The organism is Sphaerisporangium sp. NPDC005289 (assembly GCF_040607455.1).
Taxonomy (GTDB): domain Bacteria; phylum Actinomycetota; class Actinomycetes; order Streptosporangiales; family Streptosporangiaceae; genus Sphaerisporangium; species Sphaerisporangium rhizosphaerae.
Window position 1 is genome coordinate 163,823 of the sequence record NZ_JBEXGS010000012.1, and the last position, 93,538, is coordinate 257,360.

The following is a 93,538-nucleotide window of genomic DNA, read 5'->3' on the forward strand; positions in this document are numbered from 1 at the left end:
GCGACGGTCAACCGGGTCCTGCACCTCGACGCCAACCGCGGCGTCATCGACACCTACAACGTCGGCTGGACCACGTATTTGGCCCAGCGCGAGAGCGACGAGCGGCGCAGGAAGCGCGAGCGCGCCAACGCCGAGCGCCAGGCCTCCCAGCTGCTCTCGCAGGCCGACCGCATGCGCGCCAAGGCCACCAAGGCCAAGGCCGCCCAGGACATGGAGCGCCGCGCCAAGCGCCTGCTCGCGGGCGTGGAGGAGGAGCGGCGCTCCGACAAGGTCGCCAAGCTGCGCTTCCCCGACCCGGCGCCCTGCGGGCGCACGCCTCTGACGGCCACCGGCCTGTCGAAGTCCTATGGCTCGCTGGAGGTCTTCACCGACGTGGACGCGGCCGTCGACCGGGGCAGCCGCGTGGTCGTGCTCGGCCTGAACGGCGCCGGCAAGACCACGCTGCTGCGCATGCTCGGCGGCCTGGAGAAGCCCGACTCCGGCCAGATCCACCCCGGCCACGGCCTCAAGCTCGGGTACTACGCCCAGGAGCACGAGACGCTGGACGCCGGCCGCACGGTGCTGGAGAACATGCGCTCGGCGGGCTCTGACGTGCCCGACGTGACGCTGCGCAAGGTGCTCGGCTCGTTCTTGTTCTCCGGGGACGACGCCGACAAGCCGGCCGGCGTGCTGTCGGGAGGCGAGAAGACGCGCCTGGCCCTGGCCACGCTGGTGCTGTCGAGCGCCAACGTCCTGTTGCTGGACGAACCCACGAACAACCTCGATCCCGTTAGCCGCGATCAAGTACTTTCAGCGCTAAGATCCTATTCTGGGGCAATTGTCCTGGTTACGCATGATGAGGGTGCCGTTGAGGCCCTACAACCAGATAGGGTGATCTTGCTACCAGACGGAGTCGAAGACGCTTGGAGCGATGAATTTTCCGATCTTGTGGCACTTGCCTGATCTTAATTTGAGCGGGTACGGATCTTTTCCCATGGAGTAGGTAGCCGATCCGGCTGAAATGACTGATCATGGCGTGAGTAACGCTGCGGAAGTCTGGCACTACAGGAGGTACTCGTGGCCGAGACTCTCAAGAAGGGCACCCGGGTGACCGGGGCCGACCGTGAAAAACTGGCCGCCGATCTCAAGAAGCGGTATGCCGCGGGTGAGAGCATCCGCGCGCTCGCCGCGTCGACCGGCAGGTCATACGGGTTCATCCACCGCATCCTCAGCGAGTCCGGCGTGACTCTGCGGGGGCGCGGGGGCGCCACCCGGGGCAAGTCCAAGCGCTAGCGGACGCCTCGGATACGCGCGACCGCAGCCGCTCGTGCCGTTCAGCCGAAGCCCGTCCCGCCCGCGCCGGTAGAATCTCATTCTGGAACCTGCAGTGGGTTCGGGCGTGACGGGACAGTGAGGCATGGGGACGGAGCGGGCGATGGCGGAAGCGGTGACAGGGGGGAGTGCGGCGGACACCTCGGCGAGCGAGGATGCCGAGCCGGGCACGCATGGAGCGCTGACGCGCGCCGGAGGGGTGCGTGGCGAGGCTGAGGGAGCCCCTGACAGCGAACAGCTCGCGGAGATCGGTCTGCGCTTCGAGGTGGACGGCGAGATCGCGACGATCACACTTGACCGGCCCGAGCGGCGGAACGCCCAGACGTTCGCCACCTGGTCCGCTCTGGCTCAGATCGGCACAACGTTGCCTGAGCAGGTGCGCGTCGTCGTGGTCCGAGGCGAGGGGCCGTCCTTCTCAGCCGGCATAGACGTGCGGCTGTTCACGCCCGAGGGTGTCTCGGGGCAGGGGTCGTTCGCGTCCGCGGCCGCGCTCGACGGCGGGACGATCGACCAGCGCATCAGGGAGTTCCAGGAGGGCTTCCTGTGGCTGCGCCGCCCCGACATCGTGTCCATCGCGGCCGTGCACGGGCACGCGATCGGGGCCGGATTCCAGCTTGCCCTGGCCTGTGACCTGCGCGTCATCGCCGAAGACACCAAATTCTGCATGAAAGAGCCCGCGCTCGGGCTCGTCCCCGACCTCACCGGCACCAAGCCGCTGGTCGATCTCGTCGGCCTGTCCCGCGCCGTGGAGATCTGCCTGACCGCGCGCGTCGTCGAGGCCGGCGAGGCGCTGCGGCTCGGCCTGGCCGAGCGCGTCGTCCCCGGGGACGAGCTTCAGGCGGCGACGAAGGAGCTGGCCACGTCCCTGCTGGCGACCGACCGTGACGCGGCGGCGGCGACCAAGCGGCTGCTGCAGGGGGCGTCCGGCCGCACGTTGGAGGAGCAGGCGGCGGCCGAGCGCGCCGAGCAGCGGACACGCATCAAAGCGCTGTTCGGGGGCGTCCGTCAGGCGTGATCGTTCGCCTTGAGCTGACCGGGGAATCGGGGGGCCGGTTCTCCTGCTTGGCGGGAGGAGGGATCGGGCGAGGCCCGGTCCCGGGGCGCGCGGTGAGAGGATCGGCGGACGGTTGATGGCGATGATGGGCGGGGGATACGGTCCCCAGGTGATGCGGTCCCTGCGGCGGGACAGCTCGGTGACCAAAGAACGGCTCACGCCGGGGACGGTGCCGCGCATCTCCCGGTACGCGCGGCCCTACCGCGGGCAGATCGCCGCGTTCCTCGGGCTGGTCGTGCTGGACGCGGTGATCGTCATCGCCAACCCGCTGCTGCTGAAGTCGATCATCGACAGCGGCATCATCCCGCGGCGGGCCGACGTCGTGGTCATGCTGTCGTTGATCATCGCCGGCCTCGCCCTGGTGGACGCCGGGCTCGGGCTGGCCCAGCGCTGGTTCTCCTCGCGCATCGGCGAGGGCCTGATCTACGACCTGCGCACCGAGGTGTTCGACCACGTCCAGCGCATGCCGGTGGCCTTCTTCATGCGCGCCCAGACCGGCGCGCTGGTCTCGCGGCTCAACAGCGACGTCATCGGCGCCCAGCGCGCCATCACCAGCACGCTGTCGGCCGTGGTGTCCAACGTGGTCAGCCTGATCATGGTGCTCGGCGCGATGCTGATCCTGTCGTGGCAGGTCACGCTGGTCGCCCTGATCCTGCTGCCGATCTTCATCTTCCCCGCCCGGTATGTCGGGCGCCGCATGTCCGGGCTGACCCGCGAGCAGATGCAGCTCGACGCCGAGATGAGCTCGGTCATGACAGAGCGCTTCAACGTCGCCGGCGCCATGGTCGCCAAGCTGTACGGCCGGCCGGACGACGAGGCCTCGCACTTCAGCGATCGGGCCGGCCGGGTGCGCGACGTCGGCATCACCGTCGGCATGTACGGCACGGTGTTCCGCGTCGCCCTCGGCCTGGTCGCCGCGCTCGCCACCGCGCTGGTGTACGGGGCGGGCGGCGTGCTCGTGGTCGACGGCGCCTTCCCGCTCGGGACGCTCGTGGCGCTCGCCGCGATGCTCATGCGCCTCTACGGCCCGCTGACCAGCCTGTCCAACGTCCACGTCGACGTGATGACCGCGCTGGTCAGCTTCGACCGGGTGTTCGAGGTGCTCGACCTGAAGCCGATGGTCGCCGAGAGCCCGCACGCCCGGCCGCTGCCCGGCGGGCCGGTCACCATCGAGTTCGACGACGTCCAGTTCCGCTACCCGGCCGCCGAGGAGGTCTCGCTGGCCTCCCTGGAGTCGGTGGCCAGGCCCGACACCGGCCCGAGCCAGGAGGTGCTGAAGGGCGTCACCTTCACCGCCGCGCCGGGTCAGCTCATCGCGCTGGTCGGGCCGTCCGGCGCGGGCAAGACCACGATCACCTCGCTGGTGTCGCGGCTGTACGACGTGACCGGCGGCGCGGTGCGCATCAACGGCGCCGACGTGCGCGAGGTCACGCTGGCCTCGCTGCGCGACACGGTGGGCGTCGTGATGCAGGACGCCCACCTGTTCCACGACACCATCGGCGCCAACCTCCGCTACGCCCGCCCGGGCGCCTCCGAGGAGGAGATCTGGGAGGCGCTGCGCGCGGCGCAGATCTCCGAGCTGGTCGAAGGGCTGCCCGACGGGCTGGACACCGTCGTCGGCGACCGGGGCTACCGGCTGTCGGGCGGCGAGAAGCAGCGCATCGCGCTGGCGCGGCTGCTGCTGAAGGCCCCGCGGGTCGTCGTGCTCGACGAGGCCACCGCCCACCTGGACTCCGAGTCCGAGGCCGCGGTGCAGCGGGCGCTGAAGACGGCGCTGGCCGGCCGCACCTCACTGGTGATCGCCCACCGCCTGTCCACGATCCGCGAGGCCGACGAGATCCTCGTCGTGGAGGACGGCCACGTCGTCGAGCGCGGCCGCCACGACGACCTGCTCGCGGCGAACGGCGCCTACGCCGAGCTGTACAGCACCCAGTTCGAGCACCAGCGCTAGCGCCGCCGGCCGCGGGCGGGCCGGTCCGAGGAGGTCCTGGAGCGCCCGTCCCGGTGCCCGCGGCCGCCCGGCGCCCGCGGGCACCGGGTCACAGGTAGCCGAGGCGGGTGAGCTCCTCCTTGGCGACCTTCTCGACCAGCGCGAGGTCGTCGGGCCGCAGCCGGGAGCGCCACGCGCCGACCTTGGGCGCGCCCGTGCCGTACAGCGCGACCTTGGAGACCCGGCTCTCGACGAACTCCGACACCGCCGCCACCGTGGCGCCCGGGGACTGGGCCATCTCCTCGTAGCGCACCGTGAGGAGCTGATCGGGCGGCATCTCCTGGCGCAGCGCGGCGCTCAGGCGCACGGCGCTGCGCCAGCGCAAGGCGCACTTGCCCGCCGAGTCCATCGCGGTCCACTTCTCGCGGTGCTCGCTGGAGTTGACCCCGAGGAAGGGGTTGGGGAACTCGGTCTCGTCGCTGAGCATGCTGGTGCGGAACAGGCTCATCGAGGTCCGGTCGGCGAGCATGTCCGCGGTGACGTCCCTGCCGTCCCGGATGAGCTGGATGAAACGGGCGTCGGGGAAGGCCTGCAGCAGTATCGGCGCGCTGTAGAGCAGGTCGGGGTTGGCGTCGCCGAACCGGACGACGGCGCCGGGCGAGGCGCACGGGCCGCCGCCGGTGACGGCCCCGGCCTCCCGGCAGGACGCCGGGCACTCGGCGCACGCCCCGGGGACGATCTGCCAGGCCTCGGCCAGGGCGTCGCGCAGCACCCGGACGGCGCCGCCGCCCTTCCTGCGCATGATGGAGGGACGACGGGCGAAGGCGTAGACCACGTGGGCGACCGCCGCCCGGCCCATCGTGAGGTGGAAGCCGGGCGAGCGTTTCAGCGCACGCGCGAGGAGGTCCACGCCGGAGTGCGGCGCGCCGAGCACGAACACCGGCCTGCGGACCTTGATGCCGTTGACCACCAGGATGTGGGTCGGGGGTCGCATAAGTGAGGACAGTCTGACACCCTTTGCGAGGTGAACGAACCGGCCACGCCCCGCCCGTCGGTGGTACATGGCGTCACCTGGGTAAGCGTACTCACAAATGTGGCGGTTTCCGCCCATTCACGGGTTTTCGACGCCCCTAGATCAGCACGAATTCGGGGTATGGGAGGCGGGCGATGAGGGACAGACGGCTGTGGGTCCCCGGCCGGCTCCACCCCGGCGACCGGGTGGCCGTCGTCGCCCCCTCCGGCCCGGTCGACCCGGTGCGCCTGGCGCGCGGCCGCCAGGTCCTCACCGAGATCGGCCTGGACGTGGTGGTCATGCCCAGAGTCCTCAACCGGCGCGGCTACCTCGCCGGGTCGGACGCCGGCCGGGCGGCCGACCTGCAGGAGGCGTGGTGCGACCCCAGCGTGCGGGCCGTCATCTGCGCCCGGGGCGGCTACGGCGCCACCCGCCTGCTCGACCTGCTCGACTGGGCGGTCATGGGCACGGCCCGGCCCAAGATCCTGCTCGGGTCCAGCGACATCACCGCGCTGCACCAGGCGTTCGCCGTGCGGCTCGGCGTCGCCGGCTGCTTCGGCCCGATGCCGGCCTGCGCCACGCTGAGCGACCCCGAGGGCCCCGAGCCGTCCTCGCTGGCCCACCTGCGCGCCTCGCTGTTCGAGGGCGACATGCCCGACCCGGTGGCCGGCGACCAGGTGATCGTGCCCGGCCACGCCGAGGGCCCGCTCACCGGCGGCAACCTGTCGTTGCTCGCGGCGCTGTGCGGCACCCCGTACGCCATGCGCGGGCAGGGGCACATCGTGCTGCTGGAGGACATCGGCGAGGACCCCTACCGCGTCGACCGCATGCTGACCCAGCTGATCTCGGCAGGGTGCCTGACCGGCGCCCTCGGCATCGTGCTCGGCTCGTGGGTCGGCTGCGGCGACCCGATGCCGGTGCTGGTCGACCGGCTGGCCCCGCTCGGCGTGCCGATGATCGCGGGGGTGCCGATCGGCCACGGGACACCACAGTTCACCGCCTGGATGGGAGCGGACGCGGTCATTGATACCGAATCGTGCTCTTTGACTTGCCTGTTCCGCGACCCCGCTGCGGCACTGTAGGCGCAGGTCGGGGGAACACCGGGGGAACACAGTGGCAGTTGGGAGCCTTGCGTGGGCTTGTTCAGGCGATACCGGGACCGGCGGGCCGGCGCGGCGCGGCGCGCGATCGAGGACGCCGACCTGGACTCCCTGCTGACGCTGGTGGCCGAGAGCCTCGGCTACGACCACGCGTTGCGGTCCGGGGCCGCCTCGATGGCGCTCACCGGGCCCCGCACGGTGACGGTGCGGCTGGACGGGCTGCGCCGCGAGGCGGCTCGGCGGTCGCGGGAGGACTGGCCGGTGCTGGTCTCCGAGCACCTGGCACGGGCGGTGGCCCGGCCCGAGGACCTGCCGGACGTGTGCGACTACGCCCAGGTCCGTCCGCTGCTGCGTACCCGGGTGGTGCTCGCCGACGGGCTGGAGGACGACCCCACCCGGCTGATCGGCCGCCACCTCGGCTCGGACCTGATCGAGATCCTCACCGTCTCCGGCCGCCCCGTGCGCCCCGAGGAGGCGTTCTGCTGGCCGGTCCCGCCGGCCGAGGCGCTGGAGGCCGCCGGGCGCAACGTGCTCGCCGACGAGCGGCTGACGGCCGAGCGCGTCGACCTCGACGGCATCGCGGCCTACGTCATGTCCGGCTCGCCGGCCAGCTCCGCCGTGCACCTGCGCAAGATCCAGGACTACCTGGTGGTCTCCTCCGACGGGCTCGTCGTGGCGCTTCCCCGCCCCGGCGAGATGATCGTCCATCCCATCGACGGCCTGTCGGTGATGCGCGCCATCGAGCGGCTGTGGCTGCTGGCCCACCGCGAGTACCGCGCCCACGACGACGGGCTCAGCCCGCACGTGTACTGGTGGAACCACGGCAGGCTGACCCGCATCCAGGCCGACCTGGTCGTCCAGAACGGCCAGCGCCGCCTGGTCGTCGCCCCGCCTCCCGACTTCGCCCGCCTCCTGGCCGCCATGGCCAAGGACCGCTAGACCGGCCCGCCGGGGGGGACGCGGGCGCGGCCTAGAGAAGGGCGGTGTGGCGCGGGGTGGAGCCCGGGCGCGACAGGGTGTGCGCGGTGTGGATCAGCGGGACGTGGCTGAAGGCCTGGGGGAAGTTGCCGACCAGGCGCCCGTAGCGGGGGTCGTACTCTTCGGCCAGCAGCCCGACGTCGTTGCGCAGGGACAGCAGCTTCTCGAACATCTCGACGGCCTCCTTGCGCCGGCCGGCCATCGCCCGCGCCTCGGCCAGCCAGAAACTGCACGCCAGGAACGCCCCCTCGCCGCCGGTCAGGCCGTCCACGGTGTTCTGGTGGGCGATCGGGTAGCGCAGCACGAAGCCGTCCGACATCAGCTCGCGCTCGATCGCGTCGATGGTCCCGGTGACGCGGAGGTCGTCGGGCGGCAGGAAGCCGGTCTGCGGGATCAGCAGCAGCGAGGCGTCCAGTTCCTGCGACCCGTAGGACTGGGTGAAGGTGTTGCGCTCGGCGTCGTAGCCCTTCTCCATGATCTCGGCGTGGATGCGCCCGCGCAGGTCGCTCCAGCGCTCGACGGGGCCGCTCTGGCCGAACCGCTCGACCTGCCGGATCACCCGGTCGGCGGCCACCCACGCCATCACCTTGGAGTGGACGAAGTGGCGGCGGGGCCCGCGGACCTCCCACAGGCCCTCGTCCGGCTCGTCCCAGTGGGACTCCAGGAACTCCATCAGCGACCGCTGGATCGCCCAGGTGCGCGAGATGGAGGTCAGCCCGGAGGCCCGTGCCAGGTAGAGGCAGTTCATCACCTCGCCGTACACGTCGAGCTGGAGCTGGTCGACCGCGGCGTTGCCGAGACGCACCGGCCGGGAGTCCTCGTAGCCCTCCAGCCAGGGCAGCTCCATCTCGGGCAGACGGCGCTCCCCGGCCACGCCGTACATGATCTGCAGGTCCTGCGGGCGGCCGGCGATGGCGCGCAGCAGCCACTCGCGCCAGTCGCGGGCCTCCTCGACGTAGCCGGCGCCGAGCAGGGCGTCGAGGGTCATCGTGGCGTCCCGCAGCCAGCAGTAGCGGTAGTCCCAGTTGCGGACGCCGCCGATGTCCTCGGGCAGGGAGGTGGTGGGCGCGGCCACGATGCCGCCGGTGGGGGAGTAGGTGAGGGCCTTGAGCGTGATCAGCGAGCGGTCGACGGCCTCGCGCCAGCGCTCCTCGGTGCGCGGGGTGCACTGGGAGATCCACTCGCGCCAGATCGCCTCGGTCTCGTCCAGCTCTTCCAGGGGGTCGATGCTCGGCGGCTTCGGTGAGTGGGAGGGGTGCCAGGTGAACACGAACGCCAGCCTGTCGCCGGCCGACACGCGGAAGTTCCCCTTGTGGGCGTAGTCGCCGCCCTGCAGCGGCACGGGGGAGTGCAGCCACACCGAGTCGGGCCCGCCGATGGCCTGTAGGAGCCCGTCGTCGCGGCGCACCCAGGGCACGATGCGGCCGTAGTCGAAGCGGATGCGGATGAGCGTGCCCATCTCGACGCTGCCGGACAGGCACTCGACGACCCGCACCAGGTCGGGGTTGGCATGCCGGGGCGGCATGAAGTCGGTGACCCGCACCGTGCCGCCCTCGGTGTCCCACTCGGTCTCCAGGACGAGGGTGTTCTCGCGGTAGCGGCGCCGGGTGCTCAGCCGCCGCCCGGGCCCGGCCGGGCCGATCCACCAGTGGCCGTTGCGCTCCTCGCCCAGCAGTGCCGCGAAACAGGCGGGGGAGTCGAAACGGGGCAGGCACAGCCAGTCGATCGACCCGTCCCGGCCGACGAGGGCGGCCGACTGCATGTCGCCGATGAGTGCGTAGTCCTCGATCCGCATGCCGTCACGCTAGTACGCCTGAAGGCTCGCGGCGCACGCCTCGGGCGACGGGCCCGGCCTCGCGGGCTCAGCGCGGGCGTCAGCCGCGTGGACGCATCAGCGGCATTAAGAACTGGGTGAGCGGGCCGATCAGCACCGCGAAGGCGATGGTGCCCACGCCGGCGGTGCCGCCGAGCAGCCAGCCGACGGCCAGGACGCTCAGCTCGACCAGCGTGCGCGCCGTCCTGATGGACAGGCCGAGCCGGTTCAGCCCGGTCATCAGCCCGTCCCGGGGCCCGGGGCCGAGCCCGGCGCCGATGTACAGGCCGGTGGCGGCGGCGATCACCACGATCGCGGCCAGCAGGTAGGCCCAGCGCACCACCAGGGGCCCGGGGGTGGGCAGCACCCAGATCACCAGGTCGGCGAACAGCCCCAGGAAGACGATGTTGCTCACCGTGCCGAGGCCGGGGCGCTGCCTGAGCGGGATCCAGAAGACCATGACGGCGGCGCCCACCACGATGATCCACGTGCCGATCGACCATCCCGTGCGCACGGCCAGGCCCTGGTGGAAGACGTCCCACGGGTCGTTGCCGAGACCGGACTCGACCTGCAGGGCGATGCCGGCGCCGTAGAGGAACAGCCCGGCGTACAGGCGCAGCAGGCGGGCGGGGAGCGAGCCGACGTGGGGCAGGGAGATCTCAGTCATGGTGCGGCCATGGTCGGCCGCCATTGGCTTGCCACTAAAGGGCCAATCAGAGAAAGTGGCCTTATGGAGCGCTATGTCAGTGGGCCATGGCTGGCCCGGCTGGTCGACCTGCCGCCGGACACCCGCCCGTACTACCGCGCGCTCGCCGACCGCGTGCGCGGGCTCATCCTGGACGGCCGCCTGGCCACGCGCGTGCGCGTGCCCGCCGAGCGCCACCTGGCGCAGGCCCTCGGCGTCAGCCGCACCACCGTGACCGCCGCCTACGACCGGCTGCGCGAGCAGGGCTACCTCGACAGCCGGCAGGGCGCAGGAAGCTGGACGACCCTGCCCGATCCAGGCGCGCTCGGCACCGACAACCCGTGGGTCGTCCCCCGCGACGACGGCCTGATCCCCCTGCACGCCGCCGCCCCGCCCGCCACGTCCCTGCTTCCCGAGGCGCTGGCCGCCGCCGCCGAGGCCTACCCCCGCTACGGCCTGGGCACCGGCTACGACCCGGTCGGCGTGGCGCCGCTGCGCGAGGCGATCGCCGCCCGGTACGGCGCCCGGGGGCTTGCCACCCGCCCCGACCAGATCTTGGTCACCGGTGGCGCCCAGCACGCCATCCACCTGGTCATGACCCTGCTGACCGGTCCCGGCGACCCGATGCTGGTGGAGTCGCCGACCTACCCCCACGCCCTGGACGCCGCCCGCCTGCGCGGCGCCCGGCTGGTGCCGGTCGGGTTCCCCGAGGACCGCTGGGACCTGGACCTGATGGCCTGCGCCATGCGGCAGTCGGCCACCCGGCTCGGCTACGTCATCCCCGACTTCCACAACCCCATGGGCCTGTTCATGGACGACGCCGGCCGGGCCGAGCTGGTGCGCGCCGCCCGCAGGTACGACACCACGCTCCTGGTGGACGAGAGCTGGGCCGAGCTGGCCGTCGACGAGATGCCCGCGGCCCGGCCGCTGGCCGCGTTCGACACCGACGGCCGGGTGATCAGCATCGGGTCGGCCTCCAAGCTGTGGTGGGGCGGCCTGCGCATCGGCTGGATCCGCGCCACCAGCGCCATGGTGCGGCGCCTTGCCGTGCTGCGTGCCGGGGTGGACATCGCCGCGCCGCTGATCGAGCAGCTCGTGGTGGCCCACCTGTTCGAGCGCATCGAGTTGGCCAAGGCAGAACGGGCCCGCGCGCTCGGCGCCTCCCGTGCGGCCCTCGCCGGGGCGCTGCGCGCGCTGCTGCCCGAGTGGCGCTTCACCGAGCCGCGCGGGGGCGGGTCGCTGTGGGTGCGGCTGGACGCCCCGAACGCGACGCCGCTCGCCGACGCGGCGGCGGCCCGGGGAGTGCGCCTGGCGCCCGGCCCGTGGTTCGGTGTGGACGGCACGCTGGAGCGCTACCTGCGCCTGCCGTTCACCATGCCGCCGCGGGCGCTCGCCGACGCCGTGCCACGCCTGGCCGCCGCGCGCGCCGCGGCCGCCTCGCCGGGCTCCCTTCCCGCGCCCGGGCCGCGGGACGCCGCGCTGACCCCCTCCCTCTGACGGGCCGCGGCGCTGCCGCGCCTCACCCCTTCGCCGGGGCGGCGCCGGGACGCTCCGGCGAGCGGCCGGGGGCCGCCGTCACACCTCGCCCATCAGCACGCGCAGCCGGTGGGCGAAGGCCAGCAGGACCCCCGAGGCCAGGACCGCGATGGCCGCCAGCGTGGTGAAGTACGCCGGCTCGGACATCACCCGCAGCAGGCGCGCGGTCTGGCCCCCGATGGCGTCGCCGACCGCGAAGGACAGGTACCACACGCCGAGCATCTGGCTGCGGAAGGCGTGCGGGGCCAGCTCGACGGTCACCGACAGCCCGACCGGGCTCAGCGACAGCTCCCCGAAGACCTGGACCAGATAGACCAGGAACAGCCACCAGACCGAGATGCGCCCGGTCTCGGCGAGCCGGGCGGCGAGCGCCATCACCACGAAGCTGACGCCGATCATGAACAGGCCGAACGCGAACTTCTGCGCCGCCCCCACCCGGTCGCCGAGCTTCACCCACAGCGCCGCGAAGACCGGCACGAACACCATGATCATCAGCGGGTTGAACGACTGCGTGGTGGCGGCCGTGATGGAGTGCCCGAACATCCGCAGGTCGGTGTGCACGGCCGCGAAGTCGTTGAGGACGGTCGGCGCGAGGTCGTAGATCATCCAGAAGATCGCGGCGGCGGCGAACAGCCAGATGTAGGCCTTCATCCTGGTGCGCTCGACGGGGGTCAGGTTGTGGCTGCCGAGCAGGATGTAGGCGAAGTACCCGACCGGGACCATGATCGTCAAGAGGGTGAGCGCCACCGTGAAGCGGTCGACGGTCAGCGTCCCGCTCGCCGCCCACAGGGCGAGCGCCACCGCCGCGACGCCCAGGCCGGCCGCCGCGACCAGTCCGAAGTGGCGCCGCTCCTGAGGGGTGAGGCGGTGTCCGGGCGTCTCGCCGGCGCCCCGCAGATGGCGGCCGCCGGCGACGTACTGTGTCAGGCCGATGGCCATGCCGACCGCGGCGGCGCCGAAGCCCAGGTGCCAGCGGTCGTCCTTGGCCAGGTTGCTCACCACGTACGGCGCGGCGAACGCGCCCACGTTGATGCCCAGGTAGAAGATCGAGAAGCCGGCGTCCCGCCGGGCGTTGTCCCCTTCGGGGTACAGGGCGCCGACCATCGTGGAGATGTTCGGCTTGAGCAGGCCGGTGCCGGCGACGATCAGCGCCAGGCCGAGCCAGATGAGCGCCGGGCCGCGCAGCGGGATCGCCATGCTGATGTGGCCGAGCATGATGACGCACCCGCCGATGAGCACGGCGCGGCGGGCGCCGAGCACGCGGTCGGCGATCCAGCCGCCGGGCAGCGCCAGCAGGTAGACCAGCGCCCCGTACACGCCGACGACCGCGGTGGCGGTGGGCTTGGGCATCCCGAGGCCGCCCTGGACGACGGTCGCGGTGAGGAAGAAGAACAGGATGGCGCGCAGCCCGTAGAAGCTGAAGCGCTCCCACATCTCGGTGAGGAACAGGGTGACGATGCCGCGCGGATGCCCGAAGACCCTGCGCTCCTCCACCTGCGTGCTGAGTTCCTGCGACATGCGGTACGCCCCCCGTGCGCGTTCACTGCCTGGCCGGCGCCCGGCGGGCCGAGGGCGTCGCCGAGGCGGGGGTCCTCGCCGTCGCGCCTTGAGCGGCACCGTGGGCGTGCTTTCTGGACTTAACGTGACGTTCGTCCGTTTTATTGCTTAGTGTCGGAATTCATTTTCCGGATTTCCATAGAAACCGATCACCGAGGGTAAGGGAAACCGGTGCGGGGAGGCCGGGAACGGCCGGGGCCACGCGTGTTCTCACTTCCAGGGGCTTGTTCGATGTGAACGAGCTGTGGTGCGATTCATGCCATTCATGTAAGTGGGCACTTCTGGAGGCGAAATGGCCGACCCCCGGGTCCTTGCCGAACGTAGGGAAATCGAGCAAGAGATCGCCGGCCACACCATCTGCGAACAGCTCAAAGTCACGGCGGAACGCTTTCCGGACGCGCCCGCCTACTCCGACCGGTCAGGCGACGGCTGGACGACCCTGACCTATTCACAGGCCCGGCGGCGGGTGCTCGCGATCGCCGCCGGCCTCGCCGAACTCGGCCTCGGGCGCGGCGAGGCCGTCGCGCTGATGATGGTCAACCGCACCGAGCACGTGCTCGCGGACCTCGGCGCCGTCCACGCCGGCGGGGTGGCGTGCTCCATCTACGCGACCTTCGCCCCCGACCAGGTCGCCTTCGTCGCCAGGGACGTCAACGCCAAGATCGCGGTGCTGGGGGGCGCCGCCGACCTCGCGCGCTGGACGCCGATCCTCGACGAGCTGCCCGGCCTGCGCAAGGTCATCGTCCTGTCCGACTGCCCCGAAGGCGACCTGTTCATCAGCTGGGACGACTTCCTCGCGCTCGGCGAGCGCGCCCTCGCGGCCGACCCCGCCGCCGCCGAGGCGCGGGCCGCCGAGGTGTCCGCGGACGACGTGCTGACCGTGCTCTACACCTCCGGCACGACCGGCAACCCCAAGGGCGTGCCGCTGACCCACGCCAACATCTGCTTCGAGGTCGCCGTCAGCGTCCGCCTGACCGGCCTGCCCGACCACGGGTCCCAGATCTCCTACCTCACCTACGCCCACGTCGCCGAGCGGGTGCTCAGCCTCTACATCCCGCTGTTCAAGGTCTACCACGTCCACTTCTGCCCCGACCTCGCCGAACTCGGCACCGTGCTCGCCCAGGTGAAGCCGCTGTTCTTCTTCGGCGTGCCACGGGTGTGGGAGAAGATGATGGCCCGCCTGCAGGCGCTGCTGGCCACCCAGCCCGAGCAGGAGCAGCAGAGGGTCCGCGCGGCCATGGCCGCCGGGCTCGCCTACGTCGAGGCCTGCCAGTACGGCCGGACGCCGAGCGCCGAGGTCACCGCCGCCTACGGGCAGGCCGACGCCGCGCTGCTGTCCGTCGTCCGCTCCATGATCGGGTTCGAGAACGCGCGGTGGCTGGCCACCGCCGCCGCCCCGATGCCGCTGGAGGTGCAGCGGTTCTTCGCCGGGTTCGGCATGCGGGTGGTCGACGTCTACGGGATGACCGAGACCAGCGGCGCCTTCACCGGCAACAGCACCGAGATGTTCAAGCTCGGCACCGTCGGCCGGGCCTTCCCCGCCGTGGAGGTGCGCGTCGCGCGGGACGGCGAGATCCTCACGCGCAGCCTGGCCAACACCGCCGGCTACCTCGACCGCCCCGAGGCCACCGCCGAGCTGATCGACGAGGAGGGCTGGCTGCACACAGGCGACGTCGGGTCCATCGACGAGGACGGCTTCGTGCGCATCGTCGACCGCAAGAAGGAGCTCATCATCACCGCGGGCGGGGAGAACATCTCGCCGGCCAATACCGAGAATCTCCTCAAGGAGCACCAGCTCATCGGCCAGGCGCTCGCCTACGGCGACCGCAGGCCCTTCGTGGTGGCGATCCTCACCCTCGACGGCGAGGTCGCGCCCGTCTGGGCCAAGGGGCGGGGCATCGAGTTCGCCTCGCTCGCCGAGCTGGCCGAGCACCCCGACGTGCTCAAGGAGGTGGACGCGGCCGTCGCCGCCGCCAACGCCAAGCTCGCCCGCGTCCAGCAGGTGAAGCGGTGGCACCTGCTGCCCGTCGAGTGGACCGCCGAGACCGAGGAGCTCACCCCGAGCCTCAAGCTCAAGCGCCGCGTCGTGCACGCGAAGTACGCCGCCATCATCGAGGAGATGTACCGGGCCTGACGCGGGCGTTTTGCCGGGCGCGGGGCGTGTCGGGCCCCGTGCCCTTACCCGCGGCCGCCTACCCTCCAGGCCATGACCTTGAGACGTCTGCTCACGTCGTCGGCCGCGGGGCTGGCCGCGCTCACGGTCCTGGCGGAGGCACTCTCGGCGCCTTCCGCCGCCGCGGCCGGGGCGGTGGAGGCGCGCGCGCTCGGCGGGCGCACGCCCGCCGAGGCGGGGCCGGAACCCACGGCCCCACCCGCCGCCCGGTCCGCGCCGGACCGGCCGGCCATCAGATCGGTGCGCGTCCTTCCCCGGCAGCCGGTCGCGCGGCCGAGGCGCGGGGTGCGGCTGGTGGTCGAGGTGGTGGCCCGGGGCGCCGCCGGTCCCCGCGGCGTGACCCTGCGGGTCGAGCCCGGCCGGCGGGGCCGTGGACGGGCCGCCCCGCCGCCGCTCCGCCACGCGCGCGGCGGCGGCTGGGAGGCCTGGCGGTTCACCCCGCCGGTGCGCCTGTCCCGGTGGTACCCGGCGGGCCGGTGGAGGGCGGTCGCCACCGTCAGGGACGCCCGCGGGCGGCGGACGACGGCGGCCACTTCGTTCCTGTTCAGGAAGGCCAGCACGCTCACCGGCGTCCAGGCCGTGCGGGCGCGCAGGCGGGCAAGGGCGCTGCGGGTGAGCGGGACGCTGATGCGCGTGGACCCGACCGGCAGGTTCGACTACTGGTCCTTCCCCCGGCAGCGGGTGAGCATCCAGTTCAGGAAGCACGGCGGGCGTCGCTGGAAGATCCAGGCGCGGGCGCGGACCGACCGCGAAGGGGTGTTCCACCGGAGGGTGCCACGCAGGCACGGGGTGTGGCGCGTCGTTTATCCGGGGACGCGGAGGTACGCCGGTGTCATCCGGGTTATCCGACACACATGACGTAAATAGGACATATGCCGCCGTTCCCCGTATAACAATCTTATTGCGTGTCCGATATGTGTAGATCTTCTCGTGAGGGCGGCGCAACTTTTCCCCCTCTTTCGGCGTCTATGACGTAGGCACACCCCCCCTGGGATGCCTTTCTCTACGGGGAGAGGAAGTTCCGCATGATGAAACGCATCGCTACCGCTCTGGTAGCGGCCGCCATGGGCGCCTCGGCGCTCTCGGTGGCCGCGCCGGCGATGGCGGACGAGACGCCGGACACCACGGTCAGCATCGAATCCGTCCGAGTGACCCCCGATCCGGTGGTCATTCGCGGAGGCGATCACGTCGCGGTCACCGTCACGGTCACGACCGTGGGCGCCGAGGACGTGAAGATCGACTTCGATCCCACGGGAGAGGGCGCGCAGCCTGACTGCAACCCCTGCCCCGGGGCCGCGAAGGCGTCCAAGAGCGGCTCGGACTGGAAGAGGTGGGACAAGACCATCGTCCTCGACCGGCACGATCCGGCCGGGAAGTGGCTTGTTCACGTCACGGCGACCGGCGACAACGGCAAGGTCGCCGAGGCGCACGACTCCTTCTTCGTCAAGGTCGTGCAGGCCCACCCGCACCAGGGGCCGCGCGCGACGCGCATCGCCGGGTTCGATGCGAGCCCCGAGCCCGTCAAGAAGGGCCGCAAGCTCTCCCTGTCGGGCAAGCTGCAGACCGCCCGGTGCTACGGCGACTGGTGGTGGAACGGTGACGCCTACGTCGTGGGCGACAACCGTTGCGACGCCGACAACCGCTGGCACAACTGGCGTCAGCTCGGCTGGAAGAAGATCGAGGTGTACTTCCACCGCGCCCACGGCGGCAAGTGGGAGTACGTCGACACGATCGAGACCAACCCGGACGGGTCCTTCTACACGAAGATCCCGGCCTACTGGTCCGGCACGTGGAAGGTCGTGTTCGAGGGCTCCCGCGGGCTGTACGGCTCGTCGGCGACCGACTATGTGAAGGTCGTCCGCTGACCCTCGGCCCCGGCCGACAACCGAGCGCCCGTCCCCCGGAGTCCCCGGGAGCCGGGCGCTCGCGCCGTTCACGGGGACCGGGCCGCCGTTTGCGGAGGGTGCGGGCGGGCCGCGACGGCCGCGCGCCCGCCGGTCAGGGGCCGGGGTCGCGCGCGAGCTCCAGGGCGGTGAGGTCCAGGGCGCTCAGCGTGAGGATGTTGGCGATCTGCTCCAGCGGCATCCCGGCGTCGCCGAGCTGGGTGATCGTCACCGCGGTCCGCAGGAAGATGCGGCCGATGACCACCTCGTCCACGTCCGGCATGTCCTTGCGGAAGAAGTCCGCGAGCTGCTGGCCGACCTCCCGGTCGGCATGCACCCGTGGGTCGTTGAGCTCCGGGCTCGACAGGATGTCCCGCAGATCCCTGCGCTCGTCTTCCGTGAGCTTGCTCAAAGGGTCGCCTCCCCGCAGCCATGTCGTCATTGGGAGACTATGCGCTGAGGACTTCGCGGAGAATGGCAGGGTTGGCCAAAGATCGGCCGGCGTGGGAGCGCGTGCCGACGCCCCCACCGCCGGCGCGATGATCAGGAGGACACCGCCTCCACCAGCTTGCGGCGCTGCTGGACGCCCAGGCCGCCGATGCGGCGCTTGTCGTCGACGCCGGCCCGCTCCATGAGAGCGGCCGCCTTGGTCGGGCCGATACCGGACAGAGCGCGCAGCGCCTGCGACACCTTGATCTTTTTCGCGGTGTCGTCGTCGCGCTTGAACAACTCGGCCAGGGTCAGATCGCCGCTCTTGAGCTGCGCGAGCAGGGCGGCCCGCGCCTGCCGGGCCTCGGTCGCCTTGACGAGAGCGGCCTGGCGCTGCTCGGGGGTGAGAACGGGAAGGGCCATGAGGATTCTTTCTCCTTGGGGGATAGCTTTAGGCGGCCCGTCCGGCCGCTGATGTGTCGGTCGGCATGGGTGCTACCCCCCTGGCGCGCTCTAATCATCGCTTCCGCACTTCCACTGCCCTTTCCGACTGATCGGATCAATGCCCTAGGTACCGGCAAGTCGCGAAAAATTGGGCCTTCAAACTTTCGACGGTTGACCTGACTCTCGGTGCAGGCGCGTGACAACCCCAGAGCGCGCGCCTCGAGGAGGATTCAGGTGAGACGTCGTCTGCTCGCGGGGTTGGCGATCCTGGCCCTGCTGTGCACCAGCGGGATCACCGGGGCGGGTGCCTCGGCGGAGCCACCCCCCAACTACCAGTACCGGATCGACGGGCCGAGCACGGCCGTGCAGCGGACCGCGATCGCGGCCACCGGCGCGGCGATCGACGAGGTGGCGGCCACATCGGTCGTGGTCACGGCCTCCGACGCCGAGGTCGGCCAGATCAAGGGCCTCGGCTACACGGTCACCCGGCTCCCGCGCCCGCTGTCGCCCGTGCTGCCCAAGCCCCAGGACTTCCCGTCGGCCGACTCGGGATACCACAACTACGCCGAGATGACCGCCACCGTGAACCAGGTGGTCGCGAGCTACCCGTCCATCGCCAGGAAGTTCAGCTACGGGACCTCCTACGGGGGCCGCGACCTGGTCGGCATCAAGATCAGCGACAACGTCGCGACCGACGAGAGCGAGCCGGAGGTGCTGTTCACCGCCCACCAGCACGCCCGCGAGCACCTGACCGTCGAGATGGCCCTCTACCTGCTCAACCTGCTCACCTCCGGCTACGGCTCCGACAGCCGGATCACCGGCCTGGTGAACTCCCGCGAGATCTGGATCATGCCCGACCTCAACCCCGACGGCGGCGAGTACGACATCTCCACCGGGTCCTACCGCTCGTGGCGCAAGAACCGGCAGCCCAACTCCGGGTCCTCGTCGGTGGGCACCGACCTCAACCGCAACTGGGCCTACCTGTGGGGATGCTGCGGCGGCTCCTCCGGCTCCACCTCCAGCGAGACCTACCGGGGCGCCTCGGCCGAGTCGGCCCCCGAGGTGCGCACGCTGGCCAACTGGGTGCGGACCCGGGTCGTCGGCGGCACCCAGCAGATCAAGAGCAACATCGACTTCCACACCTACAGCGAGCTCGTCCTGTGGCCCTACGGCTACACCTACAACGACACCGCGGCCGGCCTGACCGTGGACGACCAGAACGCCCTGGCGACGCTCGGCCGCAACATGGCCTCGACCAACGGCTACACCGCCGAGCAGTCCAGCGACCTCTACATCACCGACGGCACCATCAACGACTGGCTGTGGGGCAATTACAAGATCTTCAGCTACACCTTCGAGATGTACCCCAAGGGCAGTTCGCCCGGGTTCTACCCGCCCGACGAGCAGATCGTGACCCAGACCACCCGCAACAAGGAGGCCGTCCTGCGCCTGCTGGAGTACTCCGACTGCGTCTACCGCATCATCGGCAAGCAGTCGCAGTACTGCTGAGGCCCGGACCCGTCCGGCGGCCGTGACCGCCCGCCCCGCGGCCGCCCCACCGGCGGCGGCCGCGGGCGCGGGCAAGCCAGGCTTTGATGGCGCTTTGAGGGGGCTTTGAGTGGGCCGGTGCAGGGGTGATGGCGTGGAGGGCGGTGAGGCGCGAAGATCCTACAGAGAGGGATCAAGCGGCCGTCACCCTCCGCACAGGGACGGACCGTGGATATAGCGAAATAGGGAGTTCAGCAATGCGACAGCGCCGGCTGGGCAGCCAAGGGCTCAGCGTCTCCGCCGAGGGGCTCGGCTGCATGGGGATGAGCACCATCTACGGTCCCGCGGACGAGAAGGAGGCGATCGCCACCATCCACCGCGCGCTCGACCTCGGCATCACCTTCCTCGACACCGCCGACATGTACGGCGCGTGGCGAAACGAGAGCCTCGTCGGCCGTGCGATCGCCGGACGCCGCGAGGAGGTCGTGCTGGCCACCAAGTTCGGCAACGAGGTCGTGGACGGCAGGCAGACCGGCCGGGTCAACGGCCGCCCCGACTACCTGCGCCAGGCGCTGGACGGCTCACTCAAGCGCCTCGGCGTCGACCACGTCGACCTGTACTACCAGCACCGCGTCGACCCGCAGGTCCCCGTGGAGGAGACCTTCGGCGCGCTGTCGGAGCTGGTCGCCGAGGGCAAGGTCGGCCACCTCGGCATCTCCGAGGCGGCTCCGGCGACGATCCGCCGCGCGCACGCCGTGCACCCGCTGACCGCGCTGCAGACCGAGTACTCCCTGTTCACCCGGGACGTCGAGCACAACGGCGTGCTGTCCGCCGTCCGCGAGCTCGGCATCGGCTTCGTCGCCTACAGCCCGCTCGGCCGCGGCTTCCTCACCGGCACGATCCGCAGCGCGGAGGACCTGGCCGAGGGCGACCGCAGGAGCGCCCATCCGCGTTTCCAGCGGGAGAACTTCGCCAGGAACCTCGCGGTGGTCGACCGCATCCGGGTGCTGGCCGACGCCAAGGGCGTCACCTCCTCCCAGCTCGCGCTGGCCTGGGTGCTCGCCCAGGGCCCGGACATCGTGGCGATCCCCGGGACCAAGCGCCGGGCGTACCTGGAGGCCAACGCGGCGGCCGTCGAGATCACCCTCACTCCCGACGACCTGGCCGCCGTCGACGCCGTCGCCCCGCCCGGCGTGGCCTCCGGCGAGCGTTACCCGGCCGACAGCATGCGCGCCGTGCACCGTTGACCGAGATGACGCGGTGAGCATCTTTCGGTGAGGGCTGAGCCGGCCTCTGACCGGCTTCGGGTCTTTCCGTGGGCGGGGAGGGGCCCCTCGCGCGGGCGATCCCCGGCGAGGGGCGTGTCATGACATATCCGGCTATCGGGGCTGGGGGTCGGTCCCCGCCCCTGTGGTCGGCGTCCAGGTGAGCGGCAGGGTCTCGACGCCGTAGACGACGTGGAACGGGCGGAACCGGATCTCCTCCGGCGGCACGGCGAGCGCCAGGTCGGGGAACCTGCGCAGCAGCGCGGGGAAGGCCAGGGCCATCTCGGCGCGGGCCAGCGGCGCGCCCAGGCAGTGGTGCGGCCCGTGGCCGAAGGCGACGTGCGGCGTCGGCTTGCGCGACACGTCGAGCCGGTCGCCGTCCTCGACGAAGTCGGGGTCGCGGTTGGCGGGGGCGAGGGCGAACAGCACCTGGTCGCCGGCGGAGATGAGCTGCCCGGCGATCTCGACGTCGCGCACCGCCGCGCGCGGGATGCCGGAGTGGGCGACGCTGAGGAAGCGCAGCAGCTCCTCCACCGCCGCCTCCACCTGCTCGGCGTCGTCCAGGCCCGCGCGCAGCGCGGCCAGCTCGCCGGGGCTGGTCAGCAGCGCGAGCGTCCCTAGGGCCAGCATGTTCGCCGTGGTCTCGTGCCCGGCGGTCAGCAGCATGCCGGCGATGTTGGTCAGCGCGTCGGCGTCCAGTTCGTCCCTGTGCTCGCGGATCAGCATGCCCAGGATGTCCTCGCCCGGGTCGGCCAGCGCACGGGCGACCAGCCCCCGCATGTAGGTGTCGCTCTCGCGGCCGACCTGGGCGCGCTCCTCGCGGGACCGTGACATGTCGAGGAGGCGGGAGGTGCGCTCCTGGAACTCGGCCTGGTCGGCGGCAGGGACGCCCAGCAGCTCGCAGATCACCAGCGAGGGGACGGGCAGCGCGAAGGCGGCCATGAAGTCGGCGCCCGGGCCCAGCCGCTCCAGCTCGTCGAGCTGAGCGTCGACGATCTCGGCGATGCGCGGCTCCAGGACGCGCATGCGCCGCATGGTGAACTCGGGGGCCAGAATGCGCCGCAGGCGGGTGTGCTCCGGCGGGTCGAACGCCAGTAACTGCCCCTTGCGCCTGCGCGCGCGCTCCTCGTCGCTCAGGCCGATGGACAGCGGCGCGGCGGCGGCGGCGCTGAGCGCGTTGCTGAACCGGGTGGGGTCGGACAACACCTCGCGGACGTCGGCGTACCGGGTGACCAGCCACGCCTCGCCGCTGCCCAGGGTCACCGGGACCTTCAGCAGCCGCCCGCTGTCGCGCAGGGCGGACGCCTCGGCGGACGGCGCCAGCCCCTCGCGGGCCATGTACAGCGGGATCGCGGCCTGGTCGGTCATCGAGCCTCCCCCTCGGGCCGGTGCGGCCCTGCGAGCCCGTGCCGGCCGGTGGGACTTCAGCGTGGCCGGTGATCACGGTATGCGGTTGATATCCGCAACGTAGGCCGGGCGCCGCGCGATCACAACCCCGTCACGCGATCACGATCCACGTGGCAGGGTGACGGTCTGGCGGAGGCGGCGGAACTCGGCGGCGAGGGCGGGCAGGGTGTAATGCGCGTTGAGGCCGCTGGGGTTGGGCAGGATCCACAGGCGCGCGGGGCCGACCGCGTCATCGCTGTCGTCGCAGGGGCCGACGGCCGCCTTCGGCCGGTCGAAGGCGACGCGGTAGGCCGAGACGCCGACGACGGCGACGACCTCGACGGCCGTCTCGCGCGCCAGGCGGGCGAGCCGGGCCGGGGCCTCGCGCAGCTCCTCCCGGGACAGCTCCGCCGCCTTGGCCGTCGCGCGCGGCGCCAGGTTGGTGATGCCCAGCCCGTAGGAGGGCAGCAGGTGCTGCTCGCTCGGGCGCAGGAGCCGGGGAGTGAACCCCGACAGGTGGAGCGCGGGCCAGAACCGGTTGCCGGGACGGGCGAAGTGGTGCCCGGTGGCCGCGGAGTACAGGCCGGGATTGATGCCGCAGAACAGCACGACGGTCCCAGGCCCCACCACGTCGTCGATCGTGCGCTCGCGCGCCTCCTCCAGATCAGGCTTCAGGCCAGGTCTCATCTCGGTCATGCCGCGTTCTCGGCGCGTGACCCCGGGTTGCGGCGCACGATCGCCGCGTTGAGCGCCGTGGCGAAGAGCGTCCAGCCGGCGTAGGGGAGCAGCAGCAGCCCCGCCGGCCGGTCCGCCCGCAGGACGCGGCGGGCGAGGACGGCGTTGGAGAGGTTCAGGGCCACCAGCTCCGCCAGTGCCGCCTTGGGGGAGCGCATGCGGAAGAAGATCGGCGTCCAGGCCGCGTTCAGCGCCAGGTTGACGCCCAGGGCGCGGCCGAGCGCCCGCCGGTCCGCCTCGCCGGCGCGGGCCAGCGCCCGTGCCGAGGCGTAGGCGATCAGCGCGTACAGCGGGGTCCACACGGCGGCGTAGGCGGGCGGAGGCGGCTGCCAGGCGGGCTTGCGCAGCCTCCGGTACCAGGGGGAGTCGGGGTCGGTCGCCACGCTTCCTGCCACGGCGGTCGCCGCGACCGCCAGCGAGGTCTTCACGAGAGTCCGCTTCATGCGACCCCTGTGCCCCCCGGGCGGCGCCCTACACGGCCAGGACGAGGGCCGCGCTCCGGTTCCCGGGAAGCCGCCCAGGGGAGCCGCTCGTGGGGAGCGGCCCGCGTCGGGCTCAGCCGACGTAGGCGGGGTTGAGGGCGGCGCCCGCCACTCGCCTGGGCGCGCCGGAGCCGTCGGCGGGGACCGACCACAGGTCGGCGCCGAAGTCGCCGGCCAGGCCGTACACCACCGTGCGCGCGTCCGCCCAGACGACCTGGTCGTCCACGCTGCGCCCCTCGGCCAGCGGCGTCTCGCGCATGCTCGCCAGGTCCAGCGCGTACAGCCGCCACGGTTCGTCCGCGCTCAGGCCGGCCACCCGCTTCTTGAACACCAGACGGGTGCCGTCGGGCGACAGCGAGGGGCACTCGACGTTGGCGCGCACGGTGGTCACCGTGCGCGTGGGGAGGTCCCCGCGCACCAGGTAGGTGCGGCCCTTGGTCGCCAAGGTCGCGTAGAAACGGGCGTCGTCGGCGAAGGTGACACCCCAGAGGTTCACGTCGGCGGCGTGGTAGGGGCGGCCGTCCTTGACGATCGCGTAGCTCTCCAGGCTCGCGGTCAGCGCCCCGGACCTGACATCGACGATCGAGGTGCGGGTGGAGAAGTCCCCGCCCGCGTAGGAGTCGCCGCCGGCGAACACCGTCCAGGCGGCCAGGTGCCCGGACGGCGAGACCCGCGTCCGCGACGGGACGCCCGCGAGCGGGTAGTCGCGCAGCGTCCGCAGGCCGGAGTCGACGATCGAGGCGAAGTAGCTCTCGCCGAGCGCGCCGTCCACCTTGCGCAGGCACACGCCGACCCCGGCCGCGGCGTGGAAGCGCAGGCAGCGCACCGGCGCGGCCGTCCGCGCCGCGCCGGGGTCGGCGGCCGGCACCGAGACCAGCTCGTCGCGGTGCGGCCCCCATTCCATGTTGCGGAAGACCATCGCCCCGCGCGCGTCGAGACGAACGGCGCCCGCGGCGACGGACGGGCCGCCGGGCCGCGGCCGGTCCCGTTCGCCCGCGCGGCCCGCGGCGTGCAGCACCGAGGCGAAGGCGACCGAGCCGAGCAGGACGACCCCGGCCAGCAGCGCCACCACGCGGGCCTGGCGGCTCACCGGGCCTCCCGGCCGCGCAGGGCGTAGGCCGCCCAGGCCGCGCACAGCGCCAGCCACGCCATCGCGGCCTGCAGCACGGCCCGGTCGCCGAGCGCGGTCCAGGCCGCGCCGACGGCGATCGAGCAGCAGAAGCGGGCCAGCGCCTGCCCGGTGCCGATCAGCGCGAGCCCGCTCGCCCGCAGCTCGGCCGGTACGGCGCCGGCCGCGGCGGCGGCGAGCACGCCGTCGGTCGCCGCGTAGAACGCGCCGTGCAGGGCCGGCACGGCGAACGGCACGACGGGGCCGGCCGGAGCCGCGAGCAGCAGCCCGTAGGCGGCCAGCAGGGCAAGGTGGCCGGCGAGGAACACCCTGCGGCGGCCCACGCGGTCGGCCAGCACGCCGAGCGGCAGCGCCAGCAGCAGGAAGACCACGGCCGTGCCGAGCGGCAGCAGCGGGAACCACTGCTCGGCGATCCCGAGCCGGTGGCGCAGCATCAGGTACACGAAGGCGTCGCTGACGGTGGTGAGACCGAGCAGCGCCGCGCAGACGGCCAGCCGCCTGACCTCCGGACGGCCCAGCAGAGCCACCGCCGACCGCAGCGTGACCGGCGGCGCCCCGTCCGCCGCTCCGTCCCGCGCGGCGGCCGGCCGGGTGTCCGGGCCCGTGGGGCGGGACGGGACGAACAGGACGAGCACCAGCACGCCCAGCGCGGCGGCGCAGAAGCTGACGGTGAAGACCGCGTCGTACCCCTCGGCGGCCACGCCCAGCACCAGGAACGCGGCCAGAGGGCCGAGCAGCGCCCCGCCGGTGTCCATCGCGCGGTGCACCCCGAAGGCGCGGCCCCGGGTCTCCGGCGGCGTGGACAGCGAGATCAGCGCGTCCCGCGGAGCGGTGCGCAGCCCCTTGCCGGCCCGGTCCAGCGCCAGCACCGCGCCGATCGCCGGGAGCGTGTGCGCGAGCAGCAGCAGCGGCTTGCACAGCGCCGACAGCCCGTACCCGGCCAGGGCGACGGCCTTGTGGCGCCCGCCCCGGTCGGCCAGGTGGCCGCCGAACAGGCGCACCAGTCCGCTGACCCCGTTGTAGACGCCGTCGAGCAGCCCGAACCCGAGCGGGCTGAGGCCCAGCCCGGCCACCAGGTACAGCGGCAGCACGGCGGCGACCATCTCGGAGGAGACGTCGGTGATCAGGCTGACGGTCCCGAGCGCCAGGACCGTCGCGGGGACGGCCCTGACGGCCCGGCCCGGGCGGACCGCCGGGCCCGGGGAGAGGTCCCCGGACTCGGCGGCCTGGTCCGGCCCGCGTTCGGCCAGGTACAAGCTCAGCTCCAGATTCCGGTGATGGCGGAGGCCGACGCCGCGTTGCCCGCGTGCGTGGTCAGCCCGGCCATGTCCTCGAGGGTCCTGAGCAGGTTGTAGTGGTTGTAGGTGGTGGAGGGCTTGCTGCCGGGGATGACCGGCTGGCCGTAGACGACGGTGGCGACGCGGTTGCCGGCCAGGCGGTTGTCCTCGTCGAAGGTCACGACGAGCAGGCTGTTGTTGCTCTTGGCCCAGGTCGCGTAGGCGCCGAGCTTGCTCTTCAGCCAGCCGTCACCGGTCGAGACCGAGCAGTCGTGCATGTCGTTGCACAGGTTCGGCACCACGAAGGAGACCTTCGGGAGCGTGGTGAAGTCGGTGGGGAACTGGGCCATCGTGCGGGCCGTGGAGGTCGGCACGTTCTTGAAGCCGAACCACGGGTTGTGCTTCTGGGCGTACTTGCCGCCGCTGCTGGTGCAGGCGGTGGAGCCCTGGGAGGGCAGCCCCTCGTTGTAGCTGGCCCAGGTCTTGCCGGCCGCGATCAGTTCCGAGCCGAGGTTGGCGGCGGAGCTGAAGCCGATCGTGACGCAGGCGTCGCCGGTGATGCCCTGGGTGCCGCCGGAGAACATGGCGTAGTAGTTCGGCTGGCTCGGGTGGGTCTCGGCGTAGAACTGGGTGAGGTTCGCGCCGCCGGTGGCCAGCGAGTTGATGTAGGGGGCGCTGGAGCTGCCGATGACCTGGGAGTAGGCGTGGTTCTCCAGCACCACGACGACCACGTGGCTCGGGGTGGGCACGGCCGCCGCGGCGCCGGTCCCTGCTCCGCCCCACAGCGCGAGGGTGGCGGCGGCGCCGAGCGCGGCGGCGGCGGACAGGAGCTTTCGGGGGGTGCTCGCCTTGACGAGGGAAATGGCCATGACTGTCCTCGGTTGGGGGGATAAGAGGCCATGTCAGGCTAAATGTGGATCACTGCCCGTTCGGTGAGCGGAGGTGAACAGCGGCCGAACAGTGGGCGCTGCATTCCCGATGCGGCCGGGGAATGCCCGGCCGGGCACCGCGGTCGCACACGCCGCCGATCGCGGTCCGGGCCGCGCGGAACCTCGAGCGGTCCGCGGCTGAAGTAAACTTCCTGTCTCGTGAGCGCGCGTGGGCCGTCCGAACAGGGGACGGGCCGCCGCTGCGCCGCAGGGCAGCACGCAGGGGTGTATGGACGCGCCGGTGTGGGACCCCGGCCCGCGGGAAACGTGCCACGACAGTGGAACATGGTGTCGACGGCGTCCCACGTGCGCCCGTCAGAACGAGGAGCCCGATCATGACCTCCAGCGTCGAAGAAGCGCCAGGCTTCGCCGACCTCGGACTGCGCCCCGAACTCCTGCGCGCGCTGTCCGGCCTCGGCTACGAGGAGCCCACGCCGATCCAGCGCGAGGCGATCGGACCACTTGTGGAAGGGCGCGACCTGCTCGGCCAGGCCGCCACCGGCACCGGCAAGACGGCGGCCTTCGCGCTGCCGATCCTGCAGCGCATGCCCGCCGGCGGCGGCGGCGGCAACCCGCTGGCGCTGGTCCTGGTGCCCACCCGCGAGCTGGCCGTCCAGGTCTCGGAGGCCGTGCACCGCTACGGCCGCGACCTCGGCACGCGCGTACTGCCGATCTACGGCGGCCAGCCCATCGGGCGCCAGCTCCGCGAGCTCCAGCGCGGCGTGGACGTCGTCGTGGCCACCCCCGGCCGCGCGCTCGACCACATCGGCCGCCGGACGCTGCGCCTGGACGCCCTGACCATGGTCGTGCTGGACGAGGCCGACGAGATGCTCGACATGGGTTTCGCCGACGACATCGAGGCGATCCTCCAGGAGACCCCTCAAGAGCGGCAGACCGTCCTGTTCTCGGCGACGATGCCGCCGCGCATCAACTCCATCGCCCGCCAGCACCTCACCGACCCGGTGCGCATCCAGATCGAGCGCGAGACCGCCGCGCCGGGCGAGGCCCCGCGCGTGCGGCAGAGCGCCTACGTCGTCCCGCGGGCGCACAAGCCCACCGCCCTCGGGCGCGTCCTGGACGTCGAGGCCCCCGAGGCGGCGATCGTCTTCTGCCGCACCCGCGAGGAGGTCGACCAGCTCACCGAGACGATGAACGGGCGCGGCTACCGCGCCGAGGCGCTGCACGGCGGCATGGGCCAGGAGCAGCGCGACCGCGTGATGGCGCGGCTGCGCGCCGGCACGGCCGACCTGCTGGTCGCCACCGACGTCGCCGCGCGCGGCCTGGACATCGAGCAGCTCACCCACGTGGTGAACTACAACGTCCCCTCCGCCCCCGAGTCCTACGTCCACCGCATCGGCCGCGTGGGTCGGGCCGGGCGCGAGGGTGTGGCGATCACGCTCGCCGAGCCGCGCGAGCACCGCATGCTCAAGACCATCGAGCGGGTCACCAAGTCGCGCATCACGGTCGAGAAGGTCCCGACGGTCGCCGACCTGCGGGCCCGCCGGCTCGAGCTCACCCGCTCGGCGCTGGAGGAGAGCATGCTCCAAGACGACCTGGAGCAGTTCCGGGTCGTGGTCGAGACCCTCGCCGACGAGTTCGACCTGGTGGAGATCGCCATGGCCGCGGTCAAGCTCGCCCACGAGTCCAGCGGCGCGGCGGCCGACGAGGAGGAGATCCCCGAGGCGCCGCTGCGGCCCGAGCGCGAGGGCCGCGGGCGGCGCGAGCAGCCCGGCCGCGACGAGCGGCGCGGCCGGGGCCCTTCCAGCGGCATGACCCGCGTGTTCATCGGCGCGGGCCGCTCGGCGGGCGTCCGGCCGCAGGACCTGGTCGGCGCCATCGCCAACGAGTCGCGCCTCAGCGGCCGCGACATCGGGGCCATCGAGATCGCCGACCGCTTCTCCCTGGTCGAGGTGCCCGACCACTCGGTGGAGGACGTGATCTCCTCACTGCGCCAGACCACCATCAAGGGCAAGAAGGTCACCGTCCGCCGGGAGCGCTTCGAGTCCCGCTGACCCCGGCGCGGGGCCTCACGGTCCCGCTGCCCCCGGTGCGGGGTCTCACGCCAGGGCGTTGACGGCGGCGGTGAACACGACGGGCAGGCGGCGGGCGGCGGGGACGATCAGGCCGGCGGGCAGCGGGTGGCGGCGGGCGGCGAGCAGCGCGCCGGTCAGCAGGCGGTGGCGCAGCGACAACCGCCGCCACGCCCCCTCGTAGGCCTCCGGCCGCCCGGCCCGCAGGCACCCGACCAGCGCGCGCGCCGACAGCAGCCCGAGCGAGACGCCCTCGCCGGTGAGGGCGTCCACGTAGCCGGCGGCATCCCCGGCCAGCAGGACCCGCCCGGCCACGCGGGCGCGGGCCCGCTGCCGCAGCGGGCCCGCGCCGCGCACCGAGGTCGCGGCCGGGCCTGCCAGGCGGGAGAGCAGCGCGGGGAACTGCGCCAGGTGCTCGTCGTAGGGGCGCCGCTCGCGGCTGAGCACCGCCACGCCGACCAGGCCGTCGGCCACCGGCGTCACGTACGCCTCGCCGCGCGCGGCCCAGTGCACCTCGACGAAGTCCGTCCACGGGGCGACCTGGAAGTGCCGGCGCAGCCCGTACCGGCGGGGGGCGCGTCCCGGGGGGAGCTCCAGGCCGAGCGCCCGGCGCAGCGGCGAGTGCAGGCCGTCGGCGGCGACCAGCCAGCGGGCCCGCATCCCGGCCGCCTCGACGAAGCCCGGCCGCTGGCGCACGCCCTCCACCCGCCCGTGGACGACCTTGACCCCCACCTCGGCCGCGCGCTCGGCCAGGGCCGCGTGCAGCCGGGTGCGGCGCACGCCCAGGCCGGGCCCGTGCCGGAACGGCGCGTCCGCCTGCCGCCGCGCGTCCAGGTAACGGATGCCGCGCAGAGGCCTGCCGGTGACCTCCACGCCCAGGGCGCGCAGGGCGGCCACCCCGGCGGGCATCAGGCCCTCGCCGCACGCCTTGTCCACCGGGGCCGGGCGCGGCTCCACGACCACGGCCTCCATCCCGGCCAGCGCCGCGTTGATGGCGGCGGCCAACCCGGTGGGCCCGCCCCCGGCCACCAGCAGGTCGATCACCCCGACCCGTCCCGCGCCGGGGCCTGCGCGGCCGCCTCCTGCTGGACGGCCCAGGCGAGGGCGGACTCCTCGCAGCGGATGCGCACGACCATCAGCGCGGCGTTGAGCACCGTGAAGACGGCGGCGGTGACCCACGCGCTGTGGACCAGCGGCAGCGCCGCGCCCTCGACGGCGACCGCGACGTAGTTCGGGTGGCGCAGCCACCGCAGACGGTAGGGCCCCCGGGTGACCAGCGGCAGGCCGGGGACCACGATGACCTCGGTGTTCCAGCGCGGGCCGAGCGAGGTGATGCACCACCACCGCAGGCCCTGGGAGGCCAGGACCAGGGCGAGCATCGGCCAGCCGAGGGCGGGCACGAACGGCGGATGTGCCCGCATGGTCTCCAGCAGGCAGCCGGCGAGCAGGCCGGTGTGCAGGGCGACCATCCAGGGATAGTGGCCGCGTCCGAAGACCCGGCCGCCCCGGGCCAGGCTCCAGCGGGCGTTGCGCCGGGAAACCACCAGTTCGGCGAGGCGCTCCACGCAGACGAGCAGGACCAGAAGCAGGTACCAGGACGACATGCCTGCAAACGATACGGCCACGACCGCCGGCGCGAGCGTGATCGGCGTCACCGGAGCGCTACCAGCGCAGCAGGACGAGTTCGGAGCAGAAGCCCGGGCCCATCGCGATCAGCAGCCCCGGTGTGCCGGGCGGCGGCGGGCGCAGGGCCAGGGTGTCGCGAAGCACGTGCAGCACCGAGGCCGAGGACAGGTTGCCGACGTCCTCCAGTGAGCGCCAGGTCAGCTCCAGCGCGCCGTCGGGCAGGTCGAGGGTCTCGGCGACGGCCTGCAGCACCTTGGGACCGCCCGGATGGCAGACCCACGCCGTCACGTCCTGCGTGGTGAGGCCGTGGTCGGCGAGGAAGCCGTTCACGTCGTCGGCCAGGTAGGTGCGCACGACCTCCGGAACGCTGGTGTCCAGGACGACGCGGAACCCGGTGTCGGAGACGTCCCAGCCCATCACGCCCTCGGAGTCGGGGTACAGGTGGCCGCGGGTGGCGACGACGGTGGGCCCCGGTGCGCCTCCGGCGGCCCGGTCGGCTCCGCAGGCGACCACGGCGGCGGCGCCGTCGCCGAACAGGCCGCTGGCGACCAGGTTGACCGGCGAGGCGTCGCCGGGCTGCAACGTGAGCGAGCACAGCTCGACCGACAGCAGCACGGCCACGTGCCCGGGCCACCCGCGCAGGTAGTCGTGCAGCCGGGCGATGCCCGCGGCGCCGGCGACGCAGCCGAGGCCGAAGACCGGCACCCGCTTGACGTCGGGGCGCAGGCCGAGCCGGCCGGCCAGCCGGGCGTCCACCGAGGGGGCGGCGATGCCGGTCACCGAGGTGAACATGATCATGTCCACGTCCGCGGGCGTCAGGCCGGCGGCGTCCAGGGCCGCCCCCACGGCCTCGGCGCCGAGGTCGACGGCGGCCTCGATGAAGATCTCGTTCGCCATGCCGAACCCGTCCAGCTTGGCGTACTGGTCGAGCGGGAGGACCAGGTTGCGGTGGCCGACACGGGCCGAGGTGTGCAACCGGTCGAGGAGCCGGCGGTCCGCGCCCGGGGGCAGGCACACGCGGGCGAAGGTGTCCGTGATCTCTGCTTGCGGATGGCGATTGGGAGGGAGGGCACCGCGGACAGCGGCAATTCGGGTCATAAGGTTCCCGCTTCGCTCAAGTGGAGGACACCAATCTTGTGCCCAGCGCCGAGAGTGGCATGCCTGGACCCGGTCGCCCGCCGCAGGGCGTGGACACGGTGAAAGGACGGATCCCGGTCATTTCCGCGACGCGCGCCCGTTTCCCCGCACCCGGCGCCAGGTGCCGCGGCCCCCGCTTGTCACTTCCGCGCGAACCCGCCGCCGCTAGGACGGCTCGCCGGCGCGCTCGCGCACGTGGGCGGGGGCGGGGTGGGCGACGGCGGGCGCGGTGACCGGCGCCCGCCACACCTGGGCCAGCGGCAGCACACCGGCCCAGACGTCGTGCGGGTCGTCGTCGTCGCCGGGCGGGCCCTGGCGGACCTTGACCGACGCCTCCTCCAGCGAGATCGCCAAGATGGTCGTCGCGGCCAGCTCCTTGCGGTTCGGCCGCCGGGCGTACTCCCACTGGCCGGGGGTGACGTGCTCGGTGAGGCAGCGCAGCGCGGCGAGCTTCTCCTCGCCTTCCAGCCGGCGCGGGACGCCGTAGACCATCGCGCTGCGGTAGTTGACGCCGTGCTCGAAGACCGACCGGGCCAGCACCAGGCCGTCGATGTGGGTGACGGTCACGCACACCACCGAGTCCTGGGTCATGCTGCGGCTGGCGACCGACCCGTGCACGTACATGTGGTCCTGGTCGAAGCCGTAGACCGTGGGCACCACCATCGGGGCGCCGTCCACGACGACGCCGAGATGGCAGACGAACCCCGCGCGCAGCACCTCGAACAGCGCCTCCCGCTCGCGGCGGCCCTGCTCGCGCAGCCGCCGGTGCCGGGTGCGCTCGGTCTCTGACAGTTCGCTCACAAAGCGACATCCAACCAGGAGATCGCGTGAGCCCGCGGGGTGGTCCCGGTCCACGGAGCCAGGGACCGGGCGATCACGGCGGCGCTCAGAAGACCAGGGGGGTGCTCAGCAGGCCAGGAGGCCGGGGAGGCGGTCACGGCGGCGCTCAGGAGACCGGGGGGCGCTCGGCAGGTCAGGAGGCAGGGGAGGCGCTCACGAGGCCACGGCGGCGCTCAGGAGACCAGGGCGGCGCGGGCGCGGGCCGCGCGGACGGAGGCGCTCAGCGTCGCGATGTCGTAGGCGCCGTGGTGCCGCCGCCCGTTGACGAAGAACGTCGGCGTGCCGGACACGCCGCTGAGGTCGGCCGAGTCGACGTCCTCGGCGATGCGCGCGGCGCCGCTGTGCTCCTTCAGGTCCCGCCGGAAGCGGTCCAGGTCCAGCCCGATGCTCTCGGCGTAGCCGACCAGGTGCGGCAGCAGCAGCCGGCCCTGGTGTTCCAGGAGCGCGTCGTGCATCTCCCAGAACGCGCCCTGGAGGGCGGCCGCCTCGCTGGCCTCCGCGGCGAGCTGCGCCGAGGGGTGGACGTCGTGCAGGGGCAGGTGGCGCCAGACGTACCGCACGTCGCCGTGCCCGGCCAGCAGTTCGCGCACGACCGGCTCGGCCAGGCCGCAGTACGGGCACTCGAAGTCGCCGTACTCCACCACCGTCACCGGCGCCTCCAGCGGGCCGCGCAGATGGTCGCGGTCCGGGTCCACGGGGAAGGCCAGGTCGACGATGCTCTCGGCGGTGCCGTACAGCACCCGCGCCCGCAGCGCGGCCGGCAGCCCGGCCGTCACACGCGAGATCACCCAGGTGATCACCGAGGCGCACAGCGCCGCGGCCAGGATGCCGAACTTGGCCTCCTCCAGCCGCTCCCCGTCGAAGGCCAGGGTGGCGATCAGCAGGGAGACGGTGAACCCGATGCCGGCGATCGTCCCGCCGCCCGCGATCGCGGCCCAGCCCACCGGCGGGCGCACCCGCCCCCGGCTCAGCCGCGTGACCAGCCAGGTGGCCCCGACGATCCCGGCCGGCTTGCCGGCGATGTACGCCGCCATGATTCCCAGGGTGACCGGCGAGGTCAGCGCCCGCGCCACGAAGCCGCCGTCGATGGCGATGCCGGCGTTGGCCAGCGCGAACAGCGGCACGATGACGTAGCTGGTCCACGGGTGGTAGAGCTGCTGGAGCCGATGGTTGGGCGAGACGGCCTTGGCCACTCCCGCGCTGGCCGACCGGGCCAGCTCGGCGGTCGGCTGCTCGCGGAACAGCCGGAACAGGTCGCTGGCCCGCTCCAGGTCGCCGCGCGTCGCCGGCGAGGCGTAGGTCAGCAGGCCCATGGCCAGGCCGATGACCACCGGCTCGACCCCCGAGGCCTGCAGCGCCGCCCAGGCCGCCACCCCGAAGCCCGCGACCATCAGGCCGTTGCGCACCCTGGCCCGGTACTTCAGCAGCAGCATCGCCGCGAAGATCGCGATCGCCGCCAGCAGCGCGGGGACCCTGACCCGCTCGCTGTAGAAGATCGCGATGACGCAGAGCGCGACCAGGTCGTCGACGACGGTGACGGTGAGGATGTAGGTCCGCGCCCGGGCGGGGAAGCGCGAGGCGACCAGGGCGAGCACGCCCATGGCGAAGGCCGTGTCGGTCGACATCGCGGCGCCCCAGCCGTGCGCGGAGGGCTCGCCCGCGTTGAGCGCCAGGTAGATCGCGATGGGTACGAGCATGCCGCCCACGCCGGCCGCCACCGGCAGCACGAGCCGCCGCCGGTCGCGCAGCTCGCCCATGTCGAACTCGCGCCTGGCCTCCAGCCCGACGACCAGGAAGAACAGCGTCATCAGCCCGTTGTTGACCCAGTGGCGCAGGTCCTGGGAGATCCCGGCGTCCCCGAGGCGCACCGACAGCGACGTCCGCCACAGCCCCTCGTAGGACGGCAGGTCGACGTTGGCCCAGACGAGCGCGGCCAGCGTGGCGGCCAGCAGGACCGCGGCGCTGCCGGTCTCGGTGCGCAGGAACTCGCGCAGCGGTGTCTCGAACCGCCGGGCCCAGGTGGTCTTTCCGAGGAACGGTGCTTGCCGTGGTGCGCTCACTCTGACTCCGACACCCCGCGGACCCAGGACATTCCCCGCGGCGCTGATCGGCGGCCGGACGGGGCCACCGTCCGACGGCCGTCTTCCGCGCGTCGGCCCGTTGCCGCCGCACGGGAGGGGTGGGGCCGGCAGGCCGACTCGACGGTCGTCGCCTGCCCGTCCGGGCGGTGGTTCCGGCCTGGCCGGAAGGCCGATACACGACCGATGCACGGCTGAGCGGTCGCCGAATCGCGGCGGCGACGGCGGGGACACCCGGGACGCGCATGGTGGCCGACGTGCGCCGCCGCGGCGTGCCCGCCCCGCACGGCGGCTTCCCGAGAGAGGGATCGCCCATGGACCGACGACCCGGCCCCCCGTCCGAGACCGTGTTCCCGCCCGCCGCAGGGCCCGACCCGTCGCCCGCCCCGTCGCTCTCCGCGTCCACCGTCCGGTCAGGCGTCCCGTCCGGCCGGGCGCGCGTCCCCTCGCCGACCGGACGGCCCGCCGCGCGTCGCGGGCGGATCGTGTGGTCCCTCGCCGCCGTGTCGCTGGCCGCGGTCACGGCAGGGGCCGGGGTGGCGGCGTTCACCTGCGGCGCCCGCTGCGTGGCCGCCGTCCCGGGCGGGACCGAGATCGGCCGTTCCATCCGGGAATGGAGCGCCGATCCCCCTTTGGGTGCCGCGGACGGGGTGGTGCCGGACGGCGGGCGGCTCTCGCCCTTCGACGCCGGGCAGCCCGCGGTGGCCAACCTGGACCCGGAGCTGCTGCGCGCCGTGCGGCGGGCGGCGAAGGACGCGGCGCGCGAGGGCGTCGGCGTGTTCCTGACCACCGGCTGGCGCAGCAGGGCCTACCAGCGGCGGCTGCTCGACGAGGCGATCGCCAAGTACGGGAGCGAGCGGGAGGCCGCCCGTTACGTCGCCACTCCGGAGCGCTCGCGCCACGTCACCGGGCACGCGGTGGACATCGGCCCGACCGACGCCGACGACTGGCTCAGCCGGCACGGCGCCCGCTACGGGCTGTGCCAGATGTTCGCCAACGAGATGTGGCACTTCGAACTGGCCACCACGCCGGGAGGCACCTGCCCCGAGATGCGCCCCGACGCCGCCGGTGGCTGACGCCCCCGTCTTCCCGGCGGACACCGGCCCGTCCCGCGTGGGCCCCCTTCGCCGGAGCGGCGCCGTCCCCGTGCGGCGGGACCCGTCCCGGCGGTACGGGAGCCGTCCTCGTCCGGAGTCGTGCCCGTGCGGCGGAGGCGTGCCCGTGCGGCGGAGGCGAGTCCGTGCGGCGGAGGCGAGTCCGTGCGGCGGGGGCGAGCCCGGGTGGTGGTCACGACGCGGCGGAGATCCCGCCGTCGACGGTGAAGATCGCACCGCTGGTGTAGGCGGAGCGGGGGGAGGCCACGAAGGCGATGAGGTCGGCGACCTCGCGGGGCGTCGCCGCACGGCCGAGCGGGAACGCGGCGGCCGGGTCGGGGGGCGTCCCGTCGCCGCCGGCCGTGCGCGCCTGGGCGGCCATGAGGGTGAGGATGCGCTCGGTCGCCACCGGCCCGGGGTTGACGCCGACGACGCGGATGCCGTCGCGCAGGCTGCGCCCGCCCAAGGCGCGGGTGAACGCCATCAGGGCGGCGTTGCCCGAGCTGCCCGCGATGTAGTCGAAGTCGGCCCGCTGGCCGGCGATGCCGATGGTGTTGACGATCACGCCGTGCCCGTGGTCCCTCATCCGCGCGTAGACCAGCCGCGTGAGGTCGACGTAGCCGAGGACCTTGAGCTCCCAGCCGTGCCGCCAGCTCTTCGCGTCCACCGCGTCGAGCGGGCCGCCGGGGATGTCGCCGGCGTTGTTGACCAGGATGTCCACCTGCGGGACCTCCTCGGCCAGGCGGGCGAGATCCTCCGGGCGCCGCAGGTCGACGGGGTGCGCGTACGCGCCGACGCCGTACGAGGCGCTCAGCCGGCGCGCGAGGTCCTCCAGCGCGGGAGCCCCGCGGGCGGCGAGGTGGACCTCGCAGCCCTCCTCGGCGAGCACCTCGGCGGTCGCCGCGCCGATGCCCTTCGACGCGCCGGTGATGAGCGCGCGCCTGCCGCTCAGGTGGAGATCCATGATGACCCTCGATGTGCTTGACGGAACTGGTGGTTCCGACAAGCTTTGCCGGAACCACCAGTTCCGTCAAATGCTAGGATGCGATCATGGCCACCGACCCCACGCCCGCCTCCCGGCCGCACACCGGCCGCCGGCGCAACCCGGCGGTCCGGGAGGCCGTGCTGCGCCGCGCCGCCGATCTGCTCGCCGGGCCGGACGGCATGGCCGTCACGATCGACGCGATCGCCCGCGCGGCGGGGGTCAGCAAGCACACCATCTACCGGTGGTGGCCCTCCAAGGGCGCGGTGCTGCTGGAGGCCGTGGTCGAGCACGCCCAGCAGGAGGTGCCCGTCCCCGACACCGGAGTGCTCGCCGCGGACCTTTCGACCTTCCTGTCCGGCACCTTCCTCGCCGTCGAGCGCGCCGGAGACCTGTTCCGCGCCCTGGCGGCCGAGGCCCTGCGCGACACCGCGGCCGCCGAGGGCATGCGCGCGTTCATCGCGGCCCGCAGAGACCGGCTGCGGGCGCTGCTCGTCCAGGGCCGCGACCGCGGCGAGCTGCCGGCCGGGATCGATCTGGAGCTGACCATGGACCAGGTCTACGGCCTGATGTGGTACCGCCTCCTGATCGCCCGCACCCCCCTCACCGCCGGCCTGGCCGCGCAGCTCACCCAGGCGGTCATCGGCGGAGCACGGCCCCACGCCCCCCGGCCCGCCGGCGCCGATTCCCGCGACGTCCCGTGATGACCCCGGCGACGTCCCGTGATGACCCCGGCACGGCCGGCCGCGACGGTCGCCCGGGCGGGGGGACCGGGGCGCGCGGCGCGACCCGCACGAGCCCTGCGGCGGGTTCGGACGGGTCGCGCCGATGGGCTCAGAGTTCGACGACGCCGCCGTCCGCCACCAGGTCGAACCCGGTGATGTAGCTGCTGTCGCCGGAGGCGAGGAAGGAGACGGCGGCGGCCATCTCCTCGGGACGGCCGAGGCGGCCCATCGGGATCATCGACCTGAACATCTCCATGCCGGCCCGCAGCTCGGCCTCGTCCGCGAACTGGCTGTCCATGATCGGTGTCTCGATCACGCCGGGGCTGAGCACGTTGACGCGCACGCCCCGATCCTTCAGCTCCGCCGCCCAGGTTCTGGCGAAGGAGCGGATGGCGGCCTTGGTGGCGGCGTACGCCCCGTAGCCGGGGAAGCCCTTCACGCTCATGCCGGAGGAGACGAGCACGATGCTCCCTCCCTCGCCCATGAGCGGCAGCGCCTTCTGGACCGTGAAGTAGGTGCCCCGGGCGTTGACGTCGAAGATCTTGTCGAAGTGCTCGGGGGTGGCCTGGTCGGTGGGCCTCACCTCGACGATGCCGGCGTTGGCGACGACGATGTCGAGCCGGCCCTCGTGTGACCTGATCGCCGAGTAGAGACGGTCGAGGTCGGCCAGGTGGGCGATGTCTCCCCGCACCGTCCGCACGTTGTGCCCGATCTCGGCCTCGGCCTTGAGCAGTTCCTGCTCGCGGCGGCCGGTGATGAAGACGAAGGCGCCCTCGTCGACCAGCCGTCGCGCGGACGCCAGTCCGATGCCGGTGCTGCCACCGGTGACCAGCGCGATCTTTCCTTCGAGCTTGGCGCTCATTGACGTGCTCCTTGTGTGAGTCGCCGCCTGTCCGATCCCGGTGCCTCACGGGGGTCCGGGGTCGTCGGCGTGGTGGCGCCGTGGCGGGCTGCGGCGGAGCCGTCCCGCATCGGCGTTCTGTACTGATCTGTCAAAAACCCTAGCATGGTTCTGTACTGTTTCGTCCAGAATCCGGGCGCGGGTTCTGTATCGATCGGTCAAGATCTTGTAGGATGGGTCCATGGCCAGACCGCGCGGCTTCGACGAGCAGACCGTCCTCGAGACGGCCATGCTTCGCTTCCGGGCGACGGGCTACGCCGGCACGAGCCTGGACGACATCTCCGCCGCCACGGGCCTCGGGCGGGGGAGCCTCTACGCCTCCTTCGGCGACAAGCACACGGTGTTCATCAAGTCGCTCAACGAGTACGTGCGCCAGGCCCTGGCCGAGACGCGTGAGCTTCTCGACGGGCCCGACGACACCGCGGTGGAACGCCTGCACGGCTTCCTCGCGAGCGGTGCCCGGTTCGTCCTGGACGACGACGAACGTCTCGGTTGCATGGCGGGCAGGTTCGCCCACGAGGTGGGCACCCAGGACGGCAAGGCGCGCGACATCATCCGGGGGGTGTTCCTCGAACAGCAGCGGATCCTGCGCGACTGCGTCGCCGCGGCCCAGCGCCACGGCGACCTCGCCCCGGAGGCCGACGCCCGCGCCATCGCCGTCATGATCTTGTCGCTCAACCGCGGCTTCGACGTCATGGCCAAGGGCGGCATGGACGGCGCGGACCTCGACGCCGCGGCCGAACAGGCCTTCCAGGGCCTGCCGCTGACCTCCCGCTACCGGGCCCGCTCCGGCGAAGCGGCGCACATTCCCCCCGCCCGCCAGGAGGCCGGACCCGCGGGCGGGTGAGGCGCCGAGGCCCGGCCAGGGTGCGGCCCAGGGGGTCTCCCTGGGGTGAGGCCCGCGGGTGCCGCACGAGTATGTCGGGCATGAAACGACGATTGATCGTCCTGATGACGGCGGCGGTGCCGGCGGTGGCGGCGCTGACGCCCACGGCCGCCGGCGCCCTCTCCCGCGACGGCGGCCCGGCAGCCGCCACGACCTGCGCCGCGGTTCCCGTCTCCGCGCCCTCCGGCACGAAGGTGGAGTCGGTGAAGGCGGTCGCCCACGCCGGCGGAACCGTCACCTTCCCCGCCGCTCCACCGCTGCACCCCGAGAAGGAGACGCTCACCGACGTGCCCGCCTGGTGCGACCTCACCGTCACGGTGAGCCACCCGGGCGCGAAGGACCACGTCGCCATCAAGATCTCGCTGCCCCAGGACAGGAAGAAGTGGACCGGACGGTTCCAGGCCACCGGAGGCAGCGCCTACCTCGCCGGTGATCTTGACGGCGCCCCGCTGGTCGGCGCGGTGAAGGCCGGCTATGTCGCCGCGGCGACCGATGCCGGTGTCGGCGCGAACCCGCTCGACGTGAGCGGCTGGGCGCTCACCGCGGCCGGAAAGGTCAACACCCCGCTGCTGGAGAACTTCGCCTCCCGCTCGCTGCACGACATGGCCGTCATCGGCAAGGACGTGGCGAAGAGGTTCTACGACCGATCCGTGAGTTACGCGTACTGGAACGGCTGCTCCACCGGCGGCCGCCAGGGGTACGAGGAGGCCCAGAGCCACCCGGCCGACTTCGACGGGATCCTCGCCAAGGCGCCGGCGATCAACTGGGACCGGTTCGCGGTCGCCACGCTCTGGTCGCAGGCCGTCTTCAACGAGGAGAAGGTCGCGCCCACCTCATGTGAGCTGGAGGCGTTCACCGCCGCCGCGGTCAAGGCCTGCGACACCCTCGACGGGGTCGAGGACGGCGTCATCGACAGCCCGCACAAGTGCGGCTGGGACCCCCGTCGCCTCGTCGGCACCAAGGTCGTCTGCAAGGACAGGACGATCGTGATCTCCCGCGCCACCGCGGACGCGGTGCGCAAGGTCTGGGCGGGGCCGGTCATCTCCGGCCGCAAGCTCTGGTACGGGCCGAACAAGGGCGCGAGCCTGGCCGCCCTGGCCACTCCCGGCGCCCCTTTCTTCGTCGCCGACGCCTGGGTCAAGTACTTCGTGACGCAGGACCCCTCGTTCGACACCACGAAGCTCACCTACAGGTCCTTCGGGCAGATCTTCCGCGCGTCGCAGCGGCGGTTCAACGACATCATCGGCAGCGACGACCCGGACCTGTCCGCGTTCGCGAAGGCCGGCGGCAAGCTGCTGAGCTGGCACGGCCAGACCGACGAACTGGTGCCCACCCAGGGCACGGTCGACTACCGCGAGCGGGTCGAGCGGGCCCTCGGCGGCGGCGAGCGGGTCGACGACTTCTACCGGCTGTTCCTGCTGCCCGGCGTGAACCACTGCGGCGGCGGCACCGGCCCGTACCCGGCCGACGACCTGGGCGCACTGGTCACCTGGGTGGAGAAGGGCAAGGCTCCGGCCACCCTGGCCGCCTCGGTCTCCGGCGCCGACGGCAGGACCGTCACGCGGAACGTCTGCCGCTACCCGATGGTGGCCCGCTACACCGGTCACGGCGACACGGCCTCGGCCGCGAACTACCGCTGCGTCACCGCCTGACCCTGTCCGCACGACGCGGCGGCCCCGGGGTTCTCACCGGGGCCGCCGCGGTCATACGGTGGGCGCGTCCAGCGCGGCCTCAGCGGCCGGGGGCGCGCTCGGTGACCTCCTGCAACAGGAAACCGTTGCCGTCCGGATCGCTGAACGAGGCGAACGAACCGTACGAGAGGCGGCCGGGGTAGAGGCCGGGAACCCGCTCCTCCTCGCCCGCGTGGTGGAAGACGCCGCCGGCGTCGTGGAAGATCTCGCTGACCTCGACGCCGCGGCCGACCAGGTCGGCCCGGGCCTCCTCGATGTCACGCACGATCAGGTGCACGTTCTCCGCCGACCCGGGCGCGGCGGTGCCGATGCCTTCGCCCACGATGATCGAGCAGTGGGAGCCCGGCGGGGTGAAGTGCACGACCCGGAAGTCCTGGCCGCCGACGTAGTCGAGATCCTCGCGAAATCCGATCCGCTTGTAGAACTCCTTGGCCCGGTCGACGTCGGCCACCGGCAGCACGATCACTTCGAGCAGGTAGTCCACCACTGTCTCCACCTCTTCACGATCACGGTGATGCCGTCCGGCATCCGGTGTCCACGATCACGTGCGGGGCAGGACGCTCGCCCCAGGGTGACACCCTGGGGGCGTCCCTGGAGTCACCTGTCGCGCAGGGCGGAGGCGAGCTCGCGGCGCGAGCCGATGCCGAGCTTGGTGAAGACCTTGCGCAGGTGCCATTCGACGGTGCGCGGACTGAGGAACAGCACGGCGCCGATCTCCGGATTGGTGCGGCCCGCCACGGCCAGACGCGCGATCTGCGCCTCCTGGGGGGTGAGCTCCTCCCGTTCTCCGAGGGTCCGCCTGCGCACCGTCTCGCCGGTGGCGGCCAGTTCCCGCCCGGCCCGCTCGGCGAACCCCTCCGCGCCGATGGTGGTGAACGCCTCGTGCGCGACGCGCAGCTGTGCCCGGGCGTCGGCCCGCCGGTTCTCCCGTCGCAGCCACTCACCGTAGAGCAGGCGGGCCCGGGCGGTCTGCAGGCCGAGCCGGGTCGCGGACAACCGCTCGATCGCCTCTCGGTAGTGCTCCTCGACCGATCCGGCCGATCCGGCGGATCCGGCCGGGCCGGCCGATCCGGCCGATCCGGCGAGCGCGTCCGCGAGCGCCTGGGCGCCGAGGGCCCAGTTGGTGCCGGCGGCACGTGTGCGGGCGGCGAGGCGGTCACGGGCCCGCGCCGCGACGGCGTGCTCCCCGGCGCGCGCGGCGGCTTCCACCAGCTCCCCGAGCGACCACTGCAGGACGGCGAGGTCTTCGTGCCGGGCCGCCTCGCGGGCCGCCCGCAGCGCGGCGGGGTACCGGCCGAGCCCGTTGTACAGCACCGCTTTGCTGTACCCGGCGACGGCGAGCAGCCACCCCATGCCACCCGCCTCGGCGTCGTTCACCAGAGTCTCGTTGAGCTCCAGCGCCGGCTCCTCGCGGCCGCGGTGCGCGGCCAGGATGACCGCGGTGGCCGGATGCGGGGACGAGCCGGTGGCGTTTCCGAGGGCCTCGGCCTCCTCCAGCAGGTCCGAGGCGTCGGCGAAGCGGCCGGCGTAGATCAGCGCGGTGGCACGGAAGGTCAGCGCGCTCGGCAGCAGGGACAGCGCGCCGGTCTCACGGGCGTAGCCGACGGCCTGCTCGGTCCTGGTGAGAAACGCCACGTCGTCCCACACCTCGTGCAAGATCGCCCCGCTCAGCCAGACCAGGTCCACGTCGTTGTGCGGGGAGACCTCGGCCAGGGCGCGAGCGAACAGCGGCACCGCCGCCGCGTGCCCCTCCAGGCTCCACGCCGTCAGAGCCTGGAGGAGCAGACCGGCCGGCTCTCCGCCCGCGGGGACGCCCCGGGCCGCCTCGGCGGCGCGGCGCAGGTCGCCGTCGCCGAGGCATCCCGCGTTCACGGCCGCGCCGATCGCCGCCAGGTAGGTCTCGCGGGCCGCCGCGGGATCCAGGGTCGCAAGACGGCGTGCGGCCGAAAGCAGCGGCGGCCCGGCCGCCCGTCCGGCGTTGAGCGCGAACGCCACCTTGGCGCGCAGCCGCTCCACTCCGGCCTGCTGCACCAGGTCCAGCGGACCGAGTTCGGCCGAGGCCAGCAGGTCCGGAACCTCGGCGAGGGCCCCGGCGGCGAACCGGGCCACCGCGGCGGCCAGGGTGCGCCCGGCGCGCTTGGCCGGATCGGGGGTCAGCTCCGCCGCGCGCTCCAGGAAGGCCGCGGCCGCCGCCCGCCCGCCACGGGCCACCGCCCGCCCGGCCGACCGCTCCAGTTCGCCGGCGACCTCCTCGTCCGGTCCCAGCGCGGCGTGCGCCCGGTGCCAGGCACGGCGGTCGGGGTCCCGCCCGGGATCGGTCACCTCGGCGAGCGCCCGGTGGACCTCCCGCAGCCCGGAGGGCGCGGCGGAGCGCCGGCTGGCCGAGCGGACCAGCGGATGCCGGAACCGGACCCGGGTCCCGATCTCGATCAGGCCCGCGGCGGCCGCGGGCGCCGCGGCGTCCATCCCGACGCCCAGCCGCTCCAGCGCGCGCCACAGCAGCGGCACGTCGCCGAGCGGTTCGACGGCGGCGGTGAGCAGCAGTGTGCGGGTGTCCTCGGGCAGCGCCGCGATGCGCCGCTGGAAGCCCTCCTCGACCCGGCCCACCAGCGGTGTCCCGCCGTGCCCGCCGAACCCGAACGCCAGTTCCGCCGGCGTGAGACCGCGCGGCAGTTCGAGCAGGGCGAGCGGGTTGCCGCGGGTCTCGGCGACGATCCGGTCGCGTACCCGGGCGTCGATCGGCCCGGGCAGGACCGAGTCCAGCAGTGCCCGCGCGTCCGCGTCGGGCAGGCCCTCGACGCGCAGTTCGGGCAGCCCCGCGAGGACCTGCTCGTCGCCGGGGCTGCGCGCCGCGAAGACCAGGGCGATCGACTCGCGGTCCAGCCGGCGGGCGACGAAGGCGAGGATCACCTCCGACATGCGGTCCATCCACTGCGCGTCGTCCACCACGCAGACCAGCGGCCGCTCCGAGGCGGCCTCGGCGAACAGTCCGAGCACGGCGAGCCCCACGAGCAACGGCTCCGGCGGGGTGCCGGTGCTGAGGCCGAAGGCGGTGGCGAGCGCGTCGCGCTGCGGCTCGGGCAGCCGGTCGAGACGGCCCAGCAGCGGGGCGCAGAGTTGCTGGAGCGCGGAGTAGGCGATCTCGGTCTCCAGCTCCACCCCGGCCGCGCGGGCCACGTGACCGGCCGGCGCGGTCTCGGCGAGGTGGTCCAGCAGGGCGGTCTTGCCCACTCCGGCCTCGCCGCGCAGCACCAGCACCCGGCTCTGCCCGGCGCTGACCTCACGCAGCAGCCGTTCGAGCGCCTCCTGCTCGCGCCGCCGCCCTCGTAAAGCGGACATCCTGGTGTTGATCTGCACGTCATCCCCCCGCCGGGGAGGTTACAACACTCCTGCTCGGCTCGAACGTCGTGACGTGCCGCAGCCCTCCCCAGGGGGCCTGGGGAGCCCAGGGGGCCGGGACCAGGGTCCCGGCCAGGGTCTCTCCCAGGGGCGATCGGCCGGTACGGGCGGTCAGAGTGACTCCGTACCTCGGAAAGCCGGAATGTCGGAAAGAATATGGAAGCCCCGATGTCGTCCCTCCTTCGCATCTACCTCGTCCGCGGCCTCATCGCGATCGCCTGGTCCGCCGCTTTCGTCGCCGTCCACGACTCGTTGACGGCCACCTCGGTGATCCTGCTCGTCGCGTACCCGATCATCGACGTCGTCGCCTCGCTGCTCGACGTCCGTGAGGATCCCGGGACTCCCGCCCGCAGGCTGCAGGTGTTCAACACGGTGCTCAGCGCCCTGACCGCCGTCGGTCTCGGCCTGTCCGCCATCGGCGGCGTCGGCGCGGTGCTGTTCGTGTTCGGCCTCTGGGCCATCGTCTCCGGTGCCGCCCAGCTGACCGTGGCCGTCCGCCGCCGCGGCCCCGAGCTCGGCCGTCAGTGGCCGATGCTCGTCGCCGGCGCGTTGTCGGTCATCGCCGGTCTCACCTACCTGCCCGCCGCCGTCGGCGACCACCCCGGCCTGACCCCGCTGATCATGTACACCGCGGCCGGTGGCGCCTTCTTCGTCATCCAGGCCGCGACCCTGGCCTGGAAGCGGCGCCGCCGGGCGCGGGCCGTCCAGGCCTGATCGACGCCCTGACGCCATGGCCGGCCGGTCCACCCGCCGGCACCGTCTCTTCGTCCACGCCTCACCCGGGCCGATCGGCCTTTCACGGGGGTCGAGGACGGGCAGAGGATCTTTATTGGGTTGCGGGCGGTGGTGCGACTCTGGCGTCATTGATGGCGTCGGTTCGGAGTCCGGCGGAGGGAGGCGACACGCGATGGTGTACAAGAAGGTGCCGGGTGGGCGTGCGCCGATCCGGATGTGGGCCGAGCCCGACGAGGTCGAGCCGCAGGCGATGCAGCAGTTGCGCAACGTGGCGAACCTGCCGTGGACGCATGGTGTCGCCGTAATGCCGGACGTGCATTACGGCATGGGGGCCACCGTGGGCTCGGTGATCGCGATGCGCGACGCCGTGTCGCCGGCGGCGGTCGGGGTGGACATCGGCTGCGGCATGAGCGCGGTGCGCACCTCGCTCAAGGTCGACGACCTTCCGGACAATCTGCCCTACCTCCGCTCGCGGCTGGAGCAGGCCGTCCCGGTGGGGTTCCACGCCCACAAGCGACCGGTGGAGCCGGGCAGGCTGCACGGGTTCCCGGCCGCGCAGTGGGACTCCTTCTGGAAGGGCTTCGACGCCCTGGCGCCCGCGGTCCGGGGCAGGAGGCAGCGTGCCGAGGTGCAGATGGGCACGCTCGGCGGCGGCAACCACTTCCTTGAGGTCTGCTCCGACGACGAGGGCGCCGTGTGGGTGGTGCTGCACTCCGGTTCGCGCAACATCGGCAAGGAGCTGGCCGAGCACCACATCGAGCAGGCGCGCAAGCTGCCGCACAACCAGGACCTCCCCGACCGCGACCTGGCGGTCTTCGTGGCCGGCACGGTGAAGATGGAGGCCTACCGGCGCGACCTGTTCTGGGCGCAGGACTACGCCCGCCACAACCGGGCGATCATGATGGCCCTGGTCTGCGGCGTGCTGCGCAAGCACTTCGCCGGCGTCACCTTCGACCGGCCCATCTCCTGCCACCACAACTACGTCGCCGAGGAGACCTACGACGGGATGGACCTGCTGGTCACCCGCAAGGGCGCGATCAGGGCGGGTTCCGGCGAACTCGGCATCATCCCCGGGTCGATGGCGACGGGCACCTACATCGTCAAGGGCCTGGGCAACGCCAAGGCGTTCAACTCGGCCTCCCACGGCGCCGGGCGCAAGATGAGCAGGAACAAGGCCAAGCGCACCTTCACCCTCGGCGACCTGGAGGCGCAGACCAGCGGCGTCGAGTGCCGCAAGGACGCGGGTGTGCTGGACGAGATCCCGGGCGCCTACAAAGACCTGGAGTCGGTCATGGCGGCCCAGACCGACCTGGTCGAGGTCGTCGCCCGGTTGCGCCAGATCATCTGCGTCAAGGGCTGAACGCGCCTGCCCGGCGGCCGCGACGCGTGTTCCCAGGGCCGCCGCCTGGCGCGTGGCGGCCCTGGAGATCACCGGGGCGGTGCACCGCCGCCCCGGAAGGCGCCGGCCCTGGAAGGCGACAGTCCCGGAAGGCGACGGTCTTGCAGGAGGTGCCGGCCTCGCGGCAGGTGCGAGGTCTCGGAGGTGTGGTCCTCAGGACCGCCGGGGCGGTCCTGAGCTGCGGCGGACGACGAGATGCGGCTGGACGACGATGCGCGCGGGCGGGACGGCCGGGTAGGCGCCGTCGGCGCCCTCCGCCGCGGGGGCGGAGTGGTCGCGGTCGTCGGCCAGAGCGTCCAGCAGCAACTCGATCGCCTTGCGGCCCACCTCGGAGAAGTCCTGCGCCACGGTGGTCATCGGCGGGGTGAAGAACTCCGACTCGGGCACGTCGTCGAAGCCGACGACGCTCACGTCGTCGGGGACGCGGATGCGCGCCTCGTCCAGCGCCCGCACCACCCCGAGGGCCATCTGGTCGTTGGCCACGAACACGGCCGTCAGATCGGGCACGCCGGCCAGCAGCTGACCGCAGCGGTAACCCGAGCGCGGGCTCCAGTCGCCCGACAGCGGCTCGGGGATCGGGGCGCCGGCGGCCAGCAGGGTCTCGCGCCAGCCCTGGGTGCGCGCCTGGGACTCCAGCCAGTCCGGCGGTCCCGAGACGTGCCACACCGTACGGTGGCCGAGTCGTAGCAGGTGCTCGGTGACCAGAGCCCCTCCCTTGCGCTGGTCGACGTTGACGACGGGGAGGCCGACGCCGGCGTCCCCTTCGACCGTCACCACCGGGACGGGCTGCGGCATCTCGGCCAGTGCGACCGCGATCGCGCTCTGCGGCACGATGACCACCAGCCCGTCCACCTGCTGGCGGGCCAGGTGGTCGAGCGCCTCGGCCAGGTCGTCGCGGGTCAGCTCGCGCAGGCTCACGATGCTCACGAAGTAGCCGGCCTCGCGGGCCGCCCGTTCGAGGCCGTAGAGCGTGCTGGCCGGGCCGTACAGCGTCGTGTCGAAGGCGACGACTCCGAGGGTGTTGGTCTGCCGGGTCACCAGCGCGCGGGCGCTGGAGTTGCGGCGGTAGCCGAGACCTTCGATGGCGGCCAGCACCCGTTCACGGGTCTCCTGGCGCACGTTAGGGTGATCGTTCAGAACCCGGGATACGGTCTGGTGCGACACGCCTGCAAGCCTTGCCACATCCGCCATGACGGGGGAGCGATGGACGTTGCGAGCCATGACTCTGGCCCCGCCTCCTTCCTCGCGGGCTGTAGGCCCACGCTGGGGTGGGTCAATTGTTAACGTTCACATCGCCTTTGTAAAGGCATTTCGCGGTTTGACTTGAGCGCTTTACGGACGGGCACGCCAACCGGTCCACCGGGGCGATGCGCCCGGCCGCGCCGAGCCCCGGCGGCGCCGTCCCGGCCCCTCCGCGTGGGGGGACGGGACGGCGCCGCCGGACGCGGGGCCGCGAGAGCGGTACGCCGTCAGAAACCCTGGGCCAGGCGGTAGTACGCCTGGTTCCAGCGCAGCTCCTTGGTGAACTGGCGCGAGGTGGTGTCGGCGTCGATCACCAGCAGCTCCACCCCGAGCATGTCGGCGAAGTCGGTCAGCTCCTCGGCGCCCACCGCCGCCGACAGCACCGTGTGGTGCGGGGCGCCGGCCGTCAGCCACGACTCCGCCGAGGTGCGCAGGTCCGGGCGCGGCGTCCAGACCGCCCGCGCCACCGGCAGGCGGGGGAGCGGCTCGGCGGGGGAGATGACGTCGATCTCGTTGGCCACCAGCCGGAACCGCTCGCCCATGTCGGCCAGGCCCACCACCACCGCGGGCCCGGGCGCGGCGTCGAACACCAGCCGCACCGGGTCCTCGCGGCCGCCGATGCTCAGCGGGTGGATCTCGCACGAGGGCGTGCCCGCGGCGATGGTCGGGCAGACCTCCAGCATGTGCGCGCCGAGGATGGCCTCCTCGCCGGGCGTCAGGTGGTAGGTGTAGTCCTCCATGAAGGAGGTGCCACCGGGCAGCCCCTCCGACATGACCTTCAGCGTGCGCAGCAGCACCGAGGTCTTCCAGTCGCCCTCGCCGCCGAAGCCGTAGCCGTCGGCCATCAGCCGCTGAACGGCGAGGCCGGGGAGCTGCCGCAGCCCGCCCAGGTCCTCGAAGTTGGTGGTGAAGGCCTTGAAGCCGCCGTCGCGCAGGAAGCCGCGCAGGCCGAGCTCGACGCGGGCCGCGTACCGCAGCGACTCGTGCCGGTCGCCGCCGGCCCGCAGCTCGGGGGCGACGTGGTAGAGCTCCTCGTACTCCTTGACCAGCGTGCCGACCTCGGAGTCGGCGGCGGCGTCCACCGCCTCGACCAGTTCGTTGACGCCGTAGGTGTTCACCGAGACGCCGAACCGCAGCTGCGCCTCGACCTTGTCGCCCTCGGTGACGGCCACGTCGCGCATGTTGTCGCCGAACCTGGCCAGCTTGAGCGAGCCGACCTCGGCCCGTCCCGCCGCGGCCCGCGCCCAGGCGGCGATGCGCGCCACGACCGACGGGTCGCTGACGTGCCCGGCCACGGTCTTGCGCGCCACGCCGAGCCGGGACTGGATGTAGCCGAACTCCCGGTCGCCGTGGGCGGCCTGGTTGAGGTTCATGAAGTCCATGTCGATGGAGCTCCACGGCAGCGCGACGTTGGCCTGCGTGTGCAGGTGCAGCAGCGGCTTGCGCAGCGCGTCCAGCCCGGCGATCCACATCTTGGCGGGGGAGAAGGTGTGCATCCAGGCGACGACGCCGGCGCAGTCGTCGTCGGCGCTCGCCTCCAGGCACACCTTGCGGATGGCGGCGGCGTCGGTGAGCACCGGCTTCCAGACCACCTCGAAGGGCAGCGCGCGGTCCAGTGCGCCGGCGATCTCCTGGGACTGCCCGGCCACCTGCGCCAGCGTCTCGTCGCCGTACAGGCCCTGGCTGCCGGTCAGGAACCACAGTTTCACAGGGGACTCCTCTGCCCGTATACGTTCTGGTAGCGGTCGTACAAGTGGTCGATGTCGGCCTGGGGGATGGGCAGCGGCTCGCCGAGCTGGCGGGCGACGTGCACGGTGCGCGCGACGTCCTCGCACATCACCGCGGCCTTCACCGCCGCCTTCGCCGAGTCGCCGATGGTGAAGACCCCGTGGTTCTGCATGAGCACCGCGGGGGAGCGGTGCCCCGACAGCGTGGCGACGATGCCCTTGCCGATGTCGTCGTTGCCGATCAGGGCGAACGGCCCCACCGGGATCTCGCCGCCGAACTCGTCGGCCATCGCGGTGAGCACGCACGGGATCGGCTCGGCGCGGGCCGCCCACGCCGAGGCGTAGGTGGAGTGGGTGTGCACCACCCCGTTCACCTCGGGCATGTGGCGGTAGGTGTAGGCGTGCGCGGCGGTGTCGCTGGAGGGCGCGTAGTCGCCCTCGACCAGGTTGCCCTCAAGGTCGCACACGACCATCGCCTCGGGGGTCAGCTCGTCGTAGGAGACGCCGCTGGGCTTGATGACGAACAGGTCGCCGCCGGGGGCGCGTCCGGAGACGTTGCCGGCGGTCCAGGCGACCAGGTTGTAGCGCACCAGCTCGGCGTGCAGCCGGCTGACCGTCTCGCGCAGCTCGGGCAGCATCATGCCCCGGCCTCGTTCCTAATCGCGCGGAGCCGGTGCAGCAGCTCCCCGTCGGCGAAGTGGTCGTGCAGCCGGCGGTACTCGGCGTACAGCCGGTCGTAGGCGTCGGCGCTCGCGTCGTCGGGCACGTAGGCGGCCGGCGTGCGCTTGCCCATCGCGGCGGCGGCCTCGGCGATGTCGGGGTAGGCGCCCGCCGCGACGGCCGCGTGGATGGCCGAGCCGAGCGCGGGGCCCTGGTCGGAGCCGATGACCGACAGCGGGCGGCGCAGCACGTCCGCGTAGACCTGCATGAGGAAGGGGTTCTTGAGCAGCCCGCCGGCGACGACGAACTCCTCCACCGGCACCCCCGACTTCTCGAAGGTCTCCACGATGACCCGGGCGCCGAAGGCCGTGGCCTCGATGAGCGCCCGGTAGACGTCCTCGGGCCGGGTGGCGAGCGTCTGCCCGGCGATCACCGCCGACAGGTTGTGGTCCACCAGCACCGAGCGGTTGCCGTTGTGCCAGTCGAGCGCGACCAGGCCGTGCGCGCCGACGTTCTGCGCGGCGGCCAGGGAGGTCAGGTACTCGTGGACGCTCACCCCGAGCTCGGCGGCCCGTTCGGTGTAGGAGGCGGGCACCGAGGTCTCGACGAACCAGGCGAAGATGTCGCCCACGCCCGACTGCCCGGCCTCGTAGCCCCAAAGACCCGGCACGATGCCGTCGCGGACGACGCCGCACATGCCCGGCACCTCGGCGAGCTGGTCGGAGGGCATCACATGGCAGGTGGAGGTGCCCATGATGGCGACCATCTGCCCGGGACGGACGGCGTCGGCGGCGGCCGCGGTGACGTGGGCGTCGACGTTGCCCACCGCGACGGCGATGCCCTCGGGCAGCTTGGTGAGCTCCGCCGCCTCGGCCGTCAGCCGGCCGGCCAGGCCGCCGAGGGGCGAGGGTTCCCCGCCGAGCTTGGCGGTGAACCCCGCGAAGTCCGGGTGCAGGGCGGCGAGGAACTCCTCGGAGGGGTAGCCGCCGTCCTGGTAGATGCCCTTGTAGCCGGCGGTGCAGGTGTTGCGGGTCTCGACGCCGGTGAGCCGCCAGATGATCCAGTCGGCCGCCTCGATCCAGCGTTCGGCCAGGCCGTACACCTCCGGGTCCTCCTCCAGGACCTGCAGGCCCTTGGCGAACTGCCACTCGGAGGAGATCTTGCCGCCGTAGCGCGGCAGCCACGCCTCGCCGCGCTCGGCGGCCAGGGCGTTGATCCGGTCGGCGTGCGGCTGGGCGGCGTGGTGCTTCCACAGCTTCGGCCACGCGTGGGGCCGGTCGGGGAGCAGATCGCTCAGCGGGGTGCCGTCGGCGGTGGCGGGTAGCACCGTGCAGGCGGTGAAGTCGGTGCCGATGCCGATCACCTGGCCGGGGGAGATCCCCGCCACGGCCAGGGCCTTGGGGACGGCGACACGCAGGACGTCGAGCCAGTCCCGGGGGGACTGCAGGGCCCAGTCGGGGCCGAGCCGGACGCCGCTGCCGGGAAGCGTCTCCTCGATGACGCGGTCGGCGTACTCGTGGACCGCCGCGCCGAGCTCGGCGCCGTCGTCCACCCGCACCACGACGGCGCGTCCCGACAGCGTGCCGAAGTCGACGCCGACTACACAGTGACTGTTGTTATCGCTCACATTCACTCTCAGGTTGCCGGATGCCGTAAGCCGAACTTGCCGATCCGAACCGCGGGCACCGGTGCGGGCACCGGTTCCGCGGGCGGCGGTGGGCCGGCGCGTCAGCCATGCCTGCGCTCGACTGTGAACGTTAACAACGGGCGGCGTCAAGGAGATTCAGGTCACGGTCCGGTTACGCCGTAATAGTTGCTTAACATCAGGTTGACGTCCCGGCTGCCAGGGCGTTTACTGATGCGCGCTTCGCCCGCCCGCCCCTCCAAGGGGCCGGCCGGCCCGCGGCCCGGTGCCGCCGGGGCGGCCGTGGCGGGCGCCGGCGCGCGAAGCGGTTCGCCGGGCGCGCCTGCTCGCGCCCTGGCGGCGGCGCCCCCGCCAGGGGTGACGTACACTCACGCGGGCACGCCGGTAGACGATGCGTGTGCGGGCCGCCGGGCGCGCCCGGCGGCGCCTCCACCCCCCACGGCCGAGAGAATCGCTGGTCATCAAGGGTTTCACTCTTGTTACAGCGACGTTATCGGCATCTATTGACAGGCTAATTGTTAGCGATAACACTAACCGCTCAGGCATTGGCCACCGCCCCGCCTGATCGCGATCCTGGAGGTCACCGTCAAAGGCGCGGAGGCGGAGGGCGAGGCGCTCGCGACACTCCGCCACGGTGGAGCCGCCGCGACACGCGTCGGGCCTCCCAAGGGCCCGCAAGGATCCACCCGCTCGCATCGGGACCCCCACTCGCAAGGAGTAGCACGATGAGAATCGCAAGACTGGCGACGGTGGCATCCACCCTCGCGCTGGCCGCCGCACTGACCGCGTGCGGCTCCAGCCAGAAGACCGCGGACACCCAGGCGACCTCGTCCGAGGCCGCCGCCGGCAACGGCGGCGCCCTGGTCGGCGTCACCATGCCGACCAAGTCCTCCGAGCGCTGGATCCACGACGGCGACAACGTCAAGGCGAGCCTGGAGAAGCTCGGGTACAAGGTCGACCTCCAGTACGCGGAGAACGACATCCCCACCCAGGTCAACCAGATCGAGAACCAGATCACCAAGGGCGCCAAGCTCCTGGTCATCGCCTCGATCGACGGCACCGCCATCACCACGCAGCTCCAGGAGGCGGCCGACAAGAAGATCCCGGTCATCGCCTACGACCGGCTGATCCGCAACAGCCCGAACGTCGACTACTACGCCACCTTCGACAACTTCAAGGTCGGCGTGCAGCAGGCGACCTCGCTGCTGGTCGGCCTGAAGCTCAAGACCGCCGACGGCGGCGACGGCGACGCCAAGGGCCCCTTCAACGTCGAGCTGTTCGCCGGCTCGCCGGACGACAACAACGCCACGTTCTTCTTCAACGGCGCCATGTCCGTCCTGAAGCCCTACATCGACAAGGGCACCATCAAGGTCCAGAGCGGCCAGACCGACTTCAAGACCGTCGCCATCCTGCGCTGGGACCCCGCCACCGCGCAGAAGCGCATGGAGGACCTGCTCACCAAGACCTACAGCGGCGGCAAGAAGGTCGACGGCGTGCTGTCCCCCTACGACGGCCTGTCGATCGGCATCCTGTCGGCGCTGAAGAGCAACGGCTACGGCACCTCCGGCCAGCCGTACCCCATCGTGACCGGCCAGGACGCCGAGCTGGCCTCGGTGAAGTCCATCATCGCCGGTGAGCAGTACTCCACGATCTACAAGGACACGCGCCAGCTCGCGGAGGTCACCGTCAAGATGGCCGACGCCGTGCTCAAGGGCGGCAAGCCCGAGGTGAACAACACCAAGGACTACGACAACGGCAACAAGGTCGTCCCCTCCTACCTGCTCGACCCGGTGATCGTCGACAAGAGCAACTACCAGAAGGTCGTCGTCGACAGCGGTTACTACACGCAGGCGCAGCTGGGCTGATCCAACGCGGTGCGGCGCCGTGGTCACGGCGCCGCACCGCGCCGTGACATTCCCCCAAGGGACGGAAAACCACATGACCGACGACATCCTGCGGATGCGTGGAATCACCAAGACGTTCCCCGGAGTCAAGGCGCTCCAGGACGTCAACCTGTCCGTGCGCCGAGGCGAGATCCACGCGATCTGCGGCGAGAACGGGGCGGGCAAGTCGACGCTGATGAAGGTGCTGTCGGGCGTGTACCCCCACGGCTCCTACGAGGGTGAGATCCTCTTCGAGGGCGAGCCGTGCCGCTTCGCGGGCATCCGCGACAGCGAGCACCGCGGCATCGTGATCATCCACCAGGAGCTGGCGCTGAGCCCGCAGCTCTCGATCGCCGAGAACATCTTCCTGGGCAACGAGCGCGCCACGCGCGGCCTGATCGACTGGAACCGCACCAACCACGAGGCCGGCCTGCTCCTCCAGCGCGTCGGCCTGCCGGACAACCCGGTGACCCCGGTCGCCGACATCGGCGTCGGCAAACAGCAGCTCGTCGAGATCGCCAAGGCGCTGTCGAAGGAGGTGCGGCTGCTCATCCTGGACGAGCCGACGGCCGCGCTGAACGACGAGGACTCCGCGCACCTGCTCGACCTGCTGCGCGGGCTGCGCGACGAGGGCATCACCTGCGTGATCATCTCGCACAAGCTCAACGAGGTCATCGCGATCGCCGACTCGATCACCATCCTGCGTGACGGGCGCACGATCGAGACCATGGACATGAAGGCCGACCAGGTCACCGAGGACCGCATCATCTCGGGCATGGTCGGCCGCGACCTGGAGAACCGCTTCCCGCCGCACGAGCCCAAGATCGGCGAGGAGGCGCTGCGCATCGAGGACTGGACGGTCTACAGCCCCACGCAGCGCGGGCGCAAGGTCGTCTCCGGCGCGAACATGACGCTGCGGCGCGGCGAGATCGTCGGTCTGGCCGGACTGATGGGCGCGGGGCGCACCGAGCTGGCCATGAGCGTGTTCGGCCGCTCCTACGGGGTGGACATCTCCGGGCGCGTCTACCGCGACGGCAAGCCCGTGGAGATCCGCTCGGTGCGCGACGCCATCGACCACGGCATCGCCTACGCCACCGAGGACCGCAAGCGCTACGGGCTCAACCTCATCGACGACATCAAGCGCAACATCTCCGCCGCGGACCTGGCGAGGCTGGCCAAGCGGGGCTGGATCAACGACAACGAGGAGTACCGGGTCGCCGACGAGTACCGCGGGAGCATGAACATCAAGGCCCCCAGCGTGCTCAGCGTCACCGGCAAGCTCAGCGGCGGCAACCAGCAGAAGGTCGTCCTCTCCAAGTGGATCTTCACCGACGCCGACGTGCTCATCCTCGACGAGCCCACCCGGGGCATCGACGTGGGCGCCAAGTACGAGATCTACACGATCATCAACCGCCTGGCCGACCAGGGCAAGGCGATCCTGGTCATATCCTCTGAACTGCCCGAACTGCTAGGTCTGTGTGATCGGATCTACACGCTCTCGGAAGGCCGCATCACCGGCGAGGTCGCGCGTGAGGACGCGACCCAGGAGCGCCTGATGCACTACATGATGAAGGGACAGGAGCAGATCCGATGAGCAGCATCTCCCCGACCGACGCCGCCGTGGCGCCCGGCGGAAAGGACGCCGGACCCGCGCAGCCTCCCGGGCGCGCCTCGCTGTTCGGCGTCTCGCTGAACATCCGGCAGAGCGGCATCTACATCGCCTTCGCGCTGATCGTCGTGCTGTTCGCCGTGCTCACCGACGGCGCCCTGCTGGAGCCGCAGAACATCTCCAACGTCATCGTCCAGAACTCCTACATCCTGATCCTCGCCATCGGCATGATCATCATCATCATCGCCGGGCACATCGACCTGTCGGTCGGATCGGTGGTGGCCGTCACCGGGGCCATCTCGGCGGTGCTGATGGTCAACTACGGGGTTCCCTGGCCGCTCGCCGTGCTGCTCACCCTCATCGCGGGCGCGCTCATCGGCGCCTGGCAGGGCTTCTGGATCGCCTACTTCGGCATCCCGGCGTTCATCGTCACGCTCGCCGGCCTGCTGCTGTTCCGGGCGCTCACCCTCACGGTCCTCGGCAACCAGGGCATCGGCCCGTTCCCCGACCAGGTGCGCACGCTGGCCAACGGCTTCACCGACGGCTACCTCGGCAACATCGGCCTCGGCCCGCTCGGCGGCGCCGACCTGTTCAGCCTGCTCGTCGGCATCATCGCGGTCGCCGGCATGGCCGTCTCGCAGTGGCGTACGCGCACCGCGCGGCAGAGGTACAGCCAGAGCGTCGACCCGCTGCCGGTCTTCCTGCTGAAGATCATCGCGGCGGCGGTCGTCGTCCTGGCCATCGTGGTGCAGCTCGCCCGCTTCAAGAACCTGCCCTGGGTGCTGGTGCTGCTGGCGGCCCTGGTGCTCGGCTACTCGATGGTGACCAACCGCGCGGTGTTCGGCCGTCGCATCTACGCCATCGGCGGCAACCTGCAGGCGGCGGTGCTGTCCGGCGTCAAGGTCAAGTCGGTGGTCTTCTGGATCTTCGTCAACATGGGCGTGCTGTCGGCCCTGGCCGGCATCATCTTCGCCGGGCGCCTCAACCAGGCGGGCCCGACGGCCGGCGGTTCCTTCGAGCTCGACGCGATCGCCGCGGCCTTCATCGGCGGCGCGGCCGTCCAGGGCGGCGTCGGCAAGGTGATCGGCGCGATCACCGGCGGCCTGATCATGGGTGTCATCAACAACGGCATGTCGCTGATCGGCGCGCCGAGCGAGCGCGTGATGCTGGTCAAGGGCATCGTCCTGCTCGCCGCCGTCGCCTTCGACGTGTGGACCAAGCGCCGCTCGGGCAGCGCCCAGTAAAGCGCCGCGAGCCGCATGGGCGGCGCCCCTCTCGCGGGGCGCCGCCCATGTTCGTCGCGGGAGAACAGCGGCGTCGCACGGCGGCCCGGACGCCGGCTCACCCCGGCCGGAGGCGACGGAGCGGGCCGGGACGCGGTGGCCGCTGCGGGGCCGGTGCGGGGCGCGAGACGATGCGGGGCGCGGGGACGGCGCAGGGCGCGGGGGTGGTCGCGCGCGGATGATGACGCGCGGGCGGTGGGGCGCGGCGACCCCTAAGGGCGCGGAATTGCGGCGGGGCAGGGGGCGTTTCGTCGGAGGCGACGGCTACTGTGAAAATCGTATACAGCTTCGCCGTCGGCTGACCGATTCCGCCGATGAACGTTCGCGCAACCACAGGAGGCCCCCCGGTGCTCGTTGACTCGTTCGGGCGAGTGGCCACCGACCTCAGGGTCTCGTTGACCGACAAGTGCAACCTCCGGTGCGCCTACTGCATGCCACCGGAGGGGCTCGACTGGCTGCCCAAGCCCGAGCTGCTCACCGCCGACGAGATCTGCCGCCTGGTGGCCATCGGCGTCGAGCGGCTCGGCGTCACCGAGATCCGCTTCACCGGGGGAGAGCCGCTGCTGCGGCGCGAGGTGCTCGACATCGTCGCGCGCTCCGCCGCGCTGCGCCCCCGGCCCCAACTGTCGATCACCTCCAACGGCATCGGCCTGACGCGCCTGGCCGGCCCGCTGGCCGAGGCGGGCCTCGACCGGGTCAACATCTCGCTGGACACCCTCGACCGCGAGGCGTTCGCCAGGCTCACCCGCCGCGACCGCCTGCCGGACGTCCTGGCGGGCCTGGCGGCGGCCGACGCCGCGGGCCTTCGCCCGGTGAAGGTCAACGCGGTCCTCATGCGAGGCGTCAACGACAGCGAGGCGCCGCACCTGCTGCGTTACTGCCTGGAGCACGGCTACGAGCTGCGCTTCATCGAGCAGATGCCGCTCGACGCCCAGCACGGCTGGCGGCGCGAGAACATGGTCACCGCCGACGAGATCCTGTCGATCCTGTCGGGGGAGTTCACGCTGACCCCCGACGACCCCGCGGGGCGGGGCAGCGCCCCGGCCGAGGTGTTCCTGGTGGACGGCGGGCCGGCGAAGGTCGGCGTCATCGGCTCGGTGACCCGGCCGTTCTGCGGCGCCTGCGACCGCGTGCGGCTGACCGCCGACGGCCAGATCCGCAACTGCCTGTTCGCCACCGAGGAGTCCGACCTGCGCGCGGCCCTGCGCTCGGGGGCCGGTGACGACGAGCTGGCCCTGCGGTGGGTCGCCGCGGTGCGCGGCAAGCGCGCCGGCCACGGCATCGACGATCCGAGCTTCCTGCAGCCCTCCCGTCCCATGTCGGCCATCGGCGGCTGAGTTGGGCGCCGCGCCGTCCGGGCCGCCGCACGACCTCCCCGGCCCGGCCGCCCGTGAGCCCGTACCGCCGTCCGGGCCGCCGCGTGACCCCGTGGTGCCGGGGGTGCCGCCGTACGACGCGGTGGTGCTGGCCGGGGGACGGGCGCGACGCCTCGGCGGGGAGGACAAGCCCGGCGTCTCCGTCGGCGGCCTGACGCTCATCGAGCGGGTCGCCGCCGCCGTGCCCGGCGCCGCCCGGCTCGTCGTGGTCGGCCCGCCGCGCCCCGGCCTGCCGCGCGCCGAGTTCGTCCGGGAGGACCCGCCCGGCGGCGGCCCGGTGCCGGCCCTGCGCGCGGGCCTGGCACGGGTGCGAGCGCCCTGGGTGGCGCTGCTGGCCGCCGACCTGCCCTTCCTGCTGCCCGAGCACGTGACGGCGCTGCTGTCGGCCGCGCGGGGCGGGGCCGGGGCCGTCCTGGCCGACGACGAGGGCCGCGAGCAGTGGCTCACCGGCGTCTGGCACGCCGAGACCCTGTCCAGGGCCCTGGCCGGCTACCAGGGGCGCTCGCTGTACGGCCTGCTCGGCCCGCTGGCCCCGGCGCGGCTGCGACCGCCGGTGGCGGACGACGGCCGTGATCCGTGGTTCGATTGCGACACGATCGACGACGTGGAGGCCGCCAGGAGGCGGGCGCCGCGCCAGGCCGCCGGACCGCCGTCCGGCGCAGGGGCGGCGGGCGAGCGTCCGTGAGGGATGCTCGCCGGAAGTGTGAAAGGTGCACGACGAACACGACGAGAGGGACCACATGAACGTGCTCGCCGAGTGGACGGCGCTGGTCTGCAAAGAACTGGGCATCGACCCCGAGAAGATCGACAGGGACGCCGTCCTCGACCTGACCAGGGACGTCGCCCACGGGGTGGCCCGTCCCGCGGCGCCGCTGACGGCGTACCTGCTCGGCCTGGCCGAGGGGGCGGGCACCGCGCCGCCGCAGGCCGCCGAGCGGCTGTCGGCGCTGGCCGAGAACTGGGGGCAGGCGACGGCGGAGACCCTCGGCGACCGGTGAGCCGGCATCGCGCCGGCGCGTGCGAGAAGAGCGCCTACGCGGTTTGACCAGGAGTTTTATCCGGAAATGGGCGACGCCGGGTGGTTACGGGGGCAAACCACCCGGCGTCGCTTCATCGGCGTTCCGACGGGGGCCCGGAACGCCGGCACGAGCGCTCCGACGGGGGACCAGAGCGCTTGCTTAAAGCGTACACCTACAACCCATGGGGTGCGTCAAGAGTTTGTCACGACCCGATCTCGCGTCGGTGGCGTGGTATCTCGGTTTGGTTAGGTTCTTCCTCGTCAAAGGTCGAGCTCACGCCGGTGTTCGGCTGGTTGGCCCCGACCACGGCGATGTAGGGAAGGAAGATCGCCCCGGCCACGAATAGCGCCCTGACAGGCCAGGGAACGTCCAGTACGACGGCGAGAATGAGACAAATGGTGCGTATGCCCATTTGGATGAAATAACGCTTCTCCCTGCGGCCGATGTCGGCCGTCAGCGAGGGCCTCGCGTTGGTGACCTCATGTACGACCGTGCGGTCGCGCCGAAACCTCACACCGACCACGTTAGTCCGCCAACTCCTCGGCGCTGACGGCGGCCACGGGCCTGGCGGGCGTCATACGATCAAGGCCGACGCTAAGGAGAGATCGATGAGCGATCGTACGTACCGCGTGACCGAGATCGTCGGCACGTCGCCCGAGAGCGTGGACCACGCGATACGCAACGGCATCAGAAGGGCCTCCCAGACCCTCCGCCACCTCGACTGGTTCGAGGTCACCGAGGTGCGCGGGCAGATCCTGGACGGCGAGATCGGCCACTACCAGGTGGGGATGAAGGTCGGCTTCCGCCTGGAGGACTCCTAGGAGGCCCGCGGGGCCGCGGGCGCCGCAAGGCCGCCCGCGGCTCCGCCGGACCCGTGAGGCGACCTGGCGGTCCCGCGAGGGCCCCTCGCGGGACGGCGGCGGCCCCGGCGCCGGACGCCCGGCACCGGGGGGAGGCGGATCAGCTCGCCTGGCTGACCGTCGACATGTTGAAGTCGGACACCCGCACCGGGGGCATGATCGTGCGGGTGAAGTAGTCGTTCCACTCGCGGGGGAGGGTCTGCTCCTCGCGGCCTATCTCGGTGAGCCGGCCCAGCAGGTCGACCGGGCTCTCGTTGAACCGGAAGTTGTTCACCTCGCCGACCACCTCGCCGTTCTCCACCAGGTAGACGCCGTCACGGGTGAGGCCGGTCAGCAGCAGCGACTGCGGGTCCACCTCGCGGATGTACCACAGGCAGGTCAGCAGCAGGCCGCGGTCGGTGGAGGCGATCATCTCCTCCAGCGAGCGCCCGCCCTCGGGCCCCGCCATGATCAGGTTGTCGATCGCCGGGGTCGGCGCGAGCCCGGTCAGCTCGGCCGAGTGCCGGGTCTGCAGCAGCGCCGACAGCGACCCGTCACGGATCCAGTCGGTGCTCGCCAGGGGCAGCCCGTTGTCGAACACCGACCGCTCGCGGCTGCCGGCGTGGGCGACGACGAACGGCGCGCACTCGATGCCAGAGGCCGTGGGGTCGCTGTAGAGCCGCACCGGCGAGGCCGACAGCGACTCGCCGACGCGGGTGCCGCCCTCGGGACGGGAGAACACCGTGCGGCCGTCGGCGGCGTCCCTGGCCCCCGCCGACCAGTACAGGTAGATCATCAGGTCGGCGACCGCCGTGGGCGGGATCAGCGTCTCGTAGCGCCCCGCGGGCAGGGCGATCCGGCGCTTCGCCCAGTCGAGGCGCCGTCCGAGGGTCTCGTCCAGCGCGGCGACGTCCACGTCGGCGAAGTCGCGGGTGGCCACGCCGGTCCACGCCGAGCGGGTCATGTCGGGCGACTTGGCGTTGAGCTCCAGCCGGCCCGTCGGCTGGTCGTGACGCAGCCGCAGGCCGCTGGAGGAGCCGAGGAAGGTGGAGGTGACGATGTGCTCGGCGAAGCCGTACAGCCGGTGCCCGGCGGTCTCGGCCCCGGCGAACGCCTCGCCGAGCGCGGGCGCGAACCGCTCGAACACCTCGATCGAGGTGGACGCGGCGGGATCGTCCCAGCCCTGCGAGCTGGTGCCGGCCACCAGCGGCCGGGCGTCCTCGGCGGGCGGCGCCTCGTGGGAGGCCAGGTCGGCCGCCGTGACCACGTCGGCGAGTTGGTCGGGGCGCACGGCCGACCGCGACACGACGCCGACGCCCTGACCGGTGATCGAGATGACGGTGAGCTGGGAGGAGCGGGCCACGCCGTTGGTGGTCAGCGTGTTGCCGGCGAAGCGGAGGTTCGCGGTGGACCCCTCGTCGACGATCACGACGCACTCGTCGGCCTTGCTGAGGGCAAGGGCGCGTTCGACGGTCTCCTGGGGAGTCACTTTCCACCCTCCTGAACGGTGTTGAGGATCTTGACCCCGCGGAACAGGGCCGAGGGGCACCCATGGCTGACCGGCGCCACCTGGCCGGGCTGGCCCTTGCCGCAGTTGAAGGCGCCGCCCAGCACGTAGGTCTGCGGGCCGCCGACGGCCTCCATGGACCGCCAGAAGTCGGTGGTGGTGGCCTGGTAGGCCACGTCGCGCACCTGGCCGGTGAGCCGGCCGCCCTCGATGCGGTAGAACCGCTGGCCGGTGAACTGGAAGTTGTACCGCTGCATGTCGATGGACCAGCTCTTGTCGCCCATGACGTAGATGCCGCGCTCGACCCGCGAGATCAGCTCGTCGGTCGAGGGGCCGTCCAGCGCGGGCTGGAGGGAGACGTTGGCCATCCGCTGGAGCGGGAAGTGGCCGGGGGAGTCGGCGAAGGCGCAGCCGTTGGAGGGGCCGAGCCCCTTCAGCAGCGCCATGCGCCGGTCGAGCTGGTAACCCACCAGCGTGCCGCCGCGCACGATGTCGAACTGGCGCGTCGCCACGCCCTCGTCGTCGTACCCGACCGACGCCAGGCCGTGCTCGGCGGTGCGGTCGCCGGTGACGTGCATGATCGGCGAGCCGTACTCGAGGGTGCCCAGACGGTCGAAGGTGGCGAAGCTCGTGCCCGCGTAGGCCGCCTCGTAGCCGAGCGCGCGGTCGAGCTCGGTGGCGTGGCCGATCGACTCGTGGATCGTCAGCCACAGGTTGGAGGGGTGGATCACCAGGTCGTACATCCCCGCCTCGACCGAGGGCGCCTTGAGCTTCTCCTCCAGCAGCTCGGGCAGCGTGGCGAACTCGGCGGGGAAGTCCCACCCCGTCCCGGTGAGGTACTCGTAGCCGCGCCCCGTCGGCGGCGCGAGCGTGCGCATGTCGTCGAAGCGGCCGTCGGCCACGCGCATCACCGTGAGCACCGGGTGGATGCGCACCCGCTGCTGGGTGGCCTCGGTGCCCGCGGTGTCGGCGTAGAACTTCTGCTCCTTGACCTGCATGAGCGAGGCGGAGACGTGGTCCACCCGAGGGTCCTTCAGCAGGCCGGCCGACCAGTCGGCGAGCAGGGCGACCTTGTCCTTCATCGGCACGGAAAAGGGGTCGACGTCGTAGGGCGACACCCAGGTGACCTGGTCGTGCACCGGCTCGGGGGCCAGCGCGACAGGCTCGCGGTTGACGGCGGCGGCGACCCGGGCGACCTTGACGGCCTGATCGGCCACCTCGGCGGCGGCCTCCGGCGTCAGCTCGATGCCCGCGGCGAAGCCCCACGTGCCGTCGAGGATCACCCGGACGGCGTAGCCGAGGTCGTCGGCGTCCATGGAACCCTCGAGGCGGGAGTCGAACAGGCTGAGCGTCTCGCCGCGCACCCGTTCGAGACGGAAGTCGGCGTGTGCGGCGCCGAGCTCTCGGGCGCGCTGCAGGGCCGCGTCCGCCAGCCGCCTGAGCGGGAGGGCGAGGAAGTCGGGATCGATCTGGCGCATGTCCACGATCCTAGCCCTGTGATCTTGTACGGGGCGGATATGGGTTTACCTGCGAGTAAGCGATAGCGTCGTGCCCATGCCTCGATCAGTACTCGTAACCGGTGGCAACCGCGGGATCGGTCTCTCGATCGCCCGCGAGCTGGCCGCCGCCGGTGACGCCGTCGCAGTCACCTACCGCTCCGGAGAGCCCCCCGAGGGGCTGTTCGGCGTGAAGTGCGACGTCACCAGCTCCGAAGACGTCGACGTGGCCTTCTCAAAGGCCGAGGCCGAGCACGGGCCCGTCGAGATCGTGGTGGCCAACGCCGGTGTCACCCGGGACACCTTGCTGCCGCTGATGAAGGAAGACGCCTTCACCGACGTCATCGACACCAACCTCACCGGCGCCTACCGCGTCGCCAAGCGGGCCACCCGCGGCATGCTCCGCATGCGCCGCGGCCGCATCGTGCTCGTCTCCTCCGTCGTCGCCATGCTCGGCTCGGCGGGCCAGACCAACTACGCCGCCTCCAAGGCCGGCCTCATCGGCTTCGGCCGCTCGCTGGCCCGTGAGCTCGGGTCGCGCGGCATCACCGTCAACATCGTGGCGCCCGGCTTCGTCGAGACCGACATGACGGCCGCCCTGGACGCCGACCAGCAGAGCGCCATCACGCGCAACATCCCGCTCGGCCGCGCCGCGACCGCGGCGGACATCGCGCGCGTGGTGAAGTTCCTGGTGAGCGACGACGCCGCCTACATCACCGGTGCGGTCATCCCGGTGGACGGCGGCCTTGGAATGGGGCACTGACATGGGAATCCTCGACGGCAAGCGCCTGCTCGTGACCGGCGTGCTCACCGACGCCTCCATCGCCTTCTCGGTCGCCAAGCTGGCCCAGGAGCAGGGCGCCACGATCGTGCTCACCGGCTTCGGCCGGCTCAGCCTGGTCGAGCGCATCGCCAAGCGCCTGCCCGAGCCGCCGCCGGTGATCGAGCTCGACGTGCAGAACACCGAGCACCTCGACACGCTCGCCGACCGCGTCGGCGAGCACCTCGGCGGTCTGGACGGCGTGGTGCACTCGATCGGCTTCGCGCCGCAGACGGCCCTCGGCGGCAACTTCCTCAACACCTCGTGGGAGGACGTCGCCACGGCCGTCCACGTCTCCACCTACTCCTTCAAGTCGCTGGCGGTCGCCTGCCTGCCGCTGATGAAGGAGGGCGGCGCCGTCGTCGGCCTCGACTTCGACGCCACCAAGGCGTGGCCGGTCTACGACTGGATGGGCGTGGCCAAGGCCGGCCTTGAGTCCTGCTCGCGCTACCTGGCGCGCGACCTCGGCAAGCACGGCATCCGGGTGAACCTCGTGGCGGCCGGGCCGCTGCGCACCATGGCCGCCAAGAGCATCCCCGGCTTCGCCGAGTTCGAGGACAGCTGGCCGGCCAAGGCCCCCCTGGGGTGGGATCTCACCGACACGGTGCCCGCCGCCAAGGCATGCCTCGCGCTGCTGTCCGACTGGTTCCCCGCCACCACCGGCGAGATCGTCCACGTCGACGGCGGCGTCCACGCCATCGGCGCCTGACGGAGCGAAGCAGGGGAGACCGCGGAGCCGGCCGTACGGCTCCGCGGCGGGCCGGAGACGGCCGCCCGCACCCCCGCCCCGCCGCGGGGCGGGGCGACCGCTCGCGCTTCCGCCCCGCCGCGCGGCGGGGTGACCGCTCGCACTTCCGTCTCGCCGCGCGGCGGGCCGGTCAGGCGAGGCGGTGGCGTCCGTTGTCGGGGTGGCTCATGCCCTCGAAGGGCATCGACCTCGGCGCGTCGGAGTCCCGCCGCGACTGCACGATGCGGGCCGCGAGGATCGCCGAGGCCAGCAGCACGGCCGTCAGAGCCGTCCCCACGACGTCGTAGGGCCTCTCCGGCACGGCGGTGCGGGCCCGCGGGTCGCCCAGCAGCGACGGCAGGGGCAGGCCGGGCCACAGCGGCACCATCGGCGGCGACTCCACGTCGGCGGACGGCGGATGGGAGGCGCGGGCCGCGGGTGTGGCACGGTCCACAGGCGGGCCGGGCCGGTCGACGATCTGCGGCGGGCCCTGCTGCCCGGCCGGCGGCTCGCCGGGAGAGCGGTCCTTGCCGCCGGCGCCACCGTCGTCACCGTCGTCGCCGCCTCCGCGCGGCGTGGCGGACGGAGCGGCCGAGGGGGTGGAACGGTCCGCGTCCGTGTTCGTGGGGGGCTTGGACGTCGAAGGGGCCCCCTCCTCCCCGCAGTCGGCCGAGCCGACCAGAGGCAGGCAGTCGGTGTCGATCGGCACTCCGAGCAGGTCGTCGTCGCCGGAGCCGTCGCGCGCCCCGCCGGGCGACGGTGACGGGTCCGCGTCCGGTGTGTCCGGTGTGTCCCGGGAGGCCGGCGCGGCCGTGGGCGAGGACCGGTGCCCGCGGCCGGTCAGCTTGTCGGCGGTCTTCTCGACCTGGTCGGTCAGGGGCTTCAGCCCGTCGCCGCCGAGGTCGGAGACGGTGTCGGTCACGGGCTTGAGCGCGTCGTCCGCGAGGTCCTCGACCTTGTCGGTCACGGGCTTGAGCGCGTCGCCGGTCAGACCGCTCACGGCGTCGGTCAGCGGCTTGAGGCCGTCGCGGGACGGCCCCGCCGCACCCTCCTCCGGTTCGCGCTCTCGGTCCGAGAGGCCGGACCCGGTCTCGGACCTGGCGCCCGTGCCGGTCCCGGTGCCGGACCCCGTGCCGGTCCCAGGCTCAGTGCCGGTGCCGGTCCCGGTCGCGGTGCCGGTCGCCGTGCCGGTCCCGGACTCGGCGCCGGTCACCGGCTTGCCGGCGTCCGCGCCGGGGACGCCGACCTGGTCCAGCAGGTCGCACACGCCTCCGGTGAGGCCGGACAGGGCCGCCCCGCCCCGCTCGCAGCCGTGCGCGCCCGTCGCCGAGCCGACCGCCGGCGCGGCCACCAGCAGCGCGGTTCCGCTCGCCAGCGCCAGCGTCAGCGCTCCCGCCGAGATGGCGGTCGTGCTTTTGCGCATGGTCCCTCCATCGTCTGCGCATGCGAAGAGGACGCGGGCTCCCCTCCCGCGGTCCTCATGACCATCGTGTGTGGCACCACGCCGGTCTTTCCATGACAAGGTGCGATTCGGTACCGAGTAGTGATACGCGAGCCGCATTCCTGTTCGATGGCCGCCGGTCCCGGCCGCGGCGGCCGGGGGCGGGCGTATCAGGGGTCGACGGCCGAGACGTCGTCGAGCGCCTCACGGATCTCCACGGGCAGCGTGAGCTCCTCCGCCTGCAGCACCCCCTTCAGCTGGGCGTGCGTGCGCGCCCCGACGATCGCCGCCGCCACGCCCGGCTGGTCGCGAACCCACGACAGCGCCACCGCGAGCGGCGACGCCCCGAGCCCCTCGGCCGCCGTGGTTACCGACTCGACGACCCGGCGGCACCGCTCGTCGAGGTAGGGCTGCACGAAGTCGGCGAAGTGCGGCGTCGCGGCCCGCGAGTCGGCGGGGATGCCCACGCGGTACTTGCCGGTCAGCACCCCGCGCCCGAGCGGCGACCAGGCCAGCACCCCGGCGCCGACGTGCTCGGCCGCGGCCAGCACCTCACGCTCGGGGTCCCTGGCCAGCAGGGAGTACTCGACCTGGGCCGAGACGATCGGCGCGCGCCCCGGCGCCGAGCGCTGCCACACTCCCGCCGCCGCGAGCTGCCACGCCGCGTAGTTGCAGACCCCCGCGTACACCGCGCGGCCGGAGGCGACGGCCGTGTCGACCGCCGCCAGGGTCTCCTCGAGCGGCACCTCGGCGTCGAAGGCGTGCAACTGCCACAGGTCCACCTCGTCGACGCCCAGGCGGGCGAGGGAGGCGTCGAGCGCGGACAGCAGGCCGCGGCGCGAGCCGTCACGCGAGCGGTGGCCGTGCGGCGTCAGGACGGCCTTGGTCGCGACGACCATCTGCGACCGCGGCACCGAGTCGCGCAGCAGGCGGCCGAGCAGACGCTCGGCGTCGCCGCCCGCGTAGACGTCGGCGGTGTCGACCAGGGTGCCCCCGGCGTCGGCGAAGGCGACGAGCTGCGCGGCGGCCTCCTCCGCGCCGGTGTCGCGCCCCCAGGTCATGGTGCCGAGCCCCACCCGCGACACCGAAAGACCGCTGCGCCCGACCATTCGCTGATCCATGATCCGGCCAGGCTACCGTGTCGGAACCTCTCACCCGGGCCGATACCGCACGACGCGCCTTGCCCGCGCGGTGCGGGGCGCCGGCGGATCCTCACCGATTCCCGCACGCCCCTGCCTCCCCGCGCCACCCGCCTGCCCTAGGCTGGCGCGCACTATGGACGCACTGCAAGCCATCGTGCTGGGCATCGTGCAGGGGCTCACCGAGTTCCTGCCCATCTCCAGCTCCGCCCACCTGCTCATCGTCCCGCGGCTGTTCGGCTGGGGGGACCCGGGAGCGGCGTTCACCGCGGTGATCCAGCTCGGCACGATGCTGGCCGTGGTCATCTACTTCTGGCGCGACATCGTGCGCATCATGTGGACCTGGCTGCGGAGCCTGTGGACCCCGGAGCTGCGCGGTGAGATGGACGCCCGCATGGGCTGGTACATCGGCCTCGGCACCATCCCGCTCGGCCTGCTCGGCGTGGTGTTCAAAGACCAGATCGAGGGCCCGGCCCGCAACCTGTGGATCAACGCGACCGTTCTGATCGTCTTCGGCCTGCTCCTGCTGCTGGCCGAGCAGATCGGCCGGCAGCGCACCCCGATCGGCGAGCTGACGCTGAGGCAGGGCCTGATCATCGGGGGGTTCCAGGCGCTCGCCCTGGTGCCCGGGGCCTCGCGCTCGGGGTCCACCATCACCGGCGGGCTCTTCCTCGGCTTCACCCGCGAGGCGGCGGCCCGCTACTCCTTCCTGCTGTCCATCCCCGCCGTGGTGCTGTCGGGGCTGTTCGAGCTGCGCGACGTCGGCGCGGGCGGCGGACCCGACCTGGTGCCGACCATCATCGCCACCGTCGTGTCGTTCATCGTGGGATACGCGTCGATCGCCTGGTTGCTCAGGTACATCACGCGACACTCCATGATGGTTTTTGTCACCTATCGCGTCTTCATCGGGGCGTTTCTGCTGACACTGTTGTCTCTAGGGGTGATCACGGCCCAATAAGCTTGGCTTTGTGACCACTTTGCTTCTGGTGCGGCACGGTCTCACCGCGATGACCGGGCCGGTCCTCGCGGGGTGGACCCCCGGGGTCCATCTGAGCGAGCCGGGCCGCGCCCAGGCCGAGGCCCTCGCCGCCCGCCTGGCGCCGCTGAGCCTGGACGCCATCGTCTCCAGCCCGCTCGAACGCTGCCAGGAGACCGCCCGCGCGATCCTCGCCGGACGCGACGGGCTCGAGATCGCCTCCGACGACCGCTTCGGCGAGTGCGGGTACGGCGAGTGGACCGGGCGCCCGCTGAAGGAACTGGCCGAGGAGCCGCTCTGGCGGGTGGTGCAGCAGCACCCGAGCGCGGCGGTGTTCCCCGGTGGCGAGTCGCTGGCCGGCGTCCAGCGCCGCGCGGTCGCCGCCGTGCGCCACTGGAACGCCAAGCTCGGCGACGAGGCCGTCTATCTGGTGTGCAGTCACGGCGACGTCATCAAGGCGATCGTCGCCGACGCGATGGGCGCTCACCTCGACCAGTTCCAGCGCATCACGGCCGACCCCGCCTCCCTCACCGTGATCCGCTACACGGCCCTTCGTCCTTTCGTCCTTAGAGTCAACGACGTAGGCGGCGGGGTGGAGAATCTTCTACCCCCGCCCGCCCCGGCCGAGGGTTCGGCGGGGGAAGACGGGGGAGAAAATTTCACCGGGAGCGACGCCGCTGTCGGCGGCGGAGCCGGGACCACGTAAGGTCGGGCTATGCCGGTCTTCGACTACGATCCGCCAGAGAGGTTCGTGGCCGGTGCCGTTGGGCAACCGGGGTCACGCGCCTTCTTCCTGCAAGCCCGTGGTCAGGGGCGCATGACGACCGTGGGCCTGGAGAAGTTCCAGGTGGCGGTGCTGGCCGATCGCCTCGACGAGCTGCTCGACGAGGTGCTGCGCCGCAGCGGCGGCACCGCCCCGGTGCCGGCGATGGCGCCGGTCGAGCTCTCCGACAAGGCCCCCCTCGACCTGCCCATCGATGAGGACTTCCGAGTCGGCACCATGGCCCTCGCGTGGGACCCCGACACCTCCCAGGTGGTCATCGAGGCCAAAGAGGTCGACGACGAGGAAGAGGAAGAAGAGACGATCGACGACGACCGTCCCGACTCCGCCGTCCTGCGCGTGCACATCACCGCCGCCGAGGCCCGCGCGTTCACCCAGCGGGCACTCGAGATCGTCGCGGCGGGCCGTCCGCCCTGCCCGCTGTGCGGGCAGCCACTGGACGCCGACGGGCACATCTGCGTGCGTCTCAACGGCCACCGGGGGGACCGCACGTGAGTGCAGAGAGCGACCCCCGGCTCAGCAGCATCCCCGGCGCGTCCGGGCTGGACGACGTCACCGCCCTGCGCCTGCTTCGCGAGGGCACCATCGAGGTCGCCGGCCGGCTGGTCGAGGCGACCAACATGACGCTCTACTGCTCGATCCGCCTGGACGGGGTCGTCGCCGAGTGCGTGTACAAGCCGGTCAGGGGCGAGCGTCCTTTGTGGGACTTCCCTGACGGCACGCTCGCCGCGCGCGAGGTCGCCGCCTTCGAGGTCTCGGCGGCCACCGGTTGGCGCATCGTGCCGCCGAGCGTCTACCGCGAGGGGCCGTTCGGCCCCGGCATGTGCCAGCTGTGGATCGACACCGACCCCGAGACCGACCTCATGGCCCTGATCCGCGGCCGCAACCCGGCGCTGCGCCGCATGGCCATCTTCGACGCGGTGGTCAACAACGCCGACCGCAAGGGCGGCCACCTGCTTCCCCTGCCCGACGGGCACATCTATGGCGTCGACCACGGCGTCTGCTTCTCCGCCGAGGACAAGCTGCGCACCGTGCTGTGGCAGTGGCGCGGCAAGCCCCTGCCGCGCGAGGCGGTGAACGTCCTGGCCCGCCTCGAGCGCGACATCGAGCGGGGCCGGCTCGGCCGGCGGCTGCGCGAGCTGCTGACGCTCCCCGAGGTCGAGGCCACCTGGGATCGCGTGCGCCGCCTGCTCAGCACCGGCGTCCACCCCTCCCCGTCGGAGGACTGGCCCGCGATTCCCTGGCCGCCCATCTAGTCGTCCCGCCGGGGCCGTACCCTTCGTGAGATATGTCCATCTCTACCGGTATGGAGGGAACGGGCGTGTGCACGGTCATCGTGAGCGTCGAACCCGGCGCGGAGACTCCGGTGGTGCTGGCCGGGGTGCGGGACGAGATCCTGACCCGGCCCTGGGAGCCGCCCGCGGCGCACTGGCCGCGGTACCCCGCCCTGGTCGGCGGGCGCGACCTTCTGGCCGGCGGCACCTGGCTGGCCGTCGACCCCGGCGGCCCGCGGGTCGCGGCGCTGCTGAACGGGTGCGGCGACGCGGCGCCCGAGCCGATCCGCAGGTCCCGCGGCGACCTGCCGCTGAAGGCGGCGGCCGAGGGCGGGCCGCCCGACGGCGACCTGTCCTGCTACGACCCCTTCCACCTGCTCGTCGCCGACCCCGGCGGCGTGCGGCTGTGGAGCTGGGACGGCCACGGCGTGAGCGAGGCCACCTTCCCCGCCGGCACCCACATCGTGGTCAACAGCGGCTGGGAGAGCGACGACGCCGACCCCCGCGTGGCGTTCTTCCGGCCGCGCTTCGCCTCGGCCGCGCGCCCGTCGGCGCGCGGCGCCGACGAGCCGGCATGGGAGCGGTGGCGGCGGCTGGCCTCGGGGGCGGGGCTGGAGGTCTCCGACCCCAGGGCGCTGGTGGTCCGCCGGGAGCTGCCGGACGGGCGCGTGTGGGGCACCTCGTCGATCACCCTGGTCGCCCTCGGCGCCGGGGAGCCGCGCTACGACTTCTGCCCGCGCCCCGGCGACTCCGCATCCTGGTACCGGGTCCCGCTCAGCACAGGATCCCGCCCCAGATGATCGTCACGGTCCTGCTGCCCCCGTTGGAGGTGAAGCGGACCTTGGACGTGCTGCAGTACGGGGTGCCGTAAGCGGTGATCGTCGCTGAGCTGCCCGCCCTGATGCGGCCGCGCGTGGTGCTGAGCACGCCGCCCTCGCTGATGGAGGCGCGCCAGGTCACCGCCCCGCGCGGCGCCCGCAGCTTGATGTTCACGTAGGAGATGTAGTCCGAGGCGACCCGGATGCGGGCCGGGCTGACCCGCAGCAGCGGCCTGGCCGCCATCGTCGGCGGCGTGCGCGGGGTCGGCTCCGGCTTGTCGCTCGGCTTCGGCGTCGTTCTGGCCGGCGAGGGGATCGGGGTGGGGGCGTCGGTCACCGGCGGGGAGGACGTCTCGCCGGGGATCAGCGAGTTCGACGAGGTGGCGGGCGCCGGGGGCGGCGGCGCCGCCCCGGGAGACTGGGTCTTCGGCCCCCCGCCGGAGGCGGTGGAGACGATCGCGACGGCGGCGGCCAGCGCGACCACCCCGGCCACCGCCGCGATCACCCGGTCGCGGCGCCCCCGCAGCCGCTCCCGGGCGAGCGGGCGCCGGTCGCCCGGGTTGGGCGGCGTGCCGCCCTCGCCCGGCGGGCCGAGATGCCATGCCGGGGCCGCTGCCGCGCCGGCCCGGTCCGCGCCGGTCGGGAATTCCGGATGACCGGCGGTCTGGCCGGCGCTCTGGCCGGTGACCGGCCGGCCCGGTCCGAGCGGGGGGATGGGGCCGGTCGCGGCCGGGTCCGGGGAGAGCCGGTCGCCGCCCGGCGACGGCAGCGCGCCACCGGCCTGCGACGCGGCAGGAAAGGCCGGCGACGAAGGCGGCCCGCCCGGCAGCCCGGCCTGCGGCGGCGGGCCGGGCGGGCGTGCCTGCGCGGATCGCCCCGGCGTCGGTATGGCGGGCCGCGGGCTCAGCGGGATCGGCCCCCCGTAGGCGGGCTGCGCCCCGGGCCCGGGCGCCGGCGGGGGAGCGCCGGGCGTCCAGGCGGGGCCCTGCGGCGCGGGGGTGACCCGAGGCGAGGGGCCGAGGTCGACGCCCTCCAGCCGGGCCAGCAGCTCCCGCGCTGCCGGCCGCCTGGCCGGGTTCCGGTCCAGGCAGGCGGTGACGGCGTCCAGCAGCGTCCCGCTCAGCGCGGACAGGTCGGGCACGCCGTTCAGGATGCGGTTGACCACCGCGGGCACCGAGTCCTGGCCGAACGGCGCCCGGCCGGTCGCCGCGTAGACGATCATGCCCGCCCAGGCGAACATGTCGCTCTCGGGGCCCGGGATCGTGGCCGCCAGGTGCTCGGGCGCGCTGAACGGGGACGCGCCCGCGAACCCGCCCGCTGCGAGCGGGCGTTCGAGCACCCGGCCGATGGCGAAGTCGATGACCTGCGGGCCCTGCGTGCCGAGCAGCACGCTCGACGGCCCGAAGTCGCCGTGCGCCGCCCCCGCCTGGTGGATGGCCGTCAGCGCCGTCAGCGTGCCGAGCGCGATCTGCGACAGCTCCTCCGTCGAGCGGGGACCCTGACGCTCGACGACCTCCCACAGGGAGGTTCCGTCGACGTACTCGCTGGCGTAGTACAGCCGCCCGTCGTGCAGGCCGTAGGCCAGGACGCGGGCCACGCGCGGGCCGGTCACCCGCTGGGCGCGGCGCAGTTCGACGCCGAACGAGCGCCGCACCTGCTCCTCGTCGGAGAAGCGCCGGTGCAGCAGCTTCACCGCCACCCGCGCGCCGGACTCGGTCTCGGCGGCGTACACGATGCCCTGGCCGCCCTCGCCGATCCGTCCCGTCACCCGGTAGGAGGCGATGGTCGGGGGATCGGTGGGCCCCAAGGGCCGTGACGGCGGCAATCGATCTCTCCCTAGGCGTGCGGACGGACAGGTGCCGGCGCCCCCTCTACCCACGGCGGCAAGATTCTGCCACGTTGGAACGGTACGAAGTACGGTTTTGTGTCATCGTTCCCGTGCGGCACCAGTGCCTCAAATCGGACACCCCGGGGTGATCGCACCACTCGGCCGCATGGATAGGCTCAGGACATGCAATCGTGGTCTGCTCCCGAGATCCCTTCGCTGCCCGGCGCCGGTCTCCCGCTCCGGCTCCATGACACCTCGGCCCGGGGGGTCAGAGAGACCTCCCCGGGGCCCACGGCGCGGATGTACGTCTGCGGCATCACGCCCTACGACGCCACCCATCTCGGGCACGCCAACACCTACCTCGCCTTCGACCTGGCCGGCAGGATGTGGCGGGACGCCGGCCACGCCGTGCACTACACCCAGAACGCCACCGACGTGGACGACCCCCTGCTCGAACGCGCCCAGCAGACCGGCGTCGACTGGCAGGAGCTGGCCGCCAAGGAGATCGAGCTCTTCCGCACCGACATGGAGGCGCTGCGCATCATCCCGCCGGACGACTACGTCGGCGTCACCGAGGTCGTCGACCAGGTGGCCGAGCTCATCGGCCGGCTGAAGGACAAGGGCGCCACCTACGAGGTGGACGGCGACGTCTACTTCTCGGTCGCCGCCGCCCCCAAGTTCGGCGCCGTCTCCGGCTACTCCGAGGAGCGGATGCTGGAGCTGTTCGCCGAGCGCGGCGGCGACCCCGACCGGCCGGGCAAGCGCAACCCGCTCGACTGGCTGCTGTGGCGGGGCCGGCGTCCCGGCGAGCCGTCCTGGCCCTCGCCGCTCGGCCCCGGCCGTCCCGGCTGGCACGTCGAGTGCACCACGATCGCGCTGAACCGCCTCGGCAGCGGGTTCGACGTCTCCGGCGGCGGCACCGACCTGATCTTCCCGCATCACGAGATGGGCGCCAGCGAAGGGCACATCGCCACAGGAGAGTGGCCCTTCGCCCGAGCCTACGTGCACGCGGGCATGGTCGGCCTCGACGGCGAGAAGATGTCCAAGTCGCGGGGCAACCTGGTCTTCGTGCACCGGCTGCGCGCCGAGCACGGCCCCATGGCGGTGCGGCTGGCGCTGCTCGCCCACCACTACCGCGAAGACTGGGAGTGGACCGGCGACCAGATCGACACCGCGACGGCGCGGCTGGCCCGCTGGCGCTCGGCCGTCGACCGCCCCGCGGGCCCCGACGCAGGGCCGGTGCTCCAGGGCGTCCGCGAGCGGATGGCCGACGACCTGGACGCGCCCGGCGCGCTCGAGATCATCGACGCCTGGGCGACCCGGGCCCTCGCGGCGGAGGGCGAGGACCCCGACGCCCCCGCTCTCGTCCGAGCCACCACCGACACCCTCCTCGGCATCGCCCTCTGACCCACCCCACCCCCCGGCCACGCCCACCTGACAAACCCCGCCAGCGGCGCCGACCCAGCAAGCCCGGCCGGTCACGCCGACCTGGCAAGCTTCGCCGGTGGCGCCGACCTGGTGCGGTGATCTCACACGTTCACCGGGTGCGGCTCTGCATCCCGGTGTGCTGGAGGTGATCGGCGCCGGGTCGGCGGGTCGTGGTGCGGCGATGTCGGCGCCGGCTACGGCGCCAGACCCGGTGAACAGGCGGCGCTGCGCTGTCAGTCGGTGGGCAGCAGGGTGCCGAGCGGGCCGAGGTCGAGGTTCAGGTCCGACGGTGACAGGTCGAAGCGCTCGCACAGGTCGGTCATCGCCTCCTCCAGGCGCATCAGCGTCAGGCCCAGCGTCTCGATCTGGTCGTCGGACAGGTCGCCCTGGTCCATCCGGCGCACGCACTGGCGCTCCACGAGCTGCCGCACCAGCTCCACGAGGGTCAGCACCAGGCGGGTGAGGTCCCGCTCCACCGTCTCGGGGTCGGTGTCCAGCCGCCACGGCCCCGACCGCGACCGGCCCGGCTCCCGGTAGGGCCCGGCTCCGGTCCCCGCGGCCTCGGTCCCCGCGCCGGTCCCCGCGCTGGTCCCCGCGCCGGTCCCCGCGCTGGTCCCCGCGCCGGTCGCCGCGCCGGTCGCCGCCGGTTGGGCGGGGTCACGGTGCCGGCGGCTCATGTCCCACTCCGATCCCCAGCGGCTCGGACGCCCGTACCGACATGATCAGCGCCCGCAGCGAGATGCGCACCAGATCGATGTCGGCGATGGACAGCACCAGGTCGCCGGTGATCACGACGCCCCCGGCGAGCAGGCGGTCCAGCAGGTCCACCAGCGCGACGCGTTCGGCGGGCAGCCGTCCTTGCTCCGCCAGTTCGGCGCCACGGGACGTCGACTCACCGACCATGGGATCCCTCCGCCCCGCCGCGGCGCCCCGACGACCGGTCACGGGTGCGCGGGTTGGGGGCGTCGTGCGGGTCTGGGGCGTCGTGGCCCTCGGTGGGGCCGGGGCCCTCGGGGTCGTAGGTGTCGTCCATGCCGCCGCCGGCCGTCTCCAGGGCGGTGAAGGAGTACGGCGCCCAGGGGCCGGTGAGCTCGATGTCGATCTCCGGTCCCCGGAAGGCGTCCAGCGCGGCGGCGAACTCCGCGCGCCGGTCGTTCTCCACCAGATAGGCGCCGTTGAGCAGCATCCAGTCGTCGCGTCCCGACAGCCGGGGGTCCTGCGGACGGTGGCGGGTGCTGGCCACCGTCATCTCCGCGAGCGTGCCGTGGATCATCTCGGCCCGCTCGGCGGCCTCGCGCCAGGCGTCATCACGGTCGCGCAGGCTGGCCTTGCGGCGCCTGAGGTACTCCGTCCCCGGCCTGGCCGCCCCCGCCGCGCCGCGGCCCGCCGGCGCGGCAGGCGCCGCCGAAGGCTGGGCGGGGCGGTGGGCGTAAGCCTTGACCCCCCATTCCTGGCGGCCGGCGACGCGCGACAGGACGGAGGCGAACTCGTCGCCCCGCCGGTCCAGCAGGTCGCGGACCTGCTCGTCGCCGCTGTAGACCGTGACCAGCCGCACGGGGGCGGCCGAGCGGGCGGCCCCGGCCACGGCCTCCACAACGCGGTGGTGCGCGCGGGCCGTCTCGCCCACCCAGTCCAGGTCCTCCAGCGAACGCCGCAACGGCCCCTCCCCGAACTCCTCCAGCGGCACCGTGCTCACGTACGCGGCCAGCCCGGAGCCCTCCAGCGCGCGCACGGGAGCCCCGGCCACGCCCTTCAGGCCCTCCAGCACCTCCGGGCCGGGGCCGTCACCGGCGCGGGTGATCGCGTACAGGTAGGTCCCCGTGTCAGCCACCGTGCTCCTCCTCGGCAGGGACGTCCGGGCGCGGCCCCCTGGCGGCGCCGGGCGCCCGTCTCCGGCCTGGGCGCGCCGTCCGGCGGGGCTCCGGCTCCTCCCAGCGATCCTCCGCCAGTGCCCGGTCGTCCTCCAGGGCGATCCGGTCGCCGGCGGCGAGGCGTTCCCTCTCGCGGCCGGACCGGCCGGACTCCGCGGGAAGGGGCTCACCCTCGGCCGCGGCGAGGCGGCGGCGCAGGCGGCGGTTCTCCTCGACCAGGTCACGGTCGCCCGAGCTGAGCCACGGATCGTGCTCCCACCAATCGATGCCGAGCTCCCTGGCCGTGTCGACCGACGCGATCAGCAGTCGCAGCTTGATCGTGAGCAGCTCGATGTCCAGCAGGTTGACGCGGATGTCACCCACGATCACCACGCCGCGGTCGAGCACGCGCTCCAGGATGTCGCCGAGGTTGCCGCCGGAGTCGCGGACCGGCGCCCGCTGCGGGCCGCCGTACGGGGACATCACCCGCCCGGATGACATCGGTTCGGACATGTCAGTACACCCCGCCCGTGTCGCCCTTGGCGCGCTTGTAGCTGCGCACCCGCCGGTAGGACACCAGATCCCCCTCGGAGTCGAGGTCGATGGCGTAGATCGCCAGCGTGTCGCCAGAGGAGGGGATCCGGTGGTCCTCGACCACCTCCACCTCGACGGTCCAGCCGTCGCCCGCCGGCTTCACCAGCGTGACGCCTTCGACGTCCTTGCCGGTGAGCTGCGCCATGTAGTCCAGCCCGGCGCGGCCGGCCGTGGCCGCGGTCAGGCGCCGGGACGTCCTGGGCCCGCTGACCGTCCCGGCCGTCCCGGCCCTCCTGGCGGGACGCCGCGTCCCCCGGGGGGCGTCCTCCTCCTCGCCGTAGCGGCCGTAGCCGTCCCCCGCGCCCGCATAGCCCGCGTCGTCCATATCGTCCATGTCGTCCATATCGTCCATGTCATGCATGTCATGCACGTCATGCACGTCATCCACGTCGGCCGCGTCGTCTACGTCGCCCATGCCGTCCATGTCCTCGGTGGAGTCGGCGGGGCCGGTGTACCGGGTGTGGCCGGTGTACTCCCCGTCGTCCCTGGCGTTCTCGCGGGCCGGGTCGTACGCGTAGCGGTCCTCACCGGCACCGGCCCGCCGGTCGCGGGGTCTGCGGCTGCCCGGCACGACATCACCTCCTTGCTCCCCCGGCGCCCGGAGCCGGTGCGGCCGGCCGCACCCCGGTCGGGGCCGGAAGGGCGGCCACCCGGCGATGGCGGGCGGTCACCCCGCTAGCCGATCATCCGTTGCAGGATCTCCTCGGTGGCGTGGGCGCTCTCCTCCTCCGTGATCAGGCCCGCGGCCCGCGCCTCCTCCACCTCCTCCAGTTGCCGCCGCACCGCCGCCGGGTCGCGCAACTGGTGCTCCACCTGTTCCTCGATGAGCTCACCGAGCCGGATCAGCGCCTCCACCGGCGCGAGCGGCCAGCCGAACAGCAGCTTGACCAGGCCCATCGTCCAAGCACCTTCATCCCTGCGTGTCGACGAAGTCATAGGGCGCCTGCGGGCCGAGCAGACGCAGCGTGACGCGGTCGGCCCAGCGGCGGCCGAACTCCTCAAGGGCCTGTTCGAACTCCTCCTGCCGGTCGGTCTCCACCAGCACGGCCAGGTGGGCGGCGTCCTCCTCGTGGGTCGGCTCCCTGATGACGACCGCGACCGCGTGCGGGGCCAGTCCCTGGGCGAGCGCCTGGGTGTCGGCGTCCCTCTTGACCTCGACGGCCCGGTTGATGATCTCGCCGAGCCGGATCCGCGCGTCCCAGGTCGCCTCCTCGGGCAGGCCGCGGATCTCCTCGCGGAGCCGGGCCGCCTCGGGCTCCTCGGCCAGCACCTCGCGCAGGACGGTGCCCTCCTCGTAGCGGCCCTTGACGACGAACTGGACGCGTCCCTCCAGTTCCTCCAGCGCGGAGCGGAAGCGGTCGTGATGGGGGGTCAGCAGCTCCGAGACGATCGCCTCGGGGCTCTCCATCACCGCGCCGAAGCGCAGGGGGAGCACCGGCACCTCGGCGGCCACGTCGTCCAGCAGGTTCTGGTGGGCGACGAGGTCCTGAGGCCTGCCGAGCGGGCGGGTGAGGCGCAGTTCGCTGACCAGGGCGGCGATGTCGCGGTGACGTACCAGGGCGATCTCTCCGGGCGGGTCGCCCACCCCGCGGGGCTCGGGGGTCAGTTCGACGTCGGAGGGCAGGATGCCGTAGATGTAGGACGCCGTCGCGCGCTCCTGCCGCTGCTCCGGGACGCCGGTCCGCTCGCCCGCCCTCGCGGAGGCGCCGGAGGCGCCGGCGGCGGCCCGGTCGGAGGCCTCCTCGGTGGCGTGACCCGTCGCGCGCGTGTCCGCGTCCTGCACGGCGCCGCCGGGCCGGCGGCCGGTGGCCTGCGGGGCCTCCTGCTCGGATCCGGTGGCGGCGGGGCCGGAAGTGGAACGGGCCATCTCAGTACTCCTCACGCCGGCGCCTGCGGGGCGCGGGCTGCTCGTCGGACTCGGTGATGAAGTCGCGCAGCTTCTCGCCCGCCGCCTCCAGGGCGCCCTGGGCGATGCCCTTGGTCTTGGACCTGGCCACGCCCGTCGTCATGTCCTGCATGAGCTCGGGAAGCCCCTTCTGGCCCTCCGAGATGTCCAGCCGGTTGACCGCCTGGGCGAACCGCAGGTAGGTGTCCACGCTGGCGACGACGATGCGCGCGTTGATGGTCAGCAGTTCGATGCCCACCAGCGCGACGCTGACGTAGGCGTCGATCACCAGTCCCTTGTCGAGGATCGTGTCGATCACGTCGGCGAGTCCGCCGCCCGATGAGTTCGGCCGGCCGGCAGGGCCGCCGCCCGAGGGCTGCACGATGGTCATACGCTCCACTCCTCGCTGCCGGTCACCGGCCTGTGTCCCTCGGCTCGCGAGCCGATCCGCGCCGGCCCGCGCGCCCGGACTCCTCGCCCTCGGGGCGCCGCCGCGCCCGGGGTTCCCCGCGCCCGCCTGCCTCGGTGCCGCGCCGGCGCGCGGGCGGCTCCGGTTCCTCCTCCTCGGCGGGCTCCGCCCGGCGGGCCCGGCCGCGCGGCTCGGCGGCCGGGCTCCGGCGCGCCTCCTCCGGCCGCCTGGGGCCCCAGGGAAGCCGCCGCCTGCGGCGCTCCTCGCCGGCCCCCTCACGCCTGGCCTCCGCCGCGCGCCGTCCGCGCCGCGGCTCCTCCTCGGGCTCCTCGGGCTCCTCTTCGGGCTCTTCTTCGGCCCGCGCCGTCCGGCGTCCGCGACGGGGCTCCTCCTCGCGGCGGCCCCGGGGCTCCTCCTCTTCCCCGGGCTCTTCCTCTTCGCCCTCTTCGGGTTCCTCGCCCCGCTCGGCGGCCTCGGCCTCCTCGGGCTCCTCGCCCTCTTCGTACTCGGCCTCTTCGCCTTCTTCGCCCTCTTCGTACTCGGCTTCCTCGGGCTCGCGCTCGCCGCGGCGCTCGCGCTCCTCGCGCTCCTCCTCCTCGCGCATGGCGGTCTCGTGGTCCTTGACCACCTCGCCCTCGTGGATGACGCCCCGCCACCCCTCGACCTCCTCCGGATGGAGCAGGTCCTCGTTCATGACGTGCCGGCGGATGTGCTTGAACTCCAGGCGGGCCCTGCGGCCCTGCGCCCGCCAGATGCCGCCGATGTGCTCCATGAACCCCTTGGGGTGGTACTCCAGCGCCAGCAGCACCCTTGTCATGTCAGGGGTGACGTCGTGGAAGGTGACGCTGCCGTCCACGTAGCCCTTGGCGCCCTGCGAGCGCCAGATGATCTTCTCGTCGGGCACCTGCTCGGTGATCGTCGACTGCCAGGTGCGGCGCGACCAGAAGATCTTCGCCTGCCAGGTGAGCTTCTCGTCGCTCTCCTGGACGACCTTCTCCACCTTCTTGGTGAAGTTTGGCCAGTCCTGGAACTGCGTCCACTGGTTGTAGACCACGCGGACCGGGGCGCCGAAGTCGAGCGACTCGATGATGTTGTGGAACTTGAGCTTCTTGCCCTTGGCGCCGCGCCCGCCGAAGCCGAGCTTCTTCTTCAGCCCCCCGAACGCGAGCTTGGCCAGCCCCTTGACCCGGCCGAACTTGCCCTCGCCCCCGGCGAGCTGTCCAATGGTGCGCATCCCGCCGTTCTCGGCGAAGTCCGTCAGTTGCCGGGTGGTGCTCTCCACCCGGCGCCGCACGGCGGCGAGGGCGAGCTTCCCGGCGACGCCGGCGAGGCCGCGCATCTGGCTCTTGATCGGGTTCGCCGCGGCGGCGCCGGGGCCTTCCCTTCTCGGTTCCGCCATGGAGGCTCACCCCCGGGTGCGGTGGACGGGCCGCGAGCGCGGCGGCGGCTGGTCGCGGACGACTCGGCCGCGCGGCCGGGGTTCGTCGTCGTCCTCCGGCTCCTCCTCCTCGGGCGCGGGGCGCCGCGTGTCGCGCCCGGCGGGCCGGCCCCGGTCCTGCGGCGGCCTGCGCCGAGGGGGCGGCTCCTCCTCGTACTCGTCCTGCTCCTCGTAGTCCTCCTCGTACGGCTCTTCCTCTTCCAGGTCCTCCTCCGGCGCCCGTTCGGCGGGGCGGCGCACCCGCGACCTGGCGGTGCGCAGGCCGCCGGCGGCCCGCTCGCGCAGGCTGGTGACCCCGCCCTTCGCCGTCTTGGCGGCCTCTCCGGCGGTGCCGGTCACCTCCTCCTCCAGGCCCGCCGCCACGTTGGCCGCGTGCTGGAGGGCCTCGGCCCGGTCCTGCAGCTTGCTGCTCAGCGAGCTGACCTGCCTGCTCGCCGCCGCCTTCGCCGCGGCCTTGCCGGCCTCGAACAGCTCGCCCCGGACGCTGTTGACGATCTTCTCCAGCTCGGGGGAGGAGCTCGCGAGCTTCAGCCCCTGCTCGATCAGGTTGCCGCGCGCGCCCCCGAGCTTGCCCGTGGCGCCCGCCACCCCGAGAGCGACCGCGAGCTTGAACCTGCGGTGCCGGCCGAGGAAATAGCCGAGGGCGACGGCCAGGGCCACTTTCAGTCCGCCTGTCACGATTGCCTCCTTCTCCGGCTTCCCGTCTCGGGATCCGCCCGGCGAGCCGCCTCCGGTGCCCCGCCCGGGGATGGAGGATCCGGCCTGGCGCCGGTTCGGTATGTGCGGGAAGCGGGACGCCCCCGATGTGGAAGCGGCTCGGCTCGGGCGCGCTTCCGGATCGTCGGTTGCCCTACCCGGCCACATTCCGACAGAACACGCGTTGCCGGAAAAAAGGGACATAGGGCCCCAGATGTTGGATCGTGTGCCGATGCGGCGGCGCGGGGCGGCTCAGGCCATGGCGGCGTCGAACCGCGCGCGCTCCTCCTCGGTGAGGCGGTCGCGGAACAGGATGCCGTCGAGATGGTCGACCTCGTGCTGCAGCACCCGGGCCAGCATGCCGAGCGCGCGCACCGTCACCGGCTTGCCGTACATGTCACGCCCGCGGGCGACGACCGAATAGGAGCGTTCCAGCGGCCACCACAGGCCCGGTGCCGACAGGCACGCCTCGTCGGCGACGACGGTGCGCTCGGACAGCTCCAGGCGCGGGTTCACCAGGTGGCCGGCCCTGCCGTCCAGCTCGAACGTCAGCACGCGCAGCGACACCCCGATCTGCGGCGCGGCGAGCCCGGCCCGTCCCGACCCCGCCCGGGTGGTCGCCTGCAGGGCCTTGACCAGGTCGCGCAGCGAGCGGTCGAAGCTCGTCACCGGCTGTGCCACCGCGCGCAGCACCGGGTCGGAGAAGAGCCTGATCTGCCGGACGCCGGTCATGCCCGCTCCCGTGGGTGACGACACTGTGTGAAGGTTTCCCGGAAACAATGCCCGATCGGCCGCTCAGGCAATCTTTGTTAATTCGATGTTGCCGTCGTGATGCCTGTGCATCACATGTTTCGCCCGTGCGTCGGAAGTAACCCCAATATCTGACATTCGTCGCCGGGTGGTGTGATCCCGCTCGTTACCTTCGGAGCCTCCCGACCCCCGGAGCATACGAAGGAGGAACCGTGACGGTGACGGAGGCAACCCGTACCGCGGCGGCGAGAGGCCGCTGGATCACCGACTGGCGGCCGGACGACCCCGGCTTCTGGGACGGCCGCGGCAAGGGCGTCGCCCGCAGGAACCTGCTCTTCTCGATCTTGGCCGAGCACCTCGGCTTCACCCTCTGGACCGTCTGGAGCATCGTCGCCGTCAAGCTCGGCTCCTACAAGTTCTCCACCGACCAGCTCTTCTGGCTGGTCTCGGTGCCCAACCTCGTCGGCTCCACCCTGCGGCTGCCCTACACCTTCGCGCCCGCCAAGTTCGGCGGCCGCAACTGGACGGTCGTCAGCGCACTGCTGCTGCTCATCCCCGCCTGTCTGCTGGCCGTCGCGGTGAGCAGCCCCGGCACGCCGTACTGGGCCTTCCTGCTCATCGCGGCCACGGCAGGGCTCGGCGGCGGCAACTTCGCCTCCAGCATGGCCAACATCACCTACTTCTACCCCGAGCGCAGGCAGGGCTGGGCGCTCGGCCTCAACGCCGCCGGCGGCAACATCGGCGTCAGCTCGGTGCAGCTGGTCATGCCGCTGGTGATCACCGGGTTCGGGCTGGCCGCCGCCGGGTTGTTCTGGGTGCCGTTCATCGTCCTGGCCGCCCTGGGCGCGTTCTTCTTCATGGACAACCTCGCGACCGCCAGGGCGAGCGCCAGGGACCAGCTCAAGATCGCCGGCCGCGCGCAGACCTGGATCATGTCCTTCCTCTACATCGGCACCTTCGGATCCTTCATCGGCTACACCACCGCCTTCCCGCTGCTCATCAAGAGCCAGTTCCCCGAGCACGTCTCCACCGTCACCTGGGCCTTCCTCGGAGCGCTCGTGGGATCGCTGATCAGGCCGGTCGGCGGCAGGCTGTCGGACCGGCTCGGCGGCGGGCGGGTCACCCTGTGGAACTTCGGCGCCATGGGCGTCGCCGTCGCGCTGGTCGGAGTGGGGGTCTCCACCCACAGCTTCGCCTTCTTCTTCGTCTCCTACCTGGTGCTGGTCGCGCTGACCGGCGTGGGCAACGGCTCGACGTACCGCATGATCCCGGCCATCTTCCGCGCCAAGGCCGTCGAGGGGATCTCGCCGGAGGACGGCGCCGCCTACGAGGCCGCCCTGGCCACCGGCAAGCGCGACAGCTCCGCCGCCGTCGGCATCATCTCGGCCGTCGGCGCGTTCGGCGGGTTCTTCATCAACCGCGGGTTCGGCACCTCGATCGCCGCGACCGGCGGCGCGGGCGCCGCGCTGATCGCCTTCGCATGCTTCTACGTGCTGTGCGCGGGGCTGACCTGGTTCTGCTACCTGCGCACGGTGGGGGCGCGGCTGGCCCCGAGCCTGGCCACCGCACGCGTCTAGAGCCCGCGTCCGGGGGGGAAAGCCCGGGCCGCGCCGGGGGAGCGCCGGCGCGGCCCGGGCCCGCGCGTGAGGGCGTCATGCCCCCGCCGTGCCCGCGCCGTGCCGCCGCCGTGCCGGCGCGCACCGTCCGGACACCGCGAGGTGCGCACACCGGGCCCGCGCCCGATGTGAACACGGTTGGCGGCTTGTAGCACAGAGGTAACAGGAGGGACCCAACGGTGAAACGGCCTGAAAGCACCATCGAACCCATGCCGACCTCACTTTCCCCACCGGCGTCTGTGATGACGCCGGTCCACCTGGGAGAGGCGACGCACTGCCCGTACTGCGCCCTGCAGTGCGGCATGTACGTCAGCGGAGGGTCCGGCCGGGAGGCGGGCGGCACGCTCACCGTCACCCCGCGCCATGACATCCCGGCCAACGGCGGAGGGCTCTGTCAGAAGGGCTGGACGGCGGCCGAGCTGCTGACCTCCGGCGTGCGCCTGACCACGCCGCTCGCCCGCGCGAGCCGCACCGCGCCGCTTTCGCCGGTGAGCTGGGAGGAGGCGCTCGACCGCATCGCCGGGGCGGTTCTCGCCCTCCAGGCCGAGCACGGCCGCGACGCGGTGGCGGTGTTCGGCGGCGGCGGCCTGACCAACGAGAAGGCCTACCAGCTCGGCAAGTTCGCCCGGGTGGCGCTGCGCACGAGCCAGATCGACTACAACGGCCGCTTCTGCATGTCCTCGGCCGCCGCCGCCACCAACCGCGCGTTCGGCATGGACCGCGGGCTGCCGTTCCCGATCACCGACATCGCCGAGGCCGACGTGGTGATGATGGCCGGCGGCAACGTCGCCGAGACCATGCCCCCTTTCCTGCGGCACCTGCGCGACACGCTCATCGTGGTGGACCCCCGGCAGACCCGCACGGCCAAGCAGGCCGCGCTGCACCTGAAGGTGACCCCGGGCACCGACCTCGCGCTCGCCCTCGGCCTGCTGCACATCGCCATCACCGAGGGGTACGCCGACCAGGACTACATCGCCGCCCGCACCACCGGGTTCGGCGCGGTCCGCGAGTCGGTGGCCGCGTGGTGGCCCGAGCGCGTCGAGCGGATCACCGGGGTGCCGGTCGCCTCGATGCGCCAGGCGGTCCAGCTGCTGGGCACCGCCCGCAAGGCCATGATCCTCACCGGCAGGGGCGCCGAGCAGCACTCCAAGGGCGTCGACACCGTCACCGCGTTCATCAACCTCGCCCTGGCCCTCGGCCTGCCCGGCCGCGCGGGCTCCGGGTACGGCTGCATCACCGGGCAGGGCAACGGCCAGGGCGGGCGCGAGCACGGGCAGAAGGCCGACCAGCTCCCCGGCTACCGCAGGATCGACGACCCGGCCGCCCGCGCCCACGTCGCCGCCGTCTGGGGCGTCGACCCCGATGAGCTTCCCGGCCCTGGCCGGTCGGCCTACGAACTGCTGGACGCGCTCGGCACCGGCGGCGGGCCCCGAGGGCTGCTGGTGTTCGGCTCCAACCCGGTGGTGTCGGCCCCGCGCGCCGCCCACGTCACCGAGCGGCTGGCGGCGCTGGACCTGCTGGTGGTCTCCGACTTCGTGCTGTCGGAGACCGCGGCGATGGCCGACGTCGTGCTGCCCACCACCCAGTGGGCCGAGGAGCACGGCACCATGACCAACCTGGAGGGCAGGGTGCTGCTGCGCAGGCAGGCCCTCACCCCGCCGCCCGAGGTGCGCAGTGACCTGGCCATCCTCGCCGGGCTGGCCGCGCGGCTCGGCCGTGAGGAGGGCTTCTCCGACGACCCGCGCACGGTGTTCGACGAGCTGCGCCGGGCCAGCGCGGGCGGCGTCGCCGACTACGCCGGCATCACCTACGAGCGCATCGCCCGCGAGACCGGCGTGTTCTGGCCCGCGCCCTCCGAGGACCACCCCGGGACCCCGCGCCCTTTTCTGGACCGCTTCCCGACCCCGGACGGCCGAGCCAGGTTCGTTCCGGTGGACCACCGGCCGGTGGCCGAGGACGTCGACGACGACTACCCCTGCTACCTGACCACCGGCCGGGTCCTCGCCCACTACCAGAGCGGCGCGCAGACCCGGCGCGTGCGGGCGCTGAACGAGGCGGCCCCCGAGCCCTACGTGGAGCTGCACGCCGACCTGGCCGAGCGCCTCGGCGTCGTCTCCGGCGACATGGTCGTGGTGACCAGCCGCAGGGGCTCGGCACGGGCCGCCGCCCGCGTCACCCGCGCCATCCGGCACGACACGGTCTTCATGCCCTTCCACTGGGAGGGCGTGAACCGCCTCACCAACCCGGCCCTGGACCCGACGTCCCGGATGCCGGAGTTCAAGGTCTGCGCCGTGCGGGTCGAGCGGTCCGATGAGGGACCGCCCGAGCGTGACGGCGCTGACCCGCGGGCCACCACGGCGCCGCGGGCCGATCGGGGGAGGAACACGTGAGGCTGGTCGTCATCGGCAACGGCATGGCCGGGGCCCGCCTGGCCGACGAGGTCAGGGCGCGCGACAAGGACATCCGGATCACGGTGTTCGGCGCCGAGACCCGCGGGCCCTACAACCGGGTCCTGCTGTCCAACGTGCTCGCCGGCACCGCGAGCCCCGAGCAGGTGCGGCTGCCGGCCCAGCCCGACGGGGTGACCACCCGGCTCGGCGTCACGGTCACCGCCATCGACCGAAAGGCCCGCACCGTCCGCACCGACGACGGCGCGGCCGAGCCGTACGACGTGCTGGTGCTGGCCACCGGCAGCGAGCCGGTCGTGCCGCCCATCCCGGGCGCCGACCGGGCCATCGCCTTCCGCACCATGGACGACTGCCACCGCATCCTCGCCGCGGCGGCCACCGCGACCGGCGCCATCGTGGTCGGCGGCGGCCTGCTCGGCGTGGAGGCCGCGCGCGGCCTGGCCGGGCGCGGGATGCCGGTCACCCTGCTGCACCTGGCCGGCCACCTCATGGACCGCCAGCTCGACGCCGAGGCCGGCCTGGTGCTCGGTGAGGCGCTGGCCGGGCTCGGGGTGACGGTCAGGACCGCCGTCCAGGTGACGGCGATCCACCCGCACGGCGTCGAACTGGCCACCGGGGAGGTCCTGGCCTCGGAGCTGGTGGTGCTCGCCTGCGGCGTGCGGCCGCTGGTCTCCCTCGCCAGGGACGCCGGCCTGGAGGTCAACCGCGGCGTCGTCGTGGACGACCACATGCGCGCCTCCGACCCGGCGATCTACGCGATCGGCGAGTGCGCCCAGCACGACGGCACCGTGTACGGGCTGGTGGCCCCCGCCTGGGAGCAGGCCGCCGTGGTCGCCGACCTGATCACCGGCGCCGACCGCGCCGCCAGGTACCGCGGCTCGCGCCTGGTCACCCGGCTCAAGGCCAGAAGCGTCGAACTCGCCTCGATGGGAGAGGCGCACCTGAACGAGGACCCTTCGGGAGAGGTGGAGGTGGTCCGCTTCACCCACCGGGCGCGCGGCATCTACCGCAAGCTCGTGATCAGGAACGACCGGCTGGTGGGGGCGATCCTGCTGGGCGAGGCGCCGACCGTGGGGACGCTCACCCAGCTGTACGACCGGGGCGGGCCGCTGCCCGGCGACCCGGCCGGGCTGCTGTTCCCCTCGTCGGTGGAGCACGCGACGCCGGCCGACAGCCCGGTGCGCATGCCCGACTCCGCGCGGGTGTGCGAGTGCAACAACGTGACCAAGGGCCGCATCCGCGCCTGCTGGGAGGCGGGCGCGCGCGACACCGCGGCGGTGGCGGCGGCCACCAGGGCCACGACCGGCTGCGGGAGCTGCCGGGACGCGGTCGAGGGGATCATCGGCTGGCTGTGCGAGCAGGAGGAGGTCCGCGCGTGAGGATCGTCGTGGTGGGGTACGGGCCGACGGCCCACCGGTTCGTGGAGACCCTGGCCGATCGCGGGTTCACGGGCACGATCACCGTCCTGGGGGAGGAGCCCAGGCCCGCCTATGACCGGGTGGCGCTGACCTCCTACCTCACGGACGCGTCGCTCGCGGACCTGACCTATCCGGACCCGGGCGGCCCGACGACCGTGCGGCTGGCCGACCGGGTGGCGTCGATCGACCGCGACCGCCGTGTGGCGGTCACCGCCGGCGGGCACGAGGAGCCCTACGACGTCCTGGTGCTGGCCACCGGCTCCTCGCCGTTCGTGCCGCCGGTGCCCGGCGCCGAGCACGCCTTCGTCTACCGGACCATCGACGACCTGGACGCCATCCGCGCCGCCTCGGCCGGCGCCGCCTCCGGCTCCGGCGTGGTGGTCGGCGGCGGGCTGCTCGGCCTGGAGGCCGCCGACGCGCTGCGCGGCCTGGGCCTTTCCACCCACGTCGTGGAGATGGGCGGCTGGCTGATGCCCCGCCAGGTCGACGAGGGCGGCGGCTCGGTGCTGCGCGGGCACATCGAACGGCTCGGCCTGGCCGTGCACACCGGCACCGGCCTGAACCGCATCGAGCCCGGCAAGGTCGTCCTGGCCGACGGCACAGAGATCGACGCCGGCGTGGTGGTGTTCTCCGCGGGCATCCGGCCGCGCGACGAGCTCGCCCGCGGGGCGGGGCTGCCCGTGGGCGATCGGGGAGGCGTCGTCGTCGACGAGGGCATGCGCACCGCCGACCCGGCCGTCTACGCCATCGGCGAGTGCGCCCTGGTGGGCGGCATGGTGTACGGCCTGGTCGCCCCCTGCTTCACCATGGCCGAGGTGGCCGCCGACCGCATCCTCGGCGGCGTCTCCGCCTTCACCGGTGGAGACCTGTCGGCCAAACTCAAGCTGCTCGGCGTGGACGTCGCCAGCTTCGGGGAACTGTCCGGCGCGCTCGACGTCACCTACATGGACCCGGTGGCCGGCGTCTACAAGAGGCTGTTCATCAGCGACGACGCCCGCACGCTGCTCGGCGGCATCTGCGTCGGCGACGCCACCCCCTACAGCCTGCTGCGGCCGATGGTCGGCAGGGAGCTCAGCGCCCCGCCGAGCGACCTGCTGTTCGCCGGGGCCGGAGGCGCGGGGATGTCGGGCGCCGACTTCCCCGACGACGCGCAGGTCTGCTCGTGCAACAACATCACCAAGGGGCAGATTAGCGCCGCCATCACCGAGATGGGGCTCACCGACGTCGCCGGGGTCAAGAAGTGCACCCGCGCGGGCACCAGCTGCGGCAGCTGTGTGCCGGCGCTGGCCTCCATCCTCGCCTCCGAGGGCGTCGCGCTCAGCAAGGCGCTGTGCGAGCACTTCGAGTACAGCAGGCCTGAGCTGTTCGACATCGTCCGGGTCCGCGGCATCACGACCTTCTCCCAGCTCATCTCCGAGCACGGCAAGGGACGCGGCTGCGACATCTGCAAGCCGGCGGTGGCCTCCATCCTCGCCTCGCTCAACGGCGGGCACGTGCTGGAGGGCGAGCAGGCCGCGCTGCAGGACACCAACGACCACTTCCTGGCCAACATCCAGCGCAACGGCACCTACTCGGTCGTGCCGCGCATCCCCGGCGGCGAGATCACGCCCGAGAAGCTCATCGTGATCGGCGAGGTGGCCCGCGACTTCGGCCTCTACACCAAGATCACCGGAGGGCAGCGCATCGACCTGTTCGGCGCCAGAGTGGAGCAGCTTCCCAAGATCTGGAAGCGGCTGGTCGACGCCGGGTTCGAGTCCGGGCATGCCTACGGCAAGGCGCTGCGCACCGTGAAGTCCTGCGTCGGGTCCACCTGGTGCCGGTACGGCGTGCAGGACTCGGTGGGCATGGCCATCGCCCTCGAACTGCGCTACCGGGGACTGCGCTCCCCGCACAAGATCAAGGCGGCGGTGTCCGGCTGCGCCCGCGAGTGCGCCGAGGCGCGCGGCAAGGACTTCGGCATCATCGCCACCGAGAACGGCTGGAACCTCTACGTCGGCGGCAACGGCGGCTTCAAGCCCCGCCACGCCGACCTGCTGGCGAGCGACCTGTCCGACGACGAGCTGATCCGCGCCATCGACCGCTTCCTGATGTTCTACATCCGCACGGCCGACCGCCTCCAGCGCACCTCCACCTGGCTGCAGGGCATCGGCCTCGACTACCTCCGCGACGTGATCATCAACGACTCGCTCGGGATCTGCGCCGATCTCGACGCCGGGATGGAGCGGCACGTGGCCGGCTACTTCGACGAGTGGCGCGCCACGGTCGACGACCCCGACAAGCTGCGCCGGTTCGTCAGCTTCGTCAACGCCCCCGACACCCCTGACCCGTCCATCGTGTTCGAGACCGAACGCGACCAGATCAAGCCCGTCCTCCTGGAGGTGACACGCGCATGACGATCATCCAGAACGGCCCGGCGACTCAGGCGAGCACCGGCACCACGTGGGAGCCGATCTGCGCCTACACGGACCTGCTACCCGAAAGGGGCGCCGCGGCCCTGGTCGGCGGCCACCAGATCGCGATCTTCCGCACCTTCGACGGACGCCTGTTCGCCGTCGGCAACCGCGACCCCTACAGCGGGGCGTACGTGATCTCCCGCGGCATCGTCGGAACCCGCGGCGAGGAGCCCGTCGTCGCCGCCCCCATGCACAAGCAGCCGTTCTCCCTGACCACCGGCGTGTGCCTGGACGACCCGGCGACGGCCCTGCCGATCTACCCCGTCCGTGTCGCGCGCGGCACGGTCGAAGTGAGAGTGGCATGACGGCGGCCCTGTTGGAGGACCCCATGGTGGCGCCGGAGACGGCCCCCGACGCCCTGGCGGGCTTCACGATCGGGGTGACCGCGACCCGCCGCAAGGAGGAGTTCGCGGCCCTGCTCGAACGGCGGGGCGCCCGCGTGGTGCGCGCGCCCGCGATCCGGCTGGTGCCGCTCGCCGAGGACGCCGACCTGCTGGCCGCCACCCGGGAATGCCTGAAAGGCCCGGTCGACGACGTCGTGGTCACCACCGGTGTGGGCTTTCGCGGCTGGGTGGCGGCGGCCGAGGGGTGGGGGCTGTCGGTCGACCTGGCAGACCACCTCGCCAAGGCGCGCCTGCTGCCCCGCGGGCCGAAGGCGCGCGGGGCCGTGCGCGCCGCAGGGCTCAACGACCACTGGACGCCGCCGACCGAGTCCTGCGAGGAGATCAAGGACTACCTCCTCGGCCAGGACGTGCGCGGGCGGCGCATCGTGGTGCAACTGCACGGCGAGCCGCTGACCGGGTTCGTCGCCGACCTCCGCGCGGCCGGCGCCACCGTCATCGAGGTGCCCGTCTACCGCTGGCTGCCCTACCGCGACCCCTCGCCGCTGCGCCGCCTGATCACCCAGGCGATCTCCGGGGCGGTGGACGCCGTCGCCTTCACCAGCGCCCCCGCCGTGCTGGCCATGCTGAACGCCGCCCGCGCCGAGGGACTGGAGGAGGCGCTGGTCGAAGCGTTCGGCGGCCCGGTGGTGGCCGCGTGCGTCGGCCCGGTGACCGCGGCGCCGCTGGTGTCCAGGGGAGTGCCGGTCATCCAGCCGGAGCGTTCGCGGCTCGGCTCGCTGGCCCGCACCCTGGCCAGGCACCTGCCCGCGCACAGCGTCACCCGGGTCACCGCCGGCGCCCACGAACTGGAGATCCGCGGCCACGCAGTCGCCGTCGACGGAGAGCTCAGGCCGCTGCCGCCCGCCCCGATGGCGGTGCTCAAGCGCCTGGCCGAACGGCCCGGCCACGTCGTCCCCCGCTCCGATCTGCGCGTCGTCCTGCCCGGCGGCCCCTCCCGCGACTCGGCCGAGCACGCGGTCGAGATGGCCGTCACGCGCCTGCGCCGCGCCCTCGGCCCCTCGGGCATCGTCGAGACCGTCGTCAAACGCGGCTACCGCCTGGCCTGCGACCGGCCGGAGGCCCGATGACGCTCGTGCTGGCCGCCCACGGCACCCGCAGCGCCGAGGGGGAGGCCACGCTGGCGGCCCTGGCACAGCGGGTGCGGCGCGCGCGCCCGGGGCGGCGCGTCGAACAGGCGTACCTGGAGATCAGCTCCCCGCCGCTCGCCGAGATCCTCCCGCGCGTCCCGGGGCCGGTGGTCGTGGTGCCCCTGCTGCTGGCCGGCGGCTACCACGTCCACATCGACCTGCCCGCGGTGGTCGCGCGGGCGCGGCCGGACGCGCTGGTGGCGCGCCCGCTCGGCCCGCACGCGCTGCTGACCTCGGTGCTCGCCCGTCGGCTGGCCTCCGCCGGGTTGCGGCCCACCGACGCGGTCGTGCTCGGCGCCGCCGGGTCCTCCGATCCCGCGGCGGTCGCCGACGTGCGCGCGGCCGCCCGGCTGCTGTCGGTGCGGCTGGCCCGCCCGGTGACGGCGGCGTTCGCCTCGGCGGCGGCCCCGTCCCTGGCGCAGGCCATGGAGCGCCTGCGCTCGGGCCCGGCGCCCCGCGTCGTGCTCGCCTCCTACCTCCTGGCCCCCGGGTTCTTCCAGAGCCGTCTGGAGTCCGCCGGGGCCGACGTGGTGAGCCGGCCGCTCGGCGCGGACGACGACCTCGCCGCGCTGGTCTGGCACAGGTTCGACGAGGCCGCCGTCCGGACCGGCGTGCCGGTGCCCCGGCCGCCCGCGGGCGGCGGGCAGGCGGCCGGCGTGCTCAGGAGAGCGCAGGCGCCCGGGGTGTGACGGCCTCCAGCCGCAGCTCCCGTACGATCTCCACCGCGCCGTCGTCGCGGGACAGGCCCGAGCCGGCGCCGATGAGCATCTCGTAGTAGGCGTGCCGGAAACACCCGGCCAGCAGCAGGCGGGCGCTCGCCTCGGGGGTGACGTCCGGCGCCACCCGGCCGAGACCGCGCTCGGCCTCCAGGTACTCCGCGAGCGGGGCGATCTCGGAGGCGGGCCCGAGCTGGGTCTCGCGCAGGGCCTCGCGGAAGCGGACGGTGATCGAGGGGGAGATGAACGCGGGCATCGCCGCGGCCTGGACCTCGGCGTAGTAGTCGATGCCGGCCCGGGCCACCGGCAGCAGGTTGTCGTTCACCCGTCCCTTGCCGGCCATGTTCATCAGGTCGTCGAGGGTGTGCAGCCAGACCGGCAGACGGTCCTGCAGGAGGGCGAGGAACGTCTCGACGGCCTGGGCGGGGGTCGTGCCGCGTAGCTGGGGGTAGGGGCGGGCGTCGCCGGTGCGGCCGGCGTCGTCCCGGATGCGGGCGTCGTCGCCCGCCTCGTTCCGTTTCATGAACACCGACATCTCGAGGACGCGTCGCCGCGTCTCCTGTGCTCTCTTGTGCGGATCAGGATATGGAGTCGCCATGGGGGTCCCAAGGTGCGCAGTCACATGTGTAGGTTCAGCACGCGGTCGACGCCGTTCACGATGTTCGCGGATTCGTGCCCGTCCCCGTTATCGAATCGTTGCCGCCCGCGTGGTGCCGCCCGGGATCAATGGTGCGGAAGGGGCGCAGCGGCCAATTATTACCAGAAAGCCGCGCCCGCCGTAGCGAATAACGAGAAGCATGCGAAATGCGGTTTATCGGGGCCGACACGACCAATGTTGATATATGCGCACTTTCTCCGGTTCGCGTCAGCCGCCGTCGTCGTCGTGGTCGCGCCGCCGCAGGTAGCGCTCGAACTCCGCCGCGATCGCGTCGCCACTGGCCTCCGGCAGGTCGGCGGCGTCCTTGCGCTCCTCGAGCTCGCGGACGTACTCGGCCACCTCGGAATCCTGCGAGGCGAGCTCGTCCACCCCGTGCTCCCAGGCCTGCGCCTCCTCGGGCAGCTCGCCGAGCGGCATGGGGATGTCCAGAAGGTCCTCGATGCGGCGCAGCAGGGCGAGCGTGGCCTTCGGGTTGGGGGGCTGGGCGACATAGTGCGGAACGGACGCCCACAGGGAGACGGTCTTGGTGCCGGCCGCCCCGAGGGTGTGCTGGAGGACCCCGACGATGCCCGTCGGGCCCTCGTAGCGGGTGAGCTCGAGATTGAGAGCGCGCGCGAGCCCCGGATCACTCACCGACCCCACGATCGGGACCGGCCGGGTGTGCGGGGAGTCGTTGAGCAGCGCGCCGAGCAGCACCGCGGTCTCGACGCCGAGCTCCAGGCAGATGGCCACGATCTCGGAGCAGAACGTGCGCCAGCGCATGTTCGGCTCGATGCCGCGCAGCAGCACCACGTCGCGCTCGCTGCCGGGCGGGCGCGCCACCAGCAGCCGCGTCGTCGGCCAGATGATCGACCGCGTCACGCCGTCGCCCAGCTCGACCACCGGGCGGGTCACCTGGAAGTCGTAGTAGTCCTCGGGGTCGAGCTCGACCAGAGGGGTCGCCTTCCACTCCGACTCGAGATGCGCCAGAGCGCCGCTCGACGCCTCTCCCGCGTCGTTCCACCCCTCGAACGCGGCGATCAGCACCGGGTCGACGAGCTCGGGAAGTCCTTCGAGCTCGATCACGCGCCGCCTCCTTGCTGCCTGGCCGAGACCGCACGCGACTGCCGGCGCGATCTCGAACGGCCGCCGGCGGCGGCCTTGTACCCGACCAAGCCTATTCGTTGAGGGGTGCCCGGTGTCACCGAGAGGGCCGAGGGAGCCCGCAGGGGCCGGTGGAACGGCGCCGGTTCGCCGGTCGCGATCACCGGCCCGTCCGCCCCCGGCTCCGGGCGGTCGCGCCATGGCTCCCGCTAGGCTTGTGCGCATGAATAACGCAGCGTCCTTCAGGCAGGCCATGTCCGAGCGTGTGATCGTCGCGGACGGGGCCATGGGGACGATGTTGCAGGCCTATGACCCCACGCTCGATGATTTCGATGGTCATGAGGGTTGCAATGAGGTGTTGAATGTGACGCGTCCTGACATTGTGCGGGGGGTGCA

General features: G+C 72.8%; 85 protein-coding genes and 1 pseudogene (1 of these 86 only partly in view). 42 read left to right on the forward strand and 44 right to left on the reverse strand.

Annotation, left to right across the window (positions count from 1 at the left end):
* The 4 genes from ABZT47_RS22165 to ABZT47_RS22180 form a co-directional block, all read left to right on the forward strand.
* Positions 1 to 942, forward strand: the 3' portion of a protein-coding gene (locus ABZT47_RS22165) for an ABC-F family ATP-binding cassette domain-containing protein (RefSeq protein ID WP_354845030.1). 657 nt of this gene lie to the left of the window's left edge; the window shows 942 of its 1,599 coding nt (coding positions 658-1,599); its start codon lies beyond the left edge, outside the window; it ends in the stop codon at positions 940 to 942.
* Positions 943 to 1,056: 114 nt separating this feature from the next.
* Positions 1,057 to 1,272 (forward strand): helix-turn-helix domain-containing protein, encoded by a 216-nt coding sequence (locus ABZT47_RS22170; RefSeq protein ID WP_093173121.1) that lies wholly within the window; start codon positions 1,057 to 1,059, stop codon positions 1,270 to 1,272.
* A 142-nt stretch (positions 1,273 to 1,414) separates the two neighbouring features.
* A complete protein-coding gene (locus tag ABZT47_RS22175) occupies positions 1,415 to 2,326 on the forward strand; it encodes an enoyl-CoA hydratase/isomerase family protein (protein ID WP_354845035.1) in 912 nt (303 codons plus the stop codon).
* Positions 2,327 to 2,441: 115 nt separating this feature from the next.
* Positions 2,442 to 4,316, forward strand: coding sequence for an ABC transporter ATP-binding protein (locus ABZT47_RS22180; RefSeq protein ID WP_354845038.1), 1,875 nt, complete (start codon positions 2,442 to 2,444; stop codon positions 4,314 to 4,316).
* Positions 4,317 to 4,404: 88 nt separating this feature from the next.
* On the opposite strand, the gene ABZT47_RS22185 is transcribed toward ABZT47_RS22180, so the two are convergent.
* Positions 4,405 to 5,289, reverse strand: coding sequence for a sulfotransferase (locus ABZT47_RS22185; RefSeq protein ID WP_354845041.1), 885 nt, complete (start codon positions 5,287 to 5,289; stop codon positions 4,405 to 4,407).
* 173 nt (positions 5,290 to 5,462) lie between these two features.
* On the opposite strand from ABZT47_RS22185, the gene ABZT47_RS22190 reads away from it, so the two are divergent.
* On the forward strand, positions 5,463 to 6,389 hold the full coding sequence (locus ABZT47_RS22190; protein WP_354845044.1) for an LD-carboxypeptidase: 927 nt from the start codon (positions 5,463 to 5,465) through the stop codon (positions 6,387 to 6,389).
* 51 nt (positions 6,390 to 6,440) lie between these two features.
* Positions 6,441 to 7,346 carry a hypothetical protein gene (locus ABZT47_RS22195; RefSeq protein WP_354845047.1) on the forward strand — a complete coding sequence of 302 codons (906 nt, stop codon included), beginning with the start codon at positions 6,441 to 6,443 and terminating at the stop codon, positions 7,344 to 7,346.
* A 31-nt stretch (positions 7,347 to 7,377) separates the two neighbouring features.
* On the opposite strand, the gene ABZT47_RS22200 is transcribed toward ABZT47_RS22195, so the two are convergent.
* Together ABZT47_RS22200 and ABZT47_RS22205 are read right to left on the reverse strand one after the other, a co-directional pair.
* Entirely contained in the window at positions 7,378 to 9,180 is a 1,803-nt protein-coding gene (locus tag ABZT47_RS22200; protein WP_354845050.1) for a glycoside hydrolase family 15 protein, read from the reverse strand.
* Between the two features lie 79 nt (positions 9,181 to 9,259).
* Entirely contained in the window at positions 9,260 to 9,865 is a 606-nt protein-coding gene (locus tag ABZT47_RS22205) for a hypothetical protein (RefSeq protein ID WP_354845053.1), read from the reverse strand.
* 63 nt (positions 9,866 to 9,928) lie between these two features.
* On the opposite strand from ABZT47_RS22205, the gene ABZT47_RS22210 reads away from it, so the two are divergent.
* Positions 9,929 to 11,380, forward strand: coding sequence for a PLP-dependent aminotransferase family protein (locus ABZT47_RS22210; RefSeq protein WP_354845056.1), 1,452 nt, complete (start codon positions 9,929 to 9,931; stop codon positions 11,378 to 11,380).
* 78 nt (positions 11,381 to 11,458) lie between these two features.
* Here the strand turns inward: ABZT47_RS22210 and ABZT47_RS22215 are convergent, their stop codons facing one another.
* Entirely contained in the window at positions 11,459 to 12,937 is a 1,479-nt protein-coding gene (locus tag ABZT47_RS22215; RefSeq protein ID WP_354845058.1) for an oligopeptide:H+ symporter, read from the reverse strand.
* A 331-nt stretch (positions 12,938 to 13,268) separates the two neighbouring features.
* Between ABZT47_RS22215 and ABZT47_RS22220 the strand changes: the two genes are divergently transcribed.
* The 3 genes from ABZT47_RS22220 (at position 13,269) to ABZT47_RS22230 (ending at position 17,014) form a co-directional block, all read left to right on the forward strand.
* The gene (locus tag ABZT47_RS22220; RefSeq protein WP_354845061.1) at positions 13,269 to 15,110 is read left to right on the forward strand and encodes an AMP-dependent synthetase/ligase; all 1,842 of its coding nucleotides are present in this window, start codon (positions 13,269 to 13,271) and stop codon (positions 15,108 to 15,110) included.
* 72 nt (positions 15,111 to 15,182) lie between these two features.
* On the forward strand, positions 15,183 to 16,007 hold the full coding sequence (locus ABZT47_RS22225; RefSeq protein WP_354845063.1) for a hypothetical protein: 825 nt from the start codon (positions 15,183 to 15,185) through the stop codon (positions 16,005 to 16,007).
* Positions 16,008 to 16,177: 170 nt separating this feature from the next.
* Positions 16,178 to 17,014, forward strand: a complete 837-nt coding sequence (locus ABZT47_RS22230) for a hypothetical protein (protein ID WP_354845066.1) — start codon at positions 16,178 to 16,180, stop codon at positions 17,012 to 17,014.
* Positions 17,015 to 17,147: 133 nt separating this feature from the next.
* On the opposite strand, the gene ABZT47_RS22235 is transcribed toward ABZT47_RS22230, so the two are convergent.
* Together ABZT47_RS22235 and mihF are read right to left on the reverse strand one after the other, a co-directional pair.
* On the reverse strand, positions 17,148 to 17,474 hold the full coding sequence (locus ABZT47_RS22235) for a hypothetical protein (protein WP_354845068.1): 327 nt from the start codon (positions 17,472 to 17,474) through the stop codon (positions 17,148 to 17,150).
* Positions 17,475 to 17,575: 101 nt separating this feature from the next.
* Positions 17,576 to 17,884 (reverse strand): integration host factor, actinobacterial type, encoded by a 309-nt coding sequence (gene mihF / locus ABZT47_RS22240; RefSeq protein WP_354845071.1) that lies wholly within the window; start codon positions 17,882 to 17,884, stop codon positions 17,576 to 17,578.
* A gap of 255 nt (positions 17,885 to 18,139) precedes the next feature.
* Here mihF and ABZT47_RS22245 point away from each other — a divergent pair, with 255 nt between their 5' ends.
* Positions 18,140 to 19,414 carry a M14 family metallopeptidase gene (locus tag ABZT47_RS22245; RefSeq protein ID WP_354845074.1) on the forward strand — a complete coding sequence of 425 codons (1,275 nt, stop codon included), beginning with the start codon at positions 18,140 to 18,142 and terminating at the stop codon, positions 19,412 to 19,414.
* A 236-nt stretch (positions 19,415 to 19,650) separates the two neighbouring features.
* Positions 19,651 to 20,640, forward strand: a complete 990-nt coding sequence (locus ABZT47_RS22250; protein WP_354845077.1) for an aldo/keto reductase — start codon at positions 19,651 to 19,653, stop codon at positions 20,638 to 20,640.
* A 132-nt stretch (positions 20,641 to 20,772) separates the two neighbouring features.
* On the opposite strand, the gene ABZT47_RS22255 is transcribed toward ABZT47_RS22250, so the two are convergent.
* The 6 genes from ABZT47_RS22255 to ABZT47_RS22280 form a co-directional block, all read right to left on the reverse strand.
* Positions 20,773 to 22,026, reverse strand: coding sequence for a cytochrome P450 (locus tag ABZT47_RS22255; protein WP_354845080.1), 1,254 nt, complete (start codon positions 22,024 to 22,026; stop codon positions 20,773 to 20,775).
* A gap of 138 nt (positions 22,027 to 22,164) precedes the next feature.
* Complete coding sequence (locus ABZT47_RS22260) at positions 22,165 to 22,731, reverse strand: mismatch-specific DNA-glycosylase (RefSeq protein ID WP_354845281.1); 567 nt, start codon at positions 22,729 to 22,731, stop codon at positions 22,165 to 22,167.
* Positions 22,732 to 22,736: 5 nt separating this feature from the next.
* The gene (locus ABZT47_RS22265; protein ID WP_354845083.1) at positions 22,737 to 23,222 is read right to left on the reverse strand and encodes a TspO/MBR family protein; all 486 of its coding nucleotides are present in this window, start codon (positions 23,220 to 23,222) and stop codon (positions 22,737 to 22,739) included.
* Positions 23,223 to 23,334: 112 nt separating this feature from the next.
* Entirely contained in the window at positions 23,335 to 24,351 is a 1,017-nt protein-coding gene (locus ABZT47_RS22270; protein ID WP_354845086.1) for a hypothetical protein, read from the reverse strand.
* Complete coding sequence (locus ABZT47_RS22275) at positions 24,348 to 25,646, reverse strand: MFS transporter (RefSeq protein WP_354845089.1); 1,299 nt, start codon at positions 25,644 to 25,646, stop codon at positions 24,348 to 24,350. Before ABZT47_RS22275 ends, ABZT47_RS22270 begins: the two co-directional genes overlap by 4 nt.
* 2 nt (positions 25,647 to 25,648) lie before the next feature.
* Positions 25,649 to 26,536 carry an alkaline phosphatase family protein gene (locus ABZT47_RS22280; protein ID WP_354845092.1) on the reverse strand — a complete coding sequence of 296 codons (888 nt, stop codon included), beginning with the start codon at positions 26,534 to 26,536 and terminating at the stop codon, positions 25,649 to 25,651.
* A gap of 395 nt (positions 26,537 to 26,931) precedes the next feature.
* Here ABZT47_RS22280 and ABZT47_RS22285 point away from each other — a divergent pair, with 395 nt between their 5' ends.
* A complete protein-coding gene (locus ABZT47_RS22285) occupies positions 26,932 to 28,608 on the forward strand; it encodes a DEAD/DEAH box helicase (protein ID WP_354845095.1) in 1,677 nt (558 codons plus the stop codon).
* 45 nt (positions 28,609 to 28,653) lie between these two features.
* On the opposite strand, the gene ABZT47_RS22290 is transcribed toward ABZT47_RS22285, so the two are convergent.
* The 5 genes from ABZT47_RS22290 to nhaA form a co-directional block, all read right to left on the reverse strand.
* Positions 28,654 to 29,670: an NAD(P)/FAD-dependent oxidoreductase gene (locus ABZT47_RS22290; protein WP_354845098.1), complete on the reverse strand. Its 1,017-nt coding sequence runs from the start codon at positions 29,668 to 29,670 to the stop codon at positions 28,654 to 28,656.
* Complete coding sequence (locus ABZT47_RS22295; protein WP_354845101.1) at positions 29,667 to 30,230, reverse strand: isoprenylcysteine carboxyl methyltransferase family protein; 564 nt, start codon at positions 30,228 to 30,230, stop codon at positions 29,667 to 29,669. The genes ABZT47_RS22290 and ABZT47_RS22295 overlap by 4 nt, the downstream gene beginning before the upstream one ends.
* Positions 30,231 to 30,288: 58 nt before the next feature.
* Positions 30,289 to 31,350, reverse strand: a complete 1,062-nt coding sequence (locus tag ABZT47_RS22300) for a 3-oxoacyl-[acyl-carrier-protein] synthase III C-terminal domain-containing protein (RefSeq protein ID WP_354845104.1) — start codon at positions 31,348 to 31,350, stop codon at positions 30,289 to 30,291.
* A 204-nt stretch (positions 31,351 to 31,554) separates the two neighbouring features.
* The gene (locus ABZT47_RS22305) at positions 31,555 to 32,190 is read right to left on the reverse strand and encodes a pyridoxamine 5'-phosphate oxidase family protein (RefSeq protein WP_354845107.1); all 636 of its coding nucleotides are present in this window, start codon (positions 32,188 to 32,190) and stop codon (positions 31,555 to 31,557) included.
* Between the two features lie 212 nt (positions 32,191 to 32,402).
* Positions 32,403 to 34,289 carry a Na+/H+ antiporter NhaA gene (nhaA, locus tag ABZT47_RS22310; RefSeq protein ID WP_354845110.1) on the reverse strand — a complete coding sequence of 629 codons (1,887 nt, stop codon included), beginning with the start codon at positions 34,287 to 34,289 and terminating at the stop codon, positions 32,403 to 32,405.
* A 332-nt stretch (positions 34,290 to 34,621) separates the two neighbouring features.
* Between nhaA and ABZT47_RS22315 the strand changes: the two genes are divergently transcribed.
* The gene (locus tag ABZT47_RS22315; RefSeq protein WP_354845113.1) at positions 34,622 to 35,383 is read left to right on the forward strand and encodes a M15 family metallopeptidase; all 762 of its coding nucleotides are present in this window, start codon (positions 34,622 to 34,624) and stop codon (positions 35,381 to 35,383) included.
* Positions 35,384 to 35,594: 211 nt separating this feature from the next.
* On the opposite strand, the gene ABZT47_RS22320 is transcribed toward ABZT47_RS22315, so the two are convergent.
* The gene (locus ABZT47_RS22320) at positions 35,595 to 36,365 is read right to left on the reverse strand and encodes an SDR family oxidoreductase (RefSeq protein ID WP_354845116.1); all 771 of its coding nucleotides are present in this window, start codon (positions 36,363 to 36,365) and stop codon (positions 35,595 to 35,597) included.
* 86 nt (positions 36,366 to 36,451) lie between these two features.
* Here ABZT47_RS22320 and ABZT47_RS22325 point away from each other — a divergent pair, with 86 nt between their 5' ends.
* Positions 36,452 to 37,087, forward strand: coding sequence for a TetR/AcrR family transcriptional regulator (locus ABZT47_RS22325; protein WP_354845119.1), 636 nt, complete (start codon positions 36,452 to 36,454; stop codon positions 37,085 to 37,087).
* Between the two features lie 130 nt (positions 37,088 to 37,217).
* Here ABZT47_RS22325 and ABZT47_RS22330 read toward each other — a convergent pair whose 3' ends face one another.
* The gene (locus ABZT47_RS22330) at positions 37,218 to 37,970 is read right to left on the reverse strand and encodes a glucose 1-dehydrogenase (protein ID WP_354845122.1); all 753 of its coding nucleotides are present in this window, start codon (positions 37,968 to 37,970) and stop codon (positions 37,218 to 37,220) included.
* Between the two features lie 220 nt (positions 37,971 to 38,190).
* Between ABZT47_RS22330 and ABZT47_RS22335 the strand changes: the two genes are divergently transcribed.
* Entirely contained in the window at positions 38,191 to 38,856 is a 666-nt protein-coding gene (locus ABZT47_RS22335) for a TetR/AcrR family transcriptional regulator (protein ID WP_354845125.1), read from the forward strand.
* A gap of 80 nt (positions 38,857 to 38,936) precedes the next feature.
* Positions 38,937 to 40,547: a tannase/feruloyl esterase family alpha/beta hydrolase gene (locus ABZT47_RS22340; protein WP_354845128.1), complete on the forward strand. Its 1,611-nt coding sequence runs from the start codon at positions 38,937 to 38,939 to the stop codon at positions 40,545 to 40,547.
* 79 nt (positions 40,548 to 40,626) lie between these two features.
* On the opposite strand, the gene ABZT47_RS22345 is transcribed toward ABZT47_RS22340, so the two are convergent.
* Both ABZT47_RS22345 and ABZT47_RS22350 read right to left on the reverse strand, forming a co-directional pair.
* Positions 40,627 to 41,082 carry a VOC family protein gene (locus ABZT47_RS22345; RefSeq protein WP_354845131.1) on the reverse strand — a complete coding sequence of 152 codons (456 nt, stop codon included), beginning with the start codon at positions 41,080 to 41,082 and terminating at the stop codon, positions 40,627 to 40,629.
* Between the two features lie 101 nt (positions 41,083 to 41,183).
* On the reverse strand, positions 41,184 to 43,925 hold the full coding sequence (locus tag ABZT47_RS22350) for an AAA family ATPase (RefSeq protein WP_354845134.1): 2,742 nt from the start codon (positions 43,923 to 43,925) through the stop codon (positions 41,184 to 41,186).
* Positions 43,926 to 44,153: 228 nt separating this feature from the next.
* Between ABZT47_RS22350 and ABZT47_RS22355 the strand changes: the two genes are divergently transcribed.
* Positions 44,154 to 44,699 carry a DUF308 domain-containing protein gene (locus ABZT47_RS22355; protein ID WP_354845137.1) on the forward strand — a complete coding sequence of 182 codons (546 nt, stop codon included), beginning with the start codon at positions 44,154 to 44,156 and terminating at the stop codon, positions 44,697 to 44,699.
* Positions 44,700 to 44,892: 193 nt separating this feature from the next.
* Positions 44,893 to 46,080 (forward strand): RtcB family protein, encoded by a 1,188-nt coding sequence (locus ABZT47_RS22360; RefSeq protein WP_354845140.1) that lies wholly within the window; start codon positions 44,893 to 44,895, stop codon positions 46,078 to 46,080.
* A gap of 192 nt (positions 46,081 to 46,272) precedes the next feature.
* On the opposite strand, the gene ABZT47_RS22365 is transcribed toward ABZT47_RS22360, so the two are convergent.
* The 4 genes from ABZT47_RS22365 to araB all read right to left on the reverse strand — a co-directional run bounded on the left by ABZT47_RS22365 (position 46,273) and on the right by araB (position 51,375).
* Positions 46,273 to 47,310, reverse strand: coding sequence for a LacI family DNA-binding transcriptional regulator (locus tag ABZT47_RS22365; RefSeq protein WP_354845283.1), 1,038 nt, complete (start codon positions 47,308 to 47,310; stop codon positions 46,273 to 46,275).
* Between the two features lie 278 nt (positions 47,311 to 47,588).
* Positions 47,589 to 49,070: an L-arabinose isomerase gene (gene araA, locus ABZT47_RS22370; protein ID WP_354845143.1), complete on the reverse strand. Its 1,482-nt coding sequence runs from the start codon at positions 49,068 to 49,070 to the stop codon at positions 47,589 to 47,591.
* Positions 49,067 to 49,729 carry an L-ribulose-5-phosphate 4-epimerase gene (locus tag ABZT47_RS22375; protein WP_354845146.1) on the reverse strand — a complete coding sequence of 221 codons (663 nt, stop codon included), beginning with the start codon at positions 49,727 to 49,729 and terminating at the stop codon, positions 49,067 to 49,069. The genes araA and ABZT47_RS22375 overlap by 4 nt, the downstream gene beginning before the upstream one ends.
* Positions 49,726 to 51,375: a ribulokinase gene (araB, locus tag ABZT47_RS22380; RefSeq protein WP_354845149.1), complete on the reverse strand. Its 1,650-nt coding sequence runs from the start codon at positions 51,373 to 51,375 to the stop codon at positions 49,726 to 49,728. Before araB ends, ABZT47_RS22375 begins: the two co-directional genes overlap by 4 nt.
* Before the next feature lie 743 nt (positions 51,376 to 52,118).
* Here araB and chvE point away from each other — a divergent pair.
* The 6 genes from chvE to ABZT47_RS22410 all read left to right on the forward strand — a co-directional run bounded on the left by chvE (position 52,119) and on the right by ABZT47_RS22410 (position 58,542).
* A complete protein-coding gene (gene chvE / locus ABZT47_RS22385) occupies positions 52,119 to 53,258 on the forward strand; it encodes a multiple monosaccharide ABC transporter substrate-binding protein (RefSeq protein WP_354845152.1) in 1,140 nt (379 codons plus the stop codon).
* Between the two features lie 73 nt (positions 53,259 to 53,331).
* The gene (gene mmsA / locus ABZT47_RS22390) at positions 53,332 to 54,870 is read left to right on the forward strand and encodes a multiple monosaccharide ABC transporter ATP-binding protein (RefSeq protein ID WP_354845155.1); all 1,539 of its coding nucleotides are present in this window, start codon (positions 53,332 to 53,334) and stop codon (positions 54,868 to 54,870) included.
* Positions 54,867 to 56,129 (forward strand): multiple monosaccharide ABC transporter permease, encoded by a 1,263-nt coding sequence (mmsB, locus tag ABZT47_RS22395; protein ID WP_354845158.1) that lies wholly within the window; start codon positions 54,867 to 54,869, stop codon positions 56,127 to 56,129. The genes mmsA and mmsB overlap by 4 nt, the downstream gene beginning before the upstream one ends.
* A 386-nt stretch (positions 56,130 to 56,515) precedes the next feature.
* Positions 56,516 to 57,505 carry a GTP 3',8-cyclase MoaA gene (gene moaA, locus ABZT47_RS22400; protein ID WP_354845161.1) on the forward strand — a complete coding sequence of 330 codons (990 nt, stop codon included), beginning with the start codon at positions 56,516 to 56,518 and terminating at the stop codon, positions 57,503 to 57,505.
* A 103-nt stretch (positions 57,506 to 57,608) separates the two neighbouring features.
* Entirely contained in the window at positions 57,609 to 58,229 is a 621-nt protein-coding gene (locus tag ABZT47_RS22405; protein ID WP_354845164.1) for a molybdenum cofactor guanylyltransferase, read from the forward strand.
* 25 nt (positions 58,230 to 58,254) lie between these two features.
* Positions 58,255 to 58,542, forward strand: a complete 288-nt coding sequence (locus tag ABZT47_RS22410; RefSeq protein WP_354845167.1) for a DUF6457 domain-containing protein — start codon at positions 58,255 to 58,257, stop codon at positions 58,540 to 58,542.
* A gap of 223 nt (positions 58,543 to 58,765) precedes the next feature.
* Here ABZT47_RS22410 and ABZT47_RS22415 read toward each other — a convergent pair whose 3' ends face one another.
* Positions 58,766 to 59,077: a DUF3099 domain-containing protein gene (locus tag ABZT47_RS22415; protein ID WP_354845170.1), complete on the reverse strand. Its 312-nt coding sequence runs from the start codon at positions 59,075 to 59,077 to the stop codon at positions 58,766 to 58,768.
* Positions 59,078 to 59,171: 94 nt separating this feature from the next.
* Between ABZT47_RS22415 and ABZT47_RS22420 the strand changes: the two genes are divergently transcribed.
* Entirely contained in the window at positions 59,172 to 59,384 is a 213-nt protein-coding gene (locus ABZT47_RS22420; protein ID WP_354845173.1) for a dodecin, read from the forward strand.
* 139 nt (positions 59,385 to 59,523) lie between these two features.
* Here ABZT47_RS22420 and ABZT47_RS22425 read toward each other — a convergent pair whose 3' ends face one another.
* Entirely contained in the window at positions 59,524 to 60,891 is a 1,368-nt protein-coding gene (locus ABZT47_RS22425; protein WP_354845176.1) for a TldD/PmbA family protein, read from the reverse strand.
* A complete protein-coding gene (locus ABZT47_RS22430) occupies positions 60,888 to 62,387 on the reverse strand; it encodes a TldD/PmbA family protein (RefSeq protein WP_354845179.1) in 1,500 nt (499 codons plus the stop codon). Before ABZT47_RS22430 ends, ABZT47_RS22425 begins: the two co-directional genes overlap by 4 nt.
* Before the next feature lie 76 nt (positions 62,388 to 62,463).
* Between ABZT47_RS22430 and fabG the strand changes: the two genes are divergently transcribed.
* Both fabG and fabI read left to right on the forward strand, forming a co-directional pair.
* Positions 62,464 to 63,168 (forward strand): 3-oxoacyl-ACP reductase FabG, encoded by a 705-nt coding sequence (fabG, locus tag ABZT47_RS22435; RefSeq protein WP_354845182.1) that lies wholly within the window; start codon positions 62,464 to 62,466, stop codon positions 63,166 to 63,168.
* 1 nt (position 63,169) lies between these two features.
* Entirely contained in the window at positions 63,170 to 63,934 is a 765-nt protein-coding gene (fabI, locus tag ABZT47_RS22440) for an enoyl-ACP reductase FabI (protein ID WP_354845185.1), read from the forward strand.
* Positions 63,935 to 64,103: 169 nt separating this feature from the next.
* Here the strand turns inward: fabI and ABZT47_RS22445 are convergent, their stop codons facing one another.
* The gene (locus ABZT47_RS22445; RefSeq protein WP_354845188.1) at positions 64,104 to 65,375 is read right to left on the reverse strand and encodes a hypothetical protein; all 1,272 of its coding nucleotides are present in this window, start codon (positions 65,373 to 65,375) and stop codon (positions 64,104 to 64,106) included.
* A gap of 188 nt (positions 65,376 to 65,563) precedes the next feature.
* Complete coding sequence (locus tag ABZT47_RS22450; protein ID WP_354845191.1) at positions 65,564 to 66,514, reverse strand: aldo/keto reductase; 951 nt, start codon at positions 66,512 to 66,514, stop codon at positions 65,564 to 65,566.
* Between the two features lie 154 nt (positions 66,515 to 66,668).
* Between ABZT47_RS22450 and ABZT47_RS22455 the strand changes: the two genes are divergently transcribed.
* The 5 genes from ABZT47_RS22455 (at position 66,669) to ABZT47_RS22475 (ending at position 70,363) form a co-directional block, all read left to right on the forward strand.
* Complete coding sequence (locus ABZT47_RS22455; RefSeq protein WP_354845194.1) at positions 66,669 to 67,490, forward strand: undecaprenyl-diphosphate phosphatase; 822 nt, start codon at positions 66,669 to 66,671, stop codon at positions 67,488 to 67,490.
* Between the two features lie 10 nt (positions 67,491 to 67,500).
* Complete coding sequence (locus ABZT47_RS22460; RefSeq protein ID WP_354845197.1) at positions 67,501 to 68,214, forward strand: histidine phosphatase family protein; 714 nt, start codon at positions 67,501 to 67,503, stop codon at positions 68,212 to 68,214.
* Between the two features lie 9 nt (positions 68,215 to 68,223).
* A complete protein-coding gene (locus tag ABZT47_RS22465; protein WP_354845200.1) occupies positions 68,224 to 68,784 on the forward strand; it encodes a DUF3090 domain-containing protein in 561 nt (186 codons plus the stop codon).
* Positions 68,781 to 69,545 (forward strand): SCO1664 family protein, encoded by a 765-nt coding sequence (locus tag ABZT47_RS22470; protein WP_354845203.1) that lies wholly within the window; start codon positions 68,781 to 68,783, stop codon positions 69,543 to 69,545. Before ABZT47_RS22465 ends, ABZT47_RS22470 begins: the two co-directional genes overlap by 4 nt.
* Before the next feature lie 65 nt (positions 69,546 to 69,610).
* A complete protein-coding gene (locus ABZT47_RS22475) occupies positions 69,611 to 70,363 on the forward strand; it encodes an NRDE family protein (RefSeq protein WP_354845206.1) in 753 nt (250 codons plus the stop codon).
* On the opposite strand, the gene ABZT47_RS22480 is transcribed toward ABZT47_RS22475, so the two are convergent.
* Entirely contained in the window at positions 70,338 to 72,206 is a 1,869-nt protein-coding gene (locus tag ABZT47_RS22480; protein ID WP_354845209.1) for a protein kinase, read from the reverse strand. The two genes, ABZT47_RS22475 and ABZT47_RS22480, sit on opposite strands and share 26 nt — an antisense overlap.
* A 186-nt stretch (positions 72,207 to 72,392) precedes the next feature.
* Here ABZT47_RS22480 and mshC point away from each other — a divergent pair, with 186 nt between their 5' ends.
* A complete protein-coding gene (gene mshC, locus ABZT47_RS22485) occupies positions 72,393 to 73,616 on the forward strand; it encodes a cysteine--1-D-myo-inosityl 2-amino-2-deoxy-alpha-D-glucopyranoside ligase (RefSeq protein WP_354845212.1) in 1,224 nt (407 codons plus the stop codon).
* 254 nt (positions 73,617 to 73,870) lie between these two features.
* Here mshC and ABZT47_RS22490 read toward each other — a convergent pair whose 3' ends face one another.
* The 11 genes and pseudogenes from ABZT47_RS22490 to ABZT47_RS22540 form a co-directional block, all read right to left on the reverse strand.
* Entirely contained in the window at positions 73,871 to 74,314 is a 444-nt protein-coding gene (locus tag ABZT47_RS22490) for a gas vesicle protein K (protein WP_354845215.1), read from the reverse strand.
* A complete protein-coding gene (locus tag ABZT47_RS22495) occupies positions 74,295 to 74,540 on the reverse strand; it encodes a gas vesicle protein (RefSeq protein WP_354845218.1) in 246 nt (81 codons plus the stop codon). Before ABZT47_RS22495 ends, ABZT47_RS22490 begins: the two co-directional genes overlap by 20 nt.
* Positions 74,530 to 75,468, reverse strand: a complete 939-nt coding sequence (locus ABZT47_RS22500; protein ID WP_354845221.1) for a GvpL/GvpF family gas vesicle protein — start codon at positions 75,466 to 75,468, stop codon at positions 74,530 to 74,532. Before ABZT47_RS22500 ends, ABZT47_RS22495 begins: the two co-directional genes overlap by 11 nt.
* A gap of 217 nt (positions 75,469 to 75,685) precedes the next feature.
* Positions 75,686 to 75,970: pseudogene (gvpJ, locus tag ABZT47_RS22505) on the reverse strand (gas vesicle protein GvpJ); the annotation flags it as partial.
* 31 nt (positions 75,971 to 76,001) lie between these two features.
* Positions 76,002 to 76,652: a gas vesicle protein gene (locus ABZT47_RS22510; RefSeq protein ID WP_354845224.1), complete on the reverse strand. Its 651-nt coding sequence runs from the start codon at positions 76,650 to 76,652 to the stop codon at positions 76,002 to 76,004.
* A 104-nt stretch (positions 76,653 to 76,756) separates the two neighbouring features.
* The gene (locus ABZT47_RS22515) at positions 76,757 to 76,978 is read right to left on the reverse strand and encodes a gas vesicle protein GvpG (protein WP_354845227.1); all 222 of its coding nucleotides are present in this window, start codon (positions 76,976 to 76,978) and stop codon (positions 76,757 to 76,759) included.
* Positions 76,979 to 76,991: 13 nt separating this feature from the next.
* Positions 76,992 to 77,948 carry a GvpL/GvpF family gas vesicle protein gene (locus ABZT47_RS22520; protein WP_354845230.1) on the reverse strand — a complete coding sequence of 319 codons (957 nt, stop codon included), beginning with the start codon at positions 77,946 to 77,948 and terminating at the stop codon, positions 76,992 to 76,994.
* A gap of 1 nt (position 77,949) precedes the next feature.
* Entirely contained in the window at positions 77,950 to 78,357 is a 408-nt protein-coding gene (gvpJ, locus tag ABZT47_RS22525) for a gas vesicle protein GvpJ (RefSeq protein WP_354845233.1), read from the reverse strand.
* Positions 78,358 to 78,379: 22 nt separating this feature from the next.
* A complete protein-coding gene (locus tag ABZT47_RS22530; protein WP_354845236.1) occupies positions 78,380 to 79,774 on the reverse strand; it encodes an SRPBCC family protein in 1,395 nt (464 codons plus the stop codon).
* Between the two features lie 6 nt (positions 79,775 to 79,780).
* Complete coding sequence (locus tag ABZT47_RS22535; RefSeq protein WP_354845239.1) at positions 79,781 to 80,491, reverse strand: hypothetical protein; 711 nt, start codon at positions 80,489 to 80,491, stop codon at positions 79,781 to 79,783.
* Positions 80,492 to 80,761: 270 nt separating this feature from the next.
* Positions 80,762 to 81,241, reverse strand: a complete 480-nt coding sequence (locus ABZT47_RS22540) for a peptide deformylase (protein ID WP_354845241.1) — start codon at positions 81,239 to 81,241, stop codon at positions 80,762 to 80,764.
* Between the two features lie 230 nt (positions 81,242 to 81,471).
* Between ABZT47_RS22540 and ABZT47_RS22545 the strand changes: the two genes are divergently transcribed.
* The 7 genes from ABZT47_RS22545 (at position 81,472) to ABZT47_RS22575 (ending at position 91,374) form a co-directional block, all read left to right on the forward strand.
* Positions 81,472 to 82,836, forward strand: a complete 1,365-nt coding sequence (locus ABZT47_RS22545; protein ID WP_354845244.1) for an MFS transporter — start codon at positions 81,472 to 81,474, stop codon at positions 82,834 to 82,836.
* A gap of 248 nt (positions 82,837 to 83,084) precedes the next feature.
* A complete protein-coding gene (locus ABZT47_RS22550) occupies positions 83,085 to 85,265 on the forward strand; it encodes a molybdopterin oxidoreductase family protein (RefSeq protein ID WP_354845247.1) in 2,181 nt (726 codons plus the stop codon).
* On the forward strand, positions 85,262 to 86,662 hold the full coding sequence (locus ABZT47_RS22555) for an FAD-dependent oxidoreductase (RefSeq protein WP_354845250.1): 1,401 nt from the start codon (positions 85,262 to 85,264) through the stop codon (positions 86,660 to 86,662). The genes ABZT47_RS22550 and ABZT47_RS22555 overlap by 4 nt, the downstream gene beginning before the upstream one ends.
* Complete coding sequence (gene nirB, locus ABZT47_RS22560; RefSeq protein WP_354845253.1) at positions 86,659 to 89,094, forward strand: nitrite reductase large subunit NirB; 2,436 nt, start codon at positions 86,659 to 86,661, stop codon at positions 89,092 to 89,094. Before ABZT47_RS22555 ends, nirB begins: the two co-directional genes overlap by 4 nt.
* Positions 89,091 to 89,459 carry a nitrite reductase small subunit NirD gene (gene nirD / locus ABZT47_RS22565; protein WP_354845256.1) on the forward strand — a complete coding sequence of 123 codons (369 nt, stop codon included), beginning with the start codon at positions 89,091 to 89,093 and terminating at the stop codon, positions 89,457 to 89,459. Before nirB ends, nirD begins: the two co-directional genes overlap by 4 nt.
* A complete protein-coding gene (locus ABZT47_RS22570) occupies positions 89,456 to 90,625 on the forward strand; it encodes a uroporphyrinogen-III synthase (protein WP_354845258.1) in 1,170 nt (389 codons plus the stop codon). The genes nirD and ABZT47_RS22570 overlap by 4 nt, the downstream gene beginning before the upstream one ends.
* Positions 90,622 to 91,374 (forward strand): CbiX/SirB N-terminal domain-containing protein, encoded by a 753-nt coding sequence (locus ABZT47_RS22575; RefSeq protein WP_354845261.1) that lies wholly within the window; start codon positions 90,622 to 90,624, stop codon positions 91,372 to 91,374. Before ABZT47_RS22570 ends, ABZT47_RS22575 begins: the two co-directional genes overlap by 4 nt.
* Here ABZT47_RS22575 and ABZT47_RS22580 read toward each other — a convergent pair.
* Positions 91,346 to 91,924, reverse strand: coding sequence for a hypothetical protein (locus tag ABZT47_RS22580; RefSeq protein ID WP_354845264.1), 579 nt, complete (start codon positions 91,922 to 91,924; stop codon positions 91,346 to 91,348). The genes ABZT47_RS22575 and ABZT47_RS22580 overlap by 29 nt on opposite strands.
* A gap of 342 nt (positions 91,925 to 92,266) precedes the next feature.
* Positions 92,267 to 93,124, reverse strand: coding sequence for a PAC2 family protein (locus ABZT47_RS22585; protein ID WP_354845267.1), 858 nt, complete (start codon positions 93,122 to 93,124; stop codon positions 92,267 to 92,269).
* A gap of 271 nt (positions 93,125 to 93,395) precedes the next feature.
* Here ABZT47_RS22585 and ABZT47_RS22590 point away from each other — a divergent pair.
* Positions 93,396 to 93,538: homocysteine S-methyltransferase family protein (locus ABZT47_RS22590; protein WP_354845286.1), on the forward strand; the 143-nt coding region annotated here is incomplete at its 3' end.

Excerpts from the sequence above, each read along its gene's own strand:
- ABZT47_RS22175 (WP_354845035.1), top strand. The coding sequence starts at position 1,415 with ATGGCGGAAGCGGTGACAGGGGGGAGTGCGGCGGACACCTCGGCGAGC.
- ABZT47_RS22180 (WP_354845038.1), top strand. The coding sequence starts at position 2,442 with ATGGCGATGATGGGCGGGGGATACGGTCCCCAGGTGATGCGGTCCCTG.
- ABZT47_RS22185 (WP_354845041.1), bottom strand. The coding sequence starts at position 5,289 with ATGCGACCCCCGACCCACATCCTGGTGGTCAACGGCATCAAGGTCCGC.
- ABZT47_RS22190 (WP_354845044.1), top strand. The coding sequence starts at position 5,463 with ATGAGGGACAGACGGCTGTGGGTCCCCGGCCGGCTCCACCCCGGCGAC.
- ABZT47_RS22200 (WP_354845050.1), bottom strand. The coding sequence starts at position 9,180 with ATGCGGATCGAGGACTACGCACTCATCGGCGACATGCAGTCGGCCGCC.
- ABZT47_RS22205 (WP_354845053.1), bottom strand. The coding sequence starts at position 9,865 with ATGACTGAGATCTCCCTGCCCCACGTCGGCTCGCTCCCCGCCCGCCTG.
- ABZT47_RS22210 (WP_354845056.1), top strand. The coding sequence starts at position 9,929 with ATGGAGCGCTATGTCAGTGGGCCATGGCTGGCCCGGCTGGTCGACCTG.
- ABZT47_RS22215 (WP_354845058.1), bottom strand. The coding sequence starts at position 12,937 with ATGTCGCAGGAACTCAGCACGCAGGTGGAGGAGCGCAGGGTCTTCGGG.
- ABZT47_RS22220 (WP_354845061.1), top strand. The coding sequence starts at position 13,269 with ATGGCCGACCCCCGGGTCCTTGCCGAACGTAGGGAAATCGAGCAAGAG.
- ABZT47_RS22225 (WP_354845063.1), top strand. The coding sequence starts at position 15,183 with ATGACCTTGAGACGTCTGCTCACGTCGTCGGCCGCGGGGCTGGCCGCG.
- ABZT47_RS22230 (WP_354845066.1), top strand. The coding sequence starts at position 16,178 with ATGAAACGCATCGCTACCGCTCTGGTAGCGGCCGCCATGGGCGCCTCG.
- ABZT47_RS22235 (WP_354845068.1), bottom strand. The coding sequence starts at position 17,474 with ATGACGACATGGCTGCGGGGAGGCGACCCTTTGAGCAAGCTCACGGAA.
- mihF (WP_354845071.1), bottom strand. The coding sequence starts at position 17,884 with ATGGCCCTTCCCGTTCTCACCCCCGAGCAGCGCCAGGCCGCTCTCGTC.
- ABZT47_RS22250 (WP_354845077.1), top strand. The coding sequence starts at position 19,651 with ATGCGACAGCGCCGGCTGGGCAGCCAAGGGCTCAGCGTCTCCGCCGAG.
- ABZT47_RS22255 (WP_354845080.1), bottom strand. The coding sequence starts at position 22,026 with ATGACCGACCAGGCCGCGATCCCGCTGTACATGGCCCGCGAGGGGCTG.
- ABZT47_RS22260 (WP_354845281.1), bottom strand. The coding sequence starts at position 22,731 with ATGAGACCTGGCCTGAAGCCTGATCTGGAGGAGGCGCGCGAGCGCACG.
- ABZT47_RS22265 (WP_354845083.1), bottom strand. The coding sequence starts at position 23,222 with ATGAAGCGGACTCTCGTGAAGACCTCGCTGGCGGTCGCGGCGACCGCC.
- ABZT47_RS22280 (WP_354845092.1), bottom strand. The coding sequence starts at position 26,536 with ATGGCCATTTCCCTCGTCAAGGCGAGCACCCCCCGAAAGCTCCTGTCC.
- ABZT47_RS22285 (WP_354845095.1), top strand. The coding sequence starts at position 26,932 with ATGACCTCCAGCGTCGAAGAAGCGCCAGGCTTCGCCGACCTCGGACTG.
- ABZT47_RS22295 (WP_354845101.1), bottom strand. The coding sequence starts at position 30,230 with ATGTCGTCCTGGTACCTGCTTCTGGTCCTGCTCGTCTGCGTGGAGCGC.
- ABZT47_RS22300 (WP_354845104.1), bottom strand. The coding sequence starts at position 31,350 with ATGACCCGAATTGCCGCTGTCCGCGGTGCCCTCCCTCCCAATCGCCAT.
- ABZT47_RS22315 (WP_354845113.1), top strand. The coding sequence starts at position 34,622 with ATGGACCGACGACCCGGCCCCCCGTCCGAGACCGTGTTCCCGCCCGCC.
- ABZT47_RS22320 (WP_354845116.1), bottom strand. The coding sequence starts at position 36,365 with ATGGATCTCCACCTGAGCGGCAGGCGCGCGCTCATCACCGGCGCGTCG.
- ABZT47_RS22325 (WP_354845119.1), top strand. The coding sequence starts at position 36,452 with ATGGCCACCGACCCCACGCCCGCCTCCCGGCCGCACACCGGCCGCCGG.
- ABZT47_RS22330 (WP_354845122.1), bottom strand. The coding sequence starts at position 37,970 with ATGAGCGCCAAGCTCGAAGGAAAGATCGCGCTGGTCACCGGTGGCAGC.
- ABZT47_RS22335 (WP_354845125.1), top strand. The coding sequence starts at position 38,191 with ATGGCCAGACCGCGCGGCTTCGACGAGCAGACCGTCCTCGAGACGGCC.
- ABZT47_RS22340 (WP_354845128.1), top strand. The coding sequence starts at position 38,937 with ATGAAACGACGATTGATCGTCCTGATGACGGCGGCGGTGCCGGCGGTG.
- ABZT47_RS22350 (WP_354845134.1), bottom strand. The coding sequence starts at position 43,925 with ATGTCCGCTTTACGAGGGCGGCGGCGCGAGCAGGAGGCGCTCGAACGG.
- ABZT47_RS22355 (WP_354845137.1), top strand. The coding sequence starts at position 44,154 with ATGTCGTCCCTCCTTCGCATCTACCTCGTCCGCGGCCTCATCGCGATC.
- ABZT47_RS22360 (WP_354845140.1), top strand. The coding sequence starts at position 44,893 with ATGGTGTACAAGAAGGTGCCGGGTGGGCGTGCGCCGATCCGGATGTGG.
- ABZT47_RS22365 (WP_354845283.1), bottom strand. The coding sequence starts at position 47,310 with ATGGCGGATGTGGCAAGGCTTGCAGGCGTGTCGCACCAGACCGTATCC.
- ABZT47_RS22375 (WP_354845146.1), bottom strand. The coding sequence starts at position 49,729 with ATGATGCTGCCCGAGCTGCGCGAGACGGTCAGCCGGCTGCACGCCGAG.
- chvE (WP_354845152.1), top strand. The coding sequence starts at position 52,119 with ATGAGAATCGCAAGACTGGCGACGGTGGCATCCACCCTCGCGCTGGCC.
- mmsA (WP_354845155.1), top strand. The coding sequence starts at position 53,332 with ATGACCGACGACATCCTGCGGATGCGTGGAATCACCAAGACGTTCCCC.
- mmsB (WP_354845158.1), top strand. The coding sequence starts at position 54,867 with ATGAGCAGCATCTCCCCGACCGACGCCGCCGTGGCGCCCGGCGGAAAG.
- ABZT47_RS22420 (WP_354845173.1), top strand. The coding sequence starts at position 59,172 with ATGAGCGATCGTACGTACCGCGTGACCGAGATCGTCGGCACGTCGCCC.
- ABZT47_RS22430 (WP_354845179.1), bottom strand. The coding sequence starts at position 62,387 with ATGCGCCAGATCGATCCCGACTTCCTCGCCCTCCCGCTCAGGCGGCTG.
- fabG (WP_354845182.1), top strand. The coding sequence starts at position 62,464 with ATGCCTCGATCAGTACTCGTAACCGGTGGCAACCGCGGGATCGGTCTC.
- fabI (WP_354845185.1), top strand. The coding sequence starts at position 63,170 with ATGGGAATCCTCGACGGCAAGCGCCTGCTCGTGACCGGCGTGCTCACC.
- ABZT47_RS22445 (WP_354845188.1), bottom strand. The coding sequence starts at position 65,375 with ATGCGCAAAAGCACGACCGCCATCTCGGCGGGAGCGCTGACGCTGGCG.
- ABZT47_RS22450 (WP_354845191.1), bottom strand. The coding sequence starts at position 66,514 with ATGGATCAGCGAATGGTCGGGCGCAGCGGTCTTTCGGTGTCGCGGGTG.
- ABZT47_RS22455 (WP_354845194.1), top strand. The coding sequence starts at position 66,669 with ATGGACGCACTGCAAGCCATCGTGCTGGGCATCGTGCAGGGGCTCACC.
- ABZT47_RS22465 (WP_354845200.1), top strand. The coding sequence starts at position 68,224 with ATGCCGGTCTTCGACTACGATCCGCCAGAGAGGTTCGTGGCCGGTGCC.
- mshC (WP_354845212.1), top strand. The coding sequence starts at position 72,393 with ATGCAATCGTGGTCTGCTCCCGAGATCCCTTCGCTGCCCGGCGCCGGT.
- ABZT47_RS22490 (WP_354845215.1), bottom strand. The coding sequence starts at position 74,314 with ATGAGCCGCCGGCACCGTGACCCCGCCCAACCGGCGGCGACCGGCGCG.
- ABZT47_RS22495 (WP_354845218.1), bottom strand. The coding sequence starts at position 74,540 with ATGGTCGGTGAGTCGACGTCCCGTGGCGCCGAACTGGCGGAGCAAGGA.
- ABZT47_RS22515 (WP_354845227.1), bottom strand. The coding sequence starts at position 76,978 with ATGGGCCTGGTCAAGCTGCTGTTCGGCTGGCCGCTCGCGCCGGTGGAG.
- ABZT47_RS22520 (WP_354845230.1), bottom strand. The coding sequence starts at position 77,948 with ATGGCCCGTTCCACTTCCGGCCCCGCCGCCACCGGATCCGAGCAGGAG.
- gvpJ (WP_354845233.1), bottom strand. The coding sequence starts at position 78,357 with ATGACCATCGTGCAGCCCTCGGGCGGCGGCCCTGCCGGCCGGCCGAAC.
- ABZT47_RS22530 (WP_354845236.1), bottom strand. The coding sequence starts at position 79,774 with ATGGCGGAACCGAGAAGGGAAGGCCCCGGCGCCGCCGCGGCGAACCCG.
- ABZT47_RS22540 (WP_354845241.1), bottom strand. The coding sequence starts at position 81,241 with ATGACCGGCGTCCGGCAGATCAGGCTCTTCTCCGACCCGGTGCTGCGC.
- ABZT47_RS22550 (WP_354845247.1), top strand. The coding sequence starts at position 83,085 with ATGCCGACCTCACTTTCCCCACCGGCGTCTGTGATGACGCCGGTCCAC.
- nirD (WP_354845256.1), top strand. The coding sequence starts at position 89,091 with ATGACGATCATCCAGAACGGCCCGGCGACTCAGGCGAGCACCGGCACC.
- ABZT47_RS22570 (WP_354845258.1), top strand. The coding sequence starts at position 89,456 with ATGACGGCGGCCCTGTTGGAGGACCCCATGGTGGCGCCGGAGACGGCC.
- ABZT47_RS22575 (WP_354845261.1), top strand. The coding sequence starts at position 90,622 with ATGACGCTCGTGCTGGCCGCCCACGGCACCCGCAGCGCCGAGGGGGAG.
- ABZT47_RS22580 (WP_354845264.1), bottom strand. The coding sequence starts at position 91,924 with ATGAAACGGAACGAGGCGGGCGACGACGCCCGCATCCGGGACGACGCC.